At 30.0% G+C, this 115343-nt stretch carries 116 protein-coding genes, 1 other RNA gene, 1 pseudogene and 1 riboswitch (1 of these 119 only partly in view); of the genes and pseudogenes, 103 read left to right on the forward strand and 15 right to left on the reverse strand.

The genetic code is table 11. The features are described from left to right. Positions 1–179 precede the first annotated feature (179 nt). The 6 genes from HUU89_RS01650 to HUU89_RS01675 all read left to right on the forward strand — a co-directional run bounded on the left by HUU89_RS01650 (position 180) and on the right by HUU89_RS01675 (position 5649). A complete protein-coding gene (locus tag HUU89_RS01650; protein WP_217498405.1) occupies positions 180–1970 on the forward strand; it encodes a heavy metal translocating P-type ATPase in 1791 nt (596 codons plus the stop codon). A 16-nt stretch (positions 1971–1986) separates the two neighbouring features. Next, a complete protein-coding gene (locus HUU89_RS01655; protein WP_175300824.1) occupies positions 1987–2505 on the forward strand; it encodes a DUF6921 family protein in 519 nt (172 codons plus the stop codon). Positions 2506–2515: 10 nt separating this feature from the next. Next, positions 2516–3055, forward strand: a complete 540-nt coding sequence (locus HUU89_RS01660) for a pilus assembly protein PilX (RefSeq protein WP_175300825.1) — start codon at positions 2516–2518, stop codon at positions 3053–3055. Beyond that, positions 3052–4596, forward strand: coding sequence for an FAD-dependent oxidoreductase (locus HUU89_RS01665; RefSeq protein WP_175300826.1), 1545 nt, complete (start codon positions 3052–3054; stop codon positions 4594–4596). Before HUU89_RS01660 ends, HUU89_RS01665 begins: the two co-directional genes overlap by 4 nt. Beyond that, on the forward strand, positions 4593–5303 hold the full coding sequence (locus tag HUU89_RS01670; RefSeq protein WP_009203877.1) for a succinate dehydrogenase/fumarate reductase iron-sulfur subunit: 711 nt from the start codon (positions 4593–4595) through the stop codon (positions 5301–5303). Before HUU89_RS01665 ends, HUU89_RS01670 begins: the two co-directional genes overlap by 4 nt. 136 nt (positions 5304–5439) lie before the next feature. Next, positions 5440–5649: an ArsR/SmtB family transcription factor gene (locus HUU89_RS01675; protein ID WP_175300827.1), complete on the forward strand. Its 210-nt coding sequence runs from the start codon at positions 5440–5442 to the stop codon at positions 5647–5649. 189 nt (positions 5650–5838) lie between these two features. Here the strand turns inward: HUU89_RS01675 and HUU89_RS01680 are convergent, their stop codons facing one another. The 3 genes from HUU89_RS01680 to HUU89_RS01690 form a co-directional block, all read right to left on the reverse strand. Further along, positions 5839–6231: a CHAP domain-containing protein gene (locus tag HUU89_RS01680; RefSeq protein ID WP_175300828.1), complete on the reverse strand. Its 393-nt coding sequence runs from the start codon at positions 6229–6231 to the stop codon at positions 5839–5841. Continuing rightward, complete coding sequence (locus tag HUU89_RS01685; protein WP_175300829.1) at positions 6209–6958, reverse strand: lysozyme family protein; 750 nt, start codon at positions 6956–6958, stop codon at positions 6209–6211. Before HUU89_RS01685 ends, HUU89_RS01680 begins: the two co-directional genes overlap by 23 nt. Before the next feature lie 181 nt (positions 6959–7139). Further along, entirely contained in the window at positions 7140–7442 is a 303-nt protein-coding gene (locus HUU89_RS01690) for a hypothetical protein (protein ID WP_175300830.1), read from the reverse strand. A gap of 265 nt (positions 7443–7707) precedes the next feature. Between HUU89_RS01690 and HUU89_RS01695 the strand changes: the two genes are divergently transcribed. After that, positions 7708–8535 (forward strand): HAD family hydrolase, encoded by an 828-nt coding sequence (locus HUU89_RS01695; protein WP_175300831.1) that lies wholly within the window; start codon positions 7708–7710, stop codon positions 8533–8535. A gap of 31 nt (positions 8536–8566) precedes the next feature. Here the strand turns inward: HUU89_RS01695 and HUU89_RS01700 are convergent, their stop codons facing one another. Together HUU89_RS01700 and HUU89_RS01705 are read right to left on the reverse strand one after the other, a co-directional pair. Beyond that, complete coding sequence (locus tag HUU89_RS01700) at positions 8567–8719, reverse strand: 4Fe-4S dicluster domain-containing protein (RefSeq protein WP_175300832.1); 153 nt, start codon at positions 8717–8719, stop codon at positions 8567–8569. Positions 8720–8747: 28 nt separating this feature from the next. Next, complete coding sequence (locus tag HUU89_RS01705) at positions 8748–9002, reverse strand: 4Fe-4S dicluster domain-containing protein (protein WP_175300833.1); 255 nt, start codon at positions 9000–9002, stop codon at positions 8748–8750. A gap of 254 nt (positions 9003–9256) precedes the next feature. Here HUU89_RS01705 and HUU89_RS01710 point away from each other — a divergent pair, with 254 nt between their 5' ends. The 16 genes from HUU89_RS01710 (at position 9257) to HUU89_RS01780 (ending at position 22366) form a co-directional block, all read left to right on the forward strand. After that, a complete protein-coding gene (locus HUU89_RS01710; protein WP_175300834.1) occupies positions 9257–10126 on the forward strand; it encodes a DUF362 domain-containing protein in 870 nt (289 codons plus the stop codon). A gap of 139 nt (positions 10127–10265) precedes the next feature. Next, a complete protein-coding gene (locus HUU89_RS01715) occupies positions 10266–11390 on the forward strand; it encodes an aldo/keto reductase (protein WP_032089969.1) in 1125 nt (374 codons plus the stop codon). A 140-nt stretch (positions 11391–11530) separates the two neighbouring features. Further along, entirely contained in the window at positions 11531–11809 is a 279-nt protein-coding gene (locus HUU89_RS01720) for a hypothetical protein (protein WP_175300835.1), read from the forward strand. Between the two features lie 30 nt (positions 11810–11839). Continuing rightward, on the forward strand, positions 11840–12097 hold the full coding sequence (locus tag HUU89_RS01725; protein ID WP_175300836.1) for a hypothetical protein: 258 nt from the start codon (positions 11840–11842) through the stop codon (positions 12095–12097). Positions 12098–12301: 204 nt separating this feature from the next. Beyond that, positions 12302–12709: a DUF3842 family protein gene (locus HUU89_RS01730; protein WP_022001580.1), complete on the forward strand. Its 408-nt coding sequence runs from the start codon at positions 12302–12304 to the stop codon at positions 12707–12709. Between the two features lie 152 nt (positions 12710–12861). Beyond that, positions 12862–13665 carry an ATP-dependent sacrificial sulfur transferase LarE gene (larE, locus tag HUU89_RS01735; RefSeq protein WP_175300837.1) on the forward strand — a complete coding sequence of 268 codons (804 nt, stop codon included), beginning with the start codon at positions 12862–12864 and terminating at the stop codon, positions 13663–13665. Beyond that, positions 13634–14374 (forward strand): nickel pincer cofactor biosynthesis protein LarB, encoded by a 741-nt coding sequence (gene larB / locus HUU89_RS01740; RefSeq protein WP_175300838.1) that lies wholly within the window; start codon positions 13634–13636, stop codon positions 14372–14374. Before larE ends, larB begins: the two co-directional genes overlap by 32 nt. Beyond that, positions 14374–15168 carry a LarC family nickel insertion protein gene (locus HUU89_RS15385; RefSeq protein ID WP_411897120.1) on the forward strand — a complete coding sequence of 265 codons (795 nt, stop codon included), beginning with the start codon at positions 14374–14376 and terminating at the stop codon, positions 15166–15168. The genes larB and HUU89_RS15385 overlap by 1 nt, the downstream gene beginning before the upstream one ends. 2 nt (positions 15169–15170) lie before the next feature. After that, a complete protein-coding gene (gene larC, locus HUU89_RS15390; RefSeq protein WP_254697676.1) occupies positions 15171–15569 on the forward strand; it encodes a nickel insertion protein in 399 nt (132 codons plus the stop codon). A gap of 10 nt (positions 15570–15579) precedes the next feature. Continuing rightward, a complete protein-coding gene (locus tag HUU89_RS01750) occupies positions 15580–16287 on the forward strand; it encodes a class I SAM-dependent methyltransferase (protein ID WP_175300839.1) in 708 nt (235 codons plus the stop codon). Further along, a complete protein-coding gene (locus tag HUU89_RS01755; RefSeq protein ID WP_175300840.1) occupies positions 16287–17225 on the forward strand; it encodes an ABC transporter permease in 939 nt (312 codons plus the stop codon). Before HUU89_RS01750 ends, HUU89_RS01755 begins: the two co-directional genes overlap by 1 nt. Next, positions 17203–18015, forward strand: a complete 813-nt coding sequence (locus HUU89_RS01760; RefSeq protein WP_175300841.1) for an ABC transporter permease — start codon at positions 17203–17205, stop codon at positions 18013–18015. The genes HUU89_RS01755 and HUU89_RS01760 overlap by 23 nt, the downstream gene beginning before the upstream one ends. Next, positions 18012–19529, forward strand: a complete 1518-nt coding sequence (locus HUU89_RS01765) for an ABC transporter substrate-binding protein (protein ID WP_175300842.1) — start codon at positions 18012–18014, stop codon at positions 19527–19529. The genes HUU89_RS01760 and HUU89_RS01765 overlap by 4 nt, the downstream gene beginning before the upstream one ends. Next, positions 19526–20257, forward strand: coding sequence for an ABC transporter ATP-binding protein (locus HUU89_RS01770; protein WP_147580059.1), 732 nt, complete (start codon positions 19526–19528; stop codon positions 20255–20257). The genes HUU89_RS01765 and HUU89_RS01770 overlap by 4 nt, the downstream gene beginning before the upstream one ends. Before the next feature lie 13 nt (positions 20258–20270). After that, the gene (locus HUU89_RS01775; protein ID WP_175300843.1) at positions 20271–20999 is read left to right on the forward strand and encodes an ABC transporter ATP-binding protein; all 729 of its coding nucleotides are present in this window, start codon (positions 20271–20273) and stop codon (positions 20997–20999) included. A gap of 539 nt (positions 21000–21538) precedes the next feature. Continuing rightward, complete coding sequence (locus HUU89_RS01780) at positions 21539–22366, forward strand: transposase (protein ID WP_317992318.1); 828 nt, start codon at positions 21539–21541, stop codon at positions 22364–22366. Between the two features lie 864 nt (positions 22367–23230). Here HUU89_RS01780 and HUU89_RS01785 read toward each other — a convergent pair. Continuing rightward, the gene (locus tag HUU89_RS01785; protein WP_175300844.1) at positions 23231–23998 is read right to left on the reverse strand and encodes an SDR family NAD(P)-dependent oxidoreductase; all 768 of its coding nucleotides are present in this window, start codon (positions 23996–23998) and stop codon (positions 23231–23233) included. A 374-nt stretch (positions 23999–24372) separates the two neighbouring features. Here HUU89_RS01785 and HUU89_RS01790 point away from each other — a divergent pair, with 374 nt between their 5' ends. The 6 genes from HUU89_RS01790 to HUU89_RS01815 all read left to right on the forward strand — a co-directional run bounded on the left by HUU89_RS01790 (position 24373) and on the right by HUU89_RS01815 (position 33230). Continuing rightward, entirely contained in the window at positions 24373–26640 is a 2268-nt protein-coding gene (locus tag HUU89_RS01790; protein WP_175300845.1) for a pyruvate formate lyase family protein, read from the forward strand. Continuing rightward, the gene (locus HUU89_RS01795) at positions 26633–27523 is read left to right on the forward strand and encodes a glycyl-radical enzyme activating protein (protein WP_175300846.1); all 891 of its coding nucleotides are present in this window, start codon (positions 26633–26635) and stop codon (positions 27521–27523) included. The genes HUU89_RS01790 and HUU89_RS01795 overlap by 8 nt, the downstream gene beginning before the upstream one ends. Positions 27524–27571: 48 nt before the next feature. Next, positions 27572–28327: a DeoR/GlpR family DNA-binding transcription regulator gene (locus tag HUU89_RS01800; RefSeq protein ID WP_254697677.1), complete on the forward strand. Its 756-nt coding sequence runs from the start codon at positions 27572–27574 to the stop codon at positions 28325–28327. Beyond that, positions 28314–29468: a helix-turn-helix domain-containing protein gene (locus HUU89_RS01805; protein WP_175300848.1), complete on the forward strand. Its 1155-nt coding sequence runs from the start codon at positions 28314–28316 to the stop codon at positions 29466–29468. The genes HUU89_RS01800 and HUU89_RS01805 overlap by 14 nt, the downstream gene beginning before the upstream one ends. Before the next feature lie 187 nt (positions 29469–29655). Then, entirely contained in the window at positions 29656–30408 is a 753-nt protein-coding gene (locus HUU89_RS01810; RefSeq protein WP_175300849.1) for an N-acetylmannosamine-6-phosphate 2-epimerase, read from the forward strand. A 32-nt stretch (positions 30409–30440) separates the two neighbouring features. Continuing rightward, positions 30441–33230, forward strand: coding sequence for a GH36-type glycosyl hydrolase domain-containing protein (locus HUU89_RS01815; protein WP_175300850.1), 2790 nt, complete (start codon positions 30441–30443; stop codon positions 33228–33230). 714 nt (positions 33231–33944) lie between these two features. On the opposite strand, the pseudogene HUU89_RS01820 reads toward HUU89_RS01815, so the two are convergent. Beyond that, positions 33945–34055 (reverse strand): annotated as a pseudogene (locus tag HUU89_RS01820) (IS200/IS605 family transposase); the annotation flags it as partial. Positions 34056–34386: 331 nt separating this feature from the next. On the opposite strand from HUU89_RS01820, the gene HUU89_RS01825 reads away from it, so the two are divergent. From HUU89_RS01825 to HUU89_RS15395, 9 genes are all read left to right on the forward strand, one after another. Further along, complete coding sequence (locus HUU89_RS01825; protein ID WP_175300851.1) at positions 34387–35007, forward strand: TetR/AcrR family transcriptional regulator; 621 nt, start codon at positions 34387–34389, stop codon at positions 35005–35007. Beyond that, positions 35007–35768, forward strand: a complete 762-nt coding sequence (locus HUU89_RS01830) for an ABC transporter ATP-binding protein (protein ID WP_081918938.1) — start codon at positions 35007–35009, stop codon at positions 35766–35768. Before HUU89_RS01825 ends, HUU89_RS01830 begins: the two co-directional genes overlap by 1 nt. Beyond that, complete coding sequence (locus tag HUU89_RS01835) at positions 35768–36949, forward strand: ABC transporter permease (protein WP_317992315.1); 1182 nt, start codon at positions 35768–35770, stop codon at positions 36947–36949. Before HUU89_RS01830 ends, HUU89_RS01835 begins: the two co-directional genes overlap by 1 nt. Further along, entirely contained in the window at positions 36936–38081 is a 1146-nt protein-coding gene (locus HUU89_RS01840; RefSeq protein ID WP_175300853.1) for an ABC transporter permease, read from the forward strand. Before HUU89_RS01835 ends, HUU89_RS01840 begins: the two co-directional genes overlap by 14 nt. A gap of 142 nt (positions 38082–38223) precedes the next feature. Beyond that, positions 38224–38466 (forward strand): DUF3781 domain-containing protein, encoded by a 243-nt coding sequence (locus tag HUU89_RS01845; RefSeq protein ID WP_175300854.1) that lies wholly within the window; start codon positions 38224–38226, stop codon positions 38464–38466. A 558-nt stretch (positions 38467–39024) separates the two neighbouring features. Then, positions 39025–39468, forward strand: coding sequence for a MarR family winged helix-turn-helix transcriptional regulator (locus tag HUU89_RS01850; protein ID WP_175300855.1), 444 nt, complete (start codon positions 39025–39027; stop codon positions 39466–39468). Further along, a complete protein-coding gene (locus HUU89_RS01855; RefSeq protein WP_175300856.1) occupies positions 39468–40814 on the forward strand; it encodes an MATE family efflux transporter in 1347 nt (448 codons plus the stop codon). Before HUU89_RS01850 ends, HUU89_RS01855 begins: the two co-directional genes overlap by 1 nt. A gap of 102 nt (positions 40815–40916) precedes the next feature. After that, positions 40917–41063, forward strand: coding sequence for an AAA family ATPase (locus HUU89_RS15250; protein ID WP_175300857.1), 147 nt, complete (start codon positions 40917–40919; stop codon positions 41061–41063). A 23-nt stretch (positions 41064–41086) separates the two neighbouring features. Continuing rightward, positions 41087–41215: a DpnII family type II restriction endonuclease gene (locus HUU89_RS15395; RefSeq protein WP_411897123.1), complete on the forward strand. Its 129-nt coding sequence runs from the start codon at positions 41087–41089 to the stop codon at positions 41213–41215. Positions 41216–41319: 104 nt separating this feature from the next. Here the strand turns inward: HUU89_RS15395 and HUU89_RS01870 are convergent, their stop codons facing one another. Further along, positions 41320–42279 carry an HNH endonuclease domain-containing protein gene (locus tag HUU89_RS01870; RefSeq protein WP_175300858.1) on the reverse strand — a complete coding sequence of 320 codons (960 nt, stop codon included), beginning with the start codon at positions 42277–42279 and terminating at the stop codon, positions 41320–41322. A gap of 192 nt (positions 42280–42471) precedes the next feature. Here HUU89_RS01870 and HUU89_RS15255 point away from each other — a divergent pair, with 192 nt between their 5' ends. From HUU89_RS15255 to HUU89_RS02075, 42 genes are all read left to right on the forward strand, one after another. Beyond that, positions 42472–42777 (forward strand): hypothetical protein, encoded by a 306-nt coding sequence (locus tag HUU89_RS15255; protein ID WP_217498392.1) that lies wholly within the window; start codon positions 42472–42474, stop codon positions 42775–42777. 328 nt (positions 42778–43105) lie between these two features. Further along, on the forward strand, positions 43106–43525 hold the full coding sequence (locus HUU89_RS14635) for a hypothetical protein (RefSeq protein ID WP_264472090.1): 420 nt from the start codon (positions 43106–43108) through the stop codon (positions 43523–43525). A 402-nt stretch (positions 43526–43927) separates the two neighbouring features. After that, positions 43928–44359 carry a recombinase gene (locus HUU89_RS01880; protein WP_175300859.1) on the forward strand — a complete coding sequence of 144 codons (432 nt, stop codon included), beginning with the start codon at positions 43928–43930 and terminating at the stop codon, positions 44357–44359. A 17-nt stretch (positions 44360–44376) separates the two neighbouring features. After that, positions 44377–45219: a spermidine synthase gene (locus HUU89_RS01885; protein WP_117782209.1), complete on the forward strand. Its 843-nt coding sequence runs from the start codon at positions 44377–44379 to the stop codon at positions 45217–45219. Positions 45220–45250: 31 nt separating this feature from the next. Further along, positions 45251–45323: riboswitch (Fluoride riboswitch) on the forward strand. Between the two features lie 34 nt (positions 45324–45357). Beyond that, a complete protein-coding gene (locus tag HUU89_RS01890; protein WP_175300860.1) occupies positions 45358–46545 on the forward strand; it encodes a chloride channel protein in 1188 nt (395 codons plus the stop codon). A gap of 68 nt (positions 46546–46613) precedes the next feature. Beyond that, positions 46614–47588, forward strand: a complete 975-nt coding sequence (locus tag HUU89_RS01895) for a GGDEF domain-containing protein (RefSeq protein WP_175300861.1) — start codon at positions 46614–46616, stop codon at positions 47586–47588. A gap of 69 nt (positions 47589–47657) precedes the next feature. Further along, positions 47658–48959: an amidohydrolase gene (locus tag HUU89_RS01900; RefSeq protein ID WP_022002535.1), complete on the forward strand. Its 1302-nt coding sequence runs from the start codon at positions 47658–47660 to the stop codon at positions 48957–48959. Between the two features lie 11 nt (positions 48960–48970). Beyond that, a complete protein-coding gene (locus tag HUU89_RS01905; RefSeq protein WP_119363289.1) occupies positions 48971–49222 on the forward strand; it encodes a kinase to dihydroxyacetone kinase in 252 nt (83 codons plus the stop codon). A 94-nt stretch (positions 49223–49316) separates the two neighbouring features. After that, positions 49317–50669, forward strand: a complete 1353-nt coding sequence (locus tag HUU89_RS01910; RefSeq protein WP_175300862.1) for a Wadjet anti-phage system protein JetA family protein — start codon at positions 49317–49319, stop codon at positions 50667–50669. Further along, positions 50662–51300, forward strand: coding sequence for a DUF4194 domain-containing protein (locus HUU89_RS01915; protein ID WP_022002533.1), 639 nt, complete (start codon positions 50662–50664; stop codon positions 51298–51300). Before HUU89_RS01910 ends, HUU89_RS01915 begins: the two co-directional genes overlap by 8 nt. After that, positions 51269–54511 carry an ATP-binding protein gene (locus HUU89_RS01920; RefSeq protein WP_175300863.1) on the forward strand — a complete coding sequence of 1081 codons (3243 nt, stop codon included), beginning with the start codon at positions 51269–51271 and terminating at the stop codon, positions 54509–54511. Before HUU89_RS01915 ends, HUU89_RS01920 begins: the two co-directional genes overlap by 32 nt. Further along, positions 54498–55715, forward strand: a complete 1218-nt coding sequence (locus tag HUU89_RS01925; RefSeq protein WP_175300864.1) for a Wadjet anti-phage system protein JetD domain-containing protein — start codon at positions 54498–54500, stop codon at positions 55713–55715. The genes HUU89_RS01920 and HUU89_RS01925 overlap by 14 nt, the downstream gene beginning before the upstream one ends. Then, complete coding sequence (locus tag HUU89_RS01930) at positions 55687–55983, forward strand: nucleotide pyrophosphohydrolase (RefSeq protein WP_032089991.1); 297 nt, start codon at positions 55687–55689, stop codon at positions 55981–55983. Before HUU89_RS01925 ends, HUU89_RS01930 begins: the two co-directional genes overlap by 29 nt. Before the next feature lie 107 nt (positions 55984–56090). After that, complete coding sequence (locus HUU89_RS01935) at positions 56091–56801, forward strand: DUF969 domain-containing protein (protein WP_032089992.1); 711 nt, start codon at positions 56091–56093, stop codon at positions 56799–56801. A gap of 1 nt (position 56802) precedes the next feature. Beyond that, positions 56803–57741 carry a DUF979 domain-containing protein gene (locus tag HUU89_RS01940; protein ID WP_032089993.1) on the forward strand — a complete coding sequence of 313 codons (939 nt, stop codon included), beginning with the start codon at positions 56803–56805 and terminating at the stop codon, positions 57739–57741. A gap of 11 nt (positions 57742–57752) precedes the next feature. Next, on the forward strand, positions 57753–58397 hold the full coding sequence (pcp, locus tag HUU89_RS01945; RefSeq protein WP_032089994.1) for a pyroglutamyl-peptidase I: 645 nt from the start codon (positions 57753–57755) through the stop codon (positions 58395–58397). A gap of 128 nt (positions 58398–58525) precedes the next feature. Beyond that, a complete protein-coding gene (locus HUU89_RS01950) occupies positions 58526–59461 on the forward strand; it encodes a GTP 3',8-cyclase MoaA (protein ID WP_175300865.1) in 936 nt (311 codons plus the stop codon). A 1-nt stretch (position 59462) separates the two neighbouring features. After that, a complete protein-coding gene (gene moaC, locus HUU89_RS01955) occupies positions 59463–59942 on the forward strand; it encodes a cyclic pyranopterin monophosphate synthase MoaC (protein ID WP_032089996.1) in 480 nt (159 codons plus the stop codon). Next, positions 59927–60868, forward strand: a complete 942-nt coding sequence (locus tag HUU89_RS01960) for an MOSC domain-containing protein (RefSeq protein WP_175300866.1) — start codon at positions 59927–59929, stop codon at positions 60866–60868. The genes moaC and HUU89_RS01960 overlap by 16 nt, the downstream gene beginning before the upstream one ends. Continuing rightward, entirely contained in the window at positions 60843–61538 is a 696-nt protein-coding gene (modB, locus tag HUU89_RS01965; protein WP_254697678.1) for a molybdate ABC transporter permease subunit, read from the forward strand. Before HUU89_RS01960 ends, modB begins: the two co-directional genes overlap by 26 nt. Further along, positions 61539–62183, forward strand: a complete 645-nt coding sequence (locus HUU89_RS01970; protein ID WP_032089998.1) for an ATP-binding cassette domain-containing protein — start codon at positions 61539–61541, stop codon at positions 62181–62183. Further along, a complete protein-coding gene (gene modA / locus HUU89_RS01975; protein ID WP_217498394.1) occupies positions 62183–62962 on the forward strand; it encodes a molybdate ABC transporter substrate-binding protein in 780 nt (259 codons plus the stop codon). Before HUU89_RS01970 ends, modA begins: the two co-directional genes overlap by 1 nt. A 1-nt stretch (position 62963) precedes the next feature. After that, positions 62964–63980 carry a molybdopterin-binding protein gene (locus HUU89_RS01980; protein ID WP_175300867.1) on the forward strand — a complete coding sequence of 339 codons (1017 nt, stop codon included), beginning with the start codon at positions 62964–62966 and terminating at the stop codon, positions 63978–63980. 2 nt (positions 63981–63982) lie between these two features. After that, a complete protein-coding gene (locus tag HUU89_RS01985) occupies positions 63983–64333 on the forward strand; it encodes a winged helix-turn-helix domain-containing protein (RefSeq protein ID WP_032090001.1) in 351 nt (116 codons plus the stop codon). Further along, positions 64326–64556: a DUF3343 domain-containing protein gene (locus tag HUU89_RS01990; RefSeq protein ID WP_032090002.1), complete on the forward strand. Its 231-nt coding sequence runs from the start codon at positions 64326–64328 to the stop codon at positions 64554–64556. Before HUU89_RS01985 ends, HUU89_RS01990 begins: the two co-directional genes overlap by 8 nt. Beyond that, positions 64557–65576: a selenide, water dikinase SelD gene (selD, locus tag HUU89_RS01995; RefSeq protein ID WP_175300868.1), complete on the forward strand. Its 1020-nt coding sequence runs from the start codon at positions 64557–64559 to the stop codon at positions 65574–65576. Positions 65577–65585: 9 nt separating this feature from the next. Next, positions 65586–66155 (forward strand): sulfurtransferase-like selenium metabolism protein YedF, encoded by a 570-nt coding sequence (gene yedF / locus HUU89_RS02000; protein ID WP_147580077.1) that lies wholly within the window; start codon positions 65586–65588, stop codon positions 66153–66155. A gap of 7 nt (positions 66156–66162) precedes the next feature. Continuing rightward, positions 66163–66972, forward strand: a complete 810-nt coding sequence (gene yqeB, locus HUU89_RS02005) for a selenium-dependent molybdenum cofactor biosynthesis protein YqeB (protein WP_175300869.1) — start codon at positions 66163–66165, stop codon at positions 66970–66972. Then, on the forward strand, positions 66959–68083 hold the full coding sequence (locus HUU89_RS02010) for an aminotransferase class V-fold PLP-dependent enzyme (RefSeq protein WP_175300870.1): 1125 nt from the start codon (positions 66959–66961) through the stop codon (positions 68081–68083). Before yqeB ends, HUU89_RS02010 begins: the two co-directional genes overlap by 14 nt. After that, positions 68073–69458: a selenium cofactor biosynthesis protein YqeC gene (gene yqeC / locus HUU89_RS02015; RefSeq protein WP_175300871.1), complete on the forward strand. Its 1386-nt coding sequence runs from the start codon at positions 68073–68075 to the stop codon at positions 69456–69458. Before HUU89_RS02010 ends, yqeC begins: the two co-directional genes overlap by 11 nt. A gap of 114 nt (positions 69459–69572) precedes the next feature. After that, positions 69573–70967: a uracil-xanthine permease family protein gene (locus HUU89_RS02020; protein ID WP_032090008.1), complete on the forward strand. Its 1395-nt coding sequence runs from the start codon at positions 69573–69575 to the stop codon at positions 70965–70967. 13 nt (positions 70968–70980) lie between these two features. Next, complete coding sequence (locus tag HUU89_RS02025) at positions 70981–71778, forward strand: FAD binding domain-containing protein (RefSeq protein ID WP_032090009.1); 798 nt, start codon at positions 70981–70983, stop codon at positions 71776–71778. Further along, positions 71768–72235: a (2Fe-2S)-binding protein gene (locus HUU89_RS02030; RefSeq protein ID WP_032090010.1), complete on the forward strand. Its 468-nt coding sequence runs from the start codon at positions 71768–71770 to the stop codon at positions 72233–72235. The genes HUU89_RS02025 and HUU89_RS02030 overlap by 11 nt, the downstream gene beginning before the upstream one ends. Then, a complete protein-coding gene (locus tag HUU89_RS02035) occupies positions 72235–74517 on the forward strand; it encodes a xanthine dehydrogenase family protein molybdopterin-binding subunit (protein ID WP_175300872.1) in 2283 nt (760 codons plus the stop codon). The genes HUU89_RS02030 and HUU89_RS02035 overlap by 1 nt, the downstream gene beginning before the upstream one ends. Then, positions 74517–75110 carry a nucleotidyltransferase family protein gene (locus HUU89_RS02040; RefSeq protein WP_052010861.1) on the forward strand — a complete coding sequence of 198 codons (594 nt, stop codon included), beginning with the start codon at positions 74517–74519 and terminating at the stop codon, positions 75108–75110. Before HUU89_RS02035 ends, HUU89_RS02040 begins: the two co-directional genes overlap by 1 nt. 37 nt (positions 75111–75147) lie before the next feature. Beyond that, positions 75148–75528: a GNAT family N-acetyltransferase gene (locus HUU89_RS02045; protein ID WP_254697679.1), complete on the forward strand. Its 381-nt coding sequence runs from the start codon at positions 75148–75150 to the stop codon at positions 75526–75528. A 67-nt stretch (positions 75529–75595) separates the two neighbouring features. Then, positions 75596–76264, forward strand: coding sequence for a response regulator transcription factor (locus HUU89_RS02050; RefSeq protein ID WP_175300873.1), 669 nt, complete (start codon positions 75596–75598; stop codon positions 76262–76264). Further along, positions 76261–78234: a sensor histidine kinase gene (locus tag HUU89_RS02055; RefSeq protein WP_175300874.1), complete on the forward strand. Its 1974-nt coding sequence runs from the start codon at positions 76261–76263 to the stop codon at positions 78232–78234. The genes HUU89_RS02050 and HUU89_RS02055 overlap by 4 nt, the downstream gene beginning before the upstream one ends. A 123-nt stretch (positions 78235–78357) precedes the next feature. Then, positions 78358–79020: an adenylate kinase gene (locus tag HUU89_RS02060; protein WP_032090013.1), complete on the forward strand. Its 663-nt coding sequence runs from the start codon at positions 78358–78360 to the stop codon at positions 79018–79020. 96 nt (positions 79021–79116) lie between these two features. Beyond that, positions 79117–80517 (forward strand): 6-phospho-beta-glucosidase, encoded by a 1401-nt coding sequence (locus HUU89_RS02065; RefSeq protein WP_175300875.1) that lies wholly within the window; start codon positions 79117–79119, stop codon positions 80515–80517. Positions 80518–80568: 51 nt separating this feature from the next. Then, positions 80569–81276 (forward strand): ThiF family adenylyltransferase, encoded by a 708-nt coding sequence (locus HUU89_RS02070; RefSeq protein WP_217498395.1) that lies wholly within the window; start codon positions 80569–80571, stop codon positions 81274–81276. A gap of 16 nt (positions 81277–81292) precedes the next feature. Beyond that, entirely contained in the window at positions 81293–83815 is a 2523-nt protein-coding gene (locus HUU89_RS02075; RefSeq protein ID WP_175300876.1) for a translation factor GTPase family protein, read from the forward strand. Between the two features lie 14 nt (positions 83816–83829). On the opposite strand, the gene HUU89_RS02080 is transcribed toward HUU89_RS02075, so the two are convergent. Next, positions 83830–84990 carry a polysaccharide deacetylase gene (locus HUU89_RS02080; RefSeq protein ID WP_175300877.1) on the reverse strand — a complete coding sequence of 387 codons (1161 nt, stop codon included), beginning with the start codon at positions 84988–84990 and terminating at the stop codon, positions 83830–83832. A 32-nt stretch (positions 84991–85022) separates the two neighbouring features. Next, positions 85023–85463, reverse strand: coding sequence for a GAF domain-containing protein (locus HUU89_RS02085; RefSeq protein WP_117849973.1), 441 nt, complete (start codon positions 85461–85463; stop codon positions 85023–85025). 87 nt (positions 85464–85550) lie between these two features. Here HUU89_RS02085 and HUU89_RS02090 point away from each other — a divergent pair, with 87 nt between their 5' ends. Then, on the forward strand, positions 85551–86285 hold the full coding sequence (locus HUU89_RS02090; protein ID WP_175300878.1) for an HD domain-containing protein: 735 nt from the start codon (positions 85551–85553) through the stop codon (positions 86283–86285). Positions 86286–86307: 22 nt separating this feature from the next. Here the strand turns inward: HUU89_RS02090 and HUU89_RS02095 are convergent, their stop codons facing one another. Next, entirely contained in the window at positions 86308–88653 is a 2346-nt protein-coding gene (locus tag HUU89_RS02095; RefSeq protein ID WP_175300879.1) for an HAD-IC family P-type ATPase, read from the reverse strand. Between the two features lie 139 nt (positions 88654–88792). On the opposite strand from HUU89_RS02095, the gene HUU89_RS02100 reads away from it, so the two are divergent. After that, complete coding sequence (locus tag HUU89_RS02100) at positions 88793–90127, forward strand: citrate synthase (protein ID WP_175300880.1); 1335 nt, start codon at positions 88793–88795, stop codon at positions 90125–90127. A gap of 70 nt (positions 90128–90197) precedes the next feature. Here HUU89_RS02100 and HUU89_RS02105 read toward each other — a convergent pair whose 3' ends face one another. Together HUU89_RS02105 and HUU89_RS02110 are read right to left on the reverse strand one after the other, a co-directional pair. Continuing rightward, positions 90198–91226, reverse strand: coding sequence for a branched-chain amino acid aminotransferase (locus HUU89_RS02105; protein ID WP_119363350.1), 1029 nt, complete (start codon positions 91224–91226; stop codon positions 90198–90200). A 110-nt stretch (positions 91227–91336) separates the two neighbouring features. Further along, positions 91337–91864, reverse strand: a complete 528-nt coding sequence (locus HUU89_RS02110; RefSeq protein WP_175300881.1) for a cysteine hydrolase family protein — start codon at positions 91862–91864, stop codon at positions 91337–91339. A 106-nt stretch (positions 91865–91970) separates the two neighbouring features. Here HUU89_RS02110 and HUU89_RS02115 point away from each other — a divergent pair, with 106 nt between their 5' ends. The 3 genes from HUU89_RS02115 to HUU89_RS02125 are packed head-to-tail and all read left to right on the forward strand — an operon-like array spanning position 91971 to position 95541. Then, on the forward strand, positions 91971–92309 hold the full coding sequence (locus tag HUU89_RS02115) for an ArsR/SmtB family transcription factor (RefSeq protein ID WP_022001299.1): 339 nt from the start codon (positions 91971–91973) through the stop codon (positions 92307–92309). Between the two features lies 1 nt (position 92310). Then, on the forward strand, positions 92311–94797 hold the full coding sequence (locus HUU89_RS02120; RefSeq protein ID WP_175300882.1) for a heavy metal translocating P-type ATPase: 2487 nt from the start codon (positions 92311–92313) through the stop codon (positions 94795–94797). Positions 94798–94845: 48 nt separating this feature from the next. After that, complete coding sequence (locus HUU89_RS02125; protein ID WP_175300883.1) at positions 94846–95541, forward strand: DUF421 domain-containing protein; 696 nt, start codon at positions 94846–94848, stop codon at positions 95539–95541. Here the strand turns inward: HUU89_RS02125 and HUU89_RS02130 are convergent. Then, entirely contained in the window at positions 95538–96308 is a 771-nt protein-coding gene (locus HUU89_RS02130; RefSeq protein WP_117828461.1) for a type III pantothenate kinase, read from the reverse strand. The two genes, HUU89_RS02125 and HUU89_RS02130, sit on opposite strands and share 4 nt — an antisense overlap. Positions 96309–96310: 2 nt before the next feature. Further along, positions 96311–97489, reverse strand: coding sequence for a bifunctional phosphopantothenoylcysteine decarboxylase/phosphopantothenate--cysteine ligase CoaBC (gene coaBC, locus HUU89_RS02135; protein ID WP_117782177.1), 1179 nt, complete (start codon positions 97487–97489; stop codon positions 96311–96313). Between the two features lie 130 nt (positions 97490–97619). On the opposite strand from coaBC, the gene HUU89_RS02140 reads away from it, so the two are divergent. The 18 genes from HUU89_RS02140 to HUU89_RS02225 all read left to right on the forward strand — a co-directional run. Continuing rightward, a complete protein-coding gene (locus HUU89_RS02140) occupies positions 97620–98186 on the forward strand; it encodes a DJ-1 family glyoxalase III (RefSeq protein ID WP_175300884.1) in 567 nt (188 codons plus the stop codon). Between the two features lie 539 nt (positions 98187–98725). Then, positions 98726–99052 carry a hypothetical protein gene (locus tag HUU89_RS02145; protein WP_175300885.1) on the forward strand — a complete coding sequence of 109 codons (327 nt, stop codon included), beginning with the start codon at positions 98726–98728 and terminating at the stop codon, positions 99050–99052. A 45-nt stretch (positions 99053–99097) separates the two neighbouring features. Continuing rightward, the gene (locus tag HUU89_RS02150) at positions 99098–99724 is read left to right on the forward strand and encodes a putative dipicolinate synthase subunit A (RefSeq protein WP_022001291.1); all 627 of its coding nucleotides are present in this window, start codon (positions 99098–99100) and stop codon (positions 99722–99724) included. Then, positions 99717–100304 (forward strand): dipicolinate synthase subunit B, encoded by a 588-nt coding sequence (locus HUU89_RS02155; RefSeq protein ID WP_175300886.1) that lies wholly within the window; start codon positions 99717–99719, stop codon positions 100302–100304. Before HUU89_RS02150 ends, HUU89_RS02155 begins: the two co-directional genes overlap by 8 nt. 79 nt (positions 100305–100383) lie before the next feature. Next, positions 100384–102078 carry a ribonuclease J gene (locus tag HUU89_RS02160; RefSeq protein ID WP_117346913.1) on the forward strand — a complete coding sequence of 565 codons (1695 nt, stop codon included), beginning with the start codon at positions 100384–100386 and terminating at the stop codon, positions 102076–102078. Between the two features lie 61 nt (positions 102079–102139). Next, positions 102140–104416 (forward strand): FtsK/SpoIIIE family DNA translocase, encoded by a 2277-nt coding sequence (locus HUU89_RS02165; RefSeq protein ID WP_175300964.1) that lies wholly within the window; start codon positions 102140–102142, stop codon positions 104414–104416. 95 nt (positions 104417–104511) lie between these two features. Beyond that, on the forward strand, positions 104512–105573 hold the full coding sequence (locus tag HUU89_RS02170; RefSeq protein WP_032090035.1) for a BMP family protein: 1062 nt from the start codon (positions 104512–104514) through the stop codon (positions 105571–105573). Between the two features lie 304 nt (positions 105574–105877). After that, positions 105878–107410, forward strand: a complete 1533-nt coding sequence (locus HUU89_RS02175; protein ID WP_175300887.1) for an ABC transporter ATP-binding protein — start codon at positions 105878–105880, stop codon at positions 107408–107410. Then, a complete protein-coding gene (locus HUU89_RS02180) occupies positions 107400–108491 on the forward strand; it encodes an ABC transporter permease (protein ID WP_032090037.1) in 1092 nt (363 codons plus the stop codon). The genes HUU89_RS02175 and HUU89_RS02180 overlap by 11 nt, the downstream gene beginning before the upstream one ends. Then, the gene (locus HUU89_RS02185) at positions 108491–109456 is read left to right on the forward strand and encodes an ABC transporter permease (RefSeq protein ID WP_147580271.1); all 966 of its coding nucleotides are present in this window, start codon (positions 108491–108493) and stop codon (positions 109454–109456) included. The genes HUU89_RS02180 and HUU89_RS02185 overlap by 1 nt, the downstream gene beginning before the upstream one ends. Positions 109457–109546: 90 nt before the next feature. Beyond that, positions 109547–110809, forward strand: coding sequence for an EF-P 5-aminopentanol modification-associated protein YfmF (gene yfmF, locus HUU89_RS02190; RefSeq protein WP_147580270.1), 1263 nt, complete (start codon positions 109547–109549; stop codon positions 110807–110809). Further along, positions 110809–112092 carry an EF-P 5-aminopentanol modification-associated protein YfmH gene (gene yfmH, locus HUU89_RS02195; RefSeq protein ID WP_175300888.1) on the forward strand — a complete coding sequence of 428 codons (1284 nt, stop codon included), beginning with the start codon at positions 110809–110811 and terminating at the stop codon, positions 112090–112092. The genes yfmF and yfmH overlap by 1 nt, the downstream gene beginning before the upstream one ends. A gap of 36 nt (positions 112093–112128) precedes the next feature. After that, a non-coding RNA gene (gene ssrS, locus HUU89_RS02200) (6S RNA) lies at positions 112129–112288 on the forward strand. Between the two features lie 19 nt (positions 112289–112307). Continuing rightward, the gene (locus tag HUU89_RS02205; RefSeq protein WP_022001281.1) at positions 112308–112538 is read left to right on the forward strand and encodes a DUF896 domain-containing protein; all 231 of its coding nucleotides are present in this window, start codon (positions 112308–112310) and stop codon (positions 112536–112538) included. An 83-nt stretch (positions 112539–112621) separates the two neighbouring features. Continuing rightward, on the forward strand, positions 112622–114601 hold the full coding sequence (tkt, locus tag HUU89_RS02210) for a transketolase (protein WP_175300889.1): 1980 nt from the start codon (positions 112622–112624) through the stop codon (positions 114599–114601). A gap of 68 nt (positions 114602–114669) precedes the next feature. After that, positions 114670–115032, forward strand: coding sequence for a sporulation inhibitor of replication protein SirA (locus HUU89_RS02215; RefSeq protein ID WP_022001279.1), 363 nt, complete (start codon positions 114670–114672; stop codon positions 115030–115032). 14 nt (positions 115033–115046) lie between these two features. After that, positions 115047–115247 carry a YneF family protein gene (locus HUU89_RS02220; RefSeq protein WP_022001278.1) on the forward strand — a complete coding sequence of 67 codons (201 nt, stop codon included), beginning with the start codon at positions 115047–115049 and terminating at the stop codon, positions 115245–115247. A gap of 24 nt (positions 115248–115271) precedes the next feature. Beyond that, a protein-coding gene (locus tag HUU89_RS02225) for a histidine phosphatase family protein (protein WP_117792905.1) crosses the window boundary here: on the forward strand, positions 115272–115343 show its 5' portion. Its footprint extends 558 nt past the window's final position; the window shows 72 of its 630 coding nt (coding positions 1–72); it begins with the start codon at positions 115272–115274; its stop codon lies beyond the right edge, outside the window.

Genomic DNA, 115343 nt, shown 5'->3' on the forward strand with positions numbered 1-115343 from the left:
CAATAGCCAGTCAGATTGAAACGATTGTCCACAGCCATGAGCCAGATGTAGAAGTTTCCGAAATTGCACAGGAATACTATATACCTGCAAAAAAACAGGATACCAATACATCCTATAACAATGAGGATAAGAAGTTGACAGTTCGTTTAGCGACTGGTGCAGCAATCTATGCCATTGGTATGGCATTGACTGTTTTTGCGAAAGTGCCACTGCCTATCGAGTTAGCTTTTCTCATTGTTTCTTATGTTATTCTTGGTGGAGATGTTGTATGGCAGGCTGTGAGGAACATTTCAAAGGGGCGTGTATTTGATGAACATTTTTTGATGAGTGTTTCTACGATTGGGGCTTTTGTCATTGGTGAATATCCAGAAGCAGTTGCTGTTATGCTATTCTATCAGGTAGGTGAATTTTTTCAGTCATTGGCTGTTAAGCGTTCCAGAAAATCTATATCAGACTTAATGGATATACGTCCAGATTCTGCAACAGTAAGAAGAAATGGGGAATTGATTACCATATCTCCAGAAAATGTCTCCATTGGTGAGATTATTATTGTAAAGCCTGGTGAAAAAATTCCATTAGACGGTGTGGTATTGGATGGAGATTCTATGCTGGATACAAGGGCCTTAACAGGAGAATCAGTTCCGAGAAGTGTTCATAAAGGAGACGAAGCACTTTCCGGTTGTATGAATCAGATAGGTGTCTTAATGATTAAGACAACAAAAGCATTTGGTGAATCTACGGCTTCAAAGATTATTGATCTTGTGGAAAATGCGTCAAGCCGAAAAGCACCAACAGAAAATTTTATTACTACATTTGCACGTTATTATACACCTGTGGTTGTAATCTTAGCAGCTTTTCTGGCGATTCTGCCACCGATCATTCTTGGCGGAGGCTGGACAGAGTGGATTCGCAGAGGATTTGTTTTCCTTGTGGTATCTTGTCCATGTGCATTGGTTATTTCAATTCCGCTGACTTTCTTCGGCGGCATTGGTGCAGCATCTAAACGAGGTGTTCTTGTAAAAGGAAGCAATTATTTAGAGGCACTTAATAATGTCAGCGTTATTGTGTTCGATAAAACCGGAACACTTACAAAAGGTGTTTTCAATGTGACGGATATTTTGCCTGCAAATGGATTTTCAAAAGAACAGGTTCTGGAGTATGCGGCAGAGGCAGAGAGTTTTTCTAACCATCCTATTGCAAAATCCATTCTTGCTGTTTATGAAAAAGAAATTGATCAGTCAGTGATTTCTGATTATAAGGAAATTTCAGGATATGGAATCAGTGTAATGGCAGGGGAAAAGAAAGTTTTTGCTGGCAATACGAAACTTATGGATACAGAATGTATAGAGTACACAACCTGTGAAAAAGCAGGTACAAAAGTTTATTTGGCTGTAGATGGTCAATATGCAGGATGTATTTTGATAACAGATGAAGTGAAGCCGGACAGTAAAAAAGCAATTTCTGACCTGAAACATATCGGCGTGGAAAAAACAGTCATGCTTACCGGTGATGATGAAAAAATTGGTAAGTCTGTTGCAGAAGAATTGCAGTTGGATAAATATTATGCACAGCTGCTTCCTGACCAAAAAGTGGAAAAGGTTGAGCTTTTAGATAGTAAAAAGAGACCGGGAAGCAAATTGGCTTTTGTTGGTGATGGTATCAATGACGCTCCTGTCCTTGCCCGTGCAGATGTTGGTATTGCAATGGGTGGGCTTGGTTCGGATGCGGCCATTGAAGCAGCAGATGTAGTTCTGATGACAGATGAACCGTCTAAGCTGGTGGACGCGATTGAAGTAGCAAAAGCGACAAAACAAATTGTCATGCAGAATATAGTGATTGCTCTTGGGATTAAGAGTGTGTTCCTGATTCTTGGCGCTCTTGGTATTGCGGGAATGTGGGAAGCTGTATTTGGTGATGTAGGCGTTACCATAATTGCTGTTTTGAACGCAATGAGAATTTTGAAAAAATAGGAAATGAGGTGGAAATGTGAAACGAAAACTGATTCTGTTAGTTGTTACGATTGTTTTTCTTGTAGGTTTTGGTGTCATTTTACATTCACCGCCTTCTATGATTGATGCAGTCACAGGAGCAACACCGAAGTCAAAAAAGGCGTCTCAAGCCTCCGCACAGTTGGAAGGCTCTTATGTTCTCGGTATTAATATGATGTCAGATGGTCTCGATAACGAGAACACACGGAATAAATTAAAAGAATTGGCATTGGACGATTTGGAAACAAATGAAACAGATCTCATGAAAACGGACATTAGTTTTCGGTTATATGTATCTGAGACGGATTATCCGCTTGTCAGTTATGCTAAGAAACTCTGTGACAGGTTGAAACAGGCCGGTTTTTCCGTAGATCTGAAAGAGTACAGTAACACAATGATGCTATCAAGAGTGGTAAGTGGAAAGTATGATGTATTCCTGGCATCGGATGATTTTATTGACGTTACAACGCTAACACAGATGGATTATATGATCATGGACAGCGAAGAAATGAGGTGAGCGGGAATTTATGAGAAAATGGAATACGATTTTGTCTTTTTTAATGCTTCTCATTTTTATGATTCATGGAATCATGGGCAGCTTTATGCTAAACGGAGTTGGAAGTAGTGCAGGGAAACTTCTTGCATGGATTGGTGTTGGTATTCTTGTTGTGCATACGGTGATTGGTGTCATCCTGACAGTTCAGAGTTTACAGACAGCGAAGCAATCAGGAAAAATGTATCTGAAACAGAACGCCATATTTTGGGCGAGACGAGCCAGTGGGATGGCAATACTGATTCTGCTGTTATTCCATATTGGCTTGTTTGGAAAGGTGCAGAATGGGACATATATTTTGTTCCCTTTTACAACTGTAAAGATGGTAACTCAGCTTTTGTTCGTAGCGGCAATCTTTGTTCATATTTTTATCAATATACGCCCATTGCTTGTATCACTGGGAATCATTAGTTATAAAGAACGAAGGAGCGATATTTATTTGATTCTTTCGGTACTTCTTCTTTTTATAGCGGGAGCGGTTATTTTATATTATATTGGGTGGCAATATCTATGAGTAAGACAATTATTATTATAGGTGCTGGACTGGCAGGACTTTCAGCGGCTTTGCAGGCAGCGGAAAATGGATGCAATGTAAAACTGGTTTCCTCCCTTCCGTCAGAGCGGGCACAGTCTGTTATGGCGGAGGGCGGTATCAACGCAGCTTTGAATACAAAAGATGAAAACGACAGTCCCGAAGAACATTTTACAGATACAATAAAGGCAGCATGTGGTCTGGCAGATCCAAATGCAGTTTGGGGAATGACACAGGCAGCACCGGAGCTGGTGCACTGGATGCTAAAACTTGGAGTTAAATTTAACATGAGTGGCTATTATGATGTGGATCTGCGGAATTTTGGCGGGCAGAAAAAGAAACGGACTGCTTTTGCACAGAGCGATACCGGGAAGCAGATCATGACAGCTATGATAGACGCTGTTCGCAGGAAAGAAGCATCTGGTATGGTAGAACGGTTCAGCCATCATTCTTTCCTAACACTTCGTCTGTGTGGCAATATTTGTTGTGGCTGCGTAATCAGGGATGAATACAGTCAGGAGACTGTGGAATTACCGGGGGATGCGGTTATTGTTGCCACCGGTGGTATGCACGGATTGTTTGGAAATACAACGGGTTCGCTGAGCAATATAGGAGAAGTCACCGCAGAATTGTTCCGGCTTGGTGTTCCTCTGGCAAATGGCGAGATGATCCAGTACCATCCGACAACTGTGAAATGTGGTGGAAAACGCATGCTCATCAGCGAGGCGGCCAGAGGGGAAGGTGGCAGGTTGTTTGCCATGAAAGATGGAAAACAATGGTATTTCATGGAGGAAAAATACCCGGAGCTTGGAAATCTGATGCCACGAGATATTACCGCCAGAGAGATATGGAAGGTCAGCCATGAATCAGAGGTATTTCTTGACATGACAGAAATATCGGAGGAGATTATTTCAAATAAGCTATCTGGTCTGGCAGACGATTGTATGACCTATCTGCATAAAGATATACGAAAGGAACCGGTGTCTGTTTTACCGGGAATTCACTATTTTATGGGAGGCATTCTGGTGGATGAGCAGCACAGAACGCCGATTCAGAATCTTTACGCTGCCGGAGAATGCTGTGCCCAATATCATGGTGCCAACCGTCTTGGTGGAAATTCTCTGTTAGGAGCGTTATACGGAGGACGTGTTGCGGCAAAATCAGCATGTGAACAGGCAGATGTAGTAGATCTATCTTGTGCGACACAGATAGATGTTCCACCAGCGTCTCAAATTTCAGAAATAAAGCAATTAAACAAAGTGATGCAGGATACTATGGGCGTTGTCAGAAATGAGAATACATTGTTAAATGGGATTCAAACGGTACAAGCGCTGACAGGAAATCTTCCATTGCTTGGTATGGCAGTTCTAAAGAGTGCTCTTGCAAGAAAAGAAAGCCGTGGTGCACACTGGCGGGAGGATTATCCGAAGAGCAATGACGATGATTACCTTAAAACGACGGTAGCCAGATTTGATGGAAAGCAGATACAGATTTCCTTTGTACCTGTTCCAGAAAGGCGGTGATTCACTTGGTATATAAAATAAGAATCAGGCGGCAGGAGAGTCAGAAATCAGACAGTTATTGGCAGGAATTTGAGTTTGACGGAAGCAAAAACAGCTCTGTTGCCAATGTTCTAAAGGAATTGAACAGTAGAACCCCTTTGAAAGATAATTCAGGGAATATAGTTACTCCCATCAGCTGGGAATGTAGCTGTATGGTGCGAAAATGTGGGGCTTGCGCCATGCTGATTAACGAACGTCCGAGGCTGGCATGCTCTACATTTCTACATACGTTAAAAGGTTCTACAATCACCTTGGAACCTTTAAGCAAATTTCCGCTTGTAAGAGATTTGATCGTTGACCGGTCAATTCTGTTTGAAAATTTGAAAAAACTGAACCTTTGGCTTGAAAGTGAAGCTTATATGAATCCGTGGACACATGAACCGAGATACCAGTCGGCACGCTGTCTGATGTGTGGCTGCTGCCTTGAAGTGTGTCCTAACTTCTCTGCAAATGGGACTTTCGCAGGCGCTGTTGCTGCAGTCAACGCATTTAGGATTCTGAATGAAGAACAGGAAAGTACTCATTTGAATGAGATTTCTGCTGAATATAAGAAGAAATATTTTGAGGGATGCGGGAAGTCGTTATCTTGTCATGATATTTGTCCGATTGGTCTGCCTGTGGAAGAACTGCTTGTAAGGTCGAATGCAGCGGCTGTTTGGGGCAAATAAAATGGATGATAAAAGCTATAATGAATGTATGAAGAGAATCAAAAACTTGATTCTCTTTTTTTAAAACACATACATTGATAAATATCTATGTATATATTATATTGAACATAGACAATGATCAATGTGAGGTATCAATATGAATGCAATGGATGTGGCTTTGATATGCAAGGCTTTGGGCGATGCGAACCGGCTGGAAATTGTACAGATGCTGTCGAATGGAGAAAAGTGCGGGTGTAAACTTTTGGAAAGATTTGAAATTACCCAGCCAACTTTATCCCATCATATGAAGATATTGGTAGGATGCGGCCTTGTGAATGATCGTAAGGAAGGAAAATGGCATCATTAGGAAGAAAAAAGAAGTTTCAGTAGAGAGTGTTGAAGATTAAAAACAAAATATTTTAAATAACGCCGGTGCGGGATTTTTGATATCCAGTACTGGCGTTATTCATTCTACAGGGGCTTGGGGGGTGTAGCCAGAAGCTAATTTGTCATCTACTTTCTATTAGATAGTGGGTGACATATAAATAGCTTCTTTTTAATTGATAGATCCATAACCATAAATTGACTTATTAGTCAAAGAATAATTTTTATTTCTTACCTCGTCTTTGCTGTTTCCTTCAATAGTACATACCTTGTCGTTTTCTACTTTTTCAACGATTCCGACATGTTGAACATGGCCATCACCGTTCCAATCAAAAAAGATAATATCACCTGTTTGAGGTATGCATGATTTATTTTTCCATTTGTTATGGTCTTTATACCATTTTTCTCCATCTGTACATAAAGAAAATCTTGGAATTGAATTATTAATGATGCCACTTCCATTAGCACACCATGACACAAATATCGCACACCAATTTACTCGTTGATTAAAACCGTACCATCTCCAGTATTTTTCTCCACCTTTATTTCCAATTTTTTTTTGCAATCTCAATAATATTACTGTTTCCAAAATGATAATATCTTAAAACATGTTCAACGTATTCAGGATCACCAAATACTTTTATTTTTAATTCACTTTTCTTGTTGTCAGAATAAACTTTAGCATTTGCTTTAGAATAACATCCAAATAAATCGTATGCCCAAGTGATATATGCTTTTCCATAATTGTAACCTTGTAGTGCCAAATAAAGATTGTTATTATCGTTGATGTTTAATACTTTAGCTGTAGCCAAACAATTAGCAAAGTTTTGAATACCAACCTCTATAGAATAAACAGGATCTTCAATTCCATTTGGCACGTGTGGATATTTTGTATTAAATCCACATTCAGCAGCTTGCATAGGATCATTTCCTTTACCACCAGATTCTTGCATCATAATAGCTTCTATAATTGGAACATATTCTTCAATACCATATTGAATAGCATATTGAGTAATGATGCCTTCATATGCCAATACTTCAGCACTTAAAGGAGAGTTTTCAGTGTTGATGTTATTGTTATTGCTAAGGCTTCCGAAAACACCAATAAAAAGACATATAACTAAGATCAAAATCAATCCTGTTCCATAACTCCATAGCTTCGATAATTCATTTAATGTTTTAGATAAAAAAAGTAAAGGTTTTTTAATCACTTTTGATGCAGAAAAGACATTATGATTGATTTTTGAATCAACAGGACTATTTTTAAGTTTTAATCTATGTTGTTTGAGCATATGAGATTTCATTCTATTTTTGTAATTATTATTATGAGTTTCCTTTATTGAAAAAAAATTATCATCTTTATTTGATGGCAAGAAACTTTTTTTTGATTTATTACTGTTTTTTAATTTAAACTTTATCTTGTTGTTTTTTTGTATGTTAGGTTGAGATTTTGTTTTTATAATATTAAATTTTCTATTTTATTTTAGAAAATTCATTAGCTACTATTGATTGGTGTTCTTTTAACTTGGATTGTTTTCGTTGTCTTTTTTTTTCTTTAACTGATCTTTTTGTTCTTGAGTAGCTTTCTATTGCAACAGTTCTTTGTGTTTCTTCAATTTTTTGAATAGGGTAATCACGCTCATCTATTTCTTTTTCTTCATATTTTCTTTTCTTTAATGTATTTGTTTTATCATGAACAGCTTTGTCCTTAATAAAATGTTTAATATTATTGTGAGTGTCTTTTTCTTTTATATCTTTAATAACTTTTTTGATCAAATAGTATGAACATGATTATAAAGTAATAGTTTTTTATCTGTAAATATTTATAATATAGATGAATATTTTAAAACATCCTATGATGACGAGTGACGGTTTTGACTCGTCGGTAATATAAAAAATGGCTCAAGGATGTACTAGAGGAATCTAAAGGATTCCTTTTGTTTTTTATTAAAATGGAAGATTGTAAAATTAATGTCATATTTTATTGAATACGTTTTCTTTTCTAGATACATTGAAATAAAATAAGGAAAGGAAATTGAATATGAAATACTTATTTTTAGATGTTGATGGAACATTAATTGATTATAAAACAAAATTACCTGCTTCAGCTAAAAAAGCAGTAGAACAAGCACAAAAGAATGGACACAAGATTATTATTTGTACAGGCTGTAGTCGTTGTGAAATAGAAGCAAGAGATATGGATTTAAACTTTGATGGTGTTATCTATGGAAATGGTTGCTATGTTGAATATAATAATGAGGTGATTTTTCATCAATCATTAACTTTAGAACAGTGTACACATTTTGTAAATTGGTGTAATGAAAGAGATTTAGATTTCCGTTTAGAATGTAATGATGGAATGTTTTTAAGCGAAGGTTATGAAGAAAAATCACGGTTAACAAGATATAAATATACTTATGGATTAGAAGCAAATTACTCAGATAAACCTTTACCACCACTTTCAAGACATATGATTAGTGGGAAAAATTTATTTAGAGATGATGTTAATAAAACAGCATTTGTTTTAAAATCTTATCAAGATTTTTTAGATGTTAAAGAAGAATTTTCAAATATGGCGGTTGATACATGGGGCGGTAAAGGTGAACTTGCTTTATATGGAGCAACGCGTGCTAAAGAATTTGATAAAGAAAATTCAATTCATCTTTTATTAAAATATTTAAATGTTGATCCTAAAGATGCTATTGCATTTGGTGATGGTGTGGTTGATATTCCAATGTTTAAGGCTTGTGGTTTTTCTGTAGCGATGGATAATGGAAATGATGAAGTTAAACAAGCAGCAAGTTATGTAACGGATGATGTAGATCAAGATGGTTTATATAATGCTTTTAAATATTTAAAACTTATCTAAAAAGAGAAATCGTTACGATTTCTCTTTTTGGTTATTTGATTTTTTTAAAAGTTTGAGCAACTTCTACAAGTAAATCTCTAATATGTAAATGTTGTGGACAAATTTGTTCACATAAACCACATTTTAAACATTCACTTGCTTTTGCATTTTTAACTGTAGTAGTAATTACTGTTCCAATATCCATAAACTTTTTTAGCGTTTAAACAGGCAAATCAATCTGGAATAGCAATGTTCTTTGGGCATTTTTCCATACAGTAACGACAAGCAATACATAGAATAAAGTTTTTACTTTTGAAGATTTCTGTGACTTGTTTAACTGCTTCTTGTTCTTTTGTAGATAATGGTTGAAAATCTTTCATGAAACTTAAGTTATCTTGCATTTGTGCCATATCATTCATTCCTGATAAAACCATCATCATTCCATCAAAACCAGTAGCAAAACGTAAGACATAATTTGCAGGCGACATTTCACCTAAATCTTCATAGATACGTTTTGCTTCTTCTGGTAAAAAGGAAAAGAATATTTAAGATTAGATTCTTTACGTAGAAATGAAACTTTGGAAGATTATTATTCAATGCGTGGTTTTGTAGAAAAAGGACACGTGTTGATAGAAATTATTATGGTATTTTAAGAGAACGAAAACTTTAAAAAAATATTAAAAATCCTCTTGACTCTAAACTCAACTTTAGGTTTATAGTTTGTTTGAAAGGAGGATTACTTATGAAATCAAAAGTTTATTTTACAAGAATAATAACACCTGAAAAGGTTTTAGAAATGTATGAAGTATTAGGAAAAGAATTAATAGGAAAGATTGCTGTTAAACTTCATTCAGGGGAAGAAGGAAATCAAAACTTTTTAAAACCTGATTTTTGGAGACCAATTATTGATAAGTTAAATGGAACAGTTGTGGAGTGTAATACAGCTTATGAAGGATCTAGAAATACAACTGAAAAACATTTAAAAACAATTGAAAAACATGGATGGTCTAAATATTTTGATGTAGATTTAATGGATGCAGAAGGTCCTGATATGATTCTAGATATTCCTGAAGGAAAAGTGATTCAAAAAAACTATGTTGGAAAAGATATGAAAAACTATGATGGAATGATTGTTTTATCTCATTTTAAAGGACATCCAATGGGTGGTTATGGCGGAGCTTTAAAACAACTTTCAATTGGTTGTGCTTCATCTTATGGAAAAGCTTATATTCATGGGGCAGGAGAACCTGAAAAGATTTGGACAGCTGATCATGATTTGTTTTTAGAATCAATGGCGGATGCAGCTAAGTCAGTTCATGAATATTTTAAAGGAAACATTGTTTATATCAATGTTATGAAAAATATGTCTGTTGATTGTGATTGTTGTGCAGTGGCAGAAGATCCATGTATGGATGATATTGGTATTTTAATTTCAACGGATCCAATTGCTATTGATCAAGCATGTATTGATTTAGTTTATGCTTCTAATGATAAGGGAAGAGATCATTTAATTGAAAGAATTGAATCTCGTCATGGTATTCATACCATTGAAGCAGCCTCAGCACTTGGATATGGTTCAAGAGAATATGAACTTATTGAAATAGATGATTAATTTGTTCCATGCTTAAAAGACATAGTGCGCTATTTAAAAGAGGTATTTGCCTCAACTATGCAAGAATGATAAAATAATAAAAGGTAAGAATACTTACTTGAAGGCTAATTTAAGGAAAATAAATAGGAGGAAAAAGGAAATGAGTCAAAAGAAATTAGGTTTTGGTTTAATGCGTTTACCATCGTTAGATCCAAATGATGCTTCAAAAATTGATATTGAACAAACAAAAAAGATGGTTGACACATTTATCGAAAAAGGTTTTACATATTTTGATACTGCATGGATGTATTGTGGATTTGCAAGTGAAAATGCAGCAAAAGAAGCACTTGTATCACGTTACCCAAGAGATGCTTATACACTTGCAACAAAATTACATTCAGGTTTTATTAAAACAAAAGAAGATCGTGATCATATCTTTAATGAACAACTTTCAAAAACAGGTGTAGAATATTTTGATTATTATTTATTACATGATATTAATACACATAGTATTGAAGTTTATAATGAATTAGATTGCTTTAACTGGATACAAGATAAAAAAGCAAAAGGTTTAGTTAAAACTATTGGTTTTTCTTATCATGATGGTCCTGAATTGCTTGATCAAGTTCTAACAGAACACCCAGAATTTGAATTTGTACAATTACAAATCAACTATCTTGATTGGGACAGTGTTGGTGTTCAATCAAGAAAATGTTATGAAGTAGCTACAAAACATCATAAACCTGTTATCGTTATGGAACCTGTAAAAGGTGGAACACTTGCGAAAGTACCAGAAGAAGTTGAAAAGATGTTTAAAGAATATCATCCGGATATGTCAATTCCTTCTTGGGCTATTCGTTTTGCAGCAAGTCAAGAAAACGTTATGATGGTTTTAAGTGGTATGTCTAATATGGAACAATTAGAAGATAACTTAGGTTATATGGAAAATTTTAAACCATTAAATGAAGAAGAATATGCTTTAATTAAAAAAGCGGTTACTGCAATCAATTCAACAATTACTGTCCCATGTACAGGATGTGCTTATTGCGTTGATGGTTGTCCTATGAATATTGCCATTCCAAAATACTTCTCATTATATAATGCAGATTTACAAGAAGTAGAAGAAAAAGGATGGACACCACAAGGAGAATACTACAACAACTTAACAAAAACATTTGGTAAAGCCAGTGACTGTGTTGAATGTGGTCAATGTGAAGGCGTATGTCCACAACATTTATCAATTATTCAATATTTAAAAGATGTTGCAGGCCATTTTGAAAAATAACGGAATATAGAAAATTGCTACATAGAAATGAAGAAATAAATATTATTAGTTTAGGGGTAGGTTCTTTAAAATAAGTAAATCAAGAAGTAATCAAATTTACTTACAAATTCATTTTGGTGTTGAATATTCATCAGAAGAGTATGGTTGGACAACGAATTTTAAACCTATTATGGTGCTTTAGATTATATATTAGATTAAAAAAAGCAATTATTTATCATATTGATTTATCATCACATTCGCTAAAACTTGTTCATCAAGTTTTAGATATTGACATGTTTAGTATTGATTCGGCTTATGATTTGAAGTTTGAAGACTTCGCCATTGATGAATTTGATGAACGTATGGATTTATATCGTTGTCTTAAAAAAGAAGGCGTAGGTACTACTGTAATGAAAGCCTTTTGTGGAGGAAAACTTTGAGAAGAAGATGAGTCACTATTTCATTAAGCCTTGACAGAAACTCAATATATGCAGTATGCTTTAGATAAACTGTCTATTTTAACAGTTTTGCCAGGAATTAGAAATGATGATTTAACACGTACTCTTCGTTATTTAGAAGTATCTGATGTAGAAAAAGATTATTCAATTTTAAGAATATTTCCAATATTAGAAAATTGTAATCAATTTGTTTATTATAAACATTGTCATCCTTGTTCAAAAGGGTTAGACACTACCTTGATTAATAATATTATGATCTTGCTCGTTTAAAAGATGAACTTGCTACAGATCATTATCATCATTTAGCTTTAAAAGCAAGTGATTGTATTGTTTGTCACCATTGTGATAAATGATGTCCATTTCATGTTCAACAGAGTAAACATATGCAAGAAATTACTGATTATTTTCATGAATAAGATATAGAGATACGAAATCGAAAATAAACAAGAAGTTTATTATATATCAGGAGGGAAAATGGAAATTGTTGTTATTGATGGACAAGGTGGCGGAATTGGAAAAAATATTATACAAGTTTTAAAAGAAAAACATCCAGAATATACCATCATTGGTGTTGGAACCAATAGTATGGCAACAACACAGCTAAAAAAGGGTGGTGCTGATATTATTGCAACGGGGGAAAATGCTGTTGTTTATAATGTTAAACATGCCTCTATTGTTGTTGGTCCGATTGGAGTTGCTTTTGCAAATTCAATGTATGGTGAAATTACACCAGCTATGGCAAAAGCTATTGGAGAAAGTGAAGCGCGTAAATATTTTATTCCTGTTTCTAAATGCAGTGCTCAAGTCGTAGGTGTTGCATCAAAATCAATATCTGAATATATTGATGACCTTGTTGTTATGATTGAAAAATTAGAAAAATAGAGGATATCGTATACATGAAGTATCGATTATAGTTGAAACTATAAACTACTTATGTATACGATATTTTTTTGAGTAAAATAATAAATATAACTTTTTTCAATGTTAAATGAAGCCTTTAAGTAGAAGTCATAGAGGAGTTTAGGGAGATTTATATGAATAAATTAGAATTATTACAAGAAGAATTAAGAAATTATGGAAAAGTTGCGATTGCTTATAGTGGGGGTGTTGATTCCAACTTTTTATTCCATGTAGCTCTTGAAACATTAGGAAAAGAAAATGTTTTACCTGTTTTATGTCGAGGAGCAATGATGTCAAAAGAAGACATTGAAGGTGCTCTTGAACAATTAAAAGATTCAAATCATGTGGTTTTATCAGTCAATCCATTAGACGTAGAAGCTTTTCATTTTAATCATAAAGATCGTTGTTATCATTGTAAAAGAAACATTATGTCAAAAGTTATTGCCGTTGCTAAAGAACATGACTTTGCTTATGTTTTAGATGGGAAAAATAAAGATGATGAAAAAGTGTATCGACCAGGATTAAAAGCTTGTGAAGAATTAGGTATTATTTCGCCTTTAGCGAATAATAATTTAGCAAAACAAGAAATTAGAGATTATTCTAAACAGCTTGGTATTGCTACTTATAATAAACCATCCAATGCCTGTCTGGCTTCTCGTTTTGACTACAATACAGAGCTTACTTTAGAAAAATTAAAACTTGTTGAAACAGGTGAAAAATATTTACATGATTTAGGAATGCTTCATGTACGTTTAAGAGTACATGGAGATGTGGCACGTCTTGAAGTTGAACCAGAAGATTTTATGAAAATCATTGAAAATAAAGAATTGATTCAAAATATTAAAAATCTTGGATTTAGATTTGTAACACTTGATTTAGAAGGAATTAGAAGTGGGGGTTATGATATTGAAAACATTAGAAATTCTACAAAAGGTTAAAAATAATGAACTAACAATTGAACAAGCTCAAAAAATGATTGAACAACCCTTAGATTATGCAACGATTGATTATAATCGAAAAAAGAGAACAGGAAATAATGAAGTAATCTATGGTGCTGGAAAAACCAAGGAACAAATCATTGGGATTGTAAAAGACATGTTAGACCATGATATCCATTCTATTTTAATTACACGTGTCGACCAAGAAAAAAGTGAAGCTATCTTAAAAGAATTTCCACAAATGATTTATGATTCTTTATCGCACATTTGTTATATCGATGAAGATCAAAAAGAAATCAATAAAGGAAAAATTGTTGTTGTTTGTGCGGGAACATCAGACTTGCCAGTTGCTCGTGAAGCCATGCTTACAGCTCAATTTTTAGGTAATGAAGTTGAACTTGTCAGCGATGTGGGTGTTGCCGGTATTCATCGTTTGTTTCATCGTTTAGATACTATTCAAAGGGCAAATGTTTTAGTTGTTTGTGCAGGAATGGAAGGGGCCCTCGCTTCCGTTGTTGGAGGACTTGTGGATAAACCAGTTATTGCCGTACCAACATCCATTGGTTATGGGGCTAACTTTGATGGATTATCAGCTCTTCTTGCCATGCTTAATAGCTGTGCGAGTGGAGTTAGTGTTGTTAATATTGATAATGGATTTGGGGCAGGATTTATGGCTCATACCATTAATTGTTTAGGAGGAAAGAAATAGTGAAAGTATTATATTTTGATTGTAGTAGTGGAATCAGTGGAAATATGACTTTAGGAGCGTTATCTGAATTGATTGATGATCCTCATTATTTAGTTAATGAATTAAAAAAATTAAATGTGGATGGGTATCATATTCATATTTCTAAAGAAAAGAAAAATGGTATTACAGGAACTTATGTTGATGTTCATTTAGAACACGAACATCATCATGAACATGAGCATGAACACTTGCATCATGAACACGCTCATCACCATCATCATGAACATCGTAATTTATTTGATGTTAATAAAATTATTGATGAAAGTGAAATTGACGAAAAAGCAAAAGATCTTGCTAAACGTATCTTTTTAAGAGTTGCCAAAGCTGAAAGCAAAGTCCATAATGAAACTTTAGAAAATGTTCATTTTCATGAAGTAGGAGCCATTGACTCTATTGTTGATATTATTGGAACAGCGATTTTATTATGTAAAATCAATCCGGATGTTATTTATAGTAGTATCGTTAATGATGGTTATGGATTTATTGAATGTGCACATGGGATGATTTCTGTCCCTGTACCTGCAACATCTGAAATCTTTGCAGCAAGTAATGCTATCACTCGACAAATTGATGTAGATACAGAACTTGTTACACCAACAGGTGCTGCAATCATCGCAGAAATTGCGAGTGAATTTACTACAATGCCTGCTATGAATGTTCAAAAAGTAGGTTGGGGAACGGGTACAAAAGATTTGGTAATTCCAAATGTTTTAAAAGTATCCCTTGGAGAAATTAAAAAAAAAACGAAATTATAGTCATGGAAACCAACATTGATGATTGTAGTGGAGAAATGCTTGGTTTTGTAATGGAACAGCTTTTAGATCAAGGAGCTTTAGATGTTTTCTTTACTTCTATCTTTATGAAAAAAAATAGACCAGCTTATCGTTTGACGGTCGTTTGTAATGAAGAAAAGATGGGTCTCTTACAAAAAGTGATTTTTACGCAAACAACAACTATTGGTATTCGTTATCGTAAGGAACAAAGAACTGTTTTAAAAAGACAAATTAAAGAAATCGAAACACCACTTGGAAAACTTCAAGTAAAAGAAGTAGAAATTGATGGTGAAAAAAGATGTTATCCAGAATATGAAAGTGCTAAAAAATTAGCGTTAAAACATCACTGTTCTTTACAGGAAATATATCATCTTGTTAAATAAAGGAGAATTTATGACAAGTCAGTTAAATAAAATTGCAGATTATTGGAATCAACGTTCTTTTGGTTATTCTTTGGATAACCAAGAAGAACTTTTACATGATCAAGAAAAATGGATAGAATTAATAAATTTTTATTTGAAAATAAATAAAGGAATGAAAGTATTAGACTTAGGATGTGGACCAGGCTTTTTTTCTGTCTTACTTGCAAATTATGGATGTCAAGTTATCGGTATTGATTACAGTGACAAAATGTTGGAGGAAGCAAGAAATAATGCAGGTAAATTTAAAGCGAATGTCGAATTTCAAAAAATGGATGTTCAAAATTTAGCTTTTCAGGATGAAACTTTTGATTTGGTTATCACACGTAATGTGACATGGAATTTAGAAAAGCCAGTACAAGCTTATAAGGAAATATTGAGAGTCTTGAAAAATAAAGGGCATCTTTTAAATGTTGATGGTAATCATTATTATCACTATCAAGATCGAGATTATAATAGGTCAGGGCATAGTGACCATCAACATATGGAAGGTATTGATGTTTCTATTATTGATAATATTGCTAAGGAATTAAAGTTATCTTATGTTTTACGTCCTCGATATGATATAGAAATTCTAAAAGAAATTGGTTTTCAACAAGTTGAAAGTCAAATACTTTCTAAAGAAAAAACAAAGGAAGGAAAAGAATTGATTCGTCAATTCTTAATACACGCAATTAAATAATGAAAAGAATTTTATCATTATTTTCAGTTCTTTTCTTGGTAACGCTTGTTACTTTTGTGATGACGGATCTGGCACCTAGTGATAGTGCTGAAATGTATTATTTATCTAAAGGAATTACACCTAGCGAGGAAGTTTTAAATGAAACACGACATGAAATGGGTCTCGATAAAAATATTGTTGTTCGCTATGTTGACTGGTTGAATGATTTTGTTCATGGTGATTTAGGTTATTCTTATCATTATGGACAAGATGTGAATCAACAAATGTTATCAAAGTTACCAAATACTTTAAAATTAGCGATGTTTTCATTTGTTGTTGTTTTAGCTTTTTCGATTCCTTTAGGAATTTATAGTGCTACTCATCGTCATAGTTTGATTAATTCTATTTTAAAAAATATCTCTTTTTTAGGTTTATCTTTACCTAATTTTTGGTTAGCACTTCTTTTAATTCTGCTTTTTTCAGTAAAGATTCAATTGTTTCCTGTTATTAGTGGAAGTAGTTTAAAAGGTCTTGTTTTACCTGTTTGTTGTTTAAGTTTTCCGCTGATTTGTTCTTATACAAGAATGATTCAAAATGCTATTTTAGAACAATTAAATCAAGATTATGTTATTGGACTCAAAGCAAGAGGAATGAAACAATCAGAAATTTTATTAAAGCATGTTTTACCTCATGTTTTTACGACACTTTCTTCTTTATTAGGTCTTTCTATTGGACATTTACTTGGTGGAACAGCAATTATTGAAACGATTTTTTCATATCAAGGTTTAGGTAACATGGTTGTAGAAGCTATTCGTTATCGTGATTATCCAATTATTCAAGCTTATGCAATTTATATGGCATTGATCTATGTTTTTGTTAATCTATTTGTTGATATTTTTCAACAAGTATTAAATCCACGATTAAGGAGGCGTTTCAATGAAAAGAAAGTTAAAAATTGAGATTGGTCTTGCTGTTTTATTATTACTTATTGCTCTATTTGGTTCTTTTTTAGCGCCTTATGATCCTTTAAAAGTTAATTATGATTTTTCTTTACAACCACCAAGTTTCTTACATATTTTTGGTACAGATAAATTAGGAAGAGATGTTTTTAGTCGTATTCTTTGTGGTGCAAAAACTTCTTTTGGTTTGACTTTTTTGATGTTGTTTTTAATTGTTTTTATTGGAATGATTGTTGGCTTAATGGCAGGCTTGTCTAATGATAAAGTTGAATCTTTTTTTAATAATATAATTAATGGATTACTTGCTTTTCCTGATACGATTTTTGCCATTACAATAGTAGGAATCGTCGGGGCAGGTCTCTTTAATACAGTATTTGCTTTAGCACTTATTTGGTGGACAAAATATGCAAGATTGACACTAGCTCTTGTCAAACAAGAAAAGAAAAAGAATTATTTAGTGATGGCCCAAATGTCGGGCGTACCAACACTGCAAAGAGTCATTCGTTATTTATTACCAAATATTTTATCACAAATACTTGTAACAGCTTTTTTAGATATTGGAAATATGATGATTTCACTTGCAGGTTTAAGCTTTTTAGGACTTGCCAGTCAACCACCGCAACCAGAATGGGGAGCGATGCTTTATGAAAGTAAACAATTTATGCAAGTGGCTCCTTGGATGATGTTTTTTCCAGGACTTGTTTTATTTATTTGTGTGCTAATTTTTAATTTATTATCAGAAGATATAAGGGATTATTTAGATCCTAAACATTATGAGGAGAAGTTATGAAGAAAATAAAATTATTACTTTGTTTATTTATGTTAACAACTTTATGTGGATGTTCTAATTCAAACAAAAATGAATCAAGTAAAACACTTAATGCTGCTATGTTTTGGATTTCAACATCTTTAGATCCGACAAATAATTATGATGGTTGGGTTTTAAGTCGCATTGGTGTAGGAGAAACATTGTTAAAACTTAATGAAAAATATGAAGTAGAACCAAGTCTAGCAAAATCCTATGAACAAATTGATGATACAACTTGGAAATTAACTTTAAAAGATGATATTACTTTTTCAAATGGTAAAAAAGTAACAGGAGAAAATGTCAAATCATGTTTAGAAAGAGCTTTTGAAAAAAATACAAGAGCGATTGATTATTTTGATTTAAATCATGTTGAAGCAAAGGGGCAAGATATTTATCTTTATTTAAATAAATCAAGTGGGGCAATCTTAAATAATCTTTGTGAACCACTCTTTACTATTTATGATGCAAGTCAAAGTGAAGAAGATATTGCCAATCATCCTCTTTGTACCGGCCCTTTTGTGGTGGATGATTTTGTTTCAGAAAAAACAATCGATACAAGCAAAAATAAAAAATATTACGATGGTAAAGCAAAACTTGACCATGTTCATTTTAGTCAAGTGGCAGATTCTGATGCACGTGTTTTAGCGTTACAATCGGGTGAAGTTGATCTTGCGAATACGATTGATTATTCAAGTTTAAAATTATTTAGAAATAATAAAGATTATCAGGTTTTAGAAGTTTTAGGGCCACGTACAAATGTTATTTATATGAATAATGAAACAACATTTTTAAGTGATTTAACGATTAGAAAAGCTTTATCTTATAGTGTAAATCGTAAAAGTATTGTTAAATTGATTGGTGGAAAAGAAGCAACTGGTCTTTATTCAAGTGCATTACCTTATGGAGATGTTTCTAATGGCTATAGTCTTAATTTAAAAGAAGCCAATCGTCTTTTAGATGAAGCGGGCTATGTTGATACGAATAATGATGGTATCAGAGAAAAAGATGGACAAGAAATCATTTTAAATTATTATGAAAGTGCGGATCATGGTTCAGCAGATGCAAATATTATTGCGCAATCTATGCAAAGTGAAGCAAAAAAGATTGGTATTAAAATTAAACTTAATCAAGTTGAAAATGTGAATGATATTAAAGCAGCAGGAACTTTTGATTTATGTTCGGCTAATGATTCAAGTGCACCTACAGGTGATCCAGAAATCTTTATTCAACAACGTTATTTATCAACGGGTTCAAGTAATACAGGACGTTATAAAAACTCAAATCTTGATAATTTGATTCAACAATTTTCCACAACTTATGATTTAAAACAAAGACAACAACTTGCTATTCAAGCAAGTGAAATGATTTTAGATGATGCTGCCAATATTTATGTTTCTTATGTTCCTTTAAATACGGTAACTTCTTCTAAGGTCAAAGGAGCTATTTGCCATCCGGTTGATTATTATATGATTACAAAGGATATTGATCTTAAATGAGTATATTAAATTATCAAAATTTAACATTGACTTATAATGAACAAGAAATTTTACATCATATAGATTTAATGATTCCTAAAAATCAAATTACAGTTATTGTCGGTCAAAGTGGTAGTGGAAAATCAACATTACTTAAAGCAACAATGGGATTGTTAAGTGATGATGCAAAAATTATAGAGGGTAAAATTTTATTTGAAGAAGATAATTTATTAGAAAAGGGTTTAGATTGTTATAGAGGAAAAAAAATAGGCATGATTTTTCAAAATCCTTTAACTTATTTTGATGATTATCAAAATATTGAAGAACATTTCTATGAAAGTTTACATACTCATTTTAAATATTCTAAAAAACAGTCAAGAGAAATAGCTATTCATTATTTAAAACAAATGGGGCTAGAAGAAACTATTTTAAACAAGTATCCTTTTGAATTATCAGGAGGAATGGCTCAAAGAGTGATGATTGCTTTAGTATTATGTTTACAACCTTCACTTGTTTTGGCTGATGAACCGACAAGCAGTTTAGATGTCGTTATTCAAAAACAAATTTTAGATTATCTTTTAAATCTAAAAAAACAAACAACTTTTGTGTTTGTAACACATAATATTCAAGTAGCACGTTATATTGCAGATCAAATAGTTGTTATTAAAGATGGAATGATTGTAGAAAAAGGAAATGTAGAGACTCTTTTTAATGCTCCTAAGCATCCCTATACAAAGTCACTATTATGAAAGGAAAAGAATAATGCGTTTATTTGAAGCTAAAGATCTTACAAAAAAATACGATAAGACTGTTTTAAATCATCTTGATTTTAGCATTGATGAAGGTGAAGTTGTTGGTATTATTGGTGTTAGTGGATGTGGAAAAAGTACCCTTGCAAGACTTGTTTCAGGTATTGAAAAACCTTCTTCAGGTTCTTTATTATATCAAGGAAAAACAGTTGATTTTAAAAAGAGTCGTAAAGATATACAACTTATTCTTCAAAATCCAATTGAAAGCTTTTCGCCACGAATGAAAATCAAACAGTTTCTTTATGAACCTTATCATTATTTTTATCATTTAAATAAAAAAGAAGTGATGACTGCTATTAAAAAGATATTAGAACAAGTAAGTATGGATGAGGCTTGTTTGGGAAAATATCCTCATGAATTAAGCGGAGGACAGTTACAAAGAATATCAATTGCTAGAGCATTGATTATACAACCCCAATTACTTATTTGTGATGAAATTACCAGCAGTCTCGATCAAGTGATTCAAAGAGATATTATCGAATTATTAAAACAATGTGTTTATAAATATCATATGGCTATTCTTTTCGTTAGTCATGATCTCTCATTGGTTCATGAGTTTTGTCATCAGGTTCTTGTTTTAAATGATGGAAAAATCATAGAAAAAGGAACAATACAACAATTATATAAAAGTAAAAATGAGGTTGTACAAGATTTATTGAGTGCAGCATATTTAAATGGTTAAGGATACAGAGCAATGTCATTAAGTTAAGACGTTTTTATAAGAATTCCTATATTTAATAAAATATAGGAGTTCTTTTTTTATTATCTACTGACATGATTTTGATTTTGTGCGGCTTATAATGAATATTTTTTATAATCATTATAAGCCCTTTTTAGTAGGTGTATTTTTCAAAGGAGCTTATCTATGTCAAATAAAAATACTAAAATTGCCTACTATTCCCCAAAATGGATTTCTCGTCGATTGGATGATGTTATTGATTCTACTGTAGAGTCTATTGGATGTTTTTGCGTTGATCCAGTTTCTAATTTTACCAGAAGTCGTATTCTTACCCCTAAAACCCTTATTAAATCTATTTTGGTCTGCAGGCTCATTCTTTATCAGGTGAAATTTCTGATTATTTTACTTCTTCAGAAACTGATATCCCATCAGTATCTGCTGTTTCTCAACGTCGAGATCTGTTATATCCTGAAATTTTTAAATCTATCAACAGAAGATTCCTTTCTTTCATTGATAATCTGTCTACATTAAATGGCTACTATATTCTTGCACAGGATGGCTCTGATATCAATCTGCCTTTTTTACAGGATGATACTCAAATTTCTTATGGTCAGGACTCTGTTGTTTGTCAATATCACATGAATGCCTTATATGACTGTATCAATCATGTATTCTGGAAATCAAGAATTGATCTGCCAACCAAAAAAAGTGAAGTAAATGCACTGATTGATTTTATCAATCATCGTAATTATCCTCAAAATTCGATTATTACAGCTGACAGAGGCTATGAAAGTTATAATCTTATAGCTCATTGTATTGAAAACAATCAATTTGTATTTGTTCCTTCAACTTCTGTTTTTGATTGTCTTGATGCCTGTAATCCCTTCTACAATCTTAGTTTTGGAATCGTAAGATTTAAAATAGCTGATGATAAATATGAAACATTGGTTTCCAATCTTGATGAGAATGAATTCAAACTAGATGATTTCAAAGATCTTTACCATCTTAGATGGAATGAAGAAACTGCATTCTATTATCTCAAACACGCAGTTGGCATGCTTTATTTCCATTGTAGAAAAAGACAGCATATACAACAGGAAATATATGCATCAATTTTGTTTTACAACTATGCAAATTTGATCATTCAAAATATAAAAAAGAAGATGGAACTAAAAAAGACAAAGTACATATACGATATCAATGTAAGATCGGCATTGACCAATATAAGAAATTATTTTCGTAATCAAATAAAAGAATCCATCCTGATCAGAAACATAAAAAAATATCTGACCCCATCGAGGCCAGATAGAAACGTTCAACGTTCTATGAAACGACAATCTGCTAAGGCGTTAAATAATAGAACAAGTTGACAGAGTTATTCTAACATATTTTTTCTAGATATCACAAATTTTTTGAGCCTGGACACAGGTTCTTTTGAAGTGCGTCAAACATAAGATAACAAGCTCAAATATTTAGGATAAAACAAAAAAGAACAGAACATAGAAATATGTCTGTCCTTAACTTAACATAAATAGATCTCTATTTTATACAATATCATCTTAACTTAATGACATTGACATAGGAATTTCATCTTTTTTAGTATAAAACGAAAAAAAGATGATTACTAAGATATACTCAGTAATCATTTTACTGTTTATATAGATAAATTGGAAGGTAGTGTATTTGCGCTATTTAATATAGATTTTTGACACTACCGAAAAAAGTGGGAGGGTAAGAAAAAAAGCGGGAAGAAAATTCTTTGTATATCAACGAGTTAGAGTTTTCGAACCGCCTGATTCTTTACATAAGACCCTGACTATATTAATAGTTACCGTAGAATTGGACATTCTAAAAGTTCTAGGATATCTTGCATGTCTGATAAGACATCCAGAATGTTTACAGCTGGGCATTTTAAGGTCATAAGATCTGTCTGATCAATAATATTATCGTAGGTATCTTGAGTAAAGGTATTGTTATTTTCATAATATAATGTTATCATACACGTGTGTTGGGGAATCAGTATTCCAAAGATTGGCGTTAGAGGAAACTGCTTTTCCTTTCTTTTTTTATCAAAAATAACATAAAGGCATAACATTTAATATGATTTAGATTCATTCATATTTCTTGTTATGCCTTTTATATTTAATTTGATTAGATTTGTATAAATAGCTACTAATTAAAGTGCCGTTCAACATTTAGCTTTTTGTTTACGTGATAATATAATCATTAAAAAATCACTTTGAAAATTGACCTTCTAATGCTCCTCCATCAATAGATAAATTTAAACCTGTAATCATGGACGCTTTATCTGAAATTAAAAAGACAACTGCATCAGCTTGTTCCTCAGGTTTACATAATCTTCCCATTGGTACTCCAGAAGCCATTATTAATTCTTGCTCAGGTAACATTTGGAAATAAGACTCAAGAGTTGGAGTCATCGTAGTTCCAGGTGAAATTGAATTTACTCTAATGCCTAATGGTCCTCCTTCCATTGCCGCTGCTCTTGTCATATTAATAACACCTGCTTTAGCTGTAGCATAAGGTAATAAATTTCCAACGCTTGTCATGCCTGTTTCAGAAACAGTGTTAACAATAGAACCACCGGTTTTTTTCATAGCTAAGAATTCATGTTTAATACAATAGTAAGTTCCATAAACATCAACTTTCATTACTTTATCGAATTCTTCATTAGAAATATTTGTTAGCGGAGAGGGATTGTTTGAAATACCTGCATTATTATGAGCAAAATCAATTTTTCCAAAAGATGATATAGTTGCATCAATTAATTTTTTAACATCCTCTTCTTTAGAAATATCACAACTACAGTATTGTGCTATTCCTCCTGATTCTTCAATAATTTTTACAGTTTCTATAATACCACTTTCTAAAATATCAGAAAACATTACTTTCGCACCTTCTTTTGCTAAAGTGATAGCACTAGCTCTACCAATACCGCTACCTGCGCCGGTAACTAAACCACATTTTCCATTTAATAAATTCATATTAATATTTCCTGGTATTTTTTGAAAGATTGAAAATTAAATATGTTCATTATAATAAAGAATTGTATTTTTTGGCTAATTTTATTATTTCGGGTTTTCTAGCTAATGTGCATCTTCGTTTAAAAAATGAAAAAGATTTTTCTTTAGAATCATTAGCTAAGATAGTATTATCTTATATTGCATGAACTTTTGTTCTTATCTTCAATTTTGATTTAAATAGAAGGCAATAATATTAAAAGATGATTAAAAATGAATAAAGTAGAATAATAATGAATAAATATGATTGACTTAAAAAATGACAGGTGCTATATTGAAAGTGTAAAAAATTATTCTTGTTAATGTTCATTACAAATACAATTAAGGAGAATAAGAAAATGGCAAAAATTAATATTGATGGGGTACAAAATGCCGAAGTCAGCATTAAGATTCCTTGTGAAAAAAGACCTCAAGAACAATTAGAAATCATGGAGGAATATACAAGAGTTTATCAAGAAAGTTTATCTTTAGATAAGGCAAAAAGAGAAATTAATTGTTTAAAAGTGATTTATCCAACACTTTTTAGATCTATTGAAGAAACAGATTTAATTGCTGGAAGATTAGATTTTTTACCAATCGGTTTTGGTTGTGTAACAAGTGTGGGTGGAGTTGGACATTATTGTGTTTTTCATAAGTTAAGAGCCTTTAAAGAAACACTTTCAACTGATGAAGAAAAAAAACGTGTTGATGTTCTTTATGGTTTTTGGCAAGATCATGATGTTAAAGCACTTTATTGTCAAGATATTTTAAATGAAACAACGACAGGGCGTTTTATTGATTGTAAGTATCCTTTTATGGCAACGGCGAGATTAAGTGGAATGATGTTGGATTATCAAAAACTTATGAAGTATGGTATTAATGGATTAATTGATTTATTAAAATCAAAAGAATCAAATGATTTTATTGAAGCTTCTATTGAAGCAATGGAACTTTTAAAAGATGTCATTCGAAAACAAAAAGAATTTGTTTTAAAAGCTAAAGAAACAGCATCTAGTTCAAGAAGTAAAGATTTAGATTTGATGTATGAAAGTTTAGATTATATTTTAGAAAATAAACCAAAAACTTTCCATCAAGCTTTACAACTTTTTTGGATTTATGCTTTATGTGCAGGTGTTATAAATTATGGACGTATGGATATTGTCTTAGGTCCTTATTTAAAAAGAGATATTGATGAAGGTCGTTTAACTGAAGATGAAGCATATCGTTATTTAAAATCATTATGGCTTATGATTGAAAATAGAAGAACAACAGTCAATGGTCGTATTATTGTTGGTGGTTATGGTAGAGAAAATGAAGAAGCCTGTGATTTATTTGCCCGTCTTTGTTTAAAAGTGTGTAAAGATACCCGTTATGTAGAACCTCAATTTACTTTACGTTTTAATAAAGAAACACCAAAAGATATTATGGAAATGGCTTATGATTGTATTGCGAGTGGGGCAACTTATCCAACTCTTTATAATGATGATGTCAATGTCCCAGCGGTAGAATATGCTATGAGAGTTGATCACGAAACAGCTATGCAATATATTCCATTTGGGTGTGGAGAATTTGTGATTCAAGGTAAAAGTGTAGGAACACCAAATACTTTATTGAATTTAGTGAAGATTATGCAAATTGCATTAAATGAAGGATATGATCCTTTTGATCATATTTATAAAGCAGGATATTTAAAATTAAAACCAATTGATGATTTAAAAACATTTGATGATTTCTATAATCAATATAAAAAGGTTCTTGATTACTATTTTGATTTAAGTGTTGAAGCACAACTTCATAGTTATCAAGTGATGAATGAAGAAGTTTCATTCTTATTTACCTCTATTTTAATGGATGATTGTATTAATCGTAGAAAAGCATTGTTAGATGGTGGTGTTGAAATTCTTGGTGGTACTAATGAAACATATGGAAATATTAATTCTTCAGATGCTTTATTTGCTATTAAAAAACTTGTTTATGAACAAAAGAAATATACGTTAAGTGAACTTAATGAAGCAGCATTACATGATTTTAAAGGTTATGAAATGATTCAAAAAGATATTTTAAATATTCCTAAATATGGAAATGATGACAAGGAATGTGATGAAATGGCTAATGATCTTTATGAATATGTTGCTAAAGGTATTCGTCAAAGAGGAATAGATCATCATATGGGTTATTATCTCATTGTTATTAGTAATAACCAAACAAATACTGATTGGGGACATCAAACAGATGCTTCTTTAGATGGTAGAAATAGAGGCGTTTATATGAATCCAGCCAACAATCCTCAAGGTGGATGTGCAAAAAGTGGACCAACAGCAGTTCTTAATTCACTTGCAAAATTTGATGCTAAATACCATGGTGGTAGTGTTCAAAATATGAAATTTACACCTCGTATGATGAAAGAAGATAAAGAAAAAGTACAACTTTTATTTGATACGTATTTCAAAAAAGGTGGTTGTCAATTAATGGTCACAGTGGTTGATCATGGGGTGCTTGAAGATGCTCAAAAACATCCTGAAAAATATCCAGATCTTATTGTTCGTGTTGCGGGTTATAGTGCGGTTTTTGTGAATTTAACACCAGATATTCAACAAGAATTGCTTTCACGTACACTTTATGATTAATGTTTTTAATATTGAAAAATTCGCAACACATGATGGACCAGGTATTCGTACAACGATTTTTTTAAAAGGTTGTCCGCTTCATTGTCCGTGGTGTGCTAATCCTGAATCATGGTCGATTCAACCCGTTTTAATGTATGACGTACGTAAATGCCAACATTGTTTAAGATGTGTCAACAATTGTCAACAACATGCTTTATCTTTAGAAAATGGTTTTTCTTATCAAAAGGATAAGTGTATTCATTGTCATCAATGTGAACAAATATGTTTAAGTGAGGCTATTTCTTTTGCTGGAAAAGAAATGGAAATAGAAGATATTGTAAAAGAAGTATTAAAAGATAAAGATTATTTTGAAAATAGTCAAGGTGGTGTGACTATTTCTGGTGGAGAGCCTTTCCTTCAATTTGAAAACTTTTTAAAATTAATTAAACAATTAAAACAAGAAGGTTTGCATGTTGCAATAGAAACAACAGGGAACTATTCACAAGACTATTTAGAAAAAGCATTACCTTATATTGATTTATTTCTTTTTGATATTAAACATATCAATGAAAAAAAGTTAAAAGAAGTTACAGGTGGAAACTTGAAAATCATCATGGATAATTTCAAATATCTTTTAAAGAAAGTACCAGAAAAAGTTGTGATGCGTGTACCGGTGATTCCTGGATTTAATGATGATGTGATCTATGATATAATTGATCTAGCATGTTTTTTAAATGTTAAAGAAATTAATTTATTGCCTTATCATTCTTTAGGTAAAAATAAATGGGAACAGCTTCAAAAAGAATACTTTAATAATGATTTAAAAATGATGAATAAAGATGAATTAGAAAAATATCAACATTATGTTGAAAATAAACCAATAAAATTAAAGATAGGAGGATAGGATATTGCTTAGCGATATCCTTTATAAAATATGTTAAATAAAGAGCGCATGTATAAAATTATGACTTTATTAAATGAACAAGGTTTTGTTTCTGTTAAAGAACTAATGGAAAAATTACAAGTTTCACGTTCTTCTATTATGCGAGATTTAATTGAACTTGAAAATCAAGGACTTATTCAAAGGGAACATGGAGGTGCGAGTTTAAAAAATATAGAAACTCCAACTCTTTCAAGTTTAAATGAAATTCCTGTGAGTCATAAAGAAACATTGAATGTTGAACAAAAAAAATTAATTTGTAAAGAAGCAGCGAAAAAGATTCATGATGGGGATTGTATCTATATTGATTCAGGCACGACACCTGTTTATTTACTTCCTTATATTGTCAATAAACATATTAAGATTGCGACAGCAAGTACGTATCTTATTAGAAAAATACCAGAAAGTTTTAAAGGAGATATTTATTTATTGGGTGGAGAATTTAATAAAGACTATGATATGTCTTATGGTCCTTTAACTTTACAAATGATTAAACAATTCAATTTTGATCATGCTTTCTTTAGTACGAATGGAGTTTCTTTAAAAACAGGGGAAGTCAATATCTTTGAGTTTTCAATAGGGGCTGTAAAACGTGAAATCATGAAACGTTCTTTGAATAATCATTTACTCATTGATGATTCAAAATTTGTCGTTAAAGCGCTTTGTACATGGGCCAATACGGATGAATTTAATACTGTCTATGTCAATGATTTTAAACATGATCTAGAATTACCTGATAATTATTATTTATGTTATGAAGATAAGTAGTGAACTGCTTCAACAATGTTGTAAACAATTATATGAATTGTATCACTATCAAATTATTTTTATAGATCATGATAATCATTGTTTAAATGATGATTATAGTTTAAATATGATACCACCTTATTATAGTAATCTTGTTGATTATTTTAATGATTTATATAAAGACTCCTATGAAGAAATCATTCAATCATCTGAAGGACTTTCTTATCTTCATATTGTTTTAGAAGCAGGTAGATTTATCATAGGGCCTGTTTTACTTAAAGAATATAGTGCAAATGAAATCAAAAAAATGTATGAAGGTAAAGACTACGATTATCTTTTATTAAAGAACTATTATAAAAGTATTCCTAAACAAACATTAAAAAATTTAAAAACTTTTATTCCTCTTTATAAAAATATTATTCAAGAATATTTTAAAGAAGACTATCAACAAGAATTACAATTATTAAGAAATGAGGATATTGAAAAACAAAAGGAATATGCACATTTAGGTTATAATACAGATAAAATTTTGATTGAATGTGTTAAAAATGGTTATCCTCATGAAATTAAAAGATTTTTAAATGATTATTATCAATATAGTGGAAAAAGAGAACTTTTAAAAGGAACGATTCGAGATCGTCGAGATTTTTCTATTTCTTATATTTCAATGCTTTGTTATGGGGCAATTGAAGGTGGAATGGATTATGATTATGTAAGTTCTTTAAATTTAAAATATATTCGTTTAATTGAACGTAAACAAACTTCTAGAGAATTAGAACAATTGGAGATAGATATTCTCTATGACCTAGCAAAAGCAGTTAGAAAAATCAAAGATCAAGGTTATACAAAATTGATTAGAAATGTTAAAGACTATATCAAGGAAAATATCGCTCTTGATTTAAAAGTTCAAGAGATTGCAGATAAATTTCATCTGGAAAAGAAATATTTAGCAACGCGTTTTAAAGAAGAAACAAAAGAAACGATGAAAAAATATATTCAACGTAAAAAAATAGAAGAAGCAAAACGCATTATGCAATCAAGTACCATGTCTTTAATAGAGATTGCTTCTATTTTATCATTTTATGATCAAAGTCATTTTTCAAAAGTATTTAAAGATATAGAGGGAATGACCCCGAAACAATATTATCAAAAAGTAAAATAAAAAAACTTTCCACATAAACTGAAATTTATCTTAATTGGATAACATATGGTGATTTCAAAAAATCTACACCTTTTATGTATTTTGTACAAAAAATAAGAGTTTTATACAATAATATAAACATTATATGAACTAAAATGAATATGTAATGAACAAATAAGAATAAATCAAATAAAAAAGGAGAAGAAAAATGAAAACAGATGATCCAAGAAAAAAACAAATTTTAGAAAGCTTAAAAGGAGGTTTAATTGTTTCATGCCAAGTACAACATGATGATCCAATTTATACAGATAACATGGTTGTAAAAATGGCAGAAGCTGCTAGATGGGCAGGAGCTGTTGGTATTCGCGCAAACTCACCAGAACAAATCAAAGCAATCAAAGAAGCGGTTCCTGAACTTCCAATGATTGGTTTATGGAAAGTCTGGCATGATGATACAGACGTTTTTATTACGCCAACAATGAAAGAAGTAAAAGCTATTTGGGAAGCTGGCGCAGAAATTATTGCTTTAGATTGTACAGCACAAGTAACACATGAAGGAACACAAGCTTGGAATTTAATTAAAGAAGTGAAAAAAGAAATTCCAGAAGCAATTATCTTTGCTGATGTTTCAAACTTAGAAGAAGCGAGAAGAGCAGTAGAAAATGGTGCAGATATTGTTGCTCCAACACTTTATGGATACACAAAAGAAACTTCACATATTGAAGGGGCTGACTATCGTATGTTTGCTCAAATGTGTAGAGAATTAAAAGATGAAGCTTATGTCATGATGGAAGGTCATTTATATACACCAGAAGATGCTATGAAATGTATTTTCTTAGGAGCGCATAGTGTAGTTGTTGGAAGTGCAATTACTAGACCTCATTTAACAGCTAAACGTTTTGTTGATTTATTAAGTGGTTATCAAGATAATTGGCGTGATGCTGAAAAGGCAAAACATTAGATAATAATTTAAAATACGGGGAGGTAAAAAAAATGGAAAAAAGTTTCGGTTCAGGTAACTTTGGAACTTGGATTTATGATGAATTTCAGTTACCAGCTTATAAATATACATGCAATCAATATCAAATACCAGAAAAGATGCCATTAGTAAATAAAGATTCGATATGGGGAGATTATCGTAATCATTTTAGTCAAATAGGGAATGATCGTATTATAGGACTTACTTCAAATTTTGGATATATAAAAATTAGACAAGACGAAGGAGGTCCAAAAATTTTAAATGATTATGATCCTAAAAATGGGCAATATGCTGGTGGTTTTGGATATTTCACAGATGGTAAGGATTGTTTATCTACATTTTATCAAGAACAACAAGATTTTGAACGTTATTTTGGATGTGGGTATTTTAAGAAAACTATAAAAAATAAAAATTATTCTATAAATCAAACTGTTTTTGCACCTTATGGTGATGATCCTGTACTTATATCAAAAATAAGCATTACTAATAATTCAGGTAAAAATATTCAAGGAAAATGGTTCGAGTATTGGGGACATGATGTTTATCAAATGACATATCGTGCTCAACAATATGCAACTTATAGAGAAGTAAGAAATGATTATCCTTATTATTTTAGAAAAGAATTTTCAAAAAACTTTAAAAGAACTTATACAAAAATTGAAAACGGGGCCAAAGTTGATTTTCAGTTTACAGGATTTCATTATCCAAAAAAAGATACAAAAAACAAGATTGCATCAATAGATGAGGTCAATGAACTAATACATCCCTTTGTAAGCGATCATGCTACATATGAGGATTTAAATATACCGTCTATGTTTGTATCTTGTTTAAATGATAATGTTATCAATAAAATACGTTTTTCTGGTAAATCTTTTTTTAAAAACAAAGACTTATTAAATCCTTCAGGAATATATTCTAATGAAGATTTGTTAGAAAAAGATGCATTAATTGTTAATAGTGAATTTGAATTAGGAAAAGACGAAACGATTGATCTTTATTACTTGATAGGATATTTACCAGAAAATATTAGTTATGAAAATTTAGTAATCAAATATAAATTTCTTAAAGATCATATATTAAGTGATACCATGAAGGAATGGTCGAAAGATTTAATGACAATGGAAGTATTTAATTCAAAAGAAGAATGGATTAAAAGAGAGTTGGTATGGCACAATTATTTTTTACGCTCTTGTATCACATATGATACTTCATTGCATCAACATATATTAAATCAAGGATGTAATTACCAATATATTATTGGGAATAATGTATTTGTTAGAGATATTGCTCAGCATTTAATGCCTTATATTTATTCTGATCCTAAAATGGCTAAGGAATTAATAGATTATGAATTAAAAATGGTAGATAATGATGGGATGATCTTTGGTGGATTAACAGGTAATGGTGTTTTAGTACAAGATCCACGTGTAAAAAGTGATTTGCCAGTATTTTTTGTGAAAAATAATGCTGGAGGATCTGATATTGGTAAGCCTCGAGAAGACGGAAGACCACCTTTAGAACAACGATATGATGATCAAGAGTTATGGCCACTATGGGTTGTAAGTGAGTATGTTTTGGCTACGAGAGACTTTGATTATTTAAATGAAACAAAAGTAGGCTTTTTTTCATTAAATAAAAATCCTAGAACGGTATTAGAAATATGTAAACAACTATTTGATTATACAAAAAATGTTGTAGGTACAGGGAAGCATGGATTGGTTCGATTGTTATGGAATGATTGGTCTAGGGCGCTTTATCATAAAAAAAGAAGGCCAGTTCCTCCAGAAGATGCTAAAACTGCATCTAAAATTGGAGAAAGTTTATTTACATCTGGGTTAGCAACTTATTGTACACAAATTTTTGCACAATTGTTACGTGAAATAAATGATCCTAAAGCAGAAGAAGTTCAACAGTATTGTGATGAAATGAAAGAAGCTATTAATGAAATATGGAATGGAAAGTGGATCCAAAGAATTTGGGTAAATGATAGATATGGGTTTGTAGGAGATAAAGATGAATTTTTTTTAGAAGGACAACCTTGGGCGCTTATTTCAAATACATTATCAAAAGATAAAGTAAAAACATTAATTCGTAACATGAAAGAGTTAATAATGGATCCATCACCTATCGGTGCTATAAAACAACGAGTGTCTCCAGAATTTCCTGAAAAAAGTAATGATGGATGGGTCTGGTGGTCTTTAAATGGACCATTGATTTGGGGGTTGGTTCAATATGATCCTAGCTTGGCTTTTAAAGAATATTTAAAGAATAGTCTTGCAAATCATGCAACTCAATATCCTGATATTTGGTTTGGAATTTGGTCAGCGGATGATAATTATACATCGTTTTTAAATGAATATCCTGGTTATACTCGTTTTAGAGCTGGTGTAATAGAAAATAAAATGAATTATATGAATGGAACTCCTGATGATTATGATTTACCAGATGCTATCAACTTTCCAGTTGCATGTGTTCATCCACATGCTTGGCCACTTTATGATATTGTAAAATTTTTACAATTAGAATTCCATGTAAATGGTTTCAAAATGACGCCATCTATTCCTAAAGATGAATATAAAGTGTCAACCAAATTAATTGGCTATCAACAAACCAAAAAAGAAATTAGCGGTTATTATAAGCCACTAAAAGGTGGAAAATGCCGAGTTGAAATAAATTTAATGTATGTTAAGAATAAATTTACTAAGTTATTTGTCAATGGTATAGAACATGATTTTTCATTAAATAATAATAGTGTTTCTTTTATGGTTGATATTGATGATGAATTGACATGGAAGTTGTTATAAAATGATGATTAAGTACTAAATATTTTAAGTGTGTTTTTATGAACAGTTAGTTTTGCTAGTGAATTTTTAAAAAATTACTAGCAAAGGTAAATCAAATTAACGAAAGGTAAAGTAGATATTGTATAAATAGAATATTTTTGTAGGAAAAGAATGTATAAAATGTAGATTATATTATTCTGTATGCCTACAAAAATGTATTGAAAGAATGTTAATGATAACAAATAATCATAACCACGCCTAAAAGACGTGGTATGTACTCGCCCTGGAAGGGCACGATGTTGCTAAAGGCTTCACTTTCTGAAGCCTGACAGTTGCAACGCCTTTACTGGCTAGCCCTCAAAGGGCTTTTGTTTTTGTTCTTTTTTACTACAGAGCACGGTGGGGTGAGTAGGTAATTCTACCTATATATAGAATATCCTGAATTTTTATAAGTCGCCGTCAACTTTTTAAGCACAAACAAGTGGGATTTTAAGCCCGGACACTTATGATTGTATAATAAACAATTCGTCTGTTTTCGCTAGTTGACAGTCAATGCCACTTCTAATATTAAAAACCATAGAATTTCTTAAAAATCTTGTTTATGAAGTAACTTTAAGTGCTTCGGAAAATGCTAAACAATAACTCACCTAATTTCGAATTTTCTTAAATGTTTTCAACTTGTTTTTAAGTCATCTTTTTTTTCGTAAAAATGTTGATTTTATTTATACACTTTCTTACTGTATCACAAAAATACGCTTTCGCCCCAAAATGCCTACTCCCGTATTTATATTTTAAATTTGCATGTCTATTAAATATCATCAATGTTGATTTTGATTTTAAATACCCACATTATATCTACCACTGTATATTTTGTTTTTTAATCTCTTCCTTATTAAAGTATTTATCTTCGTATTTTAAGTTGCTTGTAGCCTATATTGGATTATTGTTCTTAAAATATACTGTTTTTATTGTTACTTCTTCGCACAAAATCAAAATCATGTCAATAGATAATAAAAAAAGCACCCCTATATTTTATTAAATATAAGAATTCTCTTAAAAAAGTCTTAACTTAATGACATTGGGATACAGAGTATCCTTTTTCTTTACTTTAATAATGAATTATTTTATACTTATAACAAGAGTTATATATAACATATGTTATATAAAGGAGAAATTTATGTCAGCTAGAAGAAAAATTCAAAAAGAAGATATTATACAAGAAAGTGTTTCAATTGTTGCTAAAGAGGGAATAAATGCTTTAAATGCTAGAAAGATTGCTAAAAAGCTAGGCTGTTCAACACAACCACTTTTTTATATTTATGAGAATATGGATGTTTTAAAAAAAGATGTGATAGATGAAATTGTAAAGATTTTTGATCGAGAAGTTTTAAAAAGTGAAACAGGTCAATTAGAATACAAGGATATTGGAATCAATTATATTCGTTTTGCTAAGGAAGAGCATGAATTATTTAAAATTATGTTTAACCGAAAAATAAATGAAGGAGCATTTGATTTTATTGATTTAACAGGATCAGCAAAGACAATCCTTGAAACAATCTCTAAACAAACGGGTATGTCAAATGAAGATGCCAAACAATTCCATTTAAGAATGTGGTTATATGTCAATGGGATTGCTAGTTTAGCAGCCAATCAGACCGTTGAATTTAATGATGAAGAAATTGCAGAATTGTTAAAGGATCAATATGTTTCAATGCTTCTTTATGAAGTAAAAAAGGGAAATGTAAAAGAAGAAATTTTGGCACAACTTATTAAAAAGAATAGGGAAGGAAAAGAATGATGGAAAAAGTAATAGAGGTTTCACATCTTACAAAAGAGTATAAAAATTTAAAAGCAATTGATGATTTATCCTTTAATGTTTATCAAGGAGAAATTTTAGGATTATTAGGACCTAATGGTTGTGGAAAAAGTACAACTATTAACTCTATTTTATCATTACTTAAATATCAAGAAGGATTTATTAAGGTTTTTGGTAAAGAAATGAAACCTGATTCTTATGATTTAAAAGCAAAGATAGGAGTTATTTTTCAAGAAGTAGCTGTTTTTGATGAATTAAATGTTTATGATAATATCAATTATTTTTGTGGTTTATATATTCGAGATAAAAAACAAAGAAAACAATATGTTGATGATGCAATTAACTTAGTAGGATTAAATGATTTTAAAAAGTTCTTACCTAAACAACTTTCCGGAGGTTTACTTCGAAGATTAAACATTGCCTGTGGGATTGCTCATAAACCTAAACTTATCTTTTTAGATGAACCAACTGTTGCAGTTGATCCACAAAGTCGTAATCATATTTTAGATGGTATAAAAAAATTAAGAGATCAAGGGGCTACAATTGTTTATACAACACATTATATGGAAGAAGTAGAAATACTTTGCGATCGTATTATTATTTTAGATAAAGGAAAGATCATTGCTCAAGGAACAAGTGATGAATTAAAGAAAGAAGCAAATATTGAGGAAAAGATTGAACGTGTAGGTCCAACTCTTAATGACGTTTTCTTAAAGTTAACAGGAAAGGAATTGAGGGATTGATGTTTATTCATAATCTAAAGTATACAGTTAAAATACTTTTTAAAAATAAAGTTCTTATTTTTTGGATGTTTGCTTTTCCTATTATTTTAGGTATTTTCTTTCACATGGCTTTTGAAAATATTGAAAAAGACGAAGCTTTACAAGTTTTTGATATTGCAGTTATTGACAATAAGGAATATCAAAACCAAACAATTTATCAAGAAACCTTTAAAGAGCTTTCTGATAAAAAAAATAAGGATCAGTTATTTCATATTCATTTTGTAAATAAAAAAGAGGCGGAACAGCTTTTAGAAGATAATGAAATAGAAGGATATGTTCTCTTTAATAAACAAGAACCACAAATTGTGATTAAAGAAAATGGTATGGAACAAACAATCTTGCAATTTGTTATGGATGAAATTAAACAAAATAAGAGGATGATAGAAGATCTAACAAAGAAACAAATTGAAGATGAAATACAGCAAGGAAACTATAATTTTAATGTTCAACAAATTGTACATGATATTCTTCAAAAGCTCAATAACCAAGAAGTATCTTTAAAAGACACATCAAGTAGTCATTTAAGTTATATGCAAATTGAATATTATACCTTAATTGCCATGGCTTGTATGTATGGTGGGATGTTGGGCTTAACAGCTATTAATAATCAATTGGCGAATATGTCCGCTAAAGGGAAAAGAGTTTCTGTTTCACCAAATAAAAAAGGAATACTTGTCTTATCTTCAGCACTAGGTTCTTATTTAGTAAGCCTTGTTGGTTTAGCAATTCTTTTAATCTTTTTAAAATTTGGTTTAAATGTTGAATTTGGTAGTCAATGGTTTTATATAATCATTCTTTCTTTAGTTGGTGATTTAGCAGGTATTTCGATGGGAATATTTATTGCTTCTGTTTTTAGAGTTTCTGAACAAGCAAAAACAGGAATTAATATTGCGATTTCTATGTTTTTCTCGGTTCTATCTGGGATGATGGGTGTTACTTTAAAATATGTTATTGATAAAAATATACCTATTGTTAATCTTATCAATCCTAATAATTTGATTACCGATGGTTTTTATGCTTTATATTATTACAATACATTTAATCGATATATCAGAGATATTTGTTGTTTAGGAGTATTTATTATTGTATGTTTATTTATTTCTTTTAGGGCTTTAAGGAGGGAACAATATGATTATATTTAGTACCGTTTTTAAAATCTTAAATAAATTAAAAGGAAACTTAATTCTTTATACAGTGATCTTACTTGCAATTACATTATTTAATACAACTTCTGGTAATATGAATCATTATGAGGCAACCAAACCAGATATTTTGATTGTAAATAAGGATCAAAACAATGAAATAACCAAAGGATTTGTTTCGTATTTAAAAGAACAAGCGACATTAAAAGATATCGACATCAATGATCAAGAAAAAGTAGACGATGCATTGTTTTATCGTGATATAAGTTATGTTGTGTATATTCCTGAAAACTTTGGTGATGATCTTGTAAATGATAAAAATCCAACGATTGAATATAAATCAAATGGTAATGAAAATGCATCTTTTACCCAAATGTTAATTGAAAAATATATAAAGACAGTAAATCTTTATAAAGAACATTATCAAGGTAAAGCTTTAAATCAAAAAGTCAAACAAGTGATTAACCAAAAAACAAAAGTAAACCTCCACACATCTTTAGATAGTTCTAAATTGAATCAAGTGAATGTTTATTTTAATTTCTTAAACTATGCCTTACTTGCTGGGGGAGTTTATTGTATGACAATGATTCTTGCAAGTTTAAATCAAGAGGGTGTACGTAAAAGAACAATTATGAGCAGTTTTTCATATCGTAAATATAATTGGATTGTTTTTGCTTCTTTAGGTCTTGCTTCTTTTATTGTATGGTTAGCCTATATGATTATTAGTTTTATCTTATTTAAAGAAATTATGTTAAGTGGGAATGGGATTGCTTATATTTTAAATTCATTTGTTTTTTCAATATGTAGTTTGGCCGTAGGATTCTTAATTGGAACTATTACCCATAATAAGCAAGCTATTGGAGGTATTGTCAATGTTGTTGCTTTAGGAACATCGTTTCTTTGTGGATGCTTTGTACCAATGTCATTTATGCCAAGTTATGTTTTAAAGATTGCTCATATTTTACCAACGTATTATTTTGTACAAAACAATGAACTTATTAAAACATTAGAATATTTTAAATTAGAAACATTACAACCAATAATTATTAATGGTATTATTGTTTTAGGATTTACCTTAAGCTTTGTTTTGATTACCTTAATGATTAGTAAAAGAAAACAAAAGATTGGGTGAGTGTATGAAAGAATTTCTATTAATTGTTGCCATTGTTATTTTAATGAATACAAAGAAACAAATATCAAAAGATCATTATTTAAGTTTAGGAATTTTAATGGGATGCAATAGGATACTATTTTAAAAAGGACAAGTCATCAAGATGGATAAGAATGAATTATTAATGAATATTTATAAAATTCACACAACACATTTAGGTATATCAAGAATTAAAAGAAATTTAGGAATTGAAGAAGATGTTGTAGAATTTTGTAAGAATAAAGTTTTAGATAAAAAGAGTTTGATATATCGTAAAGGGAAAAACTGGTATATTGAAAATGGTGCTATAAAAATAACAATTAATGCAAGAAGCTATACCATTATTACGGCACATATAATAAAATAGATTTTCACAAGTTGTGCACATTATGCGCATTTTATTCACATTGAAATTATAATATAAAGTTAGGTTATCATCATTTTGATATAGGACAATCATATGGTAATGAAAAAGGTATAGGCAAAGATATCCGTAAACATGTCAAGTAACCAAAGAAAGTATTGTTCAAACCATTGAAACAACGGGACTAGGTTATTTAGATAGGATGATTATTCATAGAGCTTAACCTTAGGAGAAAGTCAATCAAAGCGATGATCGTTATCTAGAAGGAAATAAAATTGCTTGTAAAGTTTTAGAAGATGTTTATAAGGAAGGTAAGTTAAAAGCAATTTGTGAAATTTTATATGAAGAATTTCGTGCAGAACACATGGATTTTATTGATGTTCCAGCTACTAATACTTCTATTTTAGATGAAGATTAAAAAGTGATGTTATTTGGGTTTGCTATAGAGCATAACGATTAAAAGATATTGACAATTTGTTAGTATCTTTTTTCTTGACAATCTTTTTTATAATTATATAATTACCAATGATAATTATCATTGGTAATTAATGGGAGAAATTAATGAAAAGCGAAAAAGTAAAAGAAATGTTAGATAGCTGTTACATGGCTAAAAGGATTTTAGATATGTTGCCTAAACTTCCTGAAGGAGTTTTACCATCCTATGTACGTTATTTAGAAACGATTATCGAACTTGAAGAAAAAAATCAAAAAGTGAAGGTTTCAGATGTGAGTGAAGTTTTAAATCTTCCTCGTCCGGGAGTTACACGTACAATTCATGCAATGGAAGAAAAAGGATATTTAAAAAAAGAAACAGCTAAACATGATGGACGTGTCACTTATGTGACCGTTACAAAAGCAGGAAAAATGATTTTTGAAAAATACAATAAAGATTATTTTCAAAAATTAGCCTTGTGTTTGAATCATGTTTCTAATGATGAAGCAGATTGTATGATTCAAACTATTGAAAAGTTTTATGAAGTTATGTGTGAAGGGAGAGAAAGATAATGGATCACTCTAAATCAGATTTTACGCAGGGAAGTATTTTAAAAAAATTATCATTATTTATGATTCCCGTTTTAGGTGCGCTTATTTTACAAGCGGCCTATGGAGCGGTTGATTTACTTGTTGTTGGAAGATTTGGAACAACAGCAGGACTTTCAGCAGTTTCTACAGGAAGTCAAGTTTTAAACTTGATAACATTTGTGGTAACACAATTTGCGATGGGAATTACAGTTTTAATTGCAAGATATATTGGTGAAAAGAAAATGAATTCGATTGGTGCTTTAATAGGAGGAGCAACGGTAGTTTTTGCAATTATTTCTGCAATTATATTTGTAGTTATGATTACGTTAGCATCACCAATTTCAACTTTGATGCAAGCACCTAAAGAAGCACTTGGTTTAACTGCTACTTATGTAATAATTTGTGGGGCAGGTATTTTCTTTATTGTTGCTTATAATCTATTATCAGCGATCTTTAGAGGTTTAGGCGATAGTAAATCACCTCTTTTATTTGTGACAGTTGCCTGTGTTATTAATATTATTGGTGATTTAGTTCTTGTTGCAGGATTACACTTAGATGCAGCAGGAGCCGCAATGGCCACTGTTTTTGCACAAGCAATCAGTGTTGTTTTTGCTTTAATGTTATTATTTAAAAGAAAATTACCATTTAAAATTACAAAGCATGATTTTAAAATCAATTCACATTGTGTTCGAGCTTTAAAAATTGGGTTACCATTAGCGCTTCAAGAATGTTTAACACAAATTTCATTTTTAGCTTTATGTGCTTTTATTAACCGTTTAGGATTAGAAGCATCATCCGGTTATGGTGTTGCTTGTAAAATCGTTAACTTTGCCATGTTAGTACCAAGTTCATTAATGCAATCAATGGCTTCTTTTGTTGCTCAAAATGTGGGTGCTGGTGATGAAAAAAGAGCAAAACATGCAATGTTTACAGGAATGGGTATTGGCTTAATAATTGGTGTTGTTGTCTTTATCTTAGTTTTATTTAAAGGAGATTTACTTACAAGCATTTTTACAACAGAAAAAGCCGTTATTTTACAAGGTTATGCTTATTTAAAAGGATTTGCTATAGAAACAATTGTAACAGCAATATTATTTAGTATGGTTGGTTATTTTAACGGTCATTATCAAACGGTATGGGTCATGGTACAAGGACTTATTCAAACACTTCTTGTACGTTTACCGCTTTCTTACTATATGTCAATTCAACCACATGCAAATTTAACAAATATTGGTTTAGCTGCACCAATTGCGACAATTGTTGGTATTATACTAAATGTATGTTTCTATATTTATTTAAGTAAAAAAATGAAAAAAGAAAATGCTTAGGAAGTGTGAAAAACACTTCTTTTTTAATGGAATGATAAAATTTGATTTGAATATTTAAATAGTACATAGCGATCGTATAATAATACCGAAAGGGTGATTACCGTGAAAAAGATACCAACAGGAATTAAAAGTTTTAGAAAGCTTAGAGATGAAAATTATTACTTTGTAGATAAAACACGGATGATTAAAGATTTTTTAGAAAGAGGTTCTGAAGTAACGCTAGTTACAAGACCATCACAGAAGAAATAAAAAATATTAATGGAATTACTTTTATTTGGGTAACAGATGGTCAAGGATGGAATACTGCAAAACATAATTTAAAAGAAATATTTGATGTTTTAAAACATCTATATTGCATTAAGGATTTAGGAAATGGTATTCTTGAAACAATAATTAAATGATAAAAAATATAAAATACATAACATATAAAAAATCGTTAAAATATATAATTATATTTCTAACGGTTTCTTTTTTTATAACAAATTTTAAAATTATTTTATCTTTGTTAAATTTTCATAGCTAAATAAAACTTATCAACATAATCATTTTCTATAGCTAAAAGTAATTCATCTTTATACTTGCTATCATTAATTAATTTAACTAGTCGAACATTCCTTTCTTTTAAACTCTCTATTACACCTTGAGAAGGAATGATATTTGATTTTGATGAATTATTTGATTTGCTTGTTAAAACTAAGTTCCAAATATCATCACTGTACATGAAAGACCACGGAATGACATGATCAACAGAAATATCATTTTCTTGTAATACTTTTCCAGTATAAAAATCAATTGCTTGATAGTTATTGCTTTTTAAAAGAATATTTTTATATTTTGTTAAACTGCTTCTTTTAATAGTATTATCAGAAATGCCTTTTACTTTAGAAGCAATTCTTGGAGAATGATTAAATTTTTCAAGAAGTTGAGCCCATTTAAAATTAATAAGTTGAGATAAAACAAAACTATATTCTTTAAGCGATAGTACTTGTTGTTTAGTAAAAGAAATAAACATGCAATTTTTATCTAAATAATAAAGATCATATTCTTTTTTATTTGCTAATTTAAATCTCCAAGAAACATCATTTTTTAATGTTTTAGCACTGTCGTTGATAATTTTACGATATTGTTTTTCATGTTTTAAAATAGTCTCAGCTTTATCAAACCAAACAGGAACATGAGTACGTTGAATAGATTCATATAGATTAATTAGAAGATTGACATTTTGAACTAAAATGGGAATTTTCTTTTTGTTTGGACTTTGATCAAGATGAAAGAAATAGGTTTGATTCCAATAATATTTAATCATCTTTTTTGCAATATGTTGAAATGTAAAAGTTACTTGTTTATCTAATTGATTTGTTTCAAAACATAGTTCAATAATAGCTCTTCCCCATGCAAGTTTATATGTATTATCATTATTCATATTTTCTATAATTTCTAACCATTGTTTGATATAGCTGTTCATTTTATTTCTCCAAATATTTAATATTATTTCTTTATAAATTTTAACATAAAGAAAATGAATTTAAAAATTAATTTCTCTATATTTTGTTTGATAGCACTTTTGCATAATGCTATGATTAAGAGAAAAAAAGCAAACGCTTAGGAGGAAAAAGAAATATTTGATAAATTATTTGAACCGATACAGATTCGTGGCATGGAATTAAAAAATCGTGTTATGATGTCTGCGATAGGTACGCATGAAAGTGTGGAAAGTGAAGGCAGAAAAAGTGTTATAGATAAGTTGATTGCTTATCATGTAGCACGTGCTAAGGGTGGCAATGGTTTAAATACGGTTGAGGTTACTGCTGTTGACAAAGCAAGTGCACATTTTGGATTTTTATTTATAGCTGGAGATAAGTATACTAATGGCTTAAAAAAATTAAATGATGTAGTACATGATGCTGGTGATAAAACATGTATTCAACTTTGGCAAGGAGGTTTAGCTGTTGCTTTAGATTAAAAATCAAAAATTCTAGTTCCAAATGATATACCATTAAATGCAGAATATACTGTGCAAGAAATTACTTTTGAAAGATTATTAGATGTCATTAATAAGTTTGGTGAGGTAGCTAAATGTTCAGTTGAAGCTGGATTTGATTTTTTAGAATTTCATTGCGCTCATATTAGAATTTCATTGCGCTCATAATTATTTACCACACTCAATGTTTTCTAGTGGAATCAATCATCGAAGTAATGAATGGGGTGGGAGTTTTGAAAATTAATAGAAATTTCCACTTTAATGTATTAAAGCTATTCGTCAAAATATATCAGAAGACATGCCTCTATTTTTGAAAATAGATTGTCATGATGATATGCTTGAAAGTGGATTAATTCTTAAAGAAGTGATTGACTTTTGTAAAGATGCTAAAGAATATGGTGTCAATGTTTTAAATATATCACGTGGAAATATTATAACAGCTGTAACTCTTTATGAAGTAGCTCCTGTAGATATTAAAAATGGATTCAATGTAGAAGATGGTGAACGTATTCGTAAAGAAATAGGAATGTTTACAATGCCTTGTGGACGTATCAATACTCCTGAATTTGCTGAAAAGATATTAGAAGATGATAAAGCAGATTTAATTGTAATGGCGCGTGCGCAACTTGCCGATGCAAATTTTTGTAATAAAGCTAAAAATGGTCAAGTGAATCAAATTCGTTATTGTAGTAATTCTTTGTATGATCCAAGTATCAAACATATTACGTGAATAAGAAATCCAGGATTATTAGAAGAAGCAACAGATAGTCTCTCTATGACTTCACATCCTAAAAAAGTTGTTATTGCAAGTGGAAAAGAATATTTATAAGATGGTGTTATTATAGCAGTTGTTTTAAATCAAATGACATAAGTGATTATGAAAAACTTGACATATCAACTCATATTATTGGTGATTGTAAAAAAGCAAATGTTGCTTTGATGCGTTTAGAGATGCATGTTATGCAGTATTAGATATTAATAAATAATAATAAAACAGGATGAACAATAATTGTGTTGTAATATTCCTGTTTTTAAATTATTTTTAGAATTAGTATAGAACAATTATTAAATATGATAAAATTAGATAAAAGAAAATTGATTATAATAGTTTAAAACCAAAGGAGATCTGTCTATGTATTTTAAAGAACCGTTTGACAAAGAAAAAATTGAAAAACAACATGAAGAATTATTAAATATTTTTAAAGAAGATCTTTCAAATCTATCTGATAAAACAATTAAGAAACATATACAAAATGTTGATTTCTTTATCAATGAATATTTATTAAATCGTAATAATGCAAATTATGAAGAAGTTAATAATGAAGTTGATTTGTTCTTTAGAGATTTCTTTATTAGAAAATGTATGTGGTCTTCACCAAATTCTATAAAAGAAACAGCAGCTCGTTTTAAAAAGTTTTATAAATCAATGATGAATCATGATAAATTTAAAAAAGATGACTATAAATGTTTATGCGATACCATTAAAGATGAAATGAAATCTTGGCAAGAATCATGTGATTACTATGATAGTGGAAAACCAAATTGGGATCCGTTTAAATTTTAAAGGTAGGGTAATAAGAATTGTATAATGATAAGATTGAAATAGAAAGCCCTTATGGACATATTACCATTAGCTATGGTCGACATAATAAGCATCGAGTAAGAGTTCTTGATATAGATGGTGGTATGGAATCAGCAACTTATATAGAAGAAGAATTACAAAATGAATTACTTTTTGAATATATGTATTTATTTGATTTAATGTTTGATGAAAATTATTTAGAAGATAGACAAATTAATGATGTTTTATTAATTGGTGGTGGTGCTTTTCATTATCCTAAATATTTTTTAGCACATCATCAAGGAAATATTGATGTTGTTGAAATTAACAAAGTTCTTTATGATATTTCTAATAAATACTTCTATTTAGAAGAAACTATTAATAAATTTGATAAGAATAAAAATAGATTTCATTGTTATTTTGAAAATGGAAGAGATTATATAAATAGAAACAAAAAGAAATATGATGCTATTTTAAGTGATGTCTTTATTGGTGAAAATTTAGTATTAGAACTTCATTCATTGGAAGCAATCAAAAGAATAAAAGAATCTTTAAACCCACAAGGAATTTATATAACAAATATCATTGGTTCATTAAGTGGTAAATATAGTCAAAATATAAAAAATGTTGTAAAAACACTCAAACAATGTTTTAAATATATTTATGTCTTTAAAGCACAAGAAAAGAATGAGCATCAAAAAAGACAAAACTTAATCGTTGTTGCAGTAGATCAAGAAGTTCATTTTAATATTGTAAGTTATCATAATATTAATCAAAAGAGATATCATCAAGGAATGATCAATCATGTTGATGATATTGATTATACAAATGGACATATTTTAAGAGATAAAAATTTATTATAATTATTGTTTTATCTTAAAAAATATGATAAGTTTAATCCATGGGAATGAAGTTCTCCCTCGATTTATATCGAAACCGCTATTTGGCTAATGACTTCTGTGTAATACACAGGGTGATTAGCTTTTTTTGTAGGAGGAAACATGGAAAATAAAAAAGAATTATTAAAGTATATGATATTTGCAGGTGTTATGGGAATCGTTGTAGGAGGTATTGATACTGTTTTTGGTAAAGGACTTATTTTAATAGGGGAGATAAGAAACAAATATTTTTGGTATTTAATTCCTTTTTTACCAATTGCAGGAATAGTGATTACTTGGCTTTACTATCACTTTAATGAACTGAGTTTAAAAGGAATGACACTTGTCTTTGAAACAGGTCAACAAAAAAGAAAAGAGATTCCTTTAGCACTTATTCCTTTAGTTATGATTGGAACATGGTTAACTCATTTATTTGGAGGAAGTGCAGGTAGAGAAGGGGTGGCTGTACAAATTGGAGCGACGCTCTCTCATTATTTTACAAAATATTTTCATTTTCCTAAGAATGGAAAAGTTTTGTTGATTACCGGAATGGCAGCTGGATTTGCTGGATTATTTCAAACACCACTTACTGCTTTGTTTTTTGCTATGGAAGTTATGGTTATAGGTAAAATAGAGTATGAAGCTTTACTTCCAGGGGTTATAGCATCTTTTACTGCTTCTTATACGTCGCATTTTTTAGGATTGGAAAAGTTTAGTGTAAATATTCAACAAAGTATTAATATGAATGATTTAAAAAATATGATGTTAATGATTCTAGTAGGAATTATTTTGGGAATTGTTGGAAGAATATTTTCAACGTCGTTGATTGCTTTAAAAACATTTTTTAAAAATAAAATAGAAAATCCCTATAAAAGAATAGGTTATATTTCTATTTTATTAGTGATAGGGCTAATGATTTTTAAAGGAAGATACAGTGGCTTAGGCACAAATTTAATTGATTTATCATTTTATGGAAATGTGACTTATTATGATTGGTTTTTAAAACTTATTTTTACTGTTGTAACTCTTGCAATTGGATTTCAAGGTGGAGAAGTAACACCCTTATTTTCAATAGGAGCAACTCTAGGATTTATACTTGCCCCAATTTTTCATTTGCCTATTGAATTATGTGTAGCTTTAGGATATACGGGAGTTTTTGCTTCAGCAACAAATACACTTTTAGCACCAATGATGATAGGTTTAGAAGTCTTTGGTGGGCATCAAATGATAGCATTTCTTATTATATGTATTTTTGCTTATTTAGTTAATGGAAATAAATCTATATATACTGCCCAAATCAAAAATTTTTAACAAACATTACATGATGAAAGGCTTTACATTTTGCTATTTCAAAGATAGAATAGTAATGGTGATGGAAAATGGAATTTGATGAATTATTTACAAAATTAAAGGTGAATCCATTAAAACTCATTGAGTCAATTGTTCATGCTGATGGATCATCAGTTATTTTGTTTAAAAATAGAAAAAGTGAAATCTTATATGTTAATGATCAGTTTTATCAAAAACATCCACAGTTTAAAAATAATAAGGAAGCAGTTATTGGTAAAACTGATTTTGATTTGTTTCCGGACTCACAAGAACACGCTAAACAAGCTTTTGAAGATGAACAACGTGTCATGGAAACAGGACAAGCAATTAATGTTGTAGAAACTGAAGGAAAAAATCATGATGGCTATACGCTTATTGCACATACAAGAAAATATCCGTTATATGATAGTCAAGGAGAAACAATCGGTGTTTTTGTTATTACAGAAGATATGACAAGTGATGTAAAGGCACTTAGAGAAAATCAAGAAAAAGCCAAAATTTTAACAAAGCTTAATGTTGAACTTTCACAAGAAAACGCTACAGATGCTTTAACACAACTTTATAATCGACGTTTTATTCATGCAGAATTAGATACATTGCATAAAGAATATTTAGAAAATAATACACCATTTTCTATTTTGTTATTAGATTTAGATAACTTTAAAAGTGTTAATGATAATTATGGACATCATATTGGAGATGAAGTTATTAAACATGTTGGAACTGTTTTAAATAATATCAAACATCAAAAATATCCAACTATAGAGCCATGTCGTTATGGCGGAGACGAATTTTTAGTTATTCTACCAGCTTATCAAAAAGATGGGGCAGTTTCAATTGCCAGAGATATTAAAGATGCCTTTGATCATGTTATTTTACATGCTGGTGCTTATCATGATATCGTAAGATTAAGTATTGGTGTTGCTGGTATTCGTGATGAAGAAACAATACAAGATTTATTAAATAAATGTGATCAAAGAATGTATATTTCAAAAAGAGATGGAAAACATCGTATTACTTATTGATGATAGTGTAAAAAGCTATCATCATTTTTTATTTTGAGATATAATAAAATCAACAAGGAAGTGATAAAAATGTATGAGGCAATCAAACAACTTGCACAAAAATACCATCAAGAAACAATCAATCAGCGCCGAGATTTTCACCACTTTGCTGAAAGAGGTTGGTTAGAAATACGTACAGCATGTCAAATTGCAACTACTTTAGAAAACTTAGGTTATGAGGTTTTAGTAGGAAAAGAAATTATGGATAAAGATGCGCGTATGGGATTACCGCCAGAAGCGATTTTTAATATTAATTATTTACGTGCTAAAAAAGAAGGGGCAAATCCTAAATATTTAGAACAAGTTAAAAATGGAATGACAGCTGTTGCAGGTATCTTAAAAAACGGTGTAGGGCCTGTTGTAGCTATTCGTTTTGATATTGATGCTTTAGGGCTTGTTGAAGATTCAACAGATGGGCATTATCCAAAACAAGAAGGTTTTTCTTCTTGTCATTTAGGAGCGATGCATGCTTGTGGCCATGATGGTCATGCATCTATTGGTTTAACAACTGCTAAAATATTGATGGAGCTTAAAGAACACTTACACGGGACTTTGAAAATTATTTTTCAACCGGCTGAAGAAGGTGTAAGAGGAGCAAAATCCATTTGTGAAAGTGGTTTTTTGGATGATGTCGATTATATTTTTGCAGCGCATATTATGCCTCGTGTTAAAGATTACGATCTTTATTTTGGAATGAATGAATCATTTGCAACAACGAAATTAGATGTCATTTATCATGGAGTTTCAACACATGCGGCAGAATCTCCACAATTCGGTAAGAATGCATTGCTTTCAGCAGCTAACTGTATTATTAATTTGCATTCGATTCCTCGAAACAGTGATGGACAAACACGTGTCAATGTAGGAACGGTTCATGCAGGAACAGGTAGAAATGTTGTTCCTGATACAGCAAAACTTGAAATAGAAGTACGTGGTGTAACGACAGAATTAAATCGTTATATGGAAATTTACGCAAGAGATATTATTAACGCCTGTGCTTTGATGCATGATACTGTTGTTGAAATTAAACAAATGGGGAAAGCATTTGCTTTAAATTGTGATGAAGATTTTATGAATCAAATACGAAATATTTGTGTTAAAGAAATGCCCGATTTAAAATTACCTCCAGAAAATTTAAATCCATTAGGAGGTAGTGATGATTTTTCTTATATGATGGAATATGTCCAAGTTCATGGGGGTAAAGCTACTTATATGAAATTATTGACAGATATTACAGCTTCACCTCATAACACATCATTTAATTTCAATGAAGAAGTACTTAATAAAGGACCACGAATCATGGCGTCTATCGCTTATACATTATTAAAATAAAGGAGCTAACTATGTTAGAATTTAAATATGATACACAATTATTGATTGAAGGAAAAAATCTAAATGAAGATGAAATTAGTGAATATTTTACAACACATTTTAAGGGAGATTGCTTGTTAGCTGTTGGAGATGATGAATTGATTAAAATTCATTTTCATACAAATGAACCATGGAAGGTTTTAGAATATTGTTCAACACTTGGTGAAGTCTATGATATTGTTATTGAAGATATGGATCGACAATCAAGAGGATTAAAAGGATAAAGATGCGAAAGCATCTTTTTTAATAACTTAAAAAATGTTATAATTGCAAAGCTATTTATAAATAAAAAAGAGTTTTTAATGATTGGAGGTAACCATGGTTAATATATTTGATACATTACCAAGAAACTTTTTTAATATATTTAATACAGCTGATCGTGTTGTTATCAGTGAATGTATTTGTGTTCTTTATGAGTATATTAAGGATGATGCATCCTTTGCATCTTTAAAAGAAAACTTGATTTATGAGTTAACAAAATATTTTAGTAGTCACTTAATTGAACTTGAAGAACTTCAAAGTCAATCGCCAAGAGAACGTGCTTTTTATGTTTATCGAAGATTAAAAGAATGTGGTTGGTTGAGTGAAGAAGTAGGGGAAAACTATCATGTGTATGCTAGTTTTGAAGATTATGCTATTAGTATTATTGAAACTTTAATGAATTTAGAAGAAGACAGAGACATAGAATACTCAAGTATGGTTTATAGTATTTATTCGCAGTTTAAAAATTTTGATATTGAAAATGGCCATAAGATTCTTGATGCACAATATAGTATGACAAAAAGTTTAATGACAAAATTAAAAAATTTGAATACAAATATTAAGCGTTATATCAAACGTCTTGTTCAAGATAATATGAAAAATGATTTAAATCAAATTTTAGATTCTTTATTAAGTGATTATCAATTAAAGATAGTAGATCGTGCTTTTTATAATCTAACAACTAAAGATCATCCTTTAAAATATCGTAATAGTATCATTTCTCAAATTCAAAGAATACAAGATGATCAAGCAACATCTGAAACGATTATAGGAAATATCATGCTTTCTAAAGATTTAACTTATCAAGAGGCAATGGATTTGTTTTATAAACAAACATCTTATATTATTGATGCCTTTGAAAGTATTTTAGATTTAATTAATGAAATCAATCGTAAAAATGAAAAGTTTGTTGCTTCAGCAACAAATCGTATTATGTTTTTAATGAATGTAAAAGAAGATATTGGCGGAAAAATCAATGACATCATTAAAGAAGGGCAAGAATGTCCAGAAGTGTTTGATCAAGTAGCAACGATTTCAATTAATAAATACTTAGATCAAAATTCTTTATATTTACCACGACAAATAAAAAAAGTTAAAAATATGGATTTGATTTTAGATACACAATTAGATGAACAAACACGTTTAATGGCGATTGAAAAACTAAAACAAAATGAAAAATATACAAAAACAGCCATTGAAAAAAATGTTTTACAATGTTTGGATCAACAAGAAACAATATTGGGTTCAAATTATTATGATCAAAATAAAGATTTATCTTTATTTATTTTGACATGGCTTTATGGTTATAGTCAAAATGCTCGATATAAAATAGAACCACAAGAAAATATTATAAAGAAAGATCATTATCAATTTAGAGAATTTATAATAAGGAGAGTTGAAGATGAATAAAAATGAACTGATGAAAAATATGTCACAGGCATATTTGTTATTATCTGAAAAAAGAAAAGAAGAATTTTCACGTATTTTAAATCGATTATTAGCGGTTAATTTTATTTGTGGTGGAAGAAAAAGAGATCGCGAAGATTATTATTTTATTAGTGAAAATGAACAACTATTTAAAGATTTTTTAATGATGCTTGATTATGATTTTCATTTATATAAAGCAGACCGTGTAATCTATATCCATAATTTAAATAATTACAATCATTTAAACCTTAATCAAATGCAAACAATTGTTTTATTGTTACTTAGAAAACTTTATTTTCAAAAATCACAAGAGTTACAAGATACTGAATTTATTCATATTTCCCTTGGGGAACTTCATAGTGAAATAGAAGCAACTGGTATTTATAACGAACGTCTAAAAAAGACAGATTTAAAAAATATCTATCATTTCTTGTCAAGATATAATATATGTGAACGTATTGGTGATTTAAACGAAGATGATACACGTTTAATTATTTATCCAACAATTAATTATATTTTACCAATTCAAAAAATAGATGAAATCAATCAACGTATTCAACAATATAAAAAAGGAGATCACGATGAAAACATTAACGAAAGTGAAACTGATTAATTGGCATACTTTTTCTAATGAAGAATTTGAAATCTATAAAAATGCCTTAATTACTGGAGAAAATGGAACAGGGAAATCTACAATTTTAGATGCGATTCAATATGTTTTAACTGCTGGTAAATGTAAATTTAATAAAGCAGCAAGTGATATTGGAAATCGTACATTAGAGTCTTATATTCGTTGTAAAACAGGAATTGAAGGGCATGAATTTGTTAGAAATGGTGATGTGACAACTTATATTGCATTAGAGTTTTATGATGAAAAAACAGAAAAATATCAAATTATTGGAACTGTTATTGATTTACCAGCTGGTGGAAGATTAAATAGAGATTTTTTTCAAATTATTGATTGTAAAATCAGCGATGTAGCATTTATTGAAGAAAGAAGAGTTTTGACGAGAAAAGAATTTAAAAAAGCTTTAATTGATCATCAACAAACAGGTATTTTTAAAGATACAATTAAAGAAGGAGAAAGTTTATTTGGAAATGCTTTAGGTGTTAAAAGTAAATATTTTGATTTAGTAACGAGAGCACTTGCTTTTAAAGCGATTGATAATGTTTATCAATTCATTGTTGACTTTTTATTAAAAGAAGACTTTGTTGATATTCAAAATTTAAGAGACAGTATCAAACACTATAAAGTTCTTGAAGAAAAATTAAAAATATCTAAAAAAGAATGTGAATCATTAGAAGGTGTTGTAAGTCAATATGACACTTATTTAGATACGCACTTTCAAATGGATGTTTTAGAATGTTTAAAAGAAAAATTACAAGAAAAGCAATTACAAGCTATTATTGATAATAGTCAAAAGAAATATCAAAAAATAAACGATCAGCTAAATTTTGTACAACAAAAACTTACACAATTAAATCAAGATGAAGAAACTTATCAAGAAAGATATCATCGTTTAGATGAATCATTAAGAGAAAACGAAACCTATAATTTAAAAAATGAATTACAAAAAGAAAGTGAACAACTCAAAAAAGAAAAAGAAAAAAAAGAAAACAGTTATCAAACTCTTATAACAGAAATTAAACAAGAAATACAATTATTAAAGAAAGTAAAAATACCAAATAGTTATATCCAAATTCTTCAAAATCAAGATTATCAAACAGAAACATTGACACATGCATTTAGAAATATTGTAGAAGAAGTTTCTAAAAGAACAAAGGATGTTACTGAAAAAATATCACATTTAAAAATTGAAATGACACAAACAGTTGATCGTTTTAATGAATATTGTAAAGAATATGATTCTCTTAAAGAAAATCAACTTTATTATAGAAAAGAAATTCAAGAATTAATTCAATTATTAAATGAAAAACTTACAAGTCATTATGGAAAAACAATTGAAGTTAAACCATTATGTGAATATATTGAAGTTAAAGATGAAAAATGGCGAAATGCATTAGAAGGATATCTTAATAGTCAAAGATTTGATTTAATTATTGAACCAGAATATTTTGAATATGCATTACTTGTTTATGAAGAATATAAAAATAAAAGAGGTATATATGGTGTAGGAATTGTTGATGTTGCGAAAATGTCAAGATATGAAGATGTGGATGTTAAAGACACCCTTGCAAGTCAATTAGATTGTAAAAATACATATGCTAGATGGTATGTCAACATGTTGCTTTCTAAAGTACAATGTGTCGATGATGTTACACAACTTAGAAATTATGATACAGCGATTACGCCAACATGTATGCTTTATAAAAATTATACAGCACGTGCAATCAATCCACGTATTTACAATAAACCATACATTGGATTAGGTGCTATTAAAATTCAATTAGCGACAATTGAACAAGAATTGGAAAACCTAAAACAAGAAATCAAATTACAAAAAGCAAATTATGAAGATTTAAAAAATGGTCAAGCATTATTAAATCAATCCAAAGCAGATCATATCTTCTATCGCTTAGATTTAATTGATGAATATCATAATTTACTAAAAGAATATCAAGAAATTAATGATCGCTATGAAAAATTAATTTTAGATGATTCACTTATTTCTTTACAAGAAGAATGTGATGCAGTAAAAAAACAACTTGAAAAAACAAAAAGAGAAAAAGAAGACTCACTTATGAAAAAAGGAAGTCTTGAAAATAATCTAGAAACATTTAAAGAACAACTTGAACAAACTCAAGAAGAATATCAATTATTACATGAAAAAATAGTTCAATTTGAAATGGAGCATGTTGATGTTACTCAAGTAGCTGATCAACAAGTCGTTATTTATTTAAAACGTTTTTCTAAAGATTTTAATGGTATGAAAAATGATATTGAACAACAAGGAAACGGTTATCAACGAAAGGCAAACCAAATTGAAAATCAAATAGTCATGAAAATGAAAGACTATAATGATGCATATAATATTGGTTTTGAAAATGCTTTAACAGATATTGAAAGTTATAAACAAAGATACCATCAATTAAAGGAGATGGATATTGTTTCTAAAGAAGAAAAAACAAGACAAGCAAAACTTAAATGCGAGGAATCTTTTAAAACATCTTTTATTTCTGGATTAAATGAAAAAATTGAAAATGCAAAAAAAGATATTGCTGAATTAAATAAAGGATTAGCACAAAGAGATTTTAATGGTGAAACCTATGAATTCTGTGTTTCACCAACTTCAAGAGATGATTTTAAAGAATACTATAAGATCATCCAATCAGGAAAAGAATATATGGTGAATAATCTTTTATCTGAAACATTAAGTGAAAGTCAAAGAAGAATTATGGATGATTTATTTATTAAATTATCTTCTGTAGAAAATGATCAAGAAACTGAACAAATGCTCATGGAATATACAGACTATCGTAATTACTTAGACTATGATATTAAAATCAAATATGCAAGTGGAGACTTTGCTTATTTTTCAAAAGTCAATAAAGAAAAATCTGGTGGGGAAACACAAACACCATTCTATGTTATTATGGCAGCAAGTTTTGAACAAGTTATCCGTAACCGAAATCAAAATGAAGATTTTGGTTGTGTCGTTATTTTTGATGAAGCATTCAATAATATGGATGAACAAAGAATTCAAGAAATGATTAAATTCTACAATGAACGTGAAATTCAAACATTTATTGCAGTACCACCTTCAAGAGCAAGTACGATTATTCCTTATGTTAATACAAGATTGCTTGTCATTAAACAGGGACAACAATCTTTTGTAGAAGGTTTTAAAGATGAACAATTATAGAAATGAAATCTTAAATGAGTTTATTGATCGTTATGAAAAAAGTAGTTATTATAAAGGAAAAAGTGAAAAACCAAGAAAGATTTCTATTGTTTTGCATAAAAAATTTCCTGAATATGGACATAGCTTTCATTATGAAGAAACAAATGAATTAGAAAATATTGCTTTTCAATTACAATCTCAAGGATTTGTTGAATTTTCTAAAAAGAGCATTTTAGGAGATAGAGAACTCATTTTAAATCAAGAAGAAAATTGTCTTGATCGAATTTATAAAGAATTAAAAAGAGTACCAGTTAAAGAGAAAATAATTCATTATGTAAAATTACTTGATCAATATCAGGAAGAGACATTTATTAAAGATTTTGTTGATGAAATGAAAAAAAGGGCGATTCATCAACAAAGTCTTTTGCCTTATTTAAAAGTTTATGATGAAAATGATTTAGAAAATGTTATGAAAATATTAAAGGGAATGATTGATCAAAAAGATGAAATCTCTTTTAGAAGATTTTCTGAAAAAGTATTGGGTGATACAAAAAAGTTAGAAAAGTATAAAAATAAAATTGTTCATATTATTAAAGATTTTTATGATGATACATTAGATAATGAAAATGATATTTTTGAAGCGTTTTATATCAGAAAAAATCCAGCGTATGTTTATTTAAAAGGAAATGCTATTTTACAAATCAATGGACAAATCATTAATTTGAATGAAATGCATTATTACTTTGTCTTACCGAGTATTTGTATCAAAGATTTAAAAATAAAAAGAATTGATGCAAAACAGGTGATGACTATCGAAAATTTAACATCTTTTCACGATGTATCTTTAAAAGACACTTTCTATATTTTTACAAATGGTTTTCATAATCATGCAATTGAAGCATTTTTAAAATGTCTTTATGATTTTTTAGGAGAAAGCGTTCATTATTTTCATTTTGGCGATATCGATGCAGGTGGCTTCAATATCTATGAATCTTTAATAAAGAAAACGCAAATTCCTTTTCAAATGTATAAAATGAATATAGAGATGTTAAAGAAATACAAGGATTATACAAAGCCTTTAACTCAAAATGATCGAAAGAGATTGTTATCGTTTAAAGAAAATCAAAATGAATTGATTGATTATATGTTAAAAAATAATGTCAAGTTAGAACAAGAAATAATAGGAGAAAATGAGAATGAAAGAAAAGACATTAACACGTATTAGAAAATTTACAGAAGATCGTCATTGGGAAAAGTTTCATTCACCTGCTAATCTTGCTAAATCTATTTCAATAGAAGCAAGTGAACTTTTAGAATGTTTTCAATGGGATGAAGAAAATTTTGATTTACAACATGTTAAAGAAGAATTAGCAGATGTAATTATTTATAGTCAGGATTTATTAGACAAACTTAATTTAGATGTTGATGAAATTGTTGATATGAAAATGGCAATGAATGAAAAGAAATATCCTATCGATAAATGTAATCAATAAATAACGAAAATGGCAGAAAAGATGCCATTTTTTTAATTATGTAGAATAATTTGCAAAAAAGATGAATTCAGTATATAATTTTACAGTCACTAAGGAGGAATTTTATAATGGGAGACGCTATCAAACTTGTCGGGATAGTTATTGTTATCATTGGTTTTGCTTTAAAATTTGATACATTAGCTACTGTAGTTGTTGCAGGTATCGTTACTGGTTTAGTTGGTGGAATGTCTATTATGGATATTTTATCAACACTTGGAGCTGCTTTCCTTACAAACCGTACAGCAACATTATTTATTTTAACATTACCAGTTATTGGTATATGTGAACGTATGGGACTTCGCGATAAAGCTGTTGATTTTATTAGAGGTATCAAGAGTGCAACAACAGGTCGTTTATTATCTATTTGGCAAGTCATTCGTACAATTGCTTCAGCATTTTCATTACGTATTGGAGGACATCCACAATTTATCCGTCCTTTAATCAACCCAATGGCACAAGCATGTGCAATTGCTAAATATGGAGATATTGATGAAAAAACTGAAGATGAAATTAAGGGGATGGCAGCAGGAACAGAAAACTATGGGAATTTCTTTGCTCAAAACTGTTTCATGGGTTCATCAGGAACTTTATTAATTGTTTCGACTTTAAATGAAATCTTCAAATCACATAATATTGCTCAAGAAGTAACTGCTAATCAAATTGCTTTAAATTCAATTCCAATTGCTATTATTTCAGTTATTGTGGGTATTGGTTATGCTTTATGGTATGATCGTAAATTAAAGAAACGTTTTAGTAAAAAGCAAGGAGGAGAAAAATAGTATGTTAGAAATAGATTGGAATACAAGTACAATTTTAGCAGAAGTTTTCTATTGTATTATTGGACTTATTTTTGCTTTTACGGGAGTCAGTGCTTTAAAAAATAAAGAAGTTGAAAAACGAACAACAACAGCAATCTTTTGGTTTATTTTAGCTATTACCTTCATTGTTGGACCTTATATTCCTACATGGATTACAGGGGCATGTATTATTGTTTTAGCTATCTTAACTGCTACTGGTTTAGTACAACCAGCAGCAATGAATATTCCTACTGCTAAAGAAACAAGAGAAAACGCAGATAAATATGGATATAAATCATTTATTCCACCTGTTGTTTTAGCTTTATCAGCAGTTGTTGTTGCAACATTCTTTACAAATTTAGGAGCAAACAATGCCATTGGTATTAGTGCTATTGTTGGTTTAATTGTTGCTTACTTTATTTTCAAACCTAAATTTTCTTTACCATTTAAGGATGGTATTCGTTTAACAGATAACGTAGGAACAACAGGTATCCTACCACAAGTTTTAGCAGCTTTAGGTTCATTATTTACAGCTGCAGGAGTAGGTGCTGTTATTGCTGCAGGAGTAGGTGCTATTATTCCTGAAGGAAATCATTTTATTGCCGTTGCTGTTTATTGCATTGGTATGGCTTTATTTACAATGATCATGGGTAATGGTTTTGCTGCTTTTGCAGTTATTACAGTGGGTATTGGTTATCCATTCTTAATCGCTCAAGGAGCAAATCCAGTTGTTGTAGGTGCTTTAGGGTTAACTGCAGGATATTGTGGTACTTTAATGACACCAATGGCTGCAAACTTCAATATTATGCCAGCGGCTTTATTGGAAACGAAGAGTAAATATGCTATAATAATTTCACAATTACCAGTTGCGTTAATTATGTTAGCAGTACACATTGTTTTAATGTATGTATTAGCTTTCTAGGAGGAAATGAAATGAAATTATTATTAACTGCATTTGATCCTTTTGGAGGAGAAAAAATTAATCCAGCTTTAGAAGCTGTCAAACGTGTTCAAGACAAAATTGGTGATCTTGAAATCGTTAAATTAGAAGTACCAACTGTTTTCTATAAATCAATTGATACAGTTGCAAATGCTATTGAAAAAGAACATCCTGATGTTGTTTTATGTATTGGACAAGCAGGTGGAAGATTTGACTTAACACCAGAAAGAGTGGCTATCAATATTAATGATGCACGTATTCCTGATAATGAAGGAAATCAACCTTTAAGTGGTTCAATCTTTGAAGATGGAGAAAATGCTTATTTTTCATCTTTACCAATCAAAGCAATGGTTGCTGAAATTAGAAAAGCAGATATTCCTGCAAGTGTTTCTAATTCAGCAGGAACTTATGTATGTAACCATTTAATGTATGGTGTTCTTTATACAATTGCTAAAAAATACCCATCAATGCGAGGTGGATTTATGCATGTACCATTTATTACAAGTCAAGTTGCTAACCGTCCAACAAATGCACCAAGTTTATCACTTGATACAATTGTTAAAGGAATTGAAGCTGCTTGTAAAGCAATTGCTGAAAATCCAGAAGATATTGTCGCTGTTGAAGGACATACACATTAGTTATCGAAAACTAGAGTTAGAAATAATTCTAGTTTTTTTATTTTGTCTAAAATATTTTGTTGAAATTTGCAAGATAATCTATTAAATTATTTATAGGGTTATTCTCATTTGAAAATAACGGAGGGCTTATGTTGGATTTATATCAAAGAAAAATAGATTATATGCGTATTTCCATTACAGATCGTTGTCATTTTCAATGTGCTTATTGTAAAAATGATCATCCACGAAAATTAAAACATCAAGATATTTTATCTTATGAACAATTATTACTCATTGTTGATCAAGCTATCCAATTAGGAATCAATAAATTTAAAATTACAGGTGGGGAACCAACAATTAGAAAAGATTATCTTTTCTTTATTAAAGAATTAAAAAAACGAAATGTCCAGGTCACTTTAACAACCAATGGCTCTTTATTTACTAAAGAAGATTTAGATTGTTTAAAAGAAATAGGAATAGATGGTATTAATTTTTCAATAGATACTCTTGATCTAAAAGAATATTTTTTATTGACACAACAAGATTGTTTAGGAATAGTTTTAGATAATTTGTTTTATGCTTATAAGCTACAAATTCCTGTAAAAATAAATTGTGTTGTCGATGATACTTTTACAATGAATCGCTTGGAAAATATGTTGATGCTTATTAAAGATAAAAAAATAGCGTTGCGTTTTATTGAACTCATGCCTTTAAATAAAGAACAGCGTAATCAAAAAATGAGAGATGTTCTCCATTATTTAAAAAAATATCCAATTCAAGAAAGTCTAGATAAATTAGGCAATGGTCCTGCGCATTATTATACAATAAATGGTTATCAAGGTTATGTTGGTTTTATTGAAGCTCTTCATCATAAGTTTTGTCATCAATGTAATCGTCTTCGTTTAACAAGTACTGGAAAGATCAAGCCGTGTTTATTTTATGAAGAAATGCATGATTTAAAACCGTATCTTAATAATGAAAAACAATTACGTTTGCATCTTGAAAAAGCAATTGAATTAAAACCAAAAGAACATCATTTTGAAGAGGATGTTTCTTATACAAAAATGAATGAAATAGGAGGATAATATGGATTTTACACATTTTGATGAAAAAGGAAATGCCATTATGGTAGATGTATCTTCAAAAGACACAACACAAAGGACAGCAATTGCTTATGGTGAAATTTGTGTTGGTCAAGAAATACTTGAAAAAATTGAAAATCATCAAATGAAAAAGGGTGATGTTCTTTCAGTGGCAAGAATTGCTGGAATTATGGCAGTAAAGAAAACCAGTGATATTATTCCATTATGCCATCCTTTACTTCTAAGTAAGATTACCGTGGATTTTCATATTAATCATGAAAAAGAATTGATAGAAACTTATTGTCAAGTTACATGTTTGGGAAAGACAGGGGTTGAAATGGAAGCACTCCATGGTGTGAGTGCTACACTACTTACTATTTATGATATGTCAAAGGCTGTTAGTAAAGAAATGGAAATTAGAAATATTCATTTAATAAGTAAAAGTGGTGGAAAGAGTGGTGATTTTAAATGGCAGGACAAGTAAAAGCAATCTGTTTAAGTGAAAAAAAAGGAACGGCAAAAATACCTGTTGAAAAAATTGAAGTTATTGAAAATCATGGCTTTAAAAATGATGCTCATGCAGGTTCTTGGCATCGACAAGTTTCCTTGTTATCTTATGAAACAAGAGAAGAATTTAAGAAAATGGGTTCTACTGTTGAAGATGGTGCTTTTGGTGAAAATTTACTTATTTCAGGAATTGATTTTAATGAAATTGAAATAGGAACACGTCTTAAAATAGGTGATGTTATTCTTGAAATTACTCAACTTGGGAAAAGCTGTCATAACCATTGTGCTATTTATCATCAAGTAGGAAAATGTATTATGCCCACAAATGGCTTATTTTCTCGTGTTTTAAAAGGAGGAACGATTCAGTTGAATGACTCAGTTGAAGTTTTAAAAGAAAGAGATAAACGTTTACGTGTGGCAATTTTAACACTTTCTGATAAAGGCAGTCAGGGTCAAAGAGAGGATTTAAGTGGACCTTACATCCAAGATTATTTTAAAGAAAGAGGCTATTATGTCACTTCTTATGAAATCTTACCTGATGAACAAAAGCTAATTGAACAAGCATTGATTAATTTATCAGATCGTTGTCATAATGATTTGATTATTACCACTGGTGGGACAGGGTTAAGTATGCGGGATGTCACACCAGAAGCCACACTAAAAGTAGCAACACGAAATGTACCAGGTATCAGCGAAGCAATTCGCTATGAGTCAATGAAATATACCAATCGTGCCATGCTTTCAAGAGGGGTATCTGTTTTAAGAAACAAAACGTTGATTATTAATTTGCCAGGAAGTTTAAAAGCTGTTAAAGAAAGTTTAGATATTATTATTGATCCTTTAAAACATGGGTTAGAAATTTTAAAAGGAGAGGCACATGATTGTGCTCGAAAAGATGGTTGATTTATCACCTCTTTATATTTCTTTAAAAACAGCAATTATTACAATTGTCATTACTTTCTTTTTAGGTTTATTTCTTGCAAAATGGACGTTGAATCGAAAACATGATTTAACGAAAATTATTTTAGACGGTATTTTTACCATGCCTCTTATTTTACCACCAACAGTTATGGGATTTTTCTTATTAATGATCTTTGGGGTTAATCAACCTATTGGAAAACTTTTTCTCCATGTTTTTCATTATAAAATTACTTTTAGTTTTTCAGCAACGGTTATTGCTGCTGTCGTGATTTCTTTTCCTTTAATGTATCGTAGTGCCAAAGCGGCCATGGAACAAATAGATCATGATTTGATTGATTCAGGAAGAACACTGGGAATGTCAGAAAAACGCATTTTCTTTACAGTCATTTTACCTGAAGCTATGCCAGGAATTATTAGTGGGGGTGTTCTATCTTTTGCAAGAGGTTTAGGGGAATTTGGAGCAACGGCTATGCTTGCAGGAAATATAGTTGGAAAAACAAGAACTTTACCTTTAGCGGTCTATAGTGAAGTCATGTCAGGAAATTACGATAATGCAGGTGTTTATGTTTTTATTATCGTTGTTGTTTGTTTGATAGCTGTTGTTGGTGTCAATGTTTATCAATACTCTATTAAGAAAAAAAGGAGTTTTTAGATGAAATTAGAAGTTGTAATCTTTAAAAAATTGTCAGAATACGATTTAGATGTCTGTTTTGAAAGTCATGAAGACCGCCTTGGTTTAATGGGACCAAGTGGAAGTGGAAAAAGTATGGTTTTAAAATGTATTGCTGGAATTATGACACCGGATGCAGGACGTATTGTTTTAGATGATGAAGTTTTATTTGACAGTGATTTAAAAATTAATATTTCCCCACAAAAAAGAAAAATAGGATACATGTTTCAAAATTACGCATTATTTGATCATATGAATGTTTATCAAAACATTGCTGCTCCTTTAAAAGCACATCATGAAGATAAACAAGTGATTAAAGAAAAAGTTCAACAAATCATGAAAGACTTTCAAATAGATGATTTACAAAAAAGATATCCTCGTCAGCTTTCAGGAGGACAAAAACAACGCGTTGCTTTAGCACGGTTACTTGTTTATGATACAAATCTTGTTTTATTAGACGAACCTTTTAGTGCCTTAGATGAATCATTAAAGGAAATGCTTTTAAATGAAACAAAGAAAAAATTAATTGAATATCAAAAGAAATGTCTGTTTGTAACACATAGTCCAAAGGAAATGGAAATGATGTGTGATAATAAATTAAAAATAAAAAGAGGGAGATTGGAATAATGAAAAAGTTATTAAGTTTAATGTGTAGCTTATTAATGATTGTTACTTTATGTGGTTGTTCATCAACTCAAGATCAACAAGAAGAAGTAACATTGACATTTGCTGCTGCAGCAAGTTTGGAAAATACGTTTGAAGACAAACTTATTCCTGAATTTGAAAAAGAAAATCCAAATATCAAAGTTCAAGGAGTTTATGATTCAAGTGGTAAATTACAAATTCAAATTGAACAAGGATTAAAGGCAGATGTTTTCTTTTCTGCAGCAACAAAACAAATGGATGCTCTTGTTGATGAAAAATACATTAATAAAAAGGATGTTGTTGATTTATTAGAAAATAAACTGGTTTTAATTACTGGTAAACAAACAACAACAGAAGTAAAAGATTTTGCTAATATCGCAAAAGCAGAAACAATTGCGATTGGAGATCCTGAAGTTGTACCTGCTGGTCAATATGCAAAAATGGCATTAACTCATTTAGGGCTATATGATGCTTTAAGTTCAAAATATAGTTTAGGGGGAAATGTCACTGAAGTATTAAACTGGGTTGCTTCATCTTCAAGTGAAGTAGGTATTGTTTATTCAACAGATGCTAAAAGCAGTAAAGATGTAAAAGTCCTTGCAACCTGTGAAAATAGTTTATTAGATGAACCTGTTATTTACCCAGTTGCAAAACTTGCTAAAACAAAACATAGTGATGAAACTGAAAAATTCCTAAAATTCATTCAAAAGAAATCTTCTTTAAAACAATTTGAAAATTACGGGTTTACTGTTAATAAATAACATGAAAGAAATTAAAACAGAAGATGCCATAGGTAGTGTTCTCTGCCATGACATCACAGAAATTGTAAAAGACCAAAGAAAAGGGCCTCGTTTTAAGAAGGGCCATATTATTAAAGAAGAAGATATTGAAGTATTATTGAATTTAGGAAAAGAACATCTTTATGTTTTTGAAAAAGATGAAACAATGATGCATGAAAATGATGCAGCAGAAATATTATGTAATCTTTGTTTCAATGAATATATGAAAAAAAGCGCTATTAGTGAAGGAAAGATTGAACTTACAAGTACAATTGATGGATTGTTTAAAGTAAATCGAGAAGAACTTTTTAAGGTCAATTCTTTTGGACAAATGATGATTGCGACAAGACAAGGAAATGTACCTGTAAAAAAAGGGGATAAACTTGCAGGTATGCGTATTATTCCACTCGTTATTGAAAAAGAAAAGATGCAACAAATCCAAGAAAAAATTCAAAAACCTATTTTAGAAATCATGCCTTATCAAATAAAAACAGCAGGAATTATTACTACAGGTTCAGAGGTTTATAAAGGGAGAATTAAAGATACATTTACGCCAGTCATCGTAGAAAAATTAAAAGAATACGGGGTAGAAGTTACTTACCATAGTTTATCATTAGATGATCATGAAATGACAACTAGTAAAATCAATGAAGCTTTAAAACAAGGAGTGGATCTTGTTTTATGCACAGGAGGAATGTCTGTTGATCCTGATGATAAAACACCACTGGCGATAAAAAACACAGGTGCAAAAATAATAAGCTATGGTGCACCTGTTCTTCCTGGAGCAATGTTTTTATTAAGTTATAAAGGTGATGTTCCAATTGTTGGATTACCAGGATGTGTCATGTATTCACGTCGAACAATTTTTGATATTGTTTTACCAAGACTTCTTGCTAAAGATTTAATTACCAGTGACGAACTTGCTTTGCTTGGTGAAGGAGGACTTTGTTTAAATTGTCCTGTTTGTACTTTTCCAAATTGTGGACTTTCGAAAGGATAAAAATGACTTATAAAAATCCACAGAAATTTGATTTAAAGATTCGTCTTTATAACCAAGAAAAAAGTTTTGGTAAAGGCGTTTATGAACTGATGAAAAAAACGCAAAGTTTTGGTTCCTTATCAGGAGCTTACAAAGCTATGAAAATGTCAAATTCAAAGGCATGGAAAATTTTAAAAAGAGCGGAAGAGGATTTAGACATGCCTCTTGTTGAACGTATTAGTGGTGGTAAAGATGGTGGTGGTAGTAAACTTACTCAAGAAGGCGAAGAATTGTTAGAAAAGTATGAAAAATTTATTCAAGAAATGAATGAATATGCGAAGGTTCGGTTTAAGGAGATTTTTGAAGATGAATAAACAGGAATATTTAATTATTACTTTTCATTCATTAGATGATGCAATGGATTTGGATGCTAAACAAACATCTTCTATGAAAGGACGTTTAATTCCTAAACCATCTGTTATTGATGCAGGATGTGGCATGTGTTTTTCTTGTCAAAATAAAGATATGGAAAAGTGGAAGATTTTTCTTGAAGAAAATCAAATTCATTATGAAAAAATAGTAAAGGTTGTGTTTTAAATGAAAGAAAAGCTTTATTGTAAAAGTGGTGGCTGTAGTGCTAAATTAGGCGCTAAAAAATTAACTCATATTTTAGAAAAAATCGATAAATATCCCAATTCTAATTTACTTGTTGGCTTTGATAGTCATGATGATGCCTCTGTTTATCAAATAAATGAACATCAAGCTATTGTTTCAACACTTGATTTCTTTCCAGCAATGGTAGAAGATTCTTATTTATTTGGACAAATTGCAGCAACGAATGCTTTAAGTGATGTTTATGCTATGGGTGGAACTCCTTTGACAGCTTTAAATATTGTTTGTTTTAACGATCAAGATGATTTAAATATTTTAGGAAAAATCATTGAAGGTGGAAATGATAAACTAAAAGAAGCTAAAGTTGTTTTATCAGGTGGTCATTCTATCAAAGACGAATCAACAAAATATGGCTTAAGTGTTACGGGAATAGTAGATCCAAGTAAAATGATTCAAAATAATGGAGTACAAGTGGGAGATACATTAATTCTTACTAAAAAATTAGGAGTAGGATTGACATTAAATGCTTATCGTTTAAATGATGCACGTCAAGAAATACTTGATGAGGTTTTTAAGAGTATGACAACACTTAATAAATATGCATTCGATGTTTTAAATAAATATACACTTCATGCTTTAACGGATGTCACTGGTTTTGGTTTACTTGTTCATTTAGATGAAATGCTAGATGAAAAGGCAAGTGCATTTTTAGACAAGGAAAGTATTCCCTATTTTAAGGATTGCCCTTATTATGTTAATGAATTTTATTTAAGTGGAGGCGGACAGCATAATCGCAATGCAATGAAAAATAAAGTTTGTTTTGATGAGGAAAACTTTGTTTTAGAAGAAATTCTTTATGATCCACAAACAAGTGGAGGACTTCTTGCCAGTGTTGCAAGTGATGATTTAGAAAATATTTTAAATGATTTTAACCAAGCAGGACTTGCTTGTTATGTGATTGGTAAAATTGTTGAAAAAGATCAATTTGATATTTATGTACGTTAGGAGATTATTATGGAAATTTTAGATGCTCGAGGACTTGAATGCCCATTACCAGTTGTAAAAACAAAGGAATTATTAAAAGAAATTGATAAAGTAAAAGTACTTGTTGATAATGAGATTGCGATTGAAAATTTAACAAAATTTGCAGGAGTAAGACATTATCAAATTGTTACAGGTGATGACGGAGATGATTTTTATGCAATTATTGCTAAAGAAGGTATTGATGAAGAATTAGATTTTAATGAAAAAAGTGGAGATGTTGTTGTTATTTCAAGTAAAACAATGGGAAGTAATGAAGAACTTGGTGCTGTTTTAATGAAATCATTTATCTTTGCACTTACAAAACAAGATCAATTACCTAAAGAAATGATTTTTTATAATGAAGGTATTTTCCTTACTACAAATGAGGGAGATATTTTAAATGATTTAAAATATCTTGAAAGTCAAGGTGTTGATATTGTAAGTTGTGGAACATGTCTCGATTTCTTTAACCGTAAAGAGTTATTACAAGTAGGGGCTGTCACAAATATGTATGATATTGTTGAAAGAATGGAGAAGGCTGAAAAAGTTATTAAGCCATAAAAGATAAATGAAAGATTTAGTTATTGTAAGAGGTGGTGGCGATATTGCTACAGGGACCATTTATAAACTTTTTAAATGTGGATTTAAGGTCTTGATTTTAGAAATTGAAAAACCAAGTGCCATTCGAAGAAATGTTGCTTTTTGTGAAGCTATTTATGATACGCAAAAACAAGTAGAAGATGTCACTTGTTATCTAGCACATGACTATGATGAAGCAAAACAATTTTTAATGGAAAATAAAGTGACGTTATTGATTGATCCAGAGGCTAAAGCCATTGATTATTTCAAGCCAGAGGTTGTTGTTGATGCCATTCTTGCTAAAAAGAATTTAGGAACAACAAAAAAGATGGCACCAATTACCATTGCTTTAGGTCCGGGATTTATGGCAGGTAAAGATGTTGATGTTGTTATTGAAACGATGCGAGGGCATAAACTAGGAAGAACGATTTATCAAGGAGCTGCTTTAAAAAATACAGGTGTACCAGGTGTCATTAAAGGTTATGGGAAAGAACGTGTTATTCATTCTCCTGGCGCAGGAACTGTAAAACATGTAAGGCATTTAACAGATATTGTTAAAAAAGGTGAAGTGATTGCTTACGTTGATCAAACACCGATTTATGCGACAATGGATGGATTACTTCGTGGCTTGATTAAAGAAGGCTTTGTAGTCACTCAAGGTTTTAAAATGGCAGATATTGACCCACGTGAAGATGAATATGAAAATTGTTTTACGATTTCCGATAAAGCACGCTGCATTGCTGGTGGTGTCATTGAAGCTATCTTTTATTTAAGAGGACATAGAAATGATTTATCTTGATCAAGCAGCAACCAGTTTTCCTAAAATTAAAGAAGTTCAAGATGCAGTAATTGATTGTATGAATCATTGCACCAATGCGAATCGTTCTACCAGTGTGACAAGTTTAAATGCGAGTCGTTTGATTTATCAAACACGCAAACTTATTAAAGAATATTTTCATGTACCTCAAGATGGATGTGTGGTTTTAAATAGTGGAAATACCGAAAGTCTCAATACATGTATTAAAGGTATTCTCAAAAAAGGAGATCATGTGATTACGACTTACGCTGAACATAACAGTGTTTTAAGACCACTTTATCAATTAGAAAAAGCAAATATTATTACGTTATCTATTACCTCACCTACAGTAGAGAATATTAAAAAACATCTTCAAAAAAAGACAAAAATGATTATTGTAACACATAGTTCTAATGTAACGGGTGAAATTTATCCAATTGTTGAAATTGGAAAACTAGCGCATGAACATGGTATTTTAATGATGAGTGATGTTGCCCAAAGTGCGGGACATCTTCTAATTGATATGGAAAAGATGAATTTAGATATTTTATGTTTTAGTGGTCATAAAGGGTTGCTTGGAAATAGTGGAGTTGGTGGTTTTTGTTTAGCTCAATCTATAGAAATAGAACCTTTAATAAGTGGTGGAACAGGAATGGACTCTTTTAATCATTTTCAAAGTGATTACTACCCTGAACATGTTGAAGCGGGGACACGTAATATGACAGGAATTGCTTCTTTAAAGGCAGGTGTTTTTTATTTAATGAAATATCAAGATGAAAAATCAAAATACACAAATGAATTAGTTGAACTTTTATATGATGGTTTAAAAAATATTCCACAAGTTGTTTTGTATGGCGATTTCAAAGAAAGAACACCAATTCTTGCCTTTAATATACGAGGAATGGATAGTTTTCAAGTGGCAGATCTTTTAAATAATAAATATGATATTGCGATTCGTTGCGGTACTCATTGTGCACCTTTGATGCATCAACATCTCAATACAGTGAAAAATGGAATCGTAAGAGTATCACTTTCATTTATGAATATAAAAGAAGAAATACAATTTTTCATCAAAGCAATTCAAGAAATTAGTGAGGGTAATTATGATAATTAGTGTTATTGGTTCAGGTGGAAAGACAACAAAAATAAAGCAGTTAAAAGATCGATATTTAAAAGAAGGTAAGAGTGTTTTAATGACAACTTCTACTCATATGAAAATTGAAGAAAATACACTAGTCGATCCGAGTTATGAAGAAATTATAAATGAAATTAAAAAGCATGGCTACGTACATGCAGGTAGCAAAGCCAAAAATCAAAAAATTAAAGCTTTAGATGATGACTTATTAAAAAGGTTAAAAAAAGAAATAGATGTAATTTTAATTGAAGCTGATGGTTCTCATGGATTACCTTTAAAATATCCAAGAAATCATGAACCTGTTGTAGACAAAGACAGCAGTGAAATTATTTTAATTACTTCTTTAAAGGGACTTGGAAAACCTGCTCAAGATGTCGTTCATGGTTATCAAGAAATGAAAGTTGATGGAAATCAAAGAGTAGATAGTCTTTTTATTCAACAACTTATCAACATCTATTTAAAAAAAATTAATAAATATTATGTTCCCGTTAAAATTCAAGTAAACGGAGCAAGTTCGCTTTATGAAAAAGCACTAGCTTCGTTATTAGAAAATCAAAAAGAGGTAACACTTATTAATGAAGAATGGTTCTTGCCACAACCGAAACTTGTTATTTTGGGTGCAGGACATGTGAGTCAATATGTAAATAAACTTGCTTCTATGTTGGATTTCTATACGATTGTTATTGATGAAAGAAAAGAATTTGCATGTAAAGAATTATTTCCAGAAGCAAATGAAATTCATTGTGTTTCTTTTGATAAAGCTGATTCCTATTTTCCTAAGGAGGCAAATACATGTTATGTCATTGTGACAAGAGGACATAAAGATGATTGTTTGTGTTTAAAAAAGACACTTTTTCTACAAAGTCTTTATGTAGGAATGATTGGAAGCAAGAAGAAAGTTAGACAAACTTATGATGCTTTACTAGAAGAAGGATATCAACAAGTTGAACTTGATAAAGTACATGCGCCTATTGGACTTCCAATAAAAGCGATAACCCCTGCAGAGATTGCCGTCAGTATCATGTCTGAAATTATAGCTATTAAAAATGAACATCAATATTCAAGTATAACAAATGACTTATTAGAAGTACAAGGTGATGGTGTTTTATGTATTATTATTGATAAAAAAGGATCAACACCACGTACGGTTGGTAGTATGATGTTTGTAAATGAAAAAGGCCTTGTTGGTTCTATTGGTGGGGGAAGGGAAGAATATCAAGCTATTTTAGATGCTAAGAATTGTCAAAAGGTAATGATAAAACATTATGAATTAAATAATAGCGAAAGTGCCAATTTAGGAATGATTTGTGGAGGAAGCAATGATGTGTTATTTCTTCCTATAAAGCAGCATTAGCTGTTTTTTTTATATCTATAAATCTATTTTTTTGTAGTATCTTGATGAAAAAAAAGAGTTATGCTACAATTTTCTTGTTTTTAGAAGGTTAATTTAATGTGAGGGAGAGAGAATATGGAGAAAAAAGAGTATACAAGTCCTTATGATTTTGAAGGGAAAATTCCTTTAAAACAGGCAATTATTTTAGGTTTACAACACGTTCTAGCAATGTTCGTTGGTAACTTAACACCAGTACTTATTATTACGGGGGCTTGTGCTGCAATGCATGATGCAGATGTATTTGCTGCAATTCAAGTTTCACTTTTACAAAATGCAATGCTTATTGCAGGTGTTGTTACTTTAGTACAATTATTTTCAATAGGTCCTATTGGTGGGAAAGTCCCAATTATCATGGGAACAAGTTCAGGATTTATTGGTGTTTTCCAAAGTGTTGCTCATGTAATGGGTGGTGGTGTTTTAGGATATGGTGCCATCATGGGAGCAAGTATTATTGGTGGTTTATTTGAAACGGTTTTAGGTTTTCTTTTAAAACCATTACGTCGTTTCTTTCCGTCTGTTGTTACAGGAACAGTTGTTTTATCCATTGGTTTGTCTTTAATTGGTGTTGGTGTTGCTTCTTTCGGGGGAGGAAGTAGTGCTAAAGATTATGGATCTGTAGAAAATCTTTTAATTGGTTTATTTGTTTTAGTTGTTATTTTAGCTTTTAAACATGGTACAAAAGGAATGCTAAGTAATTCGGCTGTTTTAATTGGAATTATTTGTGGTTATGTTTTATGTATGATTTTACCATTGTTTATTTCAACAACAGGTGTTGCCAGTGATGGAACAGAGTTTGTTAAATCATGGGTTTTAAATTGGGATAAGGTGGCTCAAGCAAAATGGTTTGCCTTACCAAAACTCATGCCAGTAAAACCAGTTTTTGATTTAAGAGCAATCTTACCAGTTTTAATTATGTTTATTGTTACAGCTGTTGAAACTGTTGGGGATATTTCTGGTGTTATGGAAGGTGGAATGTCAAGAGAAGCTACAGATCAAGAATTATCAGGTGGTGTGATCTGTGATGGTATTGGTTCATCCATTGCCGCTTTATTTGGTGTTTTACCTAATACATCTTTTTCACAAAATGTTGGGTTAGTAACAATGACTAAAATTGTCAATCGTTTTGCTTTGGCGTGTGGTGCGATTTTCCTAATTATTTGTGGTTTATTTCCTAAATTAGCGGCACTTGTTTCAATTATGCCTCAATCCGTATTAGGTGGAGCAGCAGTCATCATGTTTTCATCGATTGTTATGTCTGGAATTCAATTGATTACCAAAGAACCTCTTACTGCTCGTTCAATGACAATTGTTTCAGTTGCTTTAGGATTAGGTTATGGTATTGGTGCAAATAGTGCAATTTTAGTGCAACTTCCACAAGCGATTCAAATGATTTGTGGAGAATCAGGAATTGTACCTGCTGCTTTTGTAGCAATTATTTTAAATATTTTATTACCAAAAGAAAAACAATAAAGGAGGGCTTTCTTTGTTATCGATTAGAAATTATGTGCGACCTCAAACAATTGAGGAAGCTTATGAATATGCAAAAAAACCGCTGAGTGTTGTTTTAGGTGGTATGTTATGGCTTAAAATGCAAAATAGAAATGTTAATTTTGCTATTGATCTATCTGATTTACATTTAGATCAAATTGAAGAAATAGATGATGAAATACATATTGGTGCTATGGTTACTTTAAGAGAGCTTGAAACAAATGAACAATTAAACCATTTTACACAAGGAGCTATTAAAGAAAGTGTACGTCATATTGTCGGTGTTCAATTTAGAAACTTAGCGACAATTGGTGGGTCTATTTATGGAAGGTTTGGTTTTTCTGATGTTTTAACACTTTTTATGGCGCTTGATTGTGAGGTAGAACTTTATCCAACTGGGCGGGTTTCTATCAAAGAATTTGCGAATATGAAATTTACAAAAGATATTCTTACAAAAGTTATTATTAAAAAAGTACCAACAAATGTGGTTTATTTATCACAAAGAAATATTTCAACAGATTTTCCTGTTTTAACCTGTGCTGTTAGTAATATAAATCAACATTATACATGTATCATTGGAGCAAGACCGTTACATGCGGTAGCTATTAATGGAGATAGTTATTTTGAAACAGGTATTACTGAAGAAAATATTCAAAATTTTACAAAATGTGTTTTATCAGAATTAAAATTAGGAAGCAATTCAAGAGCATCTAGAGAATATCGTCAAAAGATTGCAAAAGTTTTAATAAAAAGAGCTTTTCTTCAATTGAAGGAGGATGTATATGGAAATTAAATTAACTTTAAATGGAGAAAGAATTGTACAAGATATTGAACCTGATTTATTACTTATTGATTTTGTGAGAAAAAATGGTTGCTATAGTGTTAAACGTGGTTGTGATACAAGTAACTGTGGATTATGTACGGTTTTATTAAATGATAAACCAGTGCTTTCATGCAGTATTCTTGCAATGCGTGCAAATGGTGCAAAAGTAGTTACTTTAGAAGGAATGCAAGAAGAAGCAAAACCACTTGCAACATTTATTGCTAGTCAAGGTGCTGAACAATGTGGTTTTTGTAATCCTGGATTTATGATGAATACACTTGCTTTATTAAAAGAAAATCCTCATCCAAGTGATGATGAAATTAAAGAATTTTTAGCTGGAAATTTATGTCGTTGTTCAGGTTATGAAGGACAACTTAGAGGAATAAAAAATTACCTAAACTATCTTGAAGAAAAGGGGAATGAATAATGGCTTATAAACATATTGAAAAACCGGTCATGAAAAAAGATGCGATGAATCTTTTGCTTGGTAAACCTGTTTATGTAGATGACATAACAAGTCAAGACTGTTTAGTTGTTAAAGTGTTAAGATCACCACATGCTCATGCTTTGATTGAAGAAATTGATGTTTCTAAAGCTCAAAAAATCCCAGGTATTGAAGCTGTTTATACGTATAAAGATGTCCCTCAAAGTCGTTTTACCATGGCAGGTCAAACGTCTCCAGAACCAAGTCCTTATGATCGTTTAATTTTAGATCAAAGAGTTCGTTTTGTGGGAGATGCTGTTGCTATTGTTGCTGGTATTAATGAAAAGATTGTTGATCGTGCTTTAAAAATTATTAAAGTGAAATATCAAGTTTTAACACCAGTTCTTGATTTTACGAAAGCAAAAGATAATAACATCTTAGTTCATCCTGAAGAAAATTGGAAATCTTTATGTCCAGTAGGTGCTGATAATCATAGAAATCTTGTGGCAACAGATTCTTCAAGTCAAGGTGATTTAGAAAAAGTGTTTGCTTCTTGTGATCAAGTCATTGAAAGAACCTATCATACAAGAGCAAACCAACAAGCAATGATGGAAACTTTTAGAACTTATTGTGAAATTGACCCTTATGGAAGACTTCACGTTATTTCTTCAACCCAAATTGTTTTCCATTGTCGAAGAATTCTTGCTAACGCATTAGATATTCCTCAATCGAAAATTCGTGTTGAAAAGCCAAGAATTGGAGGAGGATTTGGGGCTAAACAAACTGTTGTAGCTGAAGTTTATCCTGCTTTTGTAACATGGATGACCAAGAAACCTTCTAAAATGATTTATAGTCGAAAAGAATCACAAATTGCCTCTACACCACGTCATGAAATGCAAGTGACTGTTAAATTAGGAGCAATGAATGATGGAACAATTCGTGCAATGGACGTTTATACTCTTTCAAATAGTGGTGCTTTTGGTGAACATGGACCAACAACAGTAGGTTTATCGGGACATAAATCGATTCCACTTTATACAAATAATCTTGAAGCCTTTAAATTTTCTTATGATGTTGTTTATACCAATTGTCAAGCTGCTGGTGCTTATCGTGGCTATGGCGCTACGCAAGGACTTTTTGCGGTAGAATCGATTGTTAGTGAAATGGCAGGAATTTTAGGTATTGACCCAGTAGTTATTCGAGAAAAGAATATGGTTAGACAAGGTCAAACAATGGGGGCTTATTATAATGAGGTTGCAAAAGCATGCGCCTTAGATAAATGTATGGAGCATGCTAAAAAACTTTTTGATTGGGAAAATAAATCAAAGGTACGCGTCTTAGAAAACGGTAAAATTAGAAGTTCTGGAGTAGCCATGGCTATGCAAGGATCTGGTATTTCAGGGGTTGACGTAGGTTCTGCTACATTAAAACTTGAAGATGATGGTTATTATACACTTCATATTGGGGCAGCTGATATGGGAACAGGTTGTGACACCATTCTTGCACAAATGGCGGCCGAATGTTTAGATTGTGATGTTGATCAAATTGTTGTTTTTGGGGCAGATACGGATATTTCACCTTATGATTCAGGTTCTTATGCTTCTTCAACAACTTATGTAACAGGAAAGGCAGTAGAGCAAGCTTGTGAAAAATTAAAAAACAATTTATGTAACCTTGCTTTACAAACATTTCATTGTGAAAAAGAAGATGTTGAATTCACCTCACAAGGTGTTAAAAATTTAAAGACAAACGAACTTTTAACTTTAAAGGAGCTTGCTTTAAAAGCAATGTGTGGAAATAATATCGAAACACAGGTTACAGTTACCCATTCATCTCCATTTTCGCCACCACCTTATATGGTAGGAATGGTTGAAATTGAACTTGATAAAGAAACAGGGCAAGTTGATATTCTTGATTATGTTGCGGTTGTCGATTGCGGCACTGTTATTAATACAAATTTAGCACGTGTTCAAACAGAAGGGGGCTTAGTTCAAGGAATTGGTATGGCTCTCTATGAAGATGTTCAATATACAAAACGTGGTGCTATTACTGAAAATTCTTTTATGCAATATAAAATTCCTACACGTTTGGATATGGGAAAAATTAGAGTTGAATTTGAAAGTAGCTATGAACCAACTGGTCCATTTGGTGCAAAATCGATTGGTGAAATTGTTATTAATACACCATCTCCTGCGATCGCCAATGCCATCTATCGAGCAACTGGTAAGTATTTAAAAGATCTTCCAATGACTCCTGAAAAAATCTTAATGGCAATCGATGAATAATGAAAACATATATTATTTATTTAGCAGCAGGAAATAGTCGTCGTTTTAAAGAAGATAAGTTACATGCGCTTTTTAAAGGAAAAGAGCTTTATCTTTATGGAATTGATACTTTGAAACAATTATTAAAATATCGTAATGATCTAGAAATTATCGTTGTTTCTAATACAATTGATATACAAGAAAAATATATTCATAGTTATAAAAGCCCTTTAAGTGAAAGAGGAATTTCCTATTCTATTAAAGCTGCTTTAAACCATATCAATCAAGATGATGACTATCAAATGATGTTTATGGTTGCCGATCAACCCTATCTATCTTATCAAACACTCAATAAGATGATTGATACATTTAATCAATCATCTTATTCTATATGTTCTTTAATGTTTAAAGATAGAGTAGGAAATCCTGTGATTTTTTCTAAAGACTATTTCAATGAGTTATATTCTTTAAAAGAAGATCAAGGTGGGCGTAAGATCGTTAATAAATATCCACAAGAATGTTTCTATTTTAGAATTGAAAATGAAAAAGAACTTTATGATATTGATTATCAAAATGACTTACAAAAACTGATAAAGGAAGAAGAATATGATTGAATAGGCTAAATTAGAAGATAAAGAAGAAATCTATAATTTGATTTGTATTTTAGAAAATAAAGAAATTAATAAAGAACACTTTGATTGCGTTTTTGAAAATTCTTTAAAAAATGAAGATATTATTTATTTAGTTTATCGAGATGAAAAAATTGAAGGATTTCTAAGTTTTAAAATACATCATTATTTACATCATGACCATGATACAGGTGAAATTGTAGAACTTGTTATTTTACCAGAAAAAAGAAGTTTTAAAATTGGTAAACAACTTATCGAAAAAATTGAAGAGATTGCAAAAGATAAGCAACTCGAACAAATTGAGCTTTCTACTTCCACTTATCGTAAAGATGCGCATCGTTTTTATGAAAGACAAGGTTATGAAAAATTACATTATAATTATACGAAAGAACTAGATGACTAACCGTCACCTTTTTTTTCACATCTTTTACACATAGTCATGCTACAATAAAGTTGAAGAGGTGGTAGTAATGTATAAAGCATTAATGATAGAAGATCATAAAGAAGTAAGAGACTTTGTTAAAGAGTATTTTGATCATAAAGAAATAGAGGTTATAGAAGCTCAAAATGGTTATGAAGGATTAGCAATATTAGATGATACAATCGATATCATTTTACTTGACATTATGATGCCAGGAATTGATGGCTATGAAGTTTGTAAACAAATTAGAAGTCAATATAATACGCTCATCGTTTTTATAAGTGCTTTATCAGAAGATGAAAACCAATTAAAGGCTTATGAATATGGGGCAGATGATTATATTACTAAACCATTTAAACCTTCTTTGTTGTATGCAAAATGTTTAGCACTTTTAAAAAGAAATAAAAAGATTGAAACGAATCAACTTCAGTCAGGAAAAGTGATTTTGGATTTAGATAAACATGTTTTAGTGATTGAAGAAAATGATATTGTTTTAACAGATAAAGAATTTAAACTTCTTCGATACTTAATGAAAAATCAAGGAATTGTTTTATCAAGAGAAAAAATTTTAGATACTTTGTGGGGCTATGATTATTATGGGGATGGTCGAGCAGTAGATACATATATTAAACGTTTAAGGAAACGATTGGGAAAATATTCTTATTATATTCAAACCATTGTTAAAACAGGATATATGTGGAAAGGAGAAGAATCATGAAGAAGATAAGAAGTATTCAATTTAAAGTTTTTATTTGTTTATTTATTTCTTTTATGGTTGTATTTGGTTATATTGTAAAAACTAAATATGATCAAAGTTTTAACGAACTCCTTTATTACAGTCAAAGTAGTACTTCAGATGACTATATAAATTATTGTACAGCTATTTCTAATAAAAATGGAGAGTATAGAGAGTTTGATTTAGATAAAATAAAACAAGGGTTAAGTGAATTACCTAAAGATGATTCAACTAAAATATATCTTTTAGATACTTATGGAAGTCCAATCGAACAATACGGATATGAAAAAGATGATCATTTACTTATTGTACATGATCCTTTTGTAGAAATTAACGAGAGTGATGTAGATACAGATTATTCTGATGATTTCTATGATGCACGTTATTATATTGATTTGTCATCTTTATCAAGTGAACAACATCAGTTATTAATAGAAACAATTAAAGATGTTGAAAAAAATAAATATGATGATATTCATTTATACTTTGAAGGACAAATTGAAGAATTAAAGAACTTTAAAGATACATCACAATCAACATATAATACAAAAAATCGGTATTATAAGGTTAAACCGACTTTTATACATTATAATACAGATATCTTTGGTCAAAAAAAAGGAAATACCGTTGAAGCATTTTATGAAGCCTATGTAGAAAATGGCGAAGTACATTTAAAGAAAAGTGAAGAGGAAGCTTATGGGGATACAAGAGTTTCTACATCAAAAATAAATGAATTATCTAAAAAGGCTGTAAATGAACATTTTTCAAATGTCTATGCAGGGCTTGCTACTTTTTTAGATGATGTTTCAATTGATTCAAATTCACGTACAGCTATAAAAAAGACAAATGAAATTGCTGATGCGCTTAAAAAAGGAACATTATCGTATGCTTCTTTTACAAAGATACTAGATAATTATTCATATACTGTATTACTTCTTCCTTTAGATGAGCATCATGGTTACGTTGAAGGACAAGAACCAGCCCCCAATGCCTTAATTGCTGTTTTTTATGGTTTTAAAACACGGGGATTCCATCAATTAAGAGATGAATTAATTAAAAGTAATTTTCCATTACTTTTAGGTGGTGTCTTATTTATTGTTTTATTTTCGTATTTGATTTCTTATATGACAACAAAACGTATTAAAGAAATTGATCGTGTTGCAATGGAAATCACAAATAATAATTTTAAAGGTGTATTAGATACAAAAGGACATGATGAATTATCAAGTCTTTCAAGTCATATAAATACAATGTCTTCTAACTTGAAAAGAAATATAGACGCTTTGAATCTAGAAATAGATCAAGTGAAAAAAATGGAACAATTAAGGAAAGAATTTATTGCTCAATTTACTCATGAGATTAAAACACCTCTTGCTATTATTAATGGAAATATTGATTTATTAGAAAATGTAGATGATGAAGATAAAAAAGCTAAGTACATAGAGGTGATCAATAAAGAAATTAGTGTTATTAATGATTTAGTATTACAAATGTTAGATTTATCAAAACTTGAAGCAAAGGCGGTTACTTTAGATAAAAAAGAAATTGATTTAAGAGAGCTAACTGAAGATATTGTTGATGATTATGAACAATTATTAATGGATAAAAAATTAAAGATAGAAATACAAGGAGAAGATGTTTTAATTTTAAGTGATAGAAAACGAATAGAAATGGTTATTCAAAATTATTTATCAAATGCAATCAAACATGCATTTATTAATAGTACGATTAAAATTAAAATCAAAGAAAATGAGTTTTCTATTGAAAATAAGGGAAAACAAATTGATGAAAAACGTATGGATACTATTTGGAAATCTTTTGTAAGTGATGATCAAAAAGGTACAGGCTTGGGTCTTGCAATCGTTAGAAATATTTTAGAACTTCATGAAATGAGTTATGGAGTTCATAATTTAGAAGACGGTGTAGAGTTTTATTTTAGATGGAAAAAATAAATGAAAACCCTTTCTTTAAAAAAGAATTATAGAATCGTTAAAAAAGTATTCTTTTTTTCATAAATTAGTTCCATTTAATGAAAAAAAAGCATATAATAGGCATTGCTTAAAGGAGAGATAGTAATGAATATAATTTTAATGGGTCCACCAGGTGCTGGTAAAGGAACTCAAGCTGCTAAATTGGTGGAAAAATATGGTTTAAAACAAATTTCTACAGGAGATTTATTTAGAAAAGCAATTAAAGAAGAAACAAAATTTGGTGTTATTGCTAAATATTTTATTTCTTTTGGTTATTTAGTACCAGATGATTTTACAATTCAAATGATTCAAGAATATTTAGAAGAAAATATTAACACTGAAGAATTTAAAAATGGTTTCATCTTAGATGGTTTCCCAAGAACAATCATTCAAGCTAGAAAATTAGCTGATATTTGTTCAATGTTCAATTTTAAAATTGATGCTGTAATCAACTTAGATATTCCTGAAGATGTCTTAGTTAAACGTTTATCAGGAAGAAGAACTTGTGCTGATTGTGGAAAATCATATCATATCGTTTATAACCCACCAAAAAAAGAAGGTGTTTGTGACGTATGTGGTGGAGAATTAACACAACGTTCTGACGAAAGTGAAGAAGCAGTTCAAGTACGTATTGATACTTACAATAAACAAACAAAACCTTTAATTGATTACTACACGATGTTAGGTGAACTTACTAATGTTGATGGAAATCAATCAATGGATGAAGTTGCTGAAGAAATTTATAAAGTATTAGATGAATTAAAATAGAAGTGAAAAGCTTCTATTTTTTTCATTTTATGAAAGAAACGTACTTGTCTATACCTCTATGCTATAATGAATGTGTCAAAAATGGAGGATATAAAAATGAGTAAAAAACCTGTAAAAATTGTAACAATTGGTGGAGGAAGTAGTTATACACCAGAGTTAATGGAAGGATTTATTAAAAGATATGATGAACTTCCAATCAAGGAAATTTGGCTTGTCGATATTGAAGATGGGAAAGAAAAATTAGAAATCGTTGGTAAAATGGCACAACGTATGTGGGATGCTTCTCCTTATGATGTTAAAGTTCATCTAACATTAGATCGTCGAGAAGCATTAAAAGATGCAGATTTCGTTACAACTCAATTTAGAGTTGGTTTGTTAAATGCTCGTATTAAAGACGAAAGAATTCCATTTAGCTATGGTATGTTAGGTCAAGAAACAAATGGTGCTGGAGGTATGTTTAAAGCTTTAAGAACAATTCCAGTTATTTTATCAATCGTTGAAGATATGAAAGAATTATGCCCAGATGCTTGGCTTGTTAACTTTACAAATCCATCAGGAATGGTAACTGAAGCGGTTATGAGATTTGGTAAATGGGATAAAGTCATTGGTTTATGTAATGTTCCTGTTGGGGCAATGCTTGATGAACCAAAAACAATTGGTAAAACATTAGATCAATTAACTTATAAATTTGCTGGATTAAACCATTTCCATTGGCATAAAGTATATGATGAAAATGGTAAAGAAGTGACTAAAGATATCATTGAAGCAATGTATGAAGGAAAAGATATGGGAATTCCTGCAAACATTCATGATATTCCATTCTTTAAAGAACAATTACTTCAAATGAATATGATTCCATGTGGATATCATAGATATTATTATCGTGAAGAAGAAATGTTGGCTCATGGTTTAGAAGAATATAATGATCCTAAGGTAGGAACTCGTGGACAACAAGTACAACAAACAGAACATGAATTATTTGAATTATATAAAAATCCAGATTTAGATCATAAACCAGAACAATTAGCAAAACGTGGAGGAGCACATTATTCAGATGCGGCTTGTGAAACAATTGCTTCTATTTATGGAAATAAATTATCACATATCGTTGTAACAACTAAAAATAATGGATCTGTACCAGATTTACCAGCTGACTGTGCAGTAGAAGTTTCAGCATATATTGGTTCAACAGGAGCAAGAGCTATTGCCTTTGGACCATTACAACCAGCTCAAAGAGGATGGTTACAATGCATGAAAAACATGGAATTATGTGTTGAAGAGGCAGCTGTAACAGGAGATTATGGATTATTAATGCAAGCATTCATTTTAAATCCACAAACAGTATCAGGACAAAAAATGGTCAATGTTTTAAATGAATTATTGATTGCTCATGAAAAATACTTACCACAATTTGCAGATAAGATTGCCAAGTTAAAAGCAGCAGGTGTTACCATCAAAGATGATGTTGCACGTGAATTAACTGAAAAAGGTTTATAAAAAAGGCGGAAGCCTTTTTTATTTTATGGTATACTTTTACAGGTGATTATTATGGAAGAATTTTCAAGAACAGAATTATTAATAAAAAAAGAAGGAATAGAGGCCTTACAAAACAGTACCGTTGCTATTTTTGGTGTTGGTGGTGTGGGTGGTTTTGTCGTTGAAGCACTGGCTCGAGCTGGTGTAGGGACACTTCATATCATTGATCATGATACGGTTTCTATTTCGAATCTTAACCGTCAAATTATTGCGACACATCAAACAATAGATCAAAAAAAAGTAGAAGTTATGAAAGAACGTATTTTATCTATTAATCCACATTGTCATGTTTTAACATATGATGATTTCTTTTTACCTGAAACAGTTGATCATTTTCCCTTTGATGAGTTTGATTATATTGTAGATGCTGTTGATACAGTAACAGCTAAAATTAAATTGGTAGAAATAGCACAAGAAAAAAAGATTAAAATTATTTCATCGATGGGGACAGGTAATAAGTTAGATCCAACAAAGTTGGAGGTAACTGATATTTATAAAACATCTATTTGTCCACTTGCTAGAGTTATGAGAAGGGAACTTAAGAAAAGAAAAATACCTGCTTTAAAAGTTGTTTATTCTACAGAAAAGCCCATTGAAACAGATGCACCTGTAGATCCTGAGACACATAAAAAAACACCTGGTAGTATTTCTTTTGTACCAAGTTGTGCAGGTTTGATCATTGCAAGTGTTGTTGTAAGAGACTTACTACATATAAAGTAGAAAGAAGGTGAAATTCATGAAAAAAGTAACTTTTGCGATTTTAGCACATGTTGATGCTGGAAAAACAACATTATCTGAAGCAATGCTTTTTCATGCAGGTGTTATTAAAAAAATGGGAAGAGTTGATAAAGAAGATTCTTTTTTAGATTATGATATACAAGAAAGAAAAAGAGGTATTACTATTTTTTCAAAAGAGATCTCATTTATGTATCGAGAAAGTCAAATGACTTTTTTAGATACACCTGGGCATAATGATTTTAGTTGTGAAATGGAAAGAACGTTACAAGTGTTAGATTATGCTATTCTTGTTATTTCGGCTAAGGATGGTATACAAGCGCACACAAAAACAATTTGGAAATTATTGCAAACTTATCAAATTCCTACTTTTATTTTTGTTAATAAGATGGATAGTACGTACTCAACCAAAGAGCAATTATTACAAAATATTCAAAAAGAATTAAATGAAAATTGTTTTGCAATTGATGAAAACTTTTATGAAAACATTTCTTTATTAAATGATGAATTATTAGAAAAGTATCTTAATCAACAAATGAAACAAGAAGATATTCAAAAAGTTATTTCTTTAAGACAAATGTTTCCTGTATTCTTTGGTTCAGCGTTAAAAGATGAAGGTGTAGAAGAATTTATGGAAGCTTTAGATTTATATACTTGTCAAAAAGAAGCTTTAGATATTTTAAGTGGGATTGTTTTTAAAAAGACATTTCATAAACAAAAACATTTAACGCATTTAAAAGTAACAGGTGGGACTTTGCATGTTAAAGATGTTATTAGTGAAAGTAAAGTAGATGAATTAAGAATTTATACAGGACAAGGCTATCAAAGTGTTCAGAGTGCTTCAACAGGTGATATAGTAGCTTGTTTGGGGTTAGATGAGTTACCTATTGGTTTTACATTTGGAAACCAAAAACAGACACAACAAAATATTTTAAAGCCTTTTATGTCTTATCAAATTTTACTTCCTGATGATATTGAAAAAAGTAAAGCTATTGAACAAATACTAAGTATTGGTAAAGAAGATCCAAGTTTACAATTTGAATATAATCAACAATTAGGAATTCTTTCAGTTAAAATTATGGGAGAAATTCAATTAGATACTTTACAAAATCTTATTTTGGAACGTTATGGATTTTTAATTCATTATGATGAAGGAAGAATTACTTATTTAGAAACGATTTTGGATAAAGTTGAAGGAGTAGGTCATTTTGAACCCTTACGTCACTATGCTGAAGTGCATATCTTATTAGAACCTTTAGAAAGGGGCAAAGGACTTGTGTTTGAAAATCAATGTCAAAGAAATACTTTACCGCTTAATTTTCAAAATCTTGTTTTAACACATATGCAAGAAATTCAACATCTTGGTGTTCTTACAGGATCGCCTATTACAGATATGAAATTGACTCTTGTTACAGGAAAATCCCATTTAAAACATACTGAAGGCGGAGATTTTAGAGAAGCAACCTATCGAGCAATTCGACAAGGCTTAAAAAAGGCAAAATCTCTTTTATTAGAACCTTATTATGAATTTGAGATGATTGTAGAAAATCATATTTCAAGTAAGATTATTTATGATTTAGATACATTTCATAGCGATTATCAAATAAGTTATGAACAGGATTTAACAATCATTAAAGGAAAAGCACCTGTTCGTTATTTAATGACTTATCAAAAGGATTTTCTTTCGCTTACAAAAGGTAATGGGAAGCTGTTCTATCAAATGGCTGGTTACTTTGAGTGTCATGATCAAGAAAAAATTATTCAAGAAATTGGCTATAATAGTGAAGAAGATGCTTTATTTCCTACAGGTTCTATCTTTTGTAAACAGGGTGCAGGATTTTATGTCCCTTATGATGAAGTAGAAAATTATATGCATTTACCTTATGTATATCAAAAAAATAAACCACGTCCAGTTACAAAAAATTATAAAGTCGATGATAAAGAGTTAGAGGAAATATTTATTAGAACATATGGACCAATTAAAAGACGACTTTCTAAAGAAATGAATCGTAAAATAGAAAAACAGGTTGAAGAAAAAAAGACAATTTTACCAGAATGTTTATTAGTAGATGGATATAATATTATTTTTTCATGGGATGAATTAAATGAACTTGCTAAAACAAATTTAGACCATGCTAGACATCGTTTAATAGATATTTTGAATAATTATCAAGGTTATCGAAAATGTTTGCTGATTGTTGTTTTTGATGCTTATAAAATTAAAAAGAATATTGGCTCAATTGAAAAAAATGATAATATTTATGTTGTTTATACAAAAGAAGCGCAAACTGCAGATAACTACATAGAGAAAGTAACACATGATTTATCACAAAAATATCGTGTTTATGTAGCTACTTCAGATGCTTTAGAACAAATTATTGTTTCTTCTAGAGGGGCTATGCGTATTTCTGCAAGAGAATTCGAATTATTGGTTAAAGAAACACATCTTCATGAAATTGAAGAATTTCAAAGAAAAAATAAACAAATGAAAAATTATTTATTAGAGGATTTAAAAAAGAATTAGCAGTCAAATGACTGCTAATTTTGTATATCATGATGTACATAGTAACTTTCATCATCAATGCCTAAAAATTGATAACCTTTTTCTTTATAATATTGGATGATAGAAGGAAGAGCAGCTACAGTTGTATCTTTAGCATCTGTATCATGTGCTAAAAGGACAATATTTTGATGTGTTTCACTTGTAGCTTGTTTAATGATTGTTGCAGTTGAGATATGATTGCCACTTGCATCTGTTGTATCACCATTCCAGTCATAATATTGATAACCTTGTTTAATGACTTCACGTGTTAATTGAGACATGATACCATGACAATAGTTTTTAGAAATACGATTAGAACTTCCTCCTGGAAAACGAATATAGTGGACTTGAATACCAATAAGTTGTTTAACCATTTGTTTTATTTTTTTAAGGTCCTTGAAATAAGCATCCTTAGAGGAATAAATATCTTGATATTCATGCAAATAACTATGCAAACCAATAGTATGTCCTTGCTTATAAGCTTCAATAATATATTGATTATATTCTTGATGACATCCTGTAACAAAAAAAGTTGCTTTAGCGTTGTATTTTTTTAATATTTTTAAAATGCGATCAGTATTTTGACTGGGACCATCATCAAACGTAAGATACACTATTTTTTTATTAGATTCTATATGTGTGCCAATTTCTATTTTTTTAACGACAGTTACTTTTCTTTTGAAAGTCGTTTGGTTATTGGAAAGATCATTTGCTTTATAATAAATTGTATAGTTTCCAATTTGATTGGGATTAAAATCATTGGTATCAATTGTTAAATTGTATTGATTAGAATTATCCTTAATAATAATTCCTTTTTTTAAATCGTAAGATTTCCCTTTTTCAATTTTTAAAGATTCAGATTCTTTAATAGTTGGTTTTTTTGTATCAATCACTTCTATTTTCAAATGATATGTTTTTCCTTTAAAAAAATAAGTCACTGTATAATGTCCTAAAGTTTGATTGTTTAAATCATTTGCATTATAAGTGACGTCATTAATAGAACCATTTTTAACTTTTTTAATATATTTTTTATAATAAAATGGACTATTGATTTCAATTGTTGGATGATCAATAAATATAATCTTTCTTTGAAAATAAAAGTAACCCAGTATACTCATTATTCCTATTAAACAACATAATAAAAGATGTCTTTTCATGGTTTCCCCTCATATCAAAGATATGTAAATAATTATAAATGTTGAACTAAAATTTTTGAAATTTCTTCAAAAATAATTTGATCTTCTTTAGAAAATCTACTAAATGATGTAGAATCTAAATCTAATACACCATATAATTGATTTCCTTTTATAAGTGGAATTACAATTTCACTGTTGCTTTCACTATCGCAGGCAATATGTCCTGCAAATTGATGAACATCTTCTACAATAACAGTTTTTCGAGTAGATGCTGCTTTACCACAAACTCCTTTATCTAGAGGAATGTTAGTACAAGCAATTTTACCTTGGAATGGTCCTAAAATAAGTTCATTGTTTTTAAATAAATAAAATCCAGCCCAAGAGATATCTTGAAAATTTTGCATAATAAAAGCAGATGTATTGGCTAGAATTGAAATTTCTTCATTGTTACATTCAATTAAACCAATGTATTGTTTTAATAATAAGTCATTCATATTTTTACCTCACTTTATGGTATAGTATAAAATAAAGAAAGGAGTAAGGTCAAGGTGTTTGATATTTTAAAAGCAAAAGAGAGTTTTATGAATTATGTGCGTCAATTTGATTTAACGAATGATAAAATTCATTTAAAACTTGTTCATACATTGGAAGTCGTACATACAACTGAATATTTATGTCACCATGAAAATATTACAGGTGTTGAAAGAGACTTAGCCTATTTAATTGCTTTATTGCATGATATAGGACGTTTTGAACAAATAAAACGTTTTAATAGCTTTGATGATCGAAATATTGATCATGCTAAATTAGGGGTGCAGGTTTTATTTAAAGAGGGGATGATTAGAAATTTTATTGATGATGATCAATATGATGAAATTATCGAAAAGGCGATTGCTTATCATTCTTTATACAAAATACCAAATAATTTAGAACCCTCTTTATTAAAACAAGTTCTACTTATTAGGGATAGTGATAAATTAGATAATTTTCGAGTAAAAAATATAGAATCAATACAAACTTTGTTTAGTATTTCAGATGCTGACTTTTATAGTCAAAGAGTTTCTCAAAATATTTTGAAAGATATTGAAAATCATACTTTGATTTTAAAAGAAAATAGGCACAATGAAGTAGATATGTGGGTTTCTTATATGGCTTTCGTATTTGACTTAAATTTTAAATCAAGTTATTTGTTTATCAGAGAAAATGATTATATACATAGGAATATGGAACGTTTACATTTTACAGGAGATTTAAAAGAAGATATGTTATTTGTTGAAAAAACATGTCAAAGTTATATTGAAGAAAAATGTAAGTAAATAAAAAGGACGTTTGTCCTTTTTATTTGTGTTTATTTCGTTTTCTTTGTAAGAATAAATAAGTATAATCAAATAATTCAAAATTCAATAAATAAATGACTTTTGAAAAAGTAACTAAAAACATTAAAGTAATGGCACCAATATAATCAATATTTCCTAATCCTAAAAATTGATGACCAACAATTAAAGAAATATACAAAACAATTTGCATTATATAGATTACAAAAATACGATAATGACTTAAGGGTGAATAAATATGTCTTAAACCATTATAATAACACCAACTTGTAAGTAAAACACAAATTGTTGAAAGCATTTCTTTTTCTAAACCTAAGACACGACCACCATTAACGATAATTGTTGAGCAAATAGCAATCATAAAGGCAAAAGGGAAGGCGTTTTTAAAGACTGTTTTTAAAAAATCACCAGACACTCTTTTGAAATTTGGTTCATAGGTCAAAAAGAAAGTCGGGATGCCTACACAACAAGCAGAAATGACAGTTAGTTGGATAGGTTTAAATGGATAACCATGTCCAAATAAGATCATTCCAATTGATAAAACAACTGAAAAGATTGTTTTAATTAAATACATTGATGCAGAAGCAGTAATATTATTAATGACACGTCTTCCTTCATTAACGATATGTGGCATGGCATTAAAGTTATTTTTTAATAAAACAATATGTGAAGCGCTTTTAGCTGCATCACTTCCTGAGGCCATAGCAATTGAACAATCTGCTGCTTTTAAAGCTAATACATCATTAACACCATCACCTGTCATTGCAACCGTATGGTTATTTTCTTGAAGAGTATTGACCATCAATTGTTTTTGTTTTGGAGAAACACGTCCAAAAATAGTATATTTTTCAATGGCCTCTTTTATTTGTTCATCCGATAAAGAAGAAACATCTATGTAATGTTCATAATTTAAAAGATGACAACGTCTAGCAATTGCTGAAACAGTAACAGGATCATCTCCAGAAATAATTTTAATATCAACATCTTGTCTTTTAAAATAATCTAATGTTGTTTTAGCGTCTTGACGAATAACATCAGATAAAATTAAAATTCCAATACATTTTAAATCTTTTATTAAAGTATTATCATTAATAGTTATTGGAGTATATCCAATACACAAAACACGAAAACCTTGAGAGGTATAAGTTTTAATTTTCTTTTCAATCTTAGAATCTAGATTTTTAAAAATAAATTGACTTGCTCCTAAATAAACGGTTCCAAATTCATTAAAAGAAACAGCACTATATTTTCTTTGCGATGAAAAAGGAATAACAAAGAAAGGCTGATAATTTTTTTCTTTAGAGAAGTATTGATGAAGTGCTATAGATGTCATATTACCATCTTCTAAGCAATAATTCATATTTTTGATAATTTGATCAATATTAAAATGATCATCAAAACAAATAACATCATCAACTTTAAGCTTACCTTCAGTAAGCGTTCCTGTTTTATCTAAACAAATAGTATCCACACGAGCAAGAGTTTCAATGCAAAATAGATTTTGGACAAGAGTATTTTTTTTAGCAAGTCTTAGAACACTTAAAGATAGGGCGATTGTTGTAAGTAATACAAGTCCAGATGGAATCATTCCTAAAACAGCAGCTACAACTGAAACAACTGCATCACTAAATGGATAATGACCAATAAAATATTCTTTAAAAAAGAGTAAAATTGATAAAGGAATGATAATAATTGAGATAATTTTTAAAATTTGGTCAATCGATTTTGATAGCTCTGATTTTTTGCTTTCAAATTCTTTTGCTTGAGCGGTAAGCTTATGAATATAACTTTCTTTTCCTACATGAATTACTTTACAAATTGCACGTCCTGATGTAACAAAACTTCCTGAAAGAAGTGAATCACCATTGACTTTTAAAATAGCATCGCTTTCACCTGTAAGAAGTGATTCATTTGCTTCTATATGACCTTCTAAAAGTTCACAATCAACAGGTATTTGCATTCCTGTATTTAAAATGATGAGATCATCTTGAACAATTTCATCAACATTGATTTTAGATAATTGATTATCTCTTAAAACATCAATTTGTTGTTTTGTTAAAATACTTAACTGATCTAATGTCCTTTTTGCTTTTATTTCTTGATAACTTCCTGTTAAAGTATTAAAAAAGATAACAGAGATAAAAAGGGTATTACGATAAGATCCAACAAAAACAAGACATGCAAATAGTAGAATATTAATTAAATTGAAAAATGTAAAAATATTATTAAAAATAATTTCTTTATATGTTTTTGTTGTTTTACTTTCCACAAAATGAGTTTTCCCAAGTTGTTGCCTTTTTAAAACGTCTTCTTGAGATAGACCTGAGAATTCTCTATCAAATATTTTCATAACTATCACCTTGTATTCTATTTTAGAATACTTTTTGTCATTTGACAATCTTTAACAAAATAAGACAAGTAAATAATTGTATACAATTATACAAATTTGTGATATGATATTTCTAACACTATGATAAGGGGGCTTAAATATGAGTGAATTTATTGATTATGTATTTCAAAGAAGTACATCATTAAATAAAATTGACAATTCTTTATATTCTAAATACAACGTAAAAAATGGTTTAAGAAATGAAGATGGAACAGGTGTTCTTGTTGGACTTACAAGAATATCAGATGTTGTGGGATATAAAAAAGAAAATGGTAAAAAGATTGATACAGAAGGGGAACTTTATTATAGGGGTGTTAAAGTTTCTGATTTTATAAAGGGACATGATCCAAAAAATCGTTTTCTTTTTGAAGAAGCTTGTTTTTTAATTCTTTTTGGATATTTACCTAATAAAGATGAATTAGATGCGTTTAAAAAAGAATTAGCTTCAAGATATGATTTACCTTTGAATTATTTACAAGCACGTATACTAGGATTTCCAATGCAAAATATGATGAATAAACTTCAACAAGAAGTTTTAATGCTTTACACGTATGATGAAACACCTGATGATATTTCACCAGAAGCAACATTAAATAAGGGGTTAGATTTAATCGCTAAGATTCCAGAAATTGTTTGTTATGCTTATCGTTGTAAAGTACATTATTTTGATAGTGATAGTTTATTTATTCATCCTGTAAATACTGATTATTCGATTGCTGAAAATATTTTACAAATGTTAAGAATAAATCGTTCATTTACTAAAACAGAAGCCAGTGTTCTAGATATGTGTTTAGTATTACATGCTGATCATGGGGGAGGGAACAACTCTACATTTACAAATGTGGTAATGTCATCTACGGGAACTGATATCTATTCATGTTTTGCAGGAGCGATTGGTTCTTTGAAGGGTCCTAAACATGGTGGGGCTAATCTAGCGGTAGCCAAACAAATGGAACTTGTTATTGATACTGTTGGTTTAAATGCAAGTGATGAACAGATTAGACAAATTGTAAATGATATTTTAGATAAAAAATTTAATGATCAATCTGGTTTGATTTATGGTATAGGGCATGCTGTTTATACATTGAGTGATCCTCGTTGTCAAATTCTTTCTAAACAATGTAAGCAGCTAGCTATTGAAAAAGATAGATTAAAAGAATATAACTTATATCATCGTTTTGAAGAAATTGCGGTTGCTGAAATTGAAAAGAGAAAAGGTATTCATGTATGTGCTAATATTGATTTCTATAGCGGGCTCGTTTATGATATGCTAGGAATTCCTAAAGATCTTTATACCTTGATGTTTGTTATTGGACGTTCTGTTGGATGGGTTGCACATAATATTGAAAATAAACTTTATTCAGGAAGAATTATTCGTCCAGCAGGTAAATATGTTGGGGAAAAGAAAGAATATATTAAAATGGAAAATCGTTAAAGCATTGTTAAATCAATGCTTTTTTTATAAAAGAAAAGAGTTGCCAAGATGACAACTCTTATATATTTTATTATTCTTCGATAACTTTGATCCAACCTTCAGGTGCTTCAATTGTACCCATTTGAATACCTGTTAAAGTTTCATAAAGTTTTTTAAGAACAGGTCCGATTTCATCCATTCCACTTGGGAAACAAATTTCTTTACCATGATCATTGATTTTGCCTACTGGTGAGATAACAGCAGCAGTACCGCAAAGACCACATTCAGCGAAATCTTTTACTTCATCAAAATAAACTTCTCTTTCTTCAACTTCTAATCCTAAGTATTCTTTAGCAACATACATTAAAGAACGGCGAGTGATAGAAGGTAAGATACTGTTTGATTTTGGAGTAACGATTTTATTATCTTTTGTTACGAAAATAAAGTTTGCTCCACCAGTTTCTTCTACTTTAGTTCTAGTAGCTGCATCTAAGTACATGTTTTCATCAAATCCTTGATTATGTGCATCAACGATTGCATGTAAACTCATTGCGTAGTTTAAACCAGCTTTGATATGTCCTGTACCGTGAGGTGCAGCACGATCGAAGTCTGATACACGAATTGTAATAGGTTTAACTCCTCCTTTGAAGTAAGGCCCTACAGGAGTTACGAATACTCTAAATTGATATTCGTTAGCTGGTTTAACACCAATAACTGGATTACTACCGAACATATATGGACGAATATATAAAGTAGCTCCTGAACCATAAGGTGGTACATAATCAATATTAGCTTTAACAACTTTTTCAATGGCTTCTACCCATTTATCTTCAGGGTAAACAGGCATTTCTAATCGTTTGCAAGAGTCAGCCATACGACTTGCATTTAAATCAGGTCTAAAGCAAACAACTTTCCCATCTTTTGTTCTATAAGCTTTTAACCCTTCAAAACATGTTTGTGCATATTGTAAAACACCTGCACATTCGCTAATAACAACTTTGTCATCAGCAGTAAGCACGCCTTCATCCCAAGCTCCATCTTTATAATTTGATACGAATCTTGCTTCTGTTGGCATATATCCAAAACCGATATTTGACCAATCAATATCTTTTTTTGACATTTTTAATACTTCCTTTCCTATATATATCTTTAGGCAAATTCTACGCCTCATTAGATGAAGTGTCAATAATAATTTATAACTTATTTTAATAAGAAATTATTAATTGTATTTTATTTATTAATAATATTGAATTGCAAATTTTCTAAAATTGAAATTGCTTTTGCCTGCATTGTTAAATCATTACTAGAAATACCTTTTACATCAATAAAGATAGGTGTTTCAGGTAGAGCGCTTTTAACAATTACAGCATTAGATAAAACACAAATATTAGAAACAACACCTACTAGAGTAATATTTTGGTAGTTTTTATCCTTTAAGTAATTTCCTAATTCAAGAGAACCAAAAGTTGTTTTTTCAATACAAATATCATATTCTTTTTTAGCAGTATTTACCTTGCCATATAGTTTCCAACCATCACTATTTTTAATGCAATGTTCAATTGGCAAATTCTTTCCTTCTTGAGTTTCTAAATAATTATTTTGATGTGTATCGAAAGTAAAAATAACATCATCTTTATTTTGATGATATTGATCAATTAAAGAAGAAAGATACTCATCCAAATATTCAGCTTCTTTAAATCCCAAACTACCATTTACAAAATCTTTTTGATAGTCTACTACAATCAGTAATTTTTTCATAAAATTTCTCCAATCATTTTTATTTAATATTATCATATATATTGACTTTGTAAATAAATATCATATAATATTCATATGAACATATATTCATATGAAAGGAGAAAAAATGGATAAAATCGTTAATAATGAAATTGTTGAACAAGTAAAGAAAGCAATGCCCGAGGAAGAATCTTTATATGATGTTGCTGAATTATTCAAAGTGTTTGGTGATTCAACAAGAATACGCATTATTTGTGCTTTATTTGATCATGAGATGTGTGTTTATGATTTAGCTGCTTGTTTAGATATGACTCAGTCAGCTATTTCTCATCAACTTAGAATTTTAAAAGCCAATAAATTAGTTAAAAATAGAAGAGATGGTAAAATGATGTACTATTCGTTAGATGATGAGCATGTAAAACTAATTTTTGAGGCTGGTTATAGTCATATCATGGAGGATAAATAATATGAAATATAAATATAAGGTTAATGGCCTTGATTGTGCTAATTGCACACAAAAATTAGAAGATGCTTTAAATAAAAAAGAAGAGATTAATGATTGTGTAATTTCTTTTGCAACAGGTATGATGACTTTTGAAAGTAATCAAGAAATTAATGATAATGAACTTCTTTCTTTTATACAATCCATTGAAGACGAAGTAACAATAGATAACCTCTCTACAAACAAAACACATCATTACGATGAATGTAGTTGTGGACACCATCATGAACATAAACATCATCACCATGATGAATGTGGATGTGGGCACCATCATGAACATGAACATCATCACGATGAATGCGGTTGTGGACATCATCATGAACATGAACATCATCACGATGAATGTGGATGCGGACACCATCATGAACATGTGGAAGATCATCGTGAATTGGCTAATTCAATCAAATTTAATATAGTTGGTTTGGATTGTGCAAACTGTGCAAGTAAAGTAGAAGCTGAGATAAAAAAACAATCTTACATTGAAGATGCGGTTGTTAATTTTTCTACTCAAAAGTTAATGGTTAAAGTAAAAAACGATGATTCTTTAATGGAAAAGTTACAAGCTGTTGTTGACTCTGTTGAAGAAGGAGTTGTTTTATCAAAGGAAGATAATCAAAAAATATATAGTAAACCAAAATTATTTGATTTAAAAGAAAATATGGAATTGGTTGAAGGTGTTATTATTTTTATAGGGGCACATTTCTTTGCAGGTGGTTTTGCTACTTTCTTATATTTGTTTGCTTATTTATTAATTGGTTATAAAGTCATTTTAAAAGCAATTAAAAATATTGGTAGAAAAGACTTTTTGGATGAAAATTTCTTAATGTGTTTAGCAACTTTTGGAGCGATTGCTTTAGGTGATTACAGTGAAGCAATTGCAGTTATGCTATTTTATGCTATTGGTGAAATTTTCCAAGGATATGCTGTTAATAAGACAAGATCATCTATTTCTTCTTTAATGGATATTAAAAGTGAGTATGCTACAATTGTAAAAGATGATCAAATGATTCAAGTAACTCCTGAAGAAGTACAAGTAGGAGATACAATTGTTGTTAAAGTTGGAGAAAAAGTACCGTTGGATGGTAAAGTTATTAAAGGAAACAGTATGTTAGATACCGCAAGTTTAACAGGTGAATCAGTTCCTAGAAGTGTTGAAGTAGGAGATGAGGTTTTATCAGGAGTTGTCAATTTAAATGATGTTATTTATATTGAAGTAACAAAACCTTATGCGGATAGTACAGTAAGTCGTATTATTGATCTTGTTGAAAATTCTGCAAGTAAAAAAGCTAAAATTGAAAAATTTATTACCCGTTTTGCAAAAGTTTATACACCAACTGTTGTGGGACTTGCTGTTTTATTATTAATTGTTCCGATGATTATTTTACCAAATCAAAATTTCTATGATTGGCTTTATCGTGCATGTACATTCTTAGTTGTTTCTTGTCCATGTGCACTTGTTATTTCAGTACCTTTAGGTTTATATGCTGGTATTGGTAAAGCGAGTGCTTTAGGTGTTTTAGTTAAGGGTGGAAACTATTTAGAATTATTAAAAGATATTGATACTGTTGTTTTTGATAAAACAGGAACACTTACTAAAGGTGAATTTGAAGTTGTTGAAATTTCAGATGATTATTTATTAGAAATTGGTGCATATGGTGAATATATGTCAAATCATCCAATTGCTAGAAGTATTGTTAAAGCTTATAATAAAGGAATCGATAGTACAAGAATAGAAGATTTTAAAGAAATCGCTGGAAAAGGTCTTTCTGTTGTTATTGATCAAAAACAATATGAATTAGGAAATGAAAAATATTTTCATGAATTAGGTATTGAAGTGAGTCAACCTCAATCTATTGGAACAATTGTTCATATAGCATGTCAAAAACAATATTTAGGACATATCGTTGTTGCAGATGTTATTAAAGAATCTACAATGCCAGGTATTCAAGACTTAAAGAAGGCACATGTTTCAAATACGGTTATGCTTACAGGAGATCATTCAACTGTTGCTCGTGATATTGCTTCTAAAATAGGAATTGATCAAGTATATAGTGATTTATTACCACAAGATAAAGTTACACAATTAGAAAAATTAATGGGTAATGATCATGTTGTAGCTTTTGTTGGTGATGGTATTAATGATGCGCCTGTTCTTGCTAGAAGTGATATTGGTATTGCGATGGGTGGCGTTGGTAGTGATGTAGCTATTGAAGCTGCAGATGTTGTTTTAATGAGTGACGATATTACATCAATTGCTAAAGCCATTCAAGTTTCTCATTATACAAACTTTATTTTAAAAGAAAATGTTACTTTTACGTTATTAATTAAAATTGGAGTTTTAGTTCTTACTTTGTTTGGACTTACAAATATGTGGATGGGTGTTTTTGCTGATGTAGGTGTTACTTTAATTGCTATTTGTAACTCAATGAGAATTTTGTATAAGAAGTCATAATTTTGACTTCTTTTTTTTATTTTGTCCATACTTAAAAGGGTGATTAAAATGAATTTGCTTGAATATTTTGTTTTGCCCTTAATTTCTTTGATTGTTTTGTTTTTACTAACGAAATTAATGGGCTATAGGCAAGTAACAGAGTTATCTTTATATGATTATATAATTGGAATTACAATTGGTTCTATTGCTGCTGAAATGGTTATGGGAAGTTTTAATGATATTTTAAAGCCGTTGATTGGAATGATTGTTTATGGTGTTTTTACTTGGGGTGTTTCTGTTTTAACAAAAAGGTATTTAAATTTTCGCTTTTTTGTTGAAGGGAAACCTGTTGTTTTATTTGAAAATGATAAGATATATTTAAAAAGTTTGGATAAAGCAAAAATTGATTTGAATGAATTGTTGATGAATTGTAGAATGAATGGTTATTTTGAGCTTAACGAGTTAGATAAAATTATTTTAGAAACAAATGGGAAATTTACTTTTTATCCTAAGACATTGTCAAGGCCTTTAAAATTAGGTGATCTACATCAAGAAGTTCAAAAAGAATTTATACCAACAATTCTTATTTTACAAGGAACAATTATTTATGAAAATTTAGAATTGATTCATCATAATCAAAAGTGGTTAGAACAAATTATGAAAGTTCATGGAATTAATCTTCAAGAAATTGTTATTTTGTATGTAGATAGACAACAAACAATACATTTTTATTTAAAAAACGAATTAAAAAGGGATTTTATTTAATCCCTTTTTTGCATATCATATATAATTTTTAAACCTTTGAATGTAAGATCTTTATCATAGGAATCAATCAAATTTGTTTCTTGATAGATCATTCTACCTAGACCACCTGTAGAAACGACTTTTAATGGTTCAGGATATTGGCTTTTAATTTCTTCAATCAGTTTCTCTGTTAAACCAATATAACCATAAACAACCCCTGATTGCATACCTTCAACAGTATTTTTACCAATAATATGTTGTGGTTTTTTTATTGCTACTTCAGGTAGTTGAGCAGCACGATTAGATAACATTTCAGCAGAAATACCAATACCAGGAGCAATTGCGCCACCCATAAATTCACCTTTTGAAGAAATAACATCGAATGTCGTAGCAGTGCCAAAATCAATTACTAAACAAGCACAATGGTGACTATAGTAGGCACCAACAGCATCAACAATACGATCACTTCCTAAAGATTTAGGATTATCATATTTTACAGAAATGCCTGTTTTAATTCCTGGACCAACAATAATAGGTTCTTTGTGGAAATATTTACGAATGGAATTTGTAAAAGAATACATGATTTTAGGAACGACACTAGAAATAATAACATCTTTTATATCTTCAACGGTTACATTATAGGCGCTTAAAAAAGCAAGAATCATAAAACCATATTCGTCTGATGTCCTTTGCAGTTTAGTCGTTAAACGATAATTGCCAATAAGCTGATCATCTTTAAAAAGTCCCATTGTAATATTTGTGTTTCCCATATCTACAACTACTAGCATCTTTATTCTCCTTTAACTTTCATTAATTTTTCTAAAATAATATGTGCTAGATCTTCTTTGCTCATTAAATCTAAATAATCAACAAAGTTTTTTGTAATTAAAGCAACTTTATTTGTATCAGTTTTAAACCCAGCACCATCTTCAAATAAATCATTAACAACTAATAAATCACAATTCTTCTTAAAAAACTTATTTTGAGCATTTTCAATAACATTTTCTGTTTCCATAGCAAACCCACAAATAGTTTGTTTTGTTTTATGTTTTCCAATATAAGATAAAATATCTTCGTTTTTTCCTAATTTTAAATAAAATTCGTCAGCTTTTTTCTTTATTTTTTGATTGCTATATTCTAAAGGACGATAGTCACCAACAGCAGCAGACATGATAACATAATCTTGAAAATCAAAATAACTTAATACTTGTTTAAACATACCTTGTGCACTTTGAATTTTGATTACATCTACTTCGTAAGGAGCTCTTTGAGATGATGGCCCACTAATCAATGTGACATGAGCTCCTAATTGACGAGCAACTTTTGCTAGTGCATAGCCCATTTTTCCACTTGAATGATTTGAAATAAATCTCACTGGATCAAGTGGCTCTTGAGTAGGACCAGCGGTAATAAGAACATGCTTTCCAGCTAATGGATGAGGAGATGTCGCATATTCAATAGCATCAAGTAAATCTTCAATATCACTTAAATGTCCTCTTCCTTGATAACCACATGCGAGTTCACCAATTTCAGGTTCCACAATCTTAATATGATAAGATTTACAAATATCAAGATTTTTTTGAGTTGCAGTATTTTCATACATGTGTACATTCATTGCAGGAGCAATGATTTTTGGACATGTTGCTGCTAAAAAGGCGGAAGATAAAACATCGTCTGCTAAACCATGAGCAACTTTGGCAATAATATTTGCAGTTGCTGGAACAATAATAAAACAATCAGCATCCTTAACAATGTTAATGTGTTTAATTTGATAACCTGTTTCATCAAAATCATCAATTAAAACAGGTTTATGAATAAGTGCTCCAAAGGTAAGTGGTGTTACAAATTGAGCCGCATTTTTTGTCATAATAACTTCAATATTATAATTTTTCTTTTTTAAACGGGAAATAAGTTCACATGTTTTATATGCTGCAATACTTCCTGTTATACCAATAACAATTTTTTTCATAAAACCTCCAAGGGTGATTTTTACATCTATGCAACATTATAATATATTTTGAAATCCCATACAATGTATTTCATTCTTTTATTTTTTGGTTTTCATGATAAAATATCTTTAAAAGAAAAGAGGAGTGTTTATGAAGAAAATAGCTGTATTATGTAAAGATGGATTTGAAGAAATCGAAGCATTGACACCGGTTGATGTTTTAAGAAGAGCAAATGTTCATGTTGATTTAGTAGGGATGGATGATTTAAAGGTGATAAGTTCTCATCAAATTACAATTCAAATGGATTGCGTCTTTAATGATCAAATCAAAGAATATGATGGAGTTGTTATTCCTGGTGGTTTACCTGGAGCAACAAATTTAAGAGATGATGCACGTGTTATTGAAATTGTTCAACAATTCAATCAGGAACATAAATTGATTGCTGCTATTTGTGCAGGACCAATTGTTTTAGCTAAAGCAGGTATTTTAAAAGATAAAATCTGTACTTGTTCTCCAGGTTTTGAAACACAACTTACCGGAGCTAATTATCAAGAAGCTATTGTTCAAAAAGATGATCATATTATTACAGGTAAAGGACCAGCGGCTGCCTTAGAATTTGGATATACTATTTTAGAAAGTTTAGGGTACGATTCATCAAACTTAAGACAAGGTATGCAATATGAATATCTTATGAACGTTGAAGCACATAAAGAATAAAATTGATAAATAGTAAAACGCTAATTTCGATAAGACCATTGATTTGAGAAAAGAAAATAATGAACATGGCAATGATTGAAAGACCGTAGGAAAACCATAAATAAATTTTGTGAGCTAAAATTGGCTCACTTTTTTGTTTATTTTTAATTAGATATGCTAAGAATAAAAGTGCAATGATAATGCAAGATAAAGGAATAAAAACATGTAAAGTTGAAAAGATTGGATAATTTTTATGATAGGGTAAAATTAATCCAATAAAAAAGAACAGAGAAAGAAAAATAATGAATTTTTTTAAAGAAGTTACTTTAAAAAAAGTTAAGCATAAAGAAAGAGTTAATAAAACACACCAACTGTAATAAAAAAAAGAAAATGACGTATTCATTAAACTTGTGTAGTTTTGATAAAGTGGATGATAAAAAAATAATAAGATGATTGAATAAATAAGTGTAATAATTTGCATAAAATTCCTCATTTCTAAAAAAATAAAAAGAAAAAACCTAAAAAATAACAATATATATAGTGAAGGAGGTAAAATAAATATGGGAAACAGTATATCACAAATTCATTTATTAAGTGTACACTTAAATGCTGAAAAAGACAGTGTTATTCGTAATTTAGAAGATATTCGGGCAGTCATGTCTGTTTCTTACAAAATTTGCGATAGTAATGCAATCAATTTAATGTTTCTAACGACTGTTAATGAAAAGGAACAATGTTTATTTCATCTAAAATGTGAGTATGCGTTTTTATGTCATGATTATCAAAATGAAAAAGAGATGATCATGTCAGCTGTAAGTGTTATTAGTCCAAAAGTAGAAGAAATTATAGCTTTGATGACATCACAAATGAAAAATAAAGCGAGCTAATTTCACATTTATCAAACCCTTTCATATAGTATAATGAGGTGGCATATGAAAGGGTTTATTGAAGTATATGATCAAAGAACACAATTTTTAAAAGATATTTTTTTAAGTCATGGTTATCAAATAAATGATAAACAATCACAAAACCTGGATTTTTATGTTGTTAAAAATCAAAAGATAGATCATGACAATACGTTTTCTCTTAATAATATAAATACAAAATATATTATTAATAAAGATAAAGTTTTTAAACATTTAAATAATACTTTAACAGCAATGGGACTCTATTTAAAAATAATACAAGATAAAGCACATTATAATAATATACTTATTTTGGGCTATGGAGATTTAGCAAAACAGCTTGCAAATATTTTAAAAAGTAATTATGATATTACAATCTGTAATCGAAATAACAAGGATTTAGATGAAATAAAACAAATCTATCATCATTTGGATTTAAATGCTTTATCAGGAAAGTATGATTTAATTATTAATACGATTCCTGTTTGTAAAATCAATTATAAAAAATTAAAATATAAACAAATTTATGATTTGGCACAAACAGTTGAGGGTAAAGATTATCAATCACTAAGAAATATACCTAATTTGTATTTTCCATATGAATCGGCATTATTGATGTTTCAATATATTCACGGAGTGATGAGACATGTTTAATGGAATGAAAATAGGGGTTGGGATTACAGGCTCTTTTTGTTCGTTAAGTAATTGTTTGAGATTTTTAAAGGAACTAAAAAAATATCCTGTAGATATTTATGTTTTTATAAGTGATCAAGTGAATTCTTGTGATACACGGTTTTTTAAGGCGAATCAGTTAATCATAGAAGTTGAAAAAATCATTGAAAAGAAGGTTATTTGTTCAGTTGTTGAAGCAGAAATTTTTGGGCCACAAATACCCTTGGATTTAATGGTAGTTTATCCATGCAGTGCCAATACATTAGCTAAAATGGCACATGGAATCAATGATAATGCGGTGACAATGGCTGTTAAATCAACACTTAGAAATCAACACAATATCGTTCTTGGTTTATGTAGTAATGACTTACTTTCAACAAGCGGAATGAATATGATGAAGATTTTTAATACAAAGCATTTTTATTTGGTGCCAATGTATCAAGATGATGTAATCAGGAAACCAAATAGTTTGATTGCACGGCGAGATTTAATTATTCAAACGATGATCAATGCATTGGTTGATAAACAAATTCAACCTTTATTTTTAATGAAGAAAGAGTAAATGATACTTTTTCTTTTGTTAATAATTTGTTAGAATAATAGCAAAGTGAGTGTAAGAAGACATAATTAAGGAGGAAATAATGAAAAAAAGTATTATAAAATTGATGCCAATTGGTGGTCAAGCTGAAAACGGTAAAAGCATGTACTGCTTAGAAATAGATGATAATTGGTTTATTATTGATGCAGGTTATCGTTTTCCAGAAGTAGATAAATTAGGAGTGGACGTTATTATTCCTAATTTTGATTATTTAAAAGATAATAAAGATAAAATTAAAGCTATATTTATTACGCATGGTCATGATGATGTAATGGGAGCACTTCCTTATTTATTACAAGAAGTGAATGTTCCTATTTATACAACAGATCTTACAGCTGATTTAATTGATCAATTATTACAAAGATATATGAGACATTCTCATGTTTCATATAAATATAAAATCAAAAGAGTAAATATGAATGCAACAATTAAAGTTGCTGGAGTTGAAGTGGACTTTTTCCCAATTACGCATTCTATTCCTGGAAGTGTAGGGTTAGCATTTTTAACAGATTATGGTTATATTGTCTATAGTAGTGAATTTATTATTGATTTTGGAGCACCTGAAAGATTTAGGTGTAATATTCAAAAGATGATGGAAATCGGTAAAAAAGGAGTTTTAGCTTTACTTTGTGAATCATCATATTCAAAAAATGATGGCTATACTTCTCCTAATCATAAGTTAACTGCTAAAATAGAAAGTATTTTTGAAGATGCTTCAGGACGTATTATTATTTCAAGTTATGCACAAAATGCTTTTAGAACTCAAGAAATTGCTCAACTAGCTAAAAAATATAATCGTAAGATTTGTTTCTATGGAAGAGATAAATATGATAATACCAATTCTTTAATGAGAATTGCTAAAAATAAGAAAAAACCAATCTTGGATATTCATCCAGCTTGTATTGGTGATAATAATGATATTCAAAAAAATAAAGATAATGATAAATTGGTTGTTTTATTAAGTGGTAGTCCTCGTCGTATCTATCATGATATTTTAGATATTATCGATGGAGGAGATGATAAGCTTAAATTACAAGATAGTGATACATTTATTGTAGCTTCACCTGTTTTACCAGGAACTGAAAAAATAGCTAATAGAGCAATCAATGAACTTTATAAAACTGATACACATATTCATGTTTTGAAAAACAAAGAATTGCAATCTATGCATGCAAGTGAAGAGGATATTAAAGTATTGATTCAAATTTTAAATCCAAAATATTTCGTACCAATCAAAGGAGAATATCAACATTTTATTGCTGCAAGTGATGTTGCTAAAAAAATGAATATAAATGATGATCATATTGCTATTGTTGATAATGGAGAAATGATTACTTTTAAAGATGGAAAATTGCAAAGTTATCGAGATTCTATTACAATTGAAGATGTGATGATTGATGGTCTTGGAATTGGTGATGTTGGTGTTAAAGTTATTGATGACCGAAATCAATTACAAAATGATGGTGTTGTTATTATTGGTATGACAATTGATGGTAAAACAAGAGAAATTGTTGCCAATACAGATGTACAAACAAGAGGTTTTATTTACTTAAAGGATTCAGAAAATGTTGTAAAAGGAATTATGAATATTGCTGAAACTGAGTTAGAGTCTTATAAAAATAAGACGGAAGAAGATATTAGAGATGTACGTCAAAATATTAAAGATAAAGTGAACAAATATATTATCAAAGAGACTGGCAAAAGACCTGTCATTTTACCAGTAATTATAGAATTATAAAAGCAAGGAATATCTTGCTTTTGTTTTGTTTTTTAAATATGATATGTAAAGAGGTGATATGATGGCTAAGACCGCAAGAAAAAGAAAAAGTAAGCAAGAACAAGTGAGTGAAGAATTAAAATTAAGAATTATTTGTTTATTTTTCATTTTTTTAGTAATTATTGCTGCTATGCAATTAGGGGTGATTGGAGACCGCTTGAATTATGTTTTTATGTATGTATTTGGGAATTTAAATGGGATTATTTATCTTACTTGTATTCTTTTATTAGGATATATTGTTATTAAGGCGGATTTTCCTAAATTTAATGGTCCTAAGGCGGTAGGCCTTTATTTGCTCTTTATAGGTTTAACTTTATTTATTTCTGCTACGCCATCACTTACAGGGATAAAAGTCATACAGTCTTATTTTAATCAAGTTCCTTTAAATAGAGGAGGATTATTAGGGGCAGTTTTATATGGCTTTTTAAGTGCATTGTTTGATTATATGGGAGCAATCATTGCAGCGGTTTTTATTGTTGTAACAGGAATTATTTTATTAGGAAGTAAGTTTTATTTTGAACACAAAAAAGAAATTCAAAAAAGAGCAAAAAATAATTTTAATAAAACAAAAGATTCTTTAAAACAGCATTCAAATTATTTTGGAAATTTCTTTAAGAAAAAACAAAATAAGACAACTTTTTTTGATGATGCTATTTTCGAAGATGATGAAACCCCAACGACTATATTTGAAGAAATAGCGAAAGAAGATGTGACTTTGCCACAAGCTTTTACTTTTAATGATGAACATCAAGAAATAGAAATTGTTGATAAAGAGCCACCTATTCCATCGGTGGATGAAGAATTAGTTCAAAATGATCAATCACAAATTGAAGAACCAGTCATAGAGCATACAAATAAAAATTATCATTTACCACCGTTATCTCTTTTACATAATGTGGTTAATAAAAAACAAGGTGAAAATAAAAATCATGCTGTAGAAAGTGCTGAAAGATTAACAGCTGTTTTAAATGAATTTGGAGTTCATGCTTCTATTAATAATATTTCTATTGGTCCTTCAATTACAAAATACGAATTAAAATTAGAAACGGGGACAAGAGTCAATAAAATAATGTCTTTACAAGATGATATTAAATTAGCTTTAGCAGCTAAAGATATTCGTATTGAAGCGCCTATCCCTGGAAAACCAGCGGTTGGTGTTGAAATACCTAATTTAGTATCATCAATGGTTTCTTTTAAAGAGGTATTTAAAAACATTCCTGATAAATATAAAGACAATAAACTTGTTGTTCCTTTAGGAAAGGATGTTAATGGTCAAGTCATTTATGCAGAACTTAATAAAATGCCTCATTTACTTATTGCTGGGGCAACAGGTTCAGGTAAATCTGTATGTGTTAATACGATCATTAGCAGCATATTAATGCGTGCGAAACCGGATGAGGTCAAACTTATTTTAGTTGATCCTAAAAAGGTTGAGTTATCCAATTATAATGGGGTTCCTCATTTATTAGCACCGGTCGTTACTGATCCTAAAAAAGCAGCGGCCACTTTAAGAGAAACCGTTTCGGAAATGGAAAGACGCTATGATTTATTTGCAGGGGCAAATGTTAGAAAAATTGAAACGTACAATCAATATGTTGAAAACAAAAATCAAGAAAATGATGCGGAACATCAATTAGAAAAACTTCCATATATTGTAGTAATCCTTGATGAAGTTGCAGATTTAATGATGGTAGCTAGTAAAGATGTTGAAGATTGTATTATGCGTATAGCTCAATTAGCACGTGCGGCTGGGATTCATTTAATTGTAGCTACACAAAGACCATCAACGGATATTATTACAGGTGTTATTAAGGCCAATATTCCATCAAGAATTGCTTTTGCTGTTTCTTCAAGTATTGATTCTAGAACGATTCTTGATTGTACAGGCGCAGAGAAACTTTTAGGAAAAGGAGATATGCTTTTTTTACCAATGGGATCGAATTCGCCGATTCGTGTGCAAGGAGCTTATGTTGATGATAGTGAAGTGGAAGCAATCACTTATTATACAACGAAACAACAAGAAGCCTCATATGATGAAAGATATACAAATGTAAAACCAATTTCTGCAGTAGCTGCTTCTAAAGAAGAACAAGAAGATGAAGAGTATGAAATGTGCAGAGCATTTGTTATTCAAGCACAAAAAGCGAGCACATCACTTTTACAAAGACAATTTAGAATAGGCTATAACAAAGCAGCCAGAATTATTGATCAATTAGAAGCGGATGGTATTATAGGTCCACAAATTGGATCTAAACCACGTGAAGTATATGTACGTGGCTATAATGAAGAAGAAATTTAAAAACGATATTTACCGTTTTTTATTATGTTAACTGTTTTCAAATGTTTTTTTAAATGCTACAATGATAGAGGAAAATTAAATGGAGGAAGAAGAACATGAAAAAATTATTCGCAAGTATTTTATGCTTAGGAATGATTTTTGGTGCTACTGGATGTACAAGTGGTGGCGATGATACTTATGAAATCGCAATGATCACTGACTCTGGATCAGTTACTGATAAATCATTCAATCAATCTGCTTATGAAGGTGTAAAAGAATTTGGTGAAAAAAATGATATTTCATATAAATATTATGCACCAAAAGATACTGATCAAGCTGGATTATTATCTACAATTGATGATGCTGTAGATAATGGAGCAAAAGTTGTTGTAACTCCAGGATTCAACTTCTCTGGGGCTTTATACCAAGCTCAAGAAAAATATCCTGATGTTAAATTCGTTACTATCGACTTTGAACCACAAAAAGATGGTAGTGGAGAAACAAAAGTTGGAGATAATACAGTAAGCTATTTATTCTCTGAACAAGAATCTGGATATGTTGCTGGATATGCTGCTGTTAAAGAAGGATATACTAAATTAGGTTTCATGGGTGGTATGGCTTTACCAGCTGTAGAAAACTATGGTGTTGGTTACCTTCAAGGTGCTAGTGATGCTGCTAAAGAAATGAATGTTAATGTTGATGTTAACTATACATATACTGGTACATTCTCTGAATCACCAGATATCAAATCTAAAGCTTCATCATGGTATGCAGGTGGAACTGAAGTCATCTTCTCATGTGGTGGACAAATTTGTAACTCAATTTTCGCTGCTGGACAAGAAGCTGGTAAATACACTATTGGTGTAGATACTGACCAAAGTGGTGATTCTGATACTGTTATTACATCTGCATTAAAAGATGTAAAAGGTGCCACTATTGAAGCATTAAATGCTTATAAGAAAGATAAATTCCAAGGTGGAAAAACAGTTACTTTGAAAAATACAGGTGGTATTGTTTATCCAGGATTATTAAAGAACTTTTCTAAAGAAGATCATGATGCTGTTGATAAAAAAATCAAAGATGGTTCTTTAGAATTAAAATCATCTGCTGATGTTGATGAAAAAACTGGAGATCCTTCAGGAATTTCATTTGATAATTTAACAGTTAATTTTGAATAAGATAAATTGGGGATGTTACGAAATAATTTAAAATCGTAACATCCTTTTTTGTTATAATTTCAAACTAAAAATGGGGTATTGATATCTTATCAATGATATTTATTTCCTACTAATTAATTCCTCAACCATAATGTTTGAGGAATTATTGAAATTAGAAACAATTGCTTCTTATAGTAGAATAATTTTATTATATAGATATTTAAAATTCTTATTTTTAATATATTTTTCTTTGTTATGAAAAAACAAAAATTCTTTTCTATATTTATAAATTCATGTATAATTGTATCGAAAAGGGGGAAGCTTAATGTCATATGCAATAGAAATGCTTAACATAACGAAAGAGTTTCCTGGTATCAAAGCAAATGATAATGTTACCTTGCAAGTTGAACAAGGTGAAATACATGCATTGTTAGGAGAAAATGGTGCCGGAAAATCGACGCTGATGTCTATTTTGTTTGGTTTATATCAACCGGATGAAGGACAAATAAAAATTAATGGAGAACCTGTTGAAATTAATGATCCCAACGATGCCAATAAATATAACATTGGTATGGTTCATCAACATTTCAAACTTGTACATAACTTTACAGTACTTGAAAATATTATTTTGGGTATTGAAGAAACAAAGCATACTTTTATTCAAAAAGGTGCGGCAAGAAAAAAAGTTATTGAATTATCTCAAAAGTATAAATTAAATGTTGATCCAGATGCTTTAATTTCGGATATTACTGTAGGGATGCAACAAAGGGTTGAAATTTTGAAAATGTTATTTAGAGATAATAATGTTTTGATTTTTGATGAACCTACTGCGGTATTAACACCTCAAGAAATCGATGAACTAATGATGATTATGAAAGATTTAGCAAAAGAAGGTAAATCTATCATTTTTATTACTCATAAATTAAATGAAATTAAAGCGGTAGCTAATCGTTGTACAATATTAAGAAAAGGTAAATATATTGGTACAGTTGATGTAGCTTCAACATCTGCTGAAAAATTATCAGAATTAATGGTTGGCCGAAAAGTTAACTTTATTGTAGAAAAAGATGAACCTCAAATTGGTGATGCAGTTCTTGAGGTAAAAGATCTATGTTATAAACCAACTCATTCGTCCAAGAATGTTTTAAATAACGTTTCATTCAATGTACGTCGAGGAGAAATCGTTTGTATTGCGGGAATTGATGGAAATGGACAAACAGAACTTGTTTATGCATTATCAGGTCTTATTAAACATAACAGTGGGCAAATTCTATTAAATGGAGAAGATTTATCTCATGAAAGTACTCGTTCACGTTCTTTAAAAGGAATGGCTCATATTCCAGAAGACCGTCATAAACACGGTTTAGTATTAGATTATAATCTAGCCGAAAACTTTATCTTAAAGAGTTATTTTGATCCAAAATATCAAAATAAAGGTTTTATTAAATTTGATAAGATGTATGAAACAGCTAATAAGTTAATTGAACAATATGATGTTCGTTCTGGTGAAGGTGCAAAATCTATTACGAGAGGAATGTCAGGAGGAAATCAACAAAAAGCAATCATTGCTAGAGAGGTTGAATCTAATTCGGACTTATTAATTGCTGTACAACCAACACGTGGATTAGACGTTGGTGCTATTGAATTTATTCATAAACAACTTGTTAAACAAAGAGATGAAAATAAAGCTGTCTTACTTGTTTCATTAGAATTAGATGAAGTTATGAATGTTTCAGATCGTATTTTAGTAATGTATGAAGGTGAAATCGTTGCTAATTTAGATCCAAAACAAATTGATGAAAAAGAATTAGGACTTTATATGTCAGGAAGTAAACGAGGTGAAGGATATGAAAAATAGTGAGTCAAAACAAAATCTGATAGCTTCTTTACTTGCTATATTAATTGGATTGTTTATAGGATTTATCGTTATTTTAATAGCAAATCCATCTCAAGCTTTTAGAGCAATGGGTATTATGATGTCTGGGGGATTTTATAAAGGGTTAAGAAGTACAGGACAAGTTCTTTATTCTGCAATTCCAATTATGATGACTGGGTTATCTGTTGCATTTGCATTTAAATGCGGTAACTTTAATATCGGGACAACTGGTCAATATACAGTTGGTGGCTTTGTGGCATTATTTTTAGCCAATACGCTTTATCAAACTGTACCTGATTCATTATTATGGATCATTTGTTTAATTGCTGCTGGACTTGCTGGAGCAATTTGGGCATTGATTCCCGGAATTTTAAAAGCGTATAGAAATGTTAATATTGTTATTTCAGGTATCATGTTTAACTATATTGGTATGTATCTTGTTATTGAGGGTGTTAAAGCTTTTATTTATGATTCAGCTGGTGCTCGTTCTCAAACATCTAAGATTGCTGTTCCTAAAATGGGATTAAATCATATTTTCCCAGGCTCAGATGTTAATGGTGGTATTATTATTGCTATTGCATTATGTATCGTTGCTTATATTATTTTAAATAAAACAACATTTGGTTATGAATTAAAAGCATGTGGTTATAATCCAGAAGCAAGTCGTTATGCTGGGATGTCTGAAAAGAAAATTGTTATTTTATCAATGGTTATTTCAGGATTTTTCTCAGGTATTGGTGGTGGACTTGTTTATATCGGAGGAACAGGTAGAGCCTTTACAACTGCTGAAGTCACACTTCCAGAAGGATTTAATGGAATTCCAGTTGCATTGTTAGGAATGAACAGTCCACTTGGATGTATTTTAGCGGCATTATTTGTTTCATATATTAATGTTGGTGGAAACTATATGCAAGCATGTAATATTCCAGTTGAAATTATTGATGTCATTTCAGCGGTTATTATTTACTTTAGTTCATTTGCTTTAATGATCCGTTTATATTTACAAAATCATGAAAAGAAAAAACATAAAAAAGAAGTTGCTGTTGAAGGGGGTCAAGAATAATGGATATTATTTTAAATGTCTTAAATCAAACATTAGTCTTTACAGTTCCTCTTTTAGTAGTTGCTTTAGGTGGGATGTTTAGTGAACGAAGTGGTGTTGTTAATATCGCGTTAGAAGGAATCATGATTGGTGGAGCATTCGTGGGGGTTTATTTCATTTATTTAATGCAATCAGCAAACACAACAATGAATCCGCAATTATTATTGATTTTAGCATTAATTGTAGCTGGTATTTTTGGGGCTTTATTAAGTTTACTTCATGCTTTTGCAGCGATTAACTTAAAAGCCGATCAAACAATTTCAGGAACTGCAATTAATATGTTAGCTCCTGGATTGGGTTTATTCTTAGCTAAATTGATTTTCAATGGAAATTCAAGTGTACCTTTTTCAAATACATTTAGAATTCATGAAATTCCTGTCCTATCACAAATTCCAATTTTAGGACCTATCTTATTTAAAGGTGCTTATATTACAACTTATCTTGGGATTGTTATTTTGATTTTATCGGTTATTTTCTTAAATAAAACAAAAGCAGGATTAAGATTACGTGCTTGTGGTGAAAATCCTCAAGCTGCTGATGCTGCAGGTGTAAGTGTTTATAAATATCGTTATATGGGTGTTCTGTTATCTGGTTTTCTAGGTGGTATAGGTGGACTTATTTATATCATCCCAATTTCAACTGTATTTAATAGTGATGTTGGTGGTTATGGGTTCTTAGCTCTTGCAATCTTGATTTTTGGTAACTGGCAACCATATCGTATTGCTACTGCTTCATTATTCTTTGGAATTATGAAGACATTAGCATATACTTATACAGCAATTCCATTTTTATCAGCATTAGGTTTCCCAAGTGTTGTTTATAAACTTATTCCTTATGTAGCAACATTGATTTTATTAGCGTTTACTTCTAAAAATTCTGCTGCTCCTAAGGCTTCGGGGATTCCTTATGATAAATCAAAACGTTAAAATATTTGAAAGTATTGTTTCTTAGGAAATAATACTTTTTTATTTTTTTGATTATTTGTGTATAATAGATGAGAATGAAAGGAAATGATTATGGAAAAAGTTTATAAAATGCCAGGGTATGATTTACATTTGATCCCTACAAATAAATTTAAAAATATTACAATTTCATTAAAATTACAAAATACACTAGATGAAAAAACGGTTGCTAAAAGAACATTACTATCTTTTATGTTGACTACGGGTACAGAAAAATATCCCTCAACACAAGAACTTTCTATATATTTAGAAAGCATGTATGGCATGAAATTAGGAGCTAATGTTGTTACTAAAGGTAAGAGTCATATTATTAATATTAATTCAATCTGTATTAATCAAGAATATTTACCTTACAAAGAAGATCTTATTCAACGGCAAATCCAATTGTTAAATGATATTTTCTTTAAACCTAATGCCTCAAAAACAGTTTTTGATCAAACAATGTTTGAAAGAAAGAAAAAAGAATTGGTTGAACGTCTTATTAATAATCAAGATGATAAATTTTATTATAGTTTAGAAAAAATGTTTGAATATATGGGAAAGGGGACATGTTTAGGGATTTCTTCTCATGGAAATATTGAAGATATAAAAAAAATTGAAAATGAAGAATTATTTTCGTATTTTAAGGAGTGTATAAAAAATGACCAAAAACATATTTATGTAGTTGGAAATGTAGATGAATCTATTGTTCATGTCTTTGAAAAGTGTTTATCTTTTGAAAAGAATAATTCAATTTTTGAAAGTGTATATTCATTTGAAAAAAATAGAAAAGATTTATTAGAAATCATCGAAAAGCAAGATGTTACACAAGCTAAACTTAATATGGGATATCGTATATCAGTAAATTACAATCACCAAAATCATTATGCTTTTGTAGTATTTAATGCGATTTTTGGTGGAATGAGTCAATCTAAATTATTTAAAGTTGTTAGAGAGAAAAATTCATTATGTTATTATATTTCTTCAAGTTATGATGCTTTTAATGGAGTGATGGTCATTACAGCTGGCATAGAAGGAAAAGATTATCATCAAACCGTTCAATTAATTAAAGAACAATTAAAAGAAATGCAAGATGGTTGCTTTGATCAAGATGATATTGATACTGCAAAATTAATGATTAAAAATTCTATGAAAAAAACAAACGATGAGCCATTAAGTCAAGTTGCCGTTCAATACAATAGAGATATTACGGGAAAAAAAGAAACAAATGAACAATATTTAGAAAAAATTGAAAATGTTACTTATCAAGATATTGTAGATGTTTGTCAAAATATTGAACTTGATACAATATTTTTGTTGAAAGGGAGAAATGAGTAATGGAAAAAATATATTATCAAACTTTAAAAGAAACGTTATTTCATGAGAAATTGGAAAATGGTTTAGAAGTATATTTGTTACCTAAAATTGATTTTGAAAAAACATATGGTTTATTTTCAACAAGATTTGGATCGATTGATACAACTTTTGTACCTTTAGGACAAAAAGAAATGATAAAAGTCGAAGACGGAATTGCTCATTTTTTAGAACATAAAATGTTTGATATGGAAAATGGGGATGCTGCTGATGAATTTGCTAAACTTGGGGCAAGTTCAAATGCATTTACATCATCAAGTCGTACGGCCTATTTATTTTCAACGACAACAAATGAAAATGATTGTGTTGAACTTTTACTAGATTTTGTACAAAGTCTAAATATTACAGACGAAAGCGTAGAAAAAGAAAAAGGAATTATTTGTCAAGAAATAAAAATGTATGATGATGACCCAGATTGGCGTGTTTATTTTGGAGCTATTGCCAACTTGTATCATAAACATCCTGTTAAGATTGATATTGCTGGAACTTGTGAAACTGTTAATAATACGTATAAAGATATGTTGGAACTTTGTTATCAAACTTTTTATCATCCACATAATATGATGCTTTTTGTTGTAGGTAATATTAATCCTGAAGAATTAATAGGTGTCATTAAAGAAAATCAAAATAAAAAGCATTTCTTATCTGAAAATGCAATTCAAAGATTAAAAATAGAAGAACCAACATCAGTGGCTGTTAAAGAACAAATTGATACAATGCAAGTTGAAATGAATAAATTGATTGTTTCTATTAAAATTAATGAAATTCTTGATGATCCTCAAGATAAAATTAAAAGAGAATTAGCTTTAAATTTATTATTTGATTTATATTTTTCTAAAAGTTCTTCGTTATATAACGAATGGTTAGAAAAAGGGTATATTAATGAAACATTTAGTGCAAGTTTTACGCAAGAAAGAGATTATGCTTTTATTTTAATGGGTGGAGATCAAGATGATTATGAATTATTGCAAAAGACAATTTTTAATTTTATAGATCATGTTCAAGATTTAGAAATAGCAGAAGATGACTTTGAAAGAATTAAAAGAAAAACAATTGGAAACTTCATCAATAGTTACAATAGTCCAGAAAGTATTGCGAATACTTTTAGCCGTTATTATTTTGAAGGAATTTGTTCATTTGATTTAGTAGATTATGTAAGTAAAATGACATTGGCAGATATAAATGAAGTAAAAAGATACTTTAATAAGGAATATGCTTCAAGCTATATTGTTAAAAAAGATAAATAAAGGGGTATATTTAAAAATAATTTATGGTATAATGTAATGCGACTAGAGAGTGTAAATAAATTTCCTACACATTAGATACGGGAACCTGATCTAAATAATGGTGTTGAAAGCCTATCTTTGAATAGGAATCCTAAAATTATTTAAAGGTGCCCACCTGTACGTAACAGGGATAATCTAAAAGCTCTCTAGTTTTTTATTTAAAAGGAGAAATCAAAATGGCAGCAATAGATCAAAAACTTATAGATAGAATAAATGTTTTAGCTAAAAAGAAAAAAGAAGGTACAATTACTCCTGAAGAATTAAAAGAACAGGATAAATTGAGAAAAGAATATATTAAGCTTTTTAGAGAAGGATTTAAATCTCAATTAAAAGCAATTAAAGTTGTAGATGAAAAAGGAAATGATATAACACCGCTTAAATTAAAACAAGAAAAATTAAAAAATTAAGGAATTCTAGTAGAAGATATTTAATTTTTATAGAAAATGTGTATAATATGTCTTGACTTATTTAAAAATAGGAGAAAATGTAAATGGATATTTCAAATTTATCAATCGCAACAATTAGAAGTTTAGGAATCGATACAATCAATAAAGCAAATTCTGGACATCCAGGAATGGTTCTTGGATCAGCACCTGCTTTATATACATTGTTTAATAAAGAACTAAACATTTATAACAAAGAAGCTGAATGGATTAATAGAGATCGTTTCGTTTTAGCAAGTGGACATGCTTCTGCACTTTTATATAGCATGTTACATTTGACAGGGTTTGATGTTACAATCGATGATCTAAAGAATTTTAGACAATTGAATTCTCGTACACCTGGGCATCCAGAAATTGAAATGACACATGGTGTTGATGCTTCAAGTGGACCATTAGGACAAGGTATTCCAATGGCAGCTGGAATGGCAATGGCTGAAAAATTTTTAGCAAGTCAATATAACAAAGAAAACTTTGATATTATTGATCATTATACATATGTTTTATGTGGTGATGGCGATATGCAAGAAGGAGTTACTTATGAAGCAGCATCTCTTGCAGGTCATTTATCATTAGGTAAATTAATTGTTTTATATGATGCAAATAAGGTTACTTTGGATGGACCTTTATCAATGTCATTTAGTGAAAATGTAAAAAAACGTTATGAAGCTTGTAATTGGCAAGTTTTAGAAGTTAAAGATGGAAATGACATTAATGAAATTCATAAAGCTATTAAAAAAGGTAAAAAAGAACAATTCAAGCCAACTTTAATTATTGTAAATACAGTTATTGGCTTTGGTTCAGCAAATCAAGGAACAAATAAAGTTCATGGTGCACCATTAGGTAAAGAAGATGGTAAAAACGCTAAATTATCTTATGGTTTTGATCATGATGAATTCTATGTACCTGAAGAAGTATATGAAGATTTTAAAAAGAAAACAATTAAAAGAGGAAAATCTAAATTTAATAAATGGAATAAATTATTCAATGAGTATAAAGAACAATATCCAACAGAAGCAAAACAATTAGAAGATGCTATTGCTGGTAAATATTCTTTAAACATTGATGAACTTTTAAAGAATTATCCTGTAGGACATAATGATGCTACAAGAAATACTTCATTAGAAGTTATTCAAGAAGTTGCTAAACAAAATCCAACTTTCTTATCGGGAACTGCAGACTTAGCTAGTTCAACAAAAACAAAAATTAAAGATGAAGATGACTTTAGTGTTGAAAATTATAATGGACGTAATTTAGTATTTGGAATTCGTGAGTTTGCAATGGTTGCTATTATGAATGGTATGACATTGCATAAAGGTGTAAAAGTTTCAGCTGGTGGTTTCTTAGTATTCTCTGATTATTTTAAAGCAGCAGTAAGAATGGCTTGTTTAATGAAATTACCAATTATTTTACCATTATCTCATGATTCTATTGCAGTTGGTGAAGATGGGCCAACTCATCAACCAATTGAACAGTTTGCTATGTTAAGATCAATTCCAAATATGCATGTTATTCGTCCAGGAGATGCCGTAGAAATGGCAGCAGCATGGAAATTAGCGATTGAATCAACTGAAAATCCTACAGCACTTATTCTTACAAGACAAAATGTAGAAACAATGGAAAATAGTTCTGTTGAAGGTGTAAGCAAGGGTGCTTATGTTATTGGTAAAGAAGAAAATCATTTAGATGCTATCATTATTGCATCTGGATCAGAAGTTAATTTAGCTATGAAAGCTAAAAAAGTACTTCTTGAAAAAGGTATTGATGTACGTGTTGTATCTATGCCATGTCAAGAATTCTTTGATCAACAAGATGAACAATACAAAGAAGCTGTTTTACCAAATGCAATGCGTAAACGTTTATCAGTAGAAATGGCTAGTTCATTTGGATGGCATAAATATGTTGGTTTAGATGGTATAACAATGTCTATTAATGAATTTGGTAAAAGTGCTCCAGCACAAGATGTTATCCAATCTTATGGATTTACTGTTGATGGAGTTGTAGAAAATATTAAAAAATTATTAAAATAAAGGGAGTACTCCCTTTTTTTTACATTCTTCCCTTGATTGTTATGATACCTTAGTAATAGGTGATTGAGATGAAATATGTTATATATGAATACGAAGAAGGTATAAAACAATTATTTGAAAAGTATCCAAATTTAAAACAATATTTTGATAATCTTACATTAGATAATGATTTTATGAATAAATTTATAAATTGCGTCTATAACAGTGTTGATTATATGAATGAACTTATTTATAAAGAATTGCACAATAGAAAAGAATATCATCGAGTTGGGAAAATGCATATATTTGAAAATGAACTTACACATGAAATAAGTCGTTTATATGTTGAAAATTATAAAATTATTATTGAATCGAAAGATAAAACAAACATATTCTTTGATATTCTCTATCATAATTTAAAAAGTTATGTTATAATAGATGAGAATTTGTAAGGGAGGTATTATCAATGTTATATGCAATTCTTGGATTAATCGTTGGATTAATTGCTGGGTTCTTTGCGTCTCGTTATTTCTTTAAAAAACAATTACAAAAAAATCCACCTATCAATGAAAAAATGATTCGTGCTATGTATATGGAAATGGGAAGAAAACCAAGTGAGGCTCAAATTAAAAGAATCATGGCTTCAGTTAAATCACAATATAAATAAGGGGATACCCTTATTTTTGTTTATATGAAAATATATATTACTAGACATTCCTTAACTGCATGGAACGAAGAAAAAAGACTACAAGGATGGAAAGAC

The organism is Faecalibacillus sp. H12, from assembly GCF_013361255.1.
Lineage (GTDB): Bacteria > Bacillota_I > Bacilli_A > Erysipelotrichales > Coprobacillaceae > Faecalibacillus > Faecalibacillus intestinalis.

Bases quoted from the DNA above. Each gene is read 5' to 3' on its own strand.
- yfmF (WP_147580270.1), top strand. From the start codon at position 109,547: ATGGAAAAAGTTTATAAAATGCCAGGGTATGATTTACATTTGATCCCT.
- HUU89_RS01990 (WP_032090002.1), top strand. From the start codon at position 64,326: ATGAATAAACAGGAATATTTAATTATTACTTTTCATTCATTAGATGAT.
- pcp (WP_032089994.1), top strand. From the start codon at position 57,753: ATGAAATTATTATTAACTGCATTTGATCCTTTTGGAGGAGAAAAAATT.
- moaC (WP_032089996.1), top strand. From the start codon at position 59,463: ATGGATTTTACACATTTTGATGAAAAAGGAAATGCCATTATGGTAGAT.
- HUU89_RS01770 (WP_147580059.1), top strand. From the start codon at position 19,526: ATGAGTATATTAAATTATCAAAATTTAACATTGACTTATAATGAACAA.
- HUU89_RS02140 (WP_175300884.1), top strand. From the start codon at position 97,620: ATGAAGAAAATAGCTGTATTATGTAAAGATGGATTTGAAGAAATCGAA.
- HUU89_RS02065 (WP_175300875.1), top strand. From the start codon at position 79,117: ATGAGTAAAAAACCTGTAAAAATTGTAACAATTGGTGGAGGAAGTAGT.
- HUU89_RS01750 (WP_175300839.1), top strand. From the start codon at position 15,580: ATGACAAGTCAGTTAAATAAAATTGCAGATTATTGGAATCAACGTTCT.
- HUU89_RS02095 (WP_175300879.1), bottom strand. From the start codon at position 88,653: ATGAAAATATTTGATAGAGAATTCTCAGGTCTATCTCAAGAAGACGTT.
- HUU89_RS02035 (WP_175300872.1), top strand. From the start codon at position 72,235: ATGGCTTATAAACATATTGAAAAACCGGTCATGAAAAAAGATGCGATG.
- coaBC (WP_117782177.1), bottom strand. From the start codon at position 97,489: ATGAAAAAAATTGTTATTGGTATAACAGGAAGTATTGCAGCATATAAA.
- HUU89_RS02215 (WP_022001279.1), top strand. From the start codon at position 114,670: ATGAAATATGTTATATATGAATACGAAGAAGGTATAAAACAATTATTT.
- HUU89_RS02060 (WP_032090013.1), top strand. From the start codon at position 78,358: ATGAATATAATTTTAATGGGTCCACCAGGTGCTGGTAAAGGAACTCAA.
- HUU89_RS01675 (WP_175300827.1), top strand. From the start codon at position 5,440: ATGAATGCAATGGATGTGGCTTTGATATGCAAGGCTTTGGGCGATGCG.
- HUU89_RS02085 (WP_117849973.1), bottom strand. From the start codon at position 85,463: ATGAATGACTTATTATTAAAACAATACATTGGTTTAATTGAATGTAAC.
- HUU89_RS02205 (WP_022001281.1), top strand. From the start codon at position 112,308: ATGGCAGCAATAGATCAAAAACTTATAGATAGAATAAATGTTTTAGCT.
- HUU89_RS01810 (WP_175300849.1), top strand. From the start codon at position 29,656: ATGAAAACAGATGATCCAAGAAAAAAACAAATTTTAGAAAGCTTAAAA.
- HUU89_RS01760 (WP_175300841.1), top strand. From the start codon at position 17,203: ATGAAAAGAAAGTTAAAAATTGAGATTGGTCTTGCTGTTTTATTATTA.
- HUU89_RS01700 (WP_175300832.1), bottom strand. From the start codon at position 8,719: ATGGATATTGGAACAGTAATTACTACTACAGTTAAAAATGCAAAAGCA.
- HUU89_RS01785 (WP_175300844.1), bottom strand. From the start codon at position 23,998: ATGAATTTATTAAATGGAAAATGTGGTTTAGTTACCGGCGCAGGTAGC.
- HUU89_RS02050 (WP_175300873.1), top strand. From the start codon at position 75,596: ATGTATAAAGCATTAATGATAGAAGATCATAAAGAAGTAAGAGACTTT.
- HUU89_RS02020 (WP_032090008.1), top strand. From the start codon at position 69,573: ATGGAGAAAAAAGAGTATACAAGTCCTTATGATTTTGAAGGGAAAATT.
- HUU89_RS01895 (WP_175300861.1), top strand. From the start codon at position 46,614: ATGGAATTTGATGAATTATTTACAAAATTAAAGGTGAATCCATTAAAA.
- HUU89_RS15255 (WP_217498392.1), top strand. From the start codon at position 42,472: ATGGAATTAAAAAATCGTGTTATGATGTCTGCGATAGGTACGCATGAA.
- HUU89_RS01905 (WP_119363289.1), top strand. From the start codon at position 48,971: ATGTTAGAATTTAAATATGATACACAATTATTGATTGAAGGAAAAAAT.
- HUU89_RS01940 (WP_032089993.1), top strand. From the start codon at position 56,803: ATGTTAGAAATAGATTGGAATACAAGTACAATTTTAGCAGAAGTTTTC.
- HUU89_RS01790 (WP_175300845.1), top strand. From the start codon at position 24,373: ATGGCAAAAATTAATATTGATGGGGTACAAAATGCCGAAGTCAGCATT.
- HUU89_RS02010 (WP_175300870.1), top strand. From the start codon at position 66,959: ATGATTTATCTTGATCAAGCAGCAACCAGTTTTCCTAAAATTAAAGAA.
- HUU89_RS01835 (WP_317992315.1), top strand. From the start codon at position 35,768: ATGTTTATTCATAATCTAAAGTATACAGTTAAAATACTTTTTAAAAAT.
- HUU89_RS01880 (WP_175300859.1), top strand. From the start codon at position 43,928: ATGTATTTTAAAGAACCGTTTGACAAAGAAAAAATTGAAAAACAACAT.
- HUU89_RS01755 (WP_175300840.1), top strand. From the start codon at position 16,287: ATGAAAAGAATTTTATCATTATTTTCAGTTCTTTTCTTGGTAACGCTT.
- HUU89_RS02115 (WP_022001299.1), top strand. From the start codon at position 91,971: ATGGATAAAATCGTTAATAATGAAATTGTTGAACAAGTAAAGAAAGCA.
- HUU89_RS01795 (WP_175300846.1), top strand. From the start codon at position 26,633: ATGATTAATGTTTTTAATATTGAAAAATTCGCAACACATGATGGACCA.
- HUU89_RS02145 (WP_175300885.1), top strand. From the start codon at position 98,726: ATGGGAAACAGTATATCACAAATTCATTTATTAAGTGTACACTTAAAT.
- HUU89_RS02090 (WP_175300878.1), top strand. From the start codon at position 85,551: ATGAATTATGTGCGTCAATTTGATTTAACGAATGATAAAATTCATTTA.
- HUU89_RS01720 (WP_175300835.1), top strand. From the start codon at position 11,531: ATGGTTGGACAACGAATTTTAAACCTATTATGGTGCTTTAGATTATAT.
- HUU89_RS02185 (WP_147580271.1), top strand. From the start codon at position 108,491: ATGGATATTATTTTAAATGTCTTAAATCAAACATTAGTCTTTACAGTT.
- HUU89_RS02030 (WP_032090010.1), top strand. From the start codon at position 71,768: ATGGAAATTAAATTAACTTTAAATGGAGAAAGAATTGTACAAGATATT.
- yedF (WP_147580077.1), top strand. From the start codon at position 65,586: ATGGAAATTTTAGATGCTCGAGGACTTGAATGCCCATTACCAGTTGTA.
- HUU89_RS01980 (WP_175300867.1), top strand. From the start codon at position 62,964: ATGAAAGAAATTAAAACAGAAGATGCCATAGGTAGTGTTCTCTGCCAT.
- HUU89_RS01800 (WP_254697677.1), top strand. From the start codon at position 27,572: ATGTATAAAATTATGACTTTATTAAATGAACAAGGTTTTGTTTCTGTT.
- HUU89_RS01870 (WP_175300858.1), bottom strand. From the start codon at position 42,279: ATGAACAGCTATATCAAACAATGGTTAGAAATTATAGAAAATATGAAT.
- HUU89_RS01935 (WP_032089992.1), top strand. From the start codon at position 56,091: ATGGGAGACGCTATCAAACTTGTCGGGATAGTTATTGTTATCATTGGT.
- HUU89_RS02165 (WP_175300964.1), top strand. From the start codon at position 102,140: ATGGCTAAGACCGCAAGAAAAAGAAAAAGTAAGCAAGAACAAGTGAGT.
- HUU89_RS02120 (WP_175300882.1), top strand. From the start codon at position 92,311: ATGAAATATAAATATAAGGTTAATGGCCTTGATTGTGCTAATTGCACA.
- HUU89_RS01890 (WP_175300860.1), top strand. From the start codon at position 45,358: ATGGAAAATAAAAAAGAATTATTAAAGTATATGATATTTGCAGGTGTT.
- HUU89_RS01845 (WP_175300854.1), top strand. From the start codon at position 38,224: ATGGATAAGAATGAATTATTAATGAATATTTATAAAATTCACACAACA.
- yfmH (WP_175300888.1), top strand. From the start codon at position 110,809: ATGGAAAAAATATATTATCAAACTTTAAAAGAAACGTTATTTCATGAG.
- HUU89_RS01660 (WP_175300825.1), top strand. From the start codon at position 2,516: ATGAGAAAATGGAATACGATTTTGTCTTTTTTAATGCTTCTCATTTTT.
- HUU89_RS02150 (WP_022001291.1), top strand. From the start codon at position 99,098: ATGAAAGGGTTTATTGAAGTATATGATCAAAGAACACAATTTTTAAAA.
- HUU89_RS01715 (WP_032089969.1), top strand. From the start codon at position 10,266: ATGAGTCAAAAGAAATTAGGTTTTGGTTTAATGCGTTTACCATCGTTA.
- HUU89_RS02070 (WP_217498395.1), top strand. From the start codon at position 80,569: ATGGAAGAATTTTCAAGAACAGAATTATTAATAAAAAAAGAAGGAATA.
- HUU89_RS01765 (WP_175300842.1), top strand. From the start codon at position 18,012: ATGAAGAAAATAAAATTATTACTTTGTTTATTTATGTTAACAACTTTA.
- HUU89_RS01855 (WP_175300856.1), top strand. From the start codon at position 39,468: ATGGATCACTCTAAATCAGATTTTACGCAGGGAAGTATTTTAAAAAAA.
- HUU89_RS01685 (WP_175300829.1), bottom strand. From the start codon at position 6,958: ATGCTCAAACAACATAGATTAAAACTTAAAAATAGTCCTGTTGATTCA.
- HUU89_RS01695 (WP_175300831.1), top strand. From the start codon at position 7,708: ATGAAATACTTATTTTTAGATGTTGATGGAACATTAATTGATTATAAA.
- HUU89_RS01710 (WP_175300834.1), top strand. From the start codon at position 9,257: ATGAAATCAAAAGTTTATTTTACAAGAATAATAACACCTGAAAAGGTT.
- larE (WP_175300837.1), top strand. From the start codon at position 12,862: ATGAATAAATTAGAATTATTACAAGAAGAATTAAGAAATTATGGAAAA.
- HUU89_RS01915 (WP_022002533.1), top strand. From the start codon at position 50,662: ATGAATAAAAATGAACTGATGAAAAATATGTCACAGGCATATTTGTTA.
- HUU89_RS01900 (WP_022002535.1), top strand. From the start codon at position 47,658: ATGTATGAGGCAATCAAACAACTTGCACAAAAATACCATCAAGAAACA.
- HUU89_RS01950 (WP_175300865.1), top strand. From the start codon at position 58,526: ATGTTGGATTTATATCAAAGAAAAATAGATTATATGCGTATTTCCATT.
- yqeC (WP_175300871.1), top strand. From the start codon at position 68,073: ATGATAATTAGTGTTATTGGTTCAGGTGGAAAGACAACAAAAATAAAG.
- HUU89_RS02180 (WP_032090037.1), top strand. From the start codon at position 107,400: ATGAAAAATAGTGAGTCAAAACAAAATCTGATAGCTTCTTTACTTGCT.
- HUU89_RS02175 (WP_175300887.1), top strand. From the start codon at position 105,878: ATGTCATATGCAATAGAAATGCTTAACATAACGAAAGAGTTTCCTGGT.
- HUU89_RS01825 (WP_175300851.1), top strand. From the start codon at position 34,387: ATGTCAGCTAGAAGAAAAATTCAAAAAGAAGATATTATACAAGAAAGT.
- HUU89_RS02155 (WP_175300886.1), top strand. From the start codon at position 99,717: ATGTTTAATGGAATGAAAATAGGGGTTGGGATTACAGGCTCTTTTTGT.
- HUU89_RS01665 (WP_175300826.1), top strand. From the start codon at position 3,052: ATGAGTAAGACAATTATTATTATAGGTGCTGGACTGGCAGGACTTTCA.
- modA (WP_217498394.1), top strand. From the start codon at position 62,183: ATGAAAAAGTTATTAAGTTTAATGTGTAGCTTATTAATGATTGTTACT.
- HUU89_RS01705 (WP_175300833.1), bottom strand. From the start codon at position 9,002: ATGTCGCCTGCAAATTATGTCTTACGTTTTGCTACTGGTTTTGATGGA.
- HUU89_RS02075 (WP_175300876.1), top strand. From the start codon at position 81,293: ATGAAAAAAGTAACTTTTGCGATTTTAGCACATGTTGATGCTGGAAAA.
- HUU89_RS01850 (WP_175300855.1), top strand. From the start codon at position 39,025: ATGAAAAGCGAAAAAGTAAAAGAAATGTTAGATAGCTGTTACATGGCT.
- HUU89_RS01775 (WP_175300843.1), top strand. From the start codon at position 20,271: ATGCGTTTATTTGAAGCTAAAGATCTTACAAAAAAATACGATAAGACT.
- HUU89_RS01815 (WP_175300850.1), top strand. From the start codon at position 30,441: ATGGAAAAAAGTTTCGGTTCAGGTAACTTTGGAACTTGGATTTATGAT.
- HUU89_RS01930 (WP_032089991.1), top strand. From the start codon at position 55,687: ATGAAAGAAAAGACATTAACACGTATTAGAAAATTTACAGAAGATCGT.
- HUU89_RS02220 (WP_022001278.1), top strand. From the start codon at position 115,047: ATGTTATATGCAATTCTTGGATTAATCGTTGGATTAATTGCTGGGTTC.
- HUU89_RS02080 (WP_175300877.1), bottom strand. From the start codon at position 84,990: ATGAAAAGACATCTTTTATTATGTTGTTTAATAGGAATAATGAGTATA.
- HUU89_RS01840 (WP_175300853.1), top strand. From the start codon at position 36,936: ATGATTATATTTAGTACCGTTTTTAAAATCTTAAATAAATTAAAAGGA.
- HUU89_RS01925 (WP_175300864.1), top strand. From the start codon at position 54,498: ATGAACAATTATAGAAATGAAATCTTAAATGAGTTTATTGATCGTTAT.
- HUU89_RS02040 (WP_052010861.1), top strand. From the start codon at position 74,517: ATGAAAACATATATTATTTATTTAGCAGCAGGAAATAGTCGTCGTTTT.
- HUU89_RS02130 (WP_117828461.1), bottom strand. From the start codon at position 96,308: ATGCTAGTAGTTGTAGATATGGGAAACACAAATATTACAATGGGACTT.
- HUU89_RS02170 (WP_032090035.1), top strand. From the start codon at position 104,512: ATGAAAAAATTATTCGCAAGTATTTTATGCTTAGGAATGATTTTTGGT.
- HUU89_RS01960 (WP_175300866.1), top strand. From the start codon at position 59,927: ATGGCAGGACAAGTAAAAGCAATCTGTTTAAGTGAAAAAAAAGGAACG.
- HUU89_RS01985 (WP_032090001.1), top strand. From the start codon at position 63,983: ATGACTTATAAAAATCCACAGAAATTTGATTTAAAGATTCGTCTTTAT.
- HUU89_RS02105 (WP_119363350.1), bottom strand. From the start codon at position 91,226: ATGTCAAAAAAAGATATTGATTGGTCAAATATCGGTTTTGGATATATG.
- HUU89_RS01910 (WP_175300862.1), top strand. From the start codon at position 49,317: ATGGTTAATATATTTGATACATTACCAAGAAACTTTTTTAATATATTT.
- HUU89_RS02125 (WP_175300883.1), top strand. From the start codon at position 94,846: ATGAATTTGCTTGAATATTTTGTTTTGCCCTTAATTTCTTTGATTGTT.
- HUU89_RS01920 (WP_175300863.1), top strand. From the start codon at position 51,269: ATGAAAACATTAACGAAAGTGAAACTGATTAATTGGCATACTTTTTCT.
- HUU89_RS02110 (WP_175300881.1), bottom strand. From the start codon at position 91,864: ATGAAAAAATTACTGATTGTAGTAGACTATCAAAAAGATTTTGTAAAT.
- HUU89_RS01970 (WP_032089998.1), top strand. From the start codon at position 61,539: ATGAAATTAGAAGTTGTAATCTTTAAAAAATTGTCAGAATACGATTTA.
- HUU89_RS01830 (WP_081918938.1), top strand. From the start codon at position 35,007: ATGGAAAAAGTAATAGAGGTTTCACATCTTACAAAAGAGTATAAAAAT.
- HUU89_RS01730 (WP_022001580.1), top strand. From the start codon at position 12,302: ATGGAAATTGTTGTTATTGATGGACAAGGTGGCGGAATTGGAAAAAAT.
- tkt (WP_175300889.1), top strand. From the start codon at position 112,622: ATGGATATTTCAAATTTATCAATCGCAACAATTAGAAGTTTAGGAATC.
- HUU89_RS02100 (WP_175300880.1), top strand. From the start codon at position 88,793: ATGAGTGAATTTATTGATTATGTATTTCAAAGAAGTACATCATTAAAT.
- larC (WP_254697676.1), top strand. From the start codon at position 15,171: ATGGAAACCAACATTGATGATTGTAGTGGAGAAATGCTTGGTTTTGTA.
- HUU89_RS01650 (WP_217498405.1), top strand. From the start codon at position 180: ATGGCATTGACTGTTTTTGCGAAAGTGCCACTGCCTATCGAGTTAGCT.
- yqeB (WP_175300869.1), top strand. From the start codon at position 66,163: ATGAAAGATTTAGTTATTGTAAGAGGTGGTGGCGATATTGCTACAGGG.
- selD (WP_175300868.1), top strand. From the start codon at position 64,557: ATGAAAGAAAAGCTTTATTGTAAAAGTGGTGGCTGTAGTGCTAAATTA.
- modB (WP_254697678.1), top strand. From the start codon at position 60,843: ATGATTGTGCTCGAAAAGATGGTTGATTTATCACCTCTTTATATTTCT.
- HUU89_RS02160 (WP_117346913.1), top strand. From the start codon at position 100,384: ATGAAAAAAAGTATTATAAAATTGATGCCAATTGGTGGTCAAGCTGAA.
- HUU89_RS02055 (WP_175300874.1), top strand. From the start codon at position 76,261: ATGAAGAAGATAAGAAGTATTCAATTTAAAGTTTTTATTTGTTTATTT.
- HUU89_RS01805 (WP_175300848.1), top strand. From the start codon at position 28,314: ATGAAGATAAGTAGTGAACTGCTTCAACAATGTTGTAAACAATTATAT.